Annotated in this window: 101 protein-coding genes (2 of these 101 only partly in view); 31 read left to right on the forward strand and 70 right to left on the reverse strand. The window is 70.1% G+C overall.

Annotated elements, in window-relative coordinates; genetic code table 11:
- From CQ045_RS06285 to CQ045_RS06340, 12 genes are all read right to left on the reverse strand, one after another.
- Window positions 1-2,051, reverse strand: the 5' end (the start) of a protein-coding gene (locus tag CQ045_RS06285; protein WP_105721802.1) for an FtsK/SpoIIIE domain-containing protein. 2,425 nt of this gene lie to the left of the window's left edge; the window shows 2,051 of its 4,476 coding nt (coding positions 1-2,051); it begins with the start codon at window positions 2,049-2,051; its stop codon lies off the left edge, out of view.
- On the reverse strand, window positions 2,048-2,773 hold the full coding sequence (locus tag CQ045_RS06290) for a hypothetical protein (protein ID WP_105721803.1): 726 nt from the start codon (window positions 2,771-2,773) through the stop codon (window positions 2,048-2,050). Before CQ045_RS06290 ends, CQ045_RS06285 begins: the two co-directional genes overlap by 4 nt.
- Window positions 2,770-4,458, reverse strand: a complete 1,689-nt coding sequence (locus CQ045_RS06295; RefSeq protein ID WP_105721804.1) for a serine/threonine-protein kinase — start codon at window positions 4,456-4,458, stop codon at window positions 2,770-2,772. The genes CQ045_RS06290 and CQ045_RS06295 overlap by 4 nt, the downstream gene beginning before the upstream one ends.
- Window positions 4,455-5,777, reverse strand: a complete 1,323-nt coding sequence (locus tag CQ045_RS06300; protein WP_105721805.1) for an FHA domain-containing protein — start codon at window positions 5,775-5,777, stop codon at window positions 4,455-4,457. Before CQ045_RS06300 ends, CQ045_RS06295 begins: the two co-directional genes overlap by 4 nt.
- A complete protein-coding gene (locus CQ045_RS06305; protein ID WP_105721806.1) occupies window positions 5,777-6,589 on the reverse strand; it encodes a PP2C family serine/threonine-protein phosphatase in 813 nt (270 codons plus the stop codon). Before CQ045_RS06305 ends, CQ045_RS06300 begins: the two co-directional genes overlap by 1 nt.
- Window positions 6,586-7,902, reverse strand: a complete 1,317-nt coding sequence (locus CQ045_RS19100; RefSeq protein WP_105721807.1) for an RDD family protein — start codon at window positions 7,900-7,902, stop codon at window positions 6,586-6,588. The genes CQ045_RS06305 and CQ045_RS19100 overlap by 4 nt, the downstream gene beginning before the upstream one ends.
- Entirely contained in the window at window positions 7,899-10,301 is a 2,403-nt protein-coding gene (locus CQ045_RS06315; RefSeq protein ID WP_105721808.1) for a transglutaminase domain-containing protein, read from the reverse strand. Before CQ045_RS06315 ends, CQ045_RS19100 begins: the two co-directional genes overlap by 4 nt.
- A complete protein-coding gene (locus tag CQ045_RS06320; RefSeq protein WP_105721809.1) occupies window positions 10,298-11,560 on the reverse strand; it encodes a DUF58 domain-containing protein in 1,263 nt (420 codons plus the stop codon). The genes CQ045_RS06315 and CQ045_RS06320 overlap by 4 nt, the downstream gene beginning before the upstream one ends.
- The gene (locus tag CQ045_RS06325; protein ID WP_105721810.1) at window positions 11,560-12,531 is read right to left on the reverse strand and encodes a MoxR family ATPase; all 972 of its coding nucleotides are present in this window, start codon (window positions 12,529-12,531) and stop codon (window positions 11,560-11,562) included. The genes CQ045_RS06320 and CQ045_RS06325 overlap by 1 nt, the downstream gene beginning before the upstream one ends.
- Window positions 12,532-12,586: 55 nt before the next feature.
- A complete protein-coding gene (locus tag CQ045_RS06330) occupies window positions 12,587-18,646 on the reverse strand; it encodes an Ig-like domain-containing protein (protein WP_258130973.1) in 6,060 nt (2,019 codons plus the stop codon).
- 148 nt (window positions 18,647-18,794) lie between these two features.
- Entirely contained in the window at window positions 18,795-19,364 is a 570-nt protein-coding gene (locus CQ045_RS06335; RefSeq protein WP_105721812.1) for a DNA-3-methyladenine glycosylase I, read from the reverse strand.
- 28 nt (window positions 19,365-19,392) lie between these two features.
- Window positions 19,393-20,439, reverse strand: a complete 1,047-nt coding sequence (locus CQ045_RS06340; protein WP_105721813.1) for an NAD(P)-dependent alcohol dehydrogenase — start codon at window positions 20,437-20,439, stop codon at window positions 19,393-19,395.
- Window positions 20,440-20,565: 126 nt separating this feature from the next.
- Here CQ045_RS06340 and CQ045_RS18775 point away from each other — a divergent pair, with 126 nt between their 5' ends.
- Complete coding sequence (locus CQ045_RS18775; protein ID WP_181156463.1) at window positions 20,566-21,552, forward strand: hypothetical protein; 987 nt, start codon at window positions 20,566-20,568, stop codon at window positions 21,550-21,552.
- Between the two features lie 63 nt (window positions 21,553-21,615).
- Window positions 21,616-22,059, forward strand: a complete 444-nt coding sequence (locus CQ045_RS06350) for a hypothetical protein (protein ID WP_105721814.1) — start codon at window positions 21,616-21,618, stop codon at window positions 22,057-22,059.
- Between the two features lie 115 nt (window positions 22,060-22,174).
- Here CQ045_RS06350 and CQ045_RS06355 read toward each other — a convergent pair whose 3' ends face one another.
- The 3 genes from CQ045_RS06355 to CQ045_RS06365 all read right to left on the reverse strand — a co-directional run bounded on the left by CQ045_RS06355 (window position 22,175) and on the right by CQ045_RS06365 (window position 27,561).
- Window positions 22,175-24,253, reverse strand: coding sequence for an acyl-CoA dehydrogenase (locus CQ045_RS06355; RefSeq protein ID WP_105721815.1), 2,079 nt, complete (start codon window positions 24,251-24,253; stop codon window positions 22,175-22,177).
- A gap of 252 nt (window positions 24,254-24,505) precedes the next feature.
- On the reverse strand, window positions 24,506-26,260 hold the full coding sequence (locus CQ045_RS06360) for a glycoside hydrolase family 3 protein (RefSeq protein ID WP_105721816.1): 1,755 nt from the start codon (window positions 26,258-26,260) through the stop codon (window positions 24,506-24,508).
- Between the two features lie 2 nt (window positions 26,261-26,262).
- Entirely contained in the window at window positions 26,263-27,561 is a 1,299-nt protein-coding gene (locus CQ045_RS06365; protein WP_105721817.1) for an MFS transporter, read from the reverse strand.
- A 135-nt stretch (window positions 27,562-27,696) separates the two neighbouring features.
- Here CQ045_RS06365 and CQ045_RS06370 point away from each other — a divergent pair, with 135 nt between their 5' ends.
- Complete coding sequence (locus CQ045_RS06370) at window positions 27,697-28,974, forward strand: TetR/AcrR family transcriptional regulator (RefSeq protein WP_105721818.1); 1,278 nt, start codon at window positions 27,697-27,699, stop codon at window positions 28,972-28,974.
- 61 nt (window positions 28,975-29,035) lie between these two features.
- Here the strand turns inward: CQ045_RS06370 and recQ are convergent, their stop codons facing one another.
- A complete protein-coding gene (gene recQ, locus CQ045_RS06375; protein WP_105721819.1) occupies window positions 29,036-31,084 on the reverse strand; it encodes a DNA helicase RecQ in 2,049 nt (682 codons plus the stop codon).
- 103 nt (window positions 31,085-31,187) lie between these two features.
- On the opposite strand from recQ, the gene CQ045_RS06380 reads away from it, so the two are divergent.
- The 3 genes from CQ045_RS06380 to CQ045_RS06390 are packed head-to-tail and all read left to right on the forward strand — an operon-like array spanning window position 31,188 to window position 33,599.
- Complete coding sequence (locus CQ045_RS06380) at window positions 31,188-31,532, forward strand: GNAT family N-acetyltransferase (RefSeq protein ID WP_105721820.1); 345 nt, start codon at window positions 31,188-31,190, stop codon at window positions 31,530-31,532.
- Window positions 31,529-32,464: a pirin family protein gene (locus tag CQ045_RS06385; protein ID WP_105721821.1), complete on the forward strand. Its 936-nt coding sequence runs from the start codon at window positions 31,529-31,531 to the stop codon at window positions 32,462-32,464. Before CQ045_RS06380 ends, CQ045_RS06385 begins: the two co-directional genes overlap by 4 nt.
- Before the next feature lie 10 nt (window positions 32,465-32,474).
- Window positions 32,475-33,599, forward strand: coding sequence for a DUF6226 family protein (locus tag CQ045_RS06390; protein WP_105721822.1), 1,125 nt, complete (start codon window positions 32,475-32,477; stop codon window positions 33,597-33,599).
- Between the two features lie 29 nt (window positions 33,600-33,628).
- On the opposite strand, the gene CQ045_RS06395 is transcribed toward CQ045_RS06390, so the two are convergent.
- From CQ045_RS06395 to CQ045_RS06425, 7 genes are all read right to left on the reverse strand, one after another.
- Window positions 33,629-35,086, reverse strand: a complete 1,458-nt coding sequence (locus CQ045_RS06395) for a cation acetate symporter (protein WP_105721823.1) — start codon at window positions 35,084-35,086, stop codon at window positions 33,629-33,631.
- The gene (locus CQ045_RS06400) at window positions 35,083-35,457 is read right to left on the reverse strand and encodes a heavy metal transporter (RefSeq protein ID WP_105721824.1); all 375 of its coding nucleotides are present in this window, start codon (window positions 35,455-35,457) and stop codon (window positions 35,083-35,085) included. Before CQ045_RS06400 ends, CQ045_RS06395 begins: the two co-directional genes overlap by 4 nt.
- Window positions 35,454-36,173 carry a LytTR family DNA-binding domain-containing protein gene (locus CQ045_RS06405; RefSeq protein ID WP_105721825.1) on the reverse strand — a complete coding sequence of 240 codons (720 nt, stop codon included), beginning with the start codon at window positions 36,171-36,173 and terminating at the stop codon, window positions 35,454-35,456. Before CQ045_RS06405 ends, CQ045_RS06400 begins: the two co-directional genes overlap by 4 nt.
- 22 nt (window positions 36,174-36,195) lie before the next feature.
- Window positions 36,196-37,383 (reverse strand): sensor histidine kinase, encoded by a 1,188-nt coding sequence (locus CQ045_RS06410; RefSeq protein WP_105721826.1) that lies wholly within the window; start codon window positions 37,381-37,383, stop codon window positions 36,196-36,198.
- A gap of 28 nt (window positions 37,384-37,411) precedes the next feature.
- A complete protein-coding gene (locus CQ045_RS06415; protein ID WP_105721827.1) occupies window positions 37,412-37,657 on the reverse strand; it encodes a YbdD/YjiX family protein in 246 nt (81 codons plus the stop codon).
- A 1-nt stretch (window position 37,658) separates the two neighbouring features.
- The gene (locus CQ045_RS06420; protein WP_105721828.1) at window positions 37,659-39,914 is read right to left on the reverse strand and encodes a carbon starvation CstA family protein; all 2,256 of its coding nucleotides are present in this window, start codon (window positions 39,912-39,914) and stop codon (window positions 37,659-37,661) included.
- 170 nt (window positions 39,915-40,084) lie between these two features.
- Complete coding sequence (locus tag CQ045_RS06425; protein ID WP_181156464.1) at window positions 40,085-43,288, reverse strand: S8 family serine peptidase; 3,204 nt, start codon at window positions 43,286-43,288, stop codon at window positions 40,085-40,087.
- Between the two features lie 189 nt (window positions 43,289-43,477).
- On the opposite strand from CQ045_RS06425, the gene CQ045_RS06430 reads away from it, so the two are divergent.
- The 5 genes from CQ045_RS06430 to CQ045_RS06450 all read left to right on the forward strand — a co-directional run bounded on the left by CQ045_RS06430 (window position 43,478) and on the right by CQ045_RS06450 (window position 48,179).
- Window positions 43,478-44,023: an ECF transporter S component gene (locus CQ045_RS06430; RefSeq protein WP_105721830.1), complete on the forward strand. Its 546-nt coding sequence runs from the start codon at window positions 43,478-43,480 to the stop codon at window positions 44,021-44,023.
- Between the two features lie 104 nt (window positions 44,024-44,127).
- The gene (locus CQ045_RS06435; RefSeq protein ID WP_105721831.1) at window positions 44,128-45,843 is read left to right on the forward strand and encodes an ABC transporter ATP-binding protein; all 1,716 of its coding nucleotides are present in this window, start codon (window positions 44,128-44,130) and stop codon (window positions 45,841-45,843) included.
- Window positions 45,844-45,890: 47 nt separating this feature from the next.
- Window positions 45,891-46,676, forward strand: coding sequence for an energy-coupling factor transporter transmembrane component T (locus tag CQ045_RS06440; protein WP_105722208.1), 786 nt, complete (start codon window positions 45,891-45,893; stop codon window positions 46,674-46,676).
- Window positions 46,677-46,686: 10 nt separating this feature from the next.
- A complete protein-coding gene (locus CQ045_RS06445; RefSeq protein WP_105721832.1) occupies window positions 46,687-47,562 on the forward strand; it encodes a siderophore-interacting protein in 876 nt (291 codons plus the stop codon).
- Window positions 47,559-48,179, forward strand: coding sequence for an ECF transporter S component (locus tag CQ045_RS06450; protein ID WP_105721833.1), 621 nt, complete (start codon window positions 47,559-47,561; stop codon window positions 48,177-48,179). The genes CQ045_RS06445 and CQ045_RS06450 overlap by 4 nt, the downstream gene beginning before the upstream one ends.
- 27 nt (window positions 48,180-48,206) lie before the next feature.
- Here CQ045_RS06450 and CQ045_RS06455 read toward each other — a convergent pair whose 3' ends face one another.
- From CQ045_RS06455 to CQ045_RS06505, 12 genes are all read right to left on the reverse strand, one after another.
- Window positions 48,207-49,205, reverse strand: coding sequence for an HNH endonuclease signature motif containing protein (locus CQ045_RS06455; protein WP_258130974.1), 999 nt, complete (start codon window positions 49,203-49,205; stop codon window positions 48,207-48,209).
- 16 nt (window positions 49,206-49,221) lie between these two features.
- Complete coding sequence (locus tag CQ045_RS19020; RefSeq protein ID WP_258130975.1) at window positions 49,222-49,518, reverse strand: DUF222 domain-containing protein; 297 nt, start codon at window positions 49,516-49,518, stop codon at window positions 49,222-49,224.
- 189 nt (window positions 49,519-49,707) lie between these two features.
- A complete protein-coding gene (locus tag CQ045_RS06460) occupies window positions 49,708-50,646 on the reverse strand; it encodes a carbohydrate ABC transporter permease (protein WP_105721834.1) in 939 nt (312 codons plus the stop codon).
- A gap of 2 nt (window positions 50,647-50,648) precedes the next feature.
- Window positions 50,649-51,554, reverse strand: coding sequence for a carbohydrate ABC transporter permease (locus tag CQ045_RS06465; protein WP_105721835.1), 906 nt, complete (start codon window positions 51,552-51,554; stop codon window positions 50,649-50,651).
- Between the two features lie 28 nt (window positions 51,555-51,582).
- Window positions 51,583-52,908, reverse strand: coding sequence for an ABC transporter substrate-binding protein (locus tag CQ045_RS06470; protein ID WP_105721836.1), 1,326 nt, complete (start codon window positions 52,906-52,908; stop codon window positions 51,583-51,585).
- 46 nt (window positions 52,909-52,954) lie between these two features.
- A complete protein-coding gene (locus CQ045_RS06475; protein ID WP_105721837.1) occupies window positions 52,955-53,329 on the reverse strand; it encodes a cupin domain-containing protein in 375 nt (124 codons plus the stop codon).
- Complete coding sequence (gene lsrF, locus CQ045_RS06480) at window positions 53,326-54,216, reverse strand: 3-hydroxy-5-phosphonooxypentane-2,4-dione thiolase (RefSeq protein ID WP_105721838.1); 891 nt, start codon at window positions 54,214-54,216, stop codon at window positions 53,326-53,328. The genes CQ045_RS06475 and lsrF overlap by 4 nt, the downstream gene beginning before the upstream one ends.
- Before the next feature lie 34 nt (window positions 54,217-54,250).
- Entirely contained in the window at window positions 54,251-55,855 is a 1,605-nt protein-coding gene (locus CQ045_RS06485; protein WP_105721839.1) for an FGGY family carbohydrate kinase, read from the reverse strand.
- The gene (locus CQ045_RS06490) at window positions 55,843-56,862 is read right to left on the reverse strand and encodes an NAD(P)-dependent oxidoreductase (RefSeq protein ID WP_105721840.1); all 1,020 of its coding nucleotides are present in this window, start codon (window positions 56,860-56,862) and stop codon (window positions 55,843-55,845) included. Before CQ045_RS06490 ends, CQ045_RS06485 begins: the two co-directional genes overlap by 13 nt.
- Window positions 56,863-56,902: 40 nt before the next feature.
- On the reverse strand, window positions 56,903-57,772 hold the full coding sequence (locus CQ045_RS06495) for a GntR family transcriptional regulator (RefSeq protein WP_105721841.1): 870 nt from the start codon (window positions 57,770-57,772) through the stop codon (window positions 56,903-56,905).
- A 306-nt stretch (window positions 57,773-58,078) separates the two neighbouring features.
- The gene (locus CQ045_RS06500; RefSeq protein ID WP_105721842.1) at window positions 58,079-59,242 is read right to left on the reverse strand and encodes an acyl-CoA dehydrogenase family protein; all 1,164 of its coding nucleotides are present in this window, start codon (window positions 59,240-59,242) and stop codon (window positions 58,079-58,081) included.
- Window positions 59,243-59,394: 152 nt separating this feature from the next.
- Window positions 59,395-60,324, reverse strand: a complete 930-nt coding sequence (locus tag CQ045_RS06505; protein WP_105721843.1) for a M15 family metallopeptidase — start codon at window positions 60,322-60,324, stop codon at window positions 59,395-59,397.
- A gap of 74 nt (window positions 60,325-60,398) precedes the next feature.
- Here CQ045_RS06505 and CQ045_RS06510 point away from each other — a divergent pair, with 74 nt between their 5' ends.
- Both CQ045_RS06510 and CQ045_RS06515 read left to right on the forward strand, forming a co-directional pair.
- The gene (locus CQ045_RS06510) at window positions 60,399-61,442 is read left to right on the forward strand and encodes an Rv2578c family radical SAM protein (RefSeq protein WP_105721844.1); all 1,044 of its coding nucleotides are present in this window, start codon (window positions 60,399-60,401) and stop codon (window positions 61,440-61,442) included.
- A 37-nt stretch (window positions 61,443-61,479) separates the two neighbouring features.
- The gene (locus tag CQ045_RS06515; RefSeq protein WP_105721845.1) at window positions 61,480-62,019 is read left to right on the forward strand and encodes a YaeQ family protein; all 540 of its coding nucleotides are present in this window, start codon (window positions 61,480-61,482) and stop codon (window positions 62,017-62,019) included.
- A 25-nt stretch (window positions 62,020-62,044) separates the two neighbouring features.
- On the opposite strand, the gene CQ045_RS06520 is transcribed toward CQ045_RS06515, so the two are convergent.
- Both CQ045_RS06520 and CQ045_RS06525 read right to left on the reverse strand, forming a co-directional pair.
- A complete protein-coding gene (locus CQ045_RS06520; protein ID WP_146115194.1) occupies window positions 62,045-63,349 on the reverse strand; it encodes a hypothetical protein in 1,305 nt (434 codons plus the stop codon).
- Between the two features lie 171 nt (window positions 63,350-63,520).
- A complete protein-coding gene (locus CQ045_RS06525; RefSeq protein WP_105721847.1) occupies window positions 63,521-65,827 on the reverse strand; it encodes a DEAD/DEAH box helicase in 2,307 nt (768 codons plus the stop codon).
- A 282-nt stretch (window positions 65,828-66,109) separates the two neighbouring features.
- Between CQ045_RS06525 and CQ045_RS06530 the strand changes: the two genes are divergently transcribed.
- Window positions 66,110-67,006: an aldose 1-epimerase family protein gene (locus CQ045_RS06530; RefSeq protein WP_105722210.1), complete on the forward strand. Its 897-nt coding sequence runs from the start codon at window positions 66,110-66,112 to the stop codon at window positions 67,004-67,006.
- Window positions 67,007-67,126: 120 nt separating this feature from the next.
- Here the strand turns inward: CQ045_RS06530 and CQ045_RS06535 are convergent, their stop codons facing one another.
- The 4 genes from CQ045_RS06535 to CQ045_RS06550 form a co-directional block, all read right to left on the reverse strand.
- Window positions 67,127-70,339, reverse strand: coding sequence for an efflux RND transporter permease subunit (locus tag CQ045_RS06535; RefSeq protein WP_105721848.1), 3,213 nt, complete (start codon window positions 70,337-70,339; stop codon window positions 67,127-67,129).
- Between the two features lie 16 nt (window positions 70,340-70,355).
- Complete coding sequence (locus CQ045_RS06540; protein WP_105721849.1) at window positions 70,356-70,943, reverse strand: TetR/AcrR family transcriptional regulator; 588 nt, start codon at window positions 70,941-70,943, stop codon at window positions 70,356-70,358.
- 68 nt (window positions 70,944-71,011) lie between these two features.
- Window positions 71,012-71,371, reverse strand: coding sequence for a CrcB family protein (locus tag CQ045_RS06545; protein WP_105721850.1), 360 nt, complete (start codon window positions 71,369-71,371; stop codon window positions 71,012-71,014).
- Window positions 71,368-71,742 (reverse strand): CrcB family protein, encoded by a 375-nt coding sequence (locus CQ045_RS06550; protein WP_258130976.1) that lies wholly within the window; start codon window positions 71,740-71,742, stop codon window positions 71,368-71,370. The genes CQ045_RS06545 and CQ045_RS06550 overlap by 4 nt, the downstream gene beginning before the upstream one ends.
- Window positions 71,743-71,829: 87 nt before the next feature.
- Between CQ045_RS06550 and CQ045_RS06555 the strand changes: the two genes are divergently transcribed.
- Window positions 71,830-73,356: an FAD-dependent oxidoreductase gene (locus CQ045_RS06555; protein ID WP_105721852.1), complete on the forward strand. Its 1,527-nt coding sequence runs from the start codon at window positions 71,830-71,832 to the stop codon at window positions 73,354-73,356.
- Here CQ045_RS06555 and CQ045_RS06560 read toward each other — a convergent pair.
- Together CQ045_RS06560 and CQ045_RS06565 are read right to left on the reverse strand one after the other, a co-directional pair.
- Window positions 73,325-74,164 (reverse strand): nitroreductase family protein, encoded by an 840-nt coding sequence (locus tag CQ045_RS06560; protein ID WP_105721853.1) that lies wholly within the window; start codon window positions 74,162-74,164, stop codon window positions 73,325-73,327. The two genes, CQ045_RS06555 and CQ045_RS06560, sit on opposite strands and share 32 nt — an antisense overlap.
- A 4-nt stretch (window positions 74,165-74,168) precedes the next feature.
- Window positions 74,169-74,543: a hypothetical protein gene (locus CQ045_RS06565; RefSeq protein WP_105721854.1), complete on the reverse strand. Its 375-nt coding sequence runs from the start codon at window positions 74,541-74,543 to the stop codon at window positions 74,169-74,171.
- A gap of 234 nt (window positions 74,544-74,777) precedes the next feature.
- Between CQ045_RS06565 and CQ045_RS06570 the strand changes: the two genes are divergently transcribed.
- The gene (locus CQ045_RS06570) at window positions 74,778-75,539 is read left to right on the forward strand and encodes a dienelactone hydrolase family protein (RefSeq protein ID WP_105721855.1); all 762 of its coding nucleotides are present in this window, start codon (window positions 74,778-74,780) and stop codon (window positions 75,537-75,539) included.
- Window positions 75,540-75,596: 57 nt separating this feature from the next.
- Here the strand turns inward: CQ045_RS06570 and CQ045_RS06575 are convergent, their stop codons facing one another.
- The 4 genes from CQ045_RS06575 to CQ045_RS06590 all read right to left on the reverse strand — a co-directional run bounded on the left by CQ045_RS06575 (window position 75,597) and on the right by CQ045_RS06590 (window position 79,141).
- On the reverse strand, window positions 75,597-76,376 hold the full coding sequence (locus CQ045_RS06575) for a MerR family transcriptional regulator (RefSeq protein ID WP_105721856.1): 780 nt from the start codon (window positions 76,374-76,376) through the stop codon (window positions 75,597-75,599).
- 165 nt (window positions 76,377-76,541) lie between these two features.
- A complete protein-coding gene (locus tag CQ045_RS06580; RefSeq protein ID WP_181156465.1) occupies window positions 76,542-77,519 on the reverse strand; it encodes a nucleoside hydrolase in 978 nt (325 codons plus the stop codon).
- Between the two features lie 10 nt (window positions 77,520-77,529).
- On the reverse strand, window positions 77,530-77,814 hold the full coding sequence (locus CQ045_RS06585) for a hypothetical protein (RefSeq protein ID WP_105721858.1): 285 nt from the start codon (window positions 77,812-77,814) through the stop codon (window positions 77,530-77,532).
- 7 nt (window positions 77,815-77,821) lie between these two features.
- Window positions 77,822-79,141: an MFS transporter gene (locus tag CQ045_RS06590; RefSeq protein WP_105721859.1), complete on the reverse strand. Its 1,320-nt coding sequence runs from the start codon at window positions 79,139-79,141 to the stop codon at window positions 77,822-77,824.
- A 94-nt stretch (window positions 79,142-79,235) separates the two neighbouring features.
- On the opposite strand from CQ045_RS06590, the gene CQ045_RS06595 reads away from it, so the two are divergent.
- The gene (locus tag CQ045_RS06595) at window positions 79,236-79,649 is read left to right on the forward strand and encodes a hypothetical protein (RefSeq protein ID WP_105721860.1); all 414 of its coding nucleotides are present in this window, start codon (window positions 79,236-79,238) and stop codon (window positions 79,647-79,649) included.
- A gap of 14 nt (window positions 79,650-79,663) precedes the next feature.
- On the opposite strand, the gene CQ045_RS06600 is transcribed toward CQ045_RS06595, so the two are convergent.
- From CQ045_RS06600 to CQ045_RS06645, 10 genes are read right to left on the reverse strand one after another with little or no spacing between them, the layout of a single operon-like run.
- Window positions 79,664-80,650, reverse strand: coding sequence for a nucleoside hydrolase (locus CQ045_RS06600; protein WP_105721861.1), 987 nt, complete (start codon window positions 80,648-80,650; stop codon window positions 79,664-79,666).
- Between the two features lie 20 nt (window positions 80,651-80,670).
- Entirely contained in the window at window positions 80,671-81,348 is a 678-nt protein-coding gene (locus CQ045_RS06605; protein WP_105721862.1) for a substrate-binding domain-containing protein, read from the reverse strand.
- Window positions 81,345-81,986, reverse strand: coding sequence for a class II aldolase/adducin family protein (locus tag CQ045_RS06610; RefSeq protein WP_105721863.1), 642 nt, complete (start codon window positions 81,984-81,986; stop codon window positions 81,345-81,347). Before CQ045_RS06610 ends, CQ045_RS06605 begins: the two co-directional genes overlap by 4 nt.
- Window positions 81,983-83,209 carry a 3-oxo-tetronate kinase gene (gene otnK, locus CQ045_RS06615; protein WP_105721864.1) on the reverse strand — a complete coding sequence of 409 codons (1,227 nt, stop codon included), beginning with the start codon at window positions 83,207-83,209 and terminating at the stop codon, window positions 81,983-81,985. The genes CQ045_RS06610 and otnK overlap by 4 nt, the downstream gene beginning before the upstream one ends.
- Window positions 83,206-83,874 carry a hypothetical protein gene (locus CQ045_RS06620; protein ID WP_105721866.1) on the reverse strand — a complete coding sequence of 223 codons (669 nt, stop codon included), beginning with the start codon at window positions 83,872-83,874 and terminating at the stop codon, window positions 83,206-83,208. The genes otnK and CQ045_RS06620 overlap by 4 nt, the downstream gene beginning before the upstream one ends.
- Window positions 83,871-84,677 (reverse strand): hydroxypyruvate isomerase family protein, encoded by an 807-nt coding sequence (locus CQ045_RS06625; protein ID WP_105721869.1) that lies wholly within the window; start codon window positions 84,675-84,677, stop codon window positions 83,871-83,873. The genes CQ045_RS06620 and CQ045_RS06625 overlap by 4 nt, the downstream gene beginning before the upstream one ends.
- A complete protein-coding gene (locus CQ045_RS06630) occupies window positions 84,674-85,663 on the reverse strand; it encodes a phosphoglycerate dehydrogenase (protein ID WP_105721871.1) in 990 nt (329 codons plus the stop codon). The genes CQ045_RS06625 and CQ045_RS06630 overlap by 4 nt, the downstream gene beginning before the upstream one ends.
- Window positions 85,660-86,445 carry an NAD(P)-dependent oxidoreductase gene (locus CQ045_RS06635; RefSeq protein ID WP_105722212.1) on the reverse strand — a complete coding sequence of 262 codons (786 nt, stop codon included), beginning with the start codon at window positions 86,443-86,445 and terminating at the stop codon, window positions 85,660-85,662. The genes CQ045_RS06630 and CQ045_RS06635 overlap by 4 nt, the downstream gene beginning before the upstream one ends.
- A gap of 27 nt (window positions 86,446-86,472) precedes the next feature.
- The gene (locus tag CQ045_RS06640) at window positions 86,473-87,267 is read right to left on the reverse strand and encodes an MBL fold metallo-hydrolase (RefSeq protein WP_258130986.1); all 795 of its coding nucleotides are present in this window, start codon (window positions 87,265-87,267) and stop codon (window positions 86,473-86,475) included.
- A 44-nt stretch (window positions 87,268-87,311) separates the two neighbouring features.
- Window positions 87,312-87,974, reverse strand: coding sequence for a GntR family transcriptional regulator (locus CQ045_RS06645; RefSeq protein ID WP_258130977.1), 663 nt, complete (start codon window positions 87,972-87,974; stop codon window positions 87,312-87,314).
- 181 nt (window positions 87,975-88,155) lie between these two features.
- Here CQ045_RS06645 and CQ045_RS06650 point away from each other — a divergent pair, with 181 nt between their 5' ends.
- The 3 genes from CQ045_RS06650 to CQ045_RS18780 are packed head-to-tail and all read left to right on the forward strand — an operon-like array spanning window position 88,156 to window position 89,779.
- Window positions 88,156-88,995, forward strand: coding sequence for a DUF4097 family beta strand repeat-containing protein (locus CQ045_RS06650; protein WP_105721875.1), 840 nt, complete (start codon window positions 88,156-88,158; stop codon window positions 88,993-88,995).
- On the forward strand, window positions 88,992-89,618 hold the full coding sequence (locus CQ045_RS06655) for a PadR family transcriptional regulator (RefSeq protein WP_105721878.1): 627 nt from the start codon (window positions 88,992-88,994) through the stop codon (window positions 89,616-89,618). The genes CQ045_RS06650 and CQ045_RS06655 overlap by 4 nt, the downstream gene beginning before the upstream one ends.
- Window positions 89,615-89,779 (forward strand): hypothetical protein, encoded by a 165-nt coding sequence (locus CQ045_RS18780; RefSeq protein WP_181156466.1) that lies wholly within the window; start codon window positions 89,615-89,617, stop codon window positions 89,777-89,779. Before CQ045_RS06655 ends, CQ045_RS18780 begins: the two co-directional genes overlap by 4 nt.
- Window positions 89,780-89,844: 65 nt before the next feature.
- Here the strand turns inward: CQ045_RS18780 and CQ045_RS06660 are convergent, their stop codons facing one another.
- Window positions 89,845-90,387 (reverse strand): universal stress protein, encoded by a 543-nt coding sequence (locus tag CQ045_RS06660; RefSeq protein WP_105722216.1) that lies wholly within the window; start codon window positions 90,385-90,387, stop codon window positions 89,845-89,847.
- A gap of 147 nt (window positions 90,388-90,534) precedes the next feature.
- Here CQ045_RS06660 and CQ045_RS06665 point away from each other — a divergent pair, with 147 nt between their 5' ends.
- The gene (locus tag CQ045_RS06665) at window positions 90,535-90,720 is read left to right on the forward strand and encodes a DUF3073 domain-containing protein (protein ID WP_029263716.1); all 186 of its coding nucleotides are present in this window, start codon (window positions 90,535-90,537) and stop codon (window positions 90,718-90,720) included.
- Between the two features lie 76 nt (window positions 90,721-90,796).
- On the opposite strand, the gene CQ045_RS06670 is transcribed toward CQ045_RS06665, so the two are convergent.
- From CQ045_RS06670 to purM, 3 genes are read right to left on the reverse strand one after another with little or no spacing between them, the layout of a single operon-like run.
- Complete coding sequence (locus tag CQ045_RS06670) at window positions 90,797-92,110, reverse strand: CynX/NimT family MFS transporter (RefSeq protein WP_105721880.1); 1,314 nt, start codon at window positions 92,108-92,110, stop codon at window positions 90,797-90,799.
- Window positions 92,107-93,579, reverse strand: a complete 1,473-nt coding sequence (purF, locus tag CQ045_RS06675) for an amidophosphoribosyltransferase (protein WP_105721882.1) — start codon at window positions 93,577-93,579, stop codon at window positions 92,107-92,109. The genes CQ045_RS06670 and purF overlap by 4 nt, the downstream gene beginning before the upstream one ends.
- Before the next feature lie 6 nt (window positions 93,580-93,585).
- Window positions 93,586-94,701: a phosphoribosylformylglycinamidine cyclo-ligase gene (gene purM, locus CQ045_RS06680; RefSeq protein ID WP_105721884.1), complete on the reverse strand. Its 1,116-nt coding sequence runs from the start codon at window positions 94,699-94,701 to the stop codon at window positions 93,586-93,588.
- A gap of 86 nt (window positions 94,702-94,787) precedes the next feature.
- Here purM and CQ045_RS06685 point away from each other — a divergent pair, with 86 nt between their 5' ends.
- Window positions 94,788-95,393 (forward strand): zinc-binding alcohol dehydrogenase, encoded by a 606-nt coding sequence (locus CQ045_RS06685; protein WP_105721886.1) that lies wholly within the window; start codon window positions 94,788-94,790, stop codon window positions 95,391-95,393.
- A 3-nt stretch (window positions 95,394-95,396) separates the two neighbouring features.
- Here the strand turns inward: CQ045_RS06685 and CQ045_RS06690 are convergent, their stop codons facing one another.
- Both CQ045_RS06690 and CQ045_RS06695 read right to left on the reverse strand, forming a co-directional pair.
- Window positions 95,397-95,711: a potassium transporter Trk gene (locus tag CQ045_RS06690; RefSeq protein WP_105721888.1), complete on the reverse strand. Its 315-nt coding sequence runs from the start codon at window positions 95,709-95,711 to the stop codon at window positions 95,397-95,399.
- Between the two features lie 112 nt (window positions 95,712-95,823).
- The gene (locus CQ045_RS06695; protein WP_146115195.1) at window positions 95,824-99,606 is read right to left on the reverse strand and encodes an HtaA domain-containing protein; all 3,783 of its coding nucleotides are present in this window, start codon (window positions 99,604-99,606) and stop codon (window positions 95,824-95,826) included.
- A 163-nt stretch (window positions 99,607-99,769) separates the two neighbouring features.
- Between CQ045_RS06695 and CQ045_RS06700 the strand changes: the two genes are divergently transcribed.
- Genes CQ045_RS06700 through CQ045_RS06710 form a run of 3 tightly spaced genes read left to right on the forward strand, consistent with a single transcriptional unit; the run spans window position 99,770 to window position 102,725 of the window.
- Entirely contained in the window at window positions 99,770-100,885 is a 1,116-nt protein-coding gene (locus tag CQ045_RS06700; protein ID WP_105721893.1) for a hemin ABC transporter substrate-binding protein, read from the forward strand.
- Window positions 100,882-101,955 (forward strand): iron ABC transporter permease, encoded by a 1,074-nt coding sequence (locus tag CQ045_RS06705; protein WP_105721895.1) that lies wholly within the window; start codon window positions 100,882-100,884, stop codon window positions 101,953-101,955. The genes CQ045_RS06700 and CQ045_RS06705 overlap by 4 nt, the downstream gene beginning before the upstream one ends.
- A complete protein-coding gene (locus CQ045_RS06710) occupies window positions 101,952-102,725 on the forward strand; it encodes a heme ABC transporter ATP-binding protein (protein WP_105721897.1) in 774 nt (257 codons plus the stop codon). Before CQ045_RS06705 ends, CQ045_RS06710 begins: the two co-directional genes overlap by 4 nt.
- Before the next feature lie 22 nt (window positions 102,726-102,747).
- On the opposite strand, the gene CQ045_RS06715 is transcribed toward CQ045_RS06710, so the two are convergent.
- The gene (locus CQ045_RS06715) at window positions 102,748-103,200 is read right to left on the reverse strand and encodes a MarR family winged helix-turn-helix transcriptional regulator (protein ID WP_105721899.1); all 453 of its coding nucleotides are present in this window, start codon (window positions 103,198-103,200) and stop codon (window positions 102,748-102,750) included.
- A 62-nt stretch (window positions 103,201-103,262) separates the two neighbouring features.
- Between CQ045_RS06715 and CQ045_RS06720 the strand changes: the two genes are divergently transcribed.
- On the forward strand, window positions 103,263-103,631 hold the full coding sequence (locus CQ045_RS06720; RefSeq protein WP_105721901.1) for a VOC family protein: 369 nt from the start codon (window positions 103,263-103,265) through the stop codon (window positions 103,629-103,631).
- Between the two features lie 105 nt (window positions 103,632-103,736).
- On the forward strand, window positions 103,737-104,195 hold the full coding sequence (locus CQ045_RS06725; RefSeq protein ID WP_105721903.1) for a hypothetical protein: 459 nt from the start codon (window positions 103,737-103,739) through the stop codon (window positions 104,193-104,195).
- A gap of 78 nt (window positions 104,196-104,273) precedes the next feature.
- On the opposite strand, the gene CQ045_RS06730 is transcribed toward CQ045_RS06725, so the two are convergent.
- On the reverse strand, window positions 104,274-104,642 hold the full coding sequence (locus CQ045_RS06730) for a sterol carrier family protein (RefSeq protein ID WP_105721905.1): 369 nt from the start codon (window positions 104,640-104,642) through the stop codon (window positions 104,274-104,276).
- Between the two features lie 49 nt (window positions 104,643-104,691).
- On the opposite strand from CQ045_RS06730, the gene CQ045_RS06735 reads away from it, so the two are divergent.
- From CQ045_RS06735 to CQ045_RS06750, 4 genes are all read left to right on the forward strand, one after another.
- Window positions 104,692-105,366: a CoA pyrophosphatase gene (locus tag CQ045_RS06735; protein ID WP_105721907.1), complete on the forward strand. Its 675-nt coding sequence runs from the start codon at window positions 104,692-104,694 to the stop codon at window positions 105,364-105,366.
- Between the two features lie 56 nt (window positions 105,367-105,422).
- Window positions 105,423-106,700 carry a phosphoribosylamine--glycine ligase gene (gene purD / locus CQ045_RS06740; RefSeq protein WP_105721909.1) on the forward strand — a complete coding sequence of 426 codons (1,278 nt, stop codon included), beginning with the start codon at window positions 105,423-105,425 and terminating at the stop codon, window positions 106,698-106,700.
- A gap of 133 nt (window positions 106,701-106,833) precedes the next feature.
- Window positions 106,834-107,313 (forward strand): helix-turn-helix domain-containing protein, encoded by a 480-nt coding sequence (locus CQ045_RS06745; protein WP_105721911.1) that lies wholly within the window; start codon window positions 106,834-106,836, stop codon window positions 107,311-107,313.
- Window positions 107,310-108,638 (forward strand): MFS transporter, encoded by a 1,329-nt coding sequence (locus CQ045_RS06750; RefSeq protein ID WP_105721913.1) that lies wholly within the window; start codon window positions 107,310-107,312, stop codon window positions 108,636-108,638. The genes CQ045_RS06745 and CQ045_RS06750 overlap by 4 nt, the downstream gene beginning before the upstream one ends.
- Window positions 108,639-108,749: 111 nt before the next feature.
- Here CQ045_RS06750 and CQ045_RS06755 read toward each other — a convergent pair whose 3' ends face one another.
- The 5 genes from CQ045_RS06755 to CQ045_RS06775 all read right to left on the reverse strand — a co-directional run.
- Window positions 108,750-109,478, reverse strand: a complete 729-nt coding sequence (locus CQ045_RS06755; RefSeq protein WP_105721915.1) for an amino acid ABC transporter ATP-binding protein — start codon at window positions 109,476-109,478, stop codon at window positions 108,750-108,752.
- Window positions 109,475-110,953 carry an amino acid ABC transporter substrate-binding protein/permease gene (locus CQ045_RS06760; RefSeq protein ID WP_105721917.1) on the reverse strand — a complete coding sequence of 493 codons (1,479 nt, stop codon included), beginning with the start codon at window positions 110,951-110,953 and terminating at the stop codon, window positions 109,475-109,477. The genes CQ045_RS06755 and CQ045_RS06760 overlap by 4 nt, the downstream gene beginning before the upstream one ends.
- Window positions 110,954-111,089: 136 nt before the next feature.
- Complete coding sequence (locus tag CQ045_RS06765) at window positions 111,090-112,178, reverse strand: ABC transporter ATP-binding protein (RefSeq protein ID WP_105721919.1); 1,089 nt, start codon at window positions 112,176-112,178, stop codon at window positions 111,090-111,092.
- A 2-nt stretch (window positions 112,179-112,180) separates the two neighbouring features.
- Entirely contained in the window at window positions 112,181-113,074 is an 894-nt protein-coding gene (locus tag CQ045_RS06770) for a carbohydrate ABC transporter permease (protein WP_105721921.1), read from the reverse strand.
- Window positions 113,067-113,798, reverse strand: partial view of a carbohydrate ABC transporter permease gene (locus CQ045_RS06775; RefSeq protein ID WP_181156467.1) — the 3' portion only. Its footprint extends 189 nt past the window's final position; only the last 732 of its 921 coding nucleotides appear in the window; the start codon falls outside the window, past its right edge; it ends in the stop codon at window positions 113,067-113,069. Before CQ045_RS06775 ends, CQ045_RS06770 begins: the two co-directional genes overlap by 8 nt.

Raw genomic sequence — 113,798 nt, forward strand, 5'->3', positions numbered from 1 at the left:
ACGAGCGCGCGCAGCTTCGGCTGGTAGCGCCGAGCGGACCCCGACTTGCGGCGAGACGCGAGCGAGTCGTTCTGGGTCCAGCGGTCGACGACGCTCTCCGGCTGGGTGGCCATGTCGCGACCGAGCAGGTGCAGCATCGAGATCGTCCGCGGCACGTCGCTGCGATCGAGCGCGACCTCGCCGGCATCGGTCAGCCGGGCCAGTGCCCTCGCGAACACGGCGAACTGCTCGCGCGTGAGCTCGTCGACGGCGAGGTCGTCGATCACCTCGCCCAGTCGCACGAAATGCGCGCTGTCGGTCGTGCCGAGCTCGACGAACGTGCGGCAGGAGGCGGGCAGCGCTGCGGCGTCCTCGGTGAGCCACACCGGGAAGATGCCGCGCATCGCGGCGCGCTCGGAGAGCTGGATGAGGCGGCCTCGATCGACCGGCGCATCCGGCGCGATCAGCACCACGATCGCGGGCTTCGGCACCGAGTCGTTCCGGTTGCGGGAGGAGTCCTCGCCGACCTTGGATCCGCTGTTCGTCGCCGCCTTCTCGACCTGGAGCGCACCGAGCTCCACGGCCTCGCCGCTGCGCGTCGACCGCGTGGCGATGAGCTCTTCGAGGCGGGCGACGATCTGCCCCGCCGAGGACGGGCCGTCTCCGATCGGCTGCACGCCGAGCACGGACTGCGCCGACCACGCGTGCGGCAGCCACTTGGCATCGGCCAGCTGCGCGCCCCACCGGGGACCCCAGAGCCCGACGACGCCCACGTCGGCGGGCGCGTGCAGCCCCGCGATCTGGGCGAGGAGCGCACGCGCGTACCCGGTCGAGTGGCCGCCGAGGCCGGCGATGCCGAGCGCTCCGACGTCGGTCAGATCCTCCAGGATGGGCACCTGCGGCACGATCCTGGTGGCCTCGACCACGGCATCGAGCTTCTCGACGTACTCGGGGATCGCACGATCCCGGCCGTTGGAATCCTTGACGGAGCTGCGCGACGTGGTGTCGCCGATACCGAGGCGCACATGCAGGAACGACCAGTGCTCGGCACGGCGCGTCCAGATGGTGGGTCCGGCGGCGAGCGCGGCATCGCTGACCTCGCGCAGCAGCGGGACCTCCCGGCGCCGCACGTCGATCTCGCGTTCGCGCTCGCTCTGCAGGCGGGCGTCCAGACGCTCCAACTGCTCCTCGAAGCGCTTCTTGTCCTCTTCGAGCTCCTGTTTGTTCTGGTTGCGGGTGGTCACCCACGTGCCGATCATGAGCAGCGGAGACAGCGCGACGAACATCAGCGACATCGGGCTCTGCGTGAAGGCGAACATCGCGCCGCCCATGAGCACCGGTGCGACGAGGGCGAGCATCGGGAACGGCTGCTTGCGCGCCGGGACCGGCAGATCGGTGCCGTCGAGCTCCTCACCGAGGTAGCGCTCCTCGACGCGCGGTGAGCGCACGAACTCGACCTGGCGGATCGAGGCGACGGCGGCCGAAGGGGCGGCGGCGGTCGGCTCGACCTTGACCGTGATGGGGGTGTCGCCGATCACGACGGCGAGCTCCCCCTCGGCGGCGACCAGGCGCACGACCGAGGCGCCGTCGATCAGGATCCCGTTGGCGGAGTTGAGGTCGATCAGCTCGACGCGGTCGCCGATCTCGAGCCGCGCATGCCGCTTCGACACGAGCGGGTCGTCGATCACGACGTCGCAGGACTCGTCTCGGCCGAGCACGATCGTGCCGCGGGTGAGGGCGATCGAGCGCGCCCCCGGCCCCGTGCCGACCTCCATGCGGCCGATCACCGGACGCTGCTGATAGGTCGCGGGGACGACGCGGACGGTCGCGCCGTGCGCGAGTCCGACGTGCGCGAAGGTCGACTCCGGCGCGAGCAGGTCTCCCGACCCCGAGACCACCGAGCTGTAAGCCTCGAGCGTCACCGCGGTGGGGTCGGCTGTTCCGAACGAGCCGAGCGGGTCGGCGCGGACGATCATCGATGCGATCTCGCCGATCGTCGCCGTGTTCTCGGCCGTGACCTCGATGTCGCTGGATGCCGCGCCCTGACGCAGCAGGGTCAGCCGTACCTTCACTCGTTGTCTCCCTCTGCCTCGCTCGGCTGCGGGGCGTCCAGCAGCGGGAGGTCGTCCTTGCTCACCAGCCGTGAGGCGATGACGTGCTCGACCAGACGCGCGCGACGGTTGGTCGCGAAGCTGCGCTGACCGCCGCGCATGCCCGGCACGCCGACGCGGTCGAACTTGTCGCACACGTTGTCGAGCTTGCGGTTGAAGCGGGTGACCGTCCAGCCGAGCCGTTCCGCGGCCTTGGCCGACGACGGGATCTCGCTCATGCCCGTACCGTCGCGGCGCAGCTGCGGCTCGGCGAGGGCGAGGATGAGGAGCTTCTGGCTCACCGTCAGCGGCACATCGCCGATGGTCGAGGCGCCGCCGTCGTCGTGCTCGCGCTTGGTCGCCCGGAACGTCGGCTCCGCGGCATGGAGGACCAGCTCGTACGTCGTCGGTCCGGCGCTGAACACGACCGTCGTGGTCTCGAACACCAGCGGCAGGCGCGCCCCCGGGGCGAGCCAGGCCTGCACGCCGCCCGCCGAATCGGTCACGGTGGCCGTGAGCCTGGTGCCGATGTTCGCCAGCCACCAGAGCCCGTCGGCGTCGCTGATCTCGAGGAAGTGGCGGTGCAGGAACAGGTTGTCGTCGAGCTCGAGGTCGCCCTCGCGCCCCACGATGAAGCGCCGACCCGGCTCGATCGGGAAGTACTCGCCCGCGAACTCGGCCGTCACCCCTGCGGGGGCGGTCATTCGACGCACCCCGTGACCGGTTCGGAGGCGCGTCCGTCACCGCGACGCAGCATCACTTCGATGCACACCTGGCCGGATGCCGCGGGCGTGAACGTGACCGTCTCGTCGGGGGCCTGCTTGACCGCGCCGTCGGCGGCGCCGCCGGTCTCGGTCCAGATGTAGCTGTCGTCCTCGACCGGGTCCGGATTCGTCCAGGTGAAGGTGACCTGGTCGCCCGCCCGGGTGCCGGCGAGCTCGGTGACGCGGGGAACCGCATCCGACACCGGATTCTGCGGGTCGACGGTCTGCGCGCTGCTCTCGGGCTTCGGCTCGGGGGCCAGGCCGGCGACCAGCGCGTTCAGGCCGATGATGCCTCCGACGACCACGACCACTGCGGCCGCGGAGAGGGTGATCCACAGACCCTTCCGGCTCCGCTGCGGCCGGTCGGCGGACTCGACGGCCGGCGCGGGGGCGGGAGCGGGCGGCTGCACGGGCGGGGTCGCGGCCGGAGCCTGCGCCTGCACGACCTGGGGCGGGCGCACGATGGTCCGGTCGTCCCGGCTGCTCGATGCGGGCACGGAGGTCGACGACGCCGGCCGCTGCGGCGCGGTCCCCGCGAGGCCCTCCCCGTCGGGTCGACGGCGCTGCGTCTGTTCGACGGCCGGCTCCGCGCGCGGGGGCATCTCGAACCGCGGGGCGTCCGGCACCACGACCGAGGGGCCCTTCGGCTGCGTCGCCGCGGAAGGACGCGTGGCGCTCTGCATGCCGGGGTCGATGCTGACGATCTCCCGGACTCGGGTGAGTCCGTCGCCGTCGTCTTCCAGATCCTCCGCCGGCGGGTGGTCGTCGACGATGTCGATCGGCGTCACCGAATGGGACAGCTCGATCTGCACCTTCTGCAGGGCGCGGGCGAACGCCACCGCGCTCGGGAAGCGGTCGTCCGGGTTCTTCGCCATCGCGCGGTCGAGGAGACGCTGCAGGCTCTCGGGCGAGTCGGGACGGGCGAGCGAGGGCAGGGCGGCCCGCTCGATGCGCTCGATCAGATCGGCGCTGGAGTTGCGCTCCCCCGGTCGCTCGAACGGCGAGCGTCCGGCGAGCAGCGTGTACAGCGTGGCCCCGAGCGCCCAGACGTCGGTGCGCGGGCCGCTCTGCGGCGGCTCGGCGAACGACTCCGGCGGCGACCACGGGATCGACATCCCGGAGGAATCGCCGGTGGCTCCGGTCGTCGAGGCGATACCGAAGTCGGTGAGGGCAGGACGGTTGTACTCGGTGACGAGGATGTTCGCCGGCTTGATGTCGCGGTGCAGCACCCCCGCGCGGTGCGCGGTCTCGACGGCGCCCGCCACCTGGATGCCGACGCGCAGGGCCTCGGCCACCGAGAAGGGCTCCTTGCGGGACCGGATCTGGAGGTTCGGCCGCGGGCAGTACTCCATCACCAGGTACGGGCGCCCGTCGCCGGCGACACCCGCCTGGTAGATCGTGACGATCGCCGGATGCGTCGACAGCATCGCCATGACGTTCGCCTCGTCGGCGAACTCCTGCGCCGCGCCGCTCGAGATGCGGTCGGCGAGGAGCACCTTCACCGCGACGCGACGTCGCGGCATCTCCTGCTCGTACAGGAACACGTCGGCGAAGCCACCCGTGCCCAGCGGCTCCACATAGGTGAAGCCGGGCAGGGTGGGCGGCGGTGAAGGGCGACGATTCACGGCAGGTCCTCGAACGCGACGGTCACCCCGTCGCCGAGATCCACCACATCTCCGGAGAGGACCAGCGTCTGCTCGCCGGGGTGCAGGCGCATCGGATCGGCACCGGGGCGCAGCAGCGTCGACCCGTTCGTGGTGTGCAGGTCGATGATGACGACCGTGTCGCCCTCCGGCCGGATCTCGAGGTGGCTGCGGGAGATGTCCTGCTGCGGGCTCTCCACCGCGATCAGGTGCGGCAGGTTCGCGCCGCTCGCGCGGGTGGAGCGGGGCCGTCGTCCGATGATGACCGTGCGATCCAGAGCCACCACCTGTCCTGAGGAGACGCGGATGCGCCCCGTCGCGGCCACCGCGGGCGCCGCCACCGGGATGACCTCCGTCGGGGCCTCCGCGGCGCCGGACGCGTCGGGAGCGGGCTGGCGGAGGCTGCGGAGCTCCTCCGCGGAGATCGTCGCACCGTCGTGGTCGCCCGAGACGGCAGGGGCATCGACGGCGGGAGCCTCCGGCTCTTCGCTCGGCCGCACGGCCGCGTCCTCGATGGGGGTGTGCACGGTGGCTCCCCACAGGTGGTCGAACTCGTCGGCCGGCGGCGCGAACGTCGCCTCGCTCGGCACCAGCGTCGCATCGATCACGCCCGCGTCGGCCGGCTCGGATGCCGCATCGGCCCCCGACACCTCGGGGACGTCGCTGACCTCGACGGGTACCACGGGTGGAACGACGGGAACGACGCCGACGGCTCCCACGCCGGGAGGGGGCGGGAGCGGAGTCGAGGCGCCCGTGGGCGGCGCAGGGGCCAGCGGCGGCGCCGGGGTCGCCGGTGTCGGGGGTGTCGGGTCGAGCACCGGTGCGGGGCCGGCCGCGACCGGGACCGCATCCGCGTCCGCCGGCTCGATGTCGGCGCTCACGGCGGCGGCGAGCACGATGCCGCTCTGCACGGGAAGCGCGGAACCCGAACCGCCCTCGTCGACCGTGATCTCCACCTTCGAGACTCCGGGGACGAAGCGCTCGCTCCAGGTCGTGACGTCGGCTCCGGAGAAGCTCTGCGCCTCGGCATCCGCGCCCGTGATCCGCACCGCGAGTGCACCGCGCACGGCCACCCGCGCATCGGTCCCCTCCAGCACGGCGGCCACGAAGGAGGGCATGTCGGCGAACGAGCCGCCCGCCCGTGTGGTGAGCACGTCGATCACGGTGGCCAGGCTGCGCTCGCGCGGCAGCCGGTCCCACAGCTCCGCGACGGTCTCGCCCGTGGCATCCGGAGGCAGCGCCACCAGGGCGCCGGGAATCACGATCAGGTACCACTGTCCCGGTCGGTAGATCGTCTGCATCAGCGAACCCCTCCTGCTGCGGCTTCTCGCGGGCGTGTGTCGGCGTCGATGTCGTCGGCCTGGAGCAGTGCCCCCGGCCGCGAGGCGACCGAGACGGCGTCGACGATCACCACGGTGATGTTGTCACGGCCGCCCGCCTGCACGGCCTCGTCGACCAGGATGTCGGCCGCCCGCTGCGGGTCGGACTCCGATCCCAGTATGTGCTTGATCCGCGCGTCGGAGACCTCGGTGGTCAGCCCGTCGGAGCAGATCAGCATCCGATCGCCGAGCTCGGCGGGGAACAGCCAGTAGTCGGCGTCTCCGGTGCTGCTCGCCCCGATCGCGCGCGTGATGATGTTGCGGCGACGATCGGTCGCGGCCTCCGCCGCCGTGAGCTCGCCCGACTCGATGAGCTCCTGCACGACGGAGTGGTCGACGCTGATCTGCTCGAGCTCGCCGTCGGCGAGGCGGTAGGTGCGCGAGTCGCCGATGTTGACGGTGAGCCAGTAGCCCATGCCCTCGACCGAGGCCACCACGACACCGCTCAGCGTGGTCCCCGCTCGGCCGTTGCCGTCGCCGGAGAGCGCCTCGACCGCGAGCCGCGCACGGGCCAGAGCGTCGAGCAGATCGTCGAGTTCGAGGTCGGCCCGCCCGATGTAGCGTGCGAACTCGTCGATCACGGTGGCGCTCGCCCGCTCGCCCGCTTCGTGCCCGCCCATGCCGTCGGCGACCAGGAACAGCGGAGAGCTCGCCATGTACGAGTCCTCGTTCAGCGGGCGACGGAGGCCGGAGTGCGTCGCCGCCCCCGTGGCGACGATGAGTGGAACGGTCATGCGTACCCTCCGACCATGACGACGCGGTCGCCGATCTCGATGACGTCGCCGAGCTTGATCGGCACGCGCTGGCCCGCGGGGCAGGCGATGCGCTGTCCGTCACGGACGATGGTGAGGCCGTTGGTCGAATGACGGTCGAGGATCCAGCCGCCGGAGGTCTCGGCCGCCGCCTCGAAATGCGTCTTCGACAGGGAGAGCGTCTCGTCGCGCACCGGGACGACGACGGCGCCCTCCTCCGGTCCGGGGTTGCGCCCGAAGACCGTGCGCCGCGAGACCGAGACGCGGGTCCCGTCATCCCACGTGAACACCAGACGGTGTCCGGGGATGCTGATGCGCGTCTCCTCGAGATCGTCCTCGACGAACGCCGGCGCGGGTGCCGGAGCGGGCGCGGATGCCGGTAGGGGCGGCGCCGGCGGCACGACCGCAGGCGCGGGAGGTGCCGGCGGGGTCGCGACCGGCGCGGGCGGGGTCGCGGGAGCGGGCGGTGCGACCGGCGCGGGAGGCACCGGCGGAGCCTCGGCGGGCGCGGGCACGGCGGCTGGTGCAGGCGAGGAGGCGACCGGCGCCGGCGTCCTCGCGGGCGGACCGTCCTGCGTGACACCGGGCACATAGGCGATCATCCCGGAGTCCTGCACCGGCGCGGTGAAGCTCCGGGCTGCGGGCGCCGCAGCGGCAGCCTGCGAGGCCTCCGCCGACCCGATGCTCGGTGCGGCGGGCGCGGCGGCAGGGGCGGCGGCCACGGCCGGCGCGGCCGGCGCGAAGCCGGGCATCGGCGCCGGAGGAAGCCGTTCGAACGAAGGGGCGGGCAGCAGCGGCGGCGCTTCCGGGATCGGCTCCTCTTCGACGACGGGTTCCGGAGCTGCCACCCGCGCGTCGAGCATGAGCGAGGACGCGACCTTGTCGTGCCAGCCCTGGAACCGTCCCGAACCGTCGAACAGCGGGCTGAAGTACCCGACCACGATCGCGGCGGCGAGGCCGAAGATGATGTTCCGCAGCAGCGTGCGCCCGAAGCCGAGCGGGGCGCCGTCAGCCGCCGACACGAGCCGCAGCCCCTGCGCGCGCATGCCGATGGAGCCCTTGCCCGCCTGCATGACGGTGTAGACGATGAACCACCCGAGCAGCACCAGGCTCACGAGAGGGCCGCCGATGACGAGCGTCGTGATCGAGGCCTCGATCCCGCCGGAGAGTGCGACCGCGAGGATGAGCCCTCCGGTGAGCAGGACGGTCAGCCCTCCGGCGATCAGGGCGTCGATGACATAGGCGACCGCGCGACGGGAGATCGGCGCGATCTGATCGAACGCGGGCTGCGTCATGGGGTCTCACTCTCGGAGGACGGGGGCGTCGTGCCGGGGTTGCTCTCGATGGTGCCAGGTTCGCGGCGCACGCGCGCGGTCGCCGCCTCCTTCAGATTCTGGAATCCGTTCGAGATCGCGGAGCCGCCGACCAGGGATCGCATGCTCAGTCGCGCCTTGATGCGCTTCCAGAAGCCGGCTTCCTTCCCGAGCCCGCCGACGATCTCGTCGACCTCGTGCCAGAAGGTCTCGACGTCCTGCGGGGTCGGCTCGGACGGACCGAAAACGTCGGCGTCGGCGCGTTCCGCGAGCGCGGTGACCTGCGGCACCGTGAGCGCGGATGCCACGACCGAGGCCTCCTCGATCCTGGTGCCGCCGGGGGCGAGGCGAGCGCCGTAGTCGATCGCGCGGTCGGTCAGCTCATCCCATCCGCCGCTGATGCGGTCGGATGTGCGTTCGGCTGCGCGACGGGATCGGCGCTTGGCCGCCTTCCACGCGCCGATCACGATGAACGGAGAAGCCAGCAGGGCGATCACGCCGAGCGAGATGCCGCCGATCAGGAGGATGGCGCCGATGATCCCGGCCAGGTTGAGACTCTCGTCCTCGGACTCGCGGTCGTCGGGCAGGGTCGGCGGCAGGTCGACGGGCTCCTGCGGCGGAGGCGGCGGCTGCAGCACCTGCGGCTTCGGGTCGACACGCGGCTTGGTGTTCTGGTCGTTGGGGACCTGGTCTTCGGGCGGGGTCGGGTTGAAGGTGACCCAGCCGATCCCCTCGAAGTTGACCTCGACCCACGCGTGGACGTTGTCGCCGGTGGCGGTGAACAGGGCGTCGCCGGCCTGCTCCTCATCCGGGTAGTAGCCCAGGACGACGCGAGCGGGGATGTCGATCTGCCCGGCGAGCAGCGCCATCGCCACGGCGTACTGCTCGTCGTCGCCGATCATCTGCTCGGCGCCCACCAGGGTGGAGATGCGCTCCGCGGTGTGTCCGGCCCGCGAGAGGACCTCGCCCTCGAGGCCATGGCTGAAGAAGCCGCCCTCGGAGAGGAAGTTCTCGAGCGCCCGCACCTGTTCGATCGGCGTCTCGGCTCCGGAGACCGTCTCGGCGGCCAGCGAGGTGAGCTCTTCCGGCACGTTGCTCGGCTTCGGCATGGCCACGGAGCCGAACGGCACCTCGGCGAGCCGCTCGTCGTCGGGCTCGCTCGGCATGACGGCGTCGACCGCGTACTGGTCGCCCTCGGTCAGTCCCGAGGTCGCGACGGCGGTGCCGGTCACGGTGTTCACGAACGTGCCGCGGCGCAGCTGCTCGGCGTCGTCGCCGCTGAACCGGATCGCCGACAGCGTGCCCGCTGTCGGCACCCACACCCCGCGGTACTCGTCGATCTCGATCTTGAGCGTGACCGGGACGCCCTCGGCGTCCGGCGCCATGCTCGAGCGCAGCGGGGCGAACGCGCTCGACGAGGTGGGCCCGCCGTCGGTGACGTTGTAGACCATGCCGTCGAACTGATCCATGACGGCGGTGCGGATGCGCGCGCCCTTGGGAAGTCCCTGCACCGTGAAGAGCGTGTCCTCGGCCTGGTCGCGCACGTTCTTGCGGAACGCCTGCAGCGGGCTCGGGTAGTCGCGGATGTCGAACGGCGGGATGATGACGTCGCGGAAGACGTGCCGCGGCTGGGCAGGGGTCGCGACCGCGCTGGTGGCGATGCCCGCGCCTCCGGCGACGGCGAGCACCGCGACGCCGGCGAGCAGGCGTCGGGTGCGCATGTGCGCGGCCCGGGAGGGATCGACCTCGCTCACCGACACGGCCATGTTCTGCGGAGCCCACAGCTGGCGGAGGGCGAGCCAGGCCATGCTGACGACGGCGAACACGAGTCCCTGCACGAGCGGGAAGGCGGGCTCGGGCGTGCCGAGCGCGATGACGAGCATCAGCAGGACACCCGCGGGCAGCAGCGCCCAGGCCACCTGCGACAGGCGCAGCGCGAGCGACGCGGTCAGAGTGGTGACGACGAGCGCGAGCAGGAACGGGACGATGAGGTGCCCGTCGGCCGCCGCCACCGGGGCGACGGTAGTGAGCATCTGCTTCCAAGCGGTGACCGGGCCCAGCGCGAGCTTCTGCAGCGTCTCGAGCGTCGGGATGAAACCGAGGATGGACGTCTGCGGCAGCGCGAGGGCTCCACCGAACACGAAGTACGCGGCGACCGTGAGGCCGGCGATGATCAGGATGCCCCAGCGCCGCCAAGTCGAGACGGCCGCGATCGCGAGGCCGAGCAGGACGCCGCCGATGACCGCGGGGAGGAAGGACGGACCGGCGAAGGTCGGCCAGAATCCGACGAGCGAGGTCACGACCAGGAGCGCGGTCGCTCCCAGATCGAGGATCCAGCGGCGCGGGGAGAGCGCGACGGACGCGGTGGAGGGCGCGGTCATGCGAGCACCTTCTGCAGAGCGAGCGGAATCTGTTCGAGCGCGCCGATCGTGACGATGTCGGCCTCGCCGATGCGGCGCAGCGCCGGGGAGGTCACGGTGGTATCGGCCACGACGACCAGCACCCTGGCGCCGAAGGGCAGGCGCGAGCATGCCAGGCGGAGGTCGTCGGAGCGCACCCGCGAGCCGCACACCAGCACGACGACGCTGGCGAGCGGCATCGTGGCCGCGACGACTCCGGCGAGGTCGGCGAGCCCGCCCTCCTTCGCCTTGCTGTTCTCGACGGCCGAGAGCGAGTCGAGGAGCTGCTTGCCGGTCCCCGCCGGCAGCTCGCGGCCCTGCACGCGCACGTCGACGCGCTGCGAGTCGCGGAGCGCCCGGAGACCGATGGACCCTGCCGCCGAGATCCCGAGCTCGAAATCGTCGGCGGTGTCGTAGTCGGCGCTGGAACGCGACAGACCGATCACGAAGTGCGAGCGGCGGGTCTCCTCGTACTGGCGGACCATCATCGTGCCGGTCCGGGCGGTCGAGCGCCAGTGCACGTGCCGCAGGTCGTCACCGGGCTGGTACTCGAGAAGGGCGTGGAACGACACGTCGTCGCGGGACAGGTCGGCCGCGGGCAGACCCTCGAGGTCGCGCAGGTAGCCCAGCGACTGACCGTCGAACAGCACGGTGCGCGGGTGCACGAACAGGTCGACGGGGTCGTCGCGCCGGTGCGCCCGCTCGAAGAGACCGAGCGGGTCGCCGCGGACGACGCTCACCGGGCCCACCTTCACCACGCCGCGCTTCTGGGTGGGGATGGCGAAGAGCTCCTCCGCCTCCTCCCCCGGGGCGAGCCGCTGGATGCCGAACTCACCGCGACCGGCGCCGACGGGGAGCACGACGCGCGACGGCAGGATCGCCCTGCTGCCCCGGTTGGCGAGGGTCAGTGCGCCGACCGCGCGCTCCCCCACGACCACGCGGGTCCGGGCGAGGTCGAGCGAGACGTCGTAGGCGGTGCGGCCGATCAGGAACAGCGCGCACAGGGCCACGGCGATCGCGATGACGACCGCGGCGACCGTGAACTCCACCCATCCGGCGACCTGACCGAGCACCCAGAAGCCGACGGCGAGAGCCATCAGCACCCAGGCCAGGGGACGGATCGCGGCGGTGATCTTCCGGAGGCGCGTCAGGATGCGCGCGCCGATGACGGCCGCGATGTCACGCCATCCGGCGTCGCGTTCCGTCTGCGGCGGCGACGCCTGAAGGGCCTCCGCGGTCATCAGGCCGCCGCTCGGGCCTGGGGAGCCGCGACGCCGTCGAGCACGCGGGCGATGACGGTGTCGCTGCTCGTGCCGGCGAACTCGGCTTCGGCGTCGAGAAGCAGACGGTGCTGCCACACCGGGCGCGCGAGAGCCTTGATGTCGTCGGGGAGCACGAAGTGACGCCCCTGGGCTGCCGCCCACACCTTGGCGATGCGGATCATCGCGATCGCGCCTCGGACCGAGACGCCGAGCCGGATCGCGCCGTCTTCACGGCTCGCCTCGGCGAGCTCGGCGACGTAGCGGAGCACCGCGGGCTCGACGTGCACGGACGCGGCGAGGTCGGCCATGTCGGCGACGGCGCTGGTCGTGATGATCGCCGAGAGACCGGCGGACGGGTTGCGGTCGGATGCTCCGGCGAGGATGCTCTCCGTGACGGCCAGGTCGGGGTATCCGATCGACGTCTTGATCAGGAAGCGGTCGAGCTGGGCCTCGGGGAGCTTGTACGTGCCCGCCTGCTCGATCGGGTTCTGCGTGGCGATGACGAGGAACGGACGCCCGGCCTCATGCGTGACGCCGTCGACCGTGACCCGCGACTCCTCCATGACCTCGAGCAGCGCCGACTGGGTCTTCGGCGATGCGCGGTTGATCTCGTCCGCCAGCACGATCGACGCGAAGATCGGTCCCTTGTGGAACTCGAAGCGGTGCGACTGCTGGTCGTAGATCGTCACACCCGTCACGTCGGACGGCAGCAGGTCCGGCGTGAACTGGATGCGCGCGCTGGTGCCCTGGACGGTCGCGGCGAGAGCCTTGGCGAGGCTGGTCTTGCCGGTGCCCGGTGCATCCTCGAGGAGCACATGCCCCTCGGCGAGCATCGCGGCGAGCACGAGACCGACGATCTCCTGCTTGCCCTGCACGGCCTTGTCGACGTTCTCCACCAGGCGCTGGAAGGTGCCCTGGAACCAGGCGGCCTGCTCGGGGGTCATTGTCATGAGTGTGTCGTTCCTTGTCGTGTGGAGAGAGTTCTTACGCCGGGAGCGGGAGCCGCTACGGCCAGCTGGTGCCTTCGGACGCGCCGATGCCCTGGATGTCGGCCTGCAGGGTCCTGCCCATGCCGCCGTGCCAGCAGGAGAGCTGGATCGTGCCGTTCGCCGGGACGTCGTACCGGTTGTAGGTCGAGACCTGTCCGGACGACGAGCGGTACGGCTGACCGTTGTCGAGGCAGCGGATCATGTACTGACCCGGGGGCACGTTCGCGGTGTTCAGGTTCAGGTAGTAGCAGGTGTCGGGACTGCAGTTGCGGGAGTCGACGCCCTGCGACGCCCACCACCGCGGCTGCGGCTGCGCCTGCGCGTGCGTGCCCTGCGTCGCGCTCTCCGCCGACCAGACGCCGGTGGAGTCCTTCGCACGGGCCTTGATGCTGTGGTACTCGCTGTAGGACCCGACGTTCGTGGACCCCCGCAAGCCGACGTTCTGCCAGCCGCCGCCGTCGATGCTGATCTGCACGGTCTCGATGGAGCGACCGTTGCCGGAGCCCTCGGCGTTCCAGTTCAGCCGCACCTGGCTCGCGAGCGACTCCGCGCTCACCGCCGGCGGGCTCGGGGGACCGTAGGGGTTCCCCGATGCCGCATTCGAGACGGCTCCCGCATAGGTCGACCCGCCCACGTTCGCGACCGCCCGCACCTCGACGGTGTAGTTCGTGCCGTTGCTGAGTCCGCCGATGACCTTGTTGCCGGGGACGGTGTTCCAGTTCCCGCCGCCGTTCAAGCGGTACTGGTGGGTGATCTCACCGGCCGTCGCACCCCCGCGGGAGCCCTCGTTGTAGGCGATCGTCAGAGAGCGGTCGCCCTCGGCGGTGACCCGCAGGCTCGTCGGAGCACCGGGGGCGACCACGCCGCGTCGAGGGGCGGAGGGAGCGCTCATGTCGCCCCACCCGGCCTTGTTGTAGGCCTGGATGCGGTACGTGTACGGCGTCTCGGACGTGTCGACCACGACCGCCTGGCTGCGGGCCTCGGGACCGGGGGTGAGGGTGCGCACGACGGACCCGCCGCGCAGCACCTCGAGCCGATAGCCCCGGATCGCGTCGCCGTTCTGGTTCGGCGCTTCCCAGCTCACCTGCATCTGCGCCTGGCTGCCGACCGGCGAGAGCTCGGTCGTCGTGGGCGCGCCGGGAGCGAGCGGGGGGCCCGCCGGGATCTCGGATGCCGACCAGCCGCTCCAGCTGGAGGGGTCGGGCGCCTTGTTGTGCGCCTGCACTCTGACCTGGTAGTCCGAGCCGTTCTCGAGCCCCTCCCAGGTGATCGAGTTGCCCGTGACCTCCTTCTGCGTGATGCCGGAGGGCGGTGCGGGCGAGATCTCGAGCGTGTACCGGTCGACCGGTGAACCCGGGGTCGTCGGGGTGACCCAGGCCACCTGGAGCGACTTGTCGCCGAACTTCAGCGTGGGCGGGTTCGGGGTGTCCGGGCGGGCGTCGGGGCGCGCCGGTCCGGACAGGCCGGACGGCTCGGACTCGCCGACGCGGTTGGTCGCGGTCACCTGGAACGTGTACTCGACGTTGTTCGTAAGGCCGTCGAGCGTGCAGGTCGTCGACTGGCACTCCTTGGAGTACGCGCTGCCGCCGACCGACTTCACGGTGTACTTCGTGATCTCGGCGCCGTTGTTCGACGGCGCCGAGAACGAGACCACGACCGTGCGGTCCTGCACGCTGACGATGGTCGGGACGCCGGGGGCGTTCGGGACGTCCTGCACCGTGACGACGATCTGGCCGTTCACCTCGCGGTCCACGTCCTCCGTCGCATCCTGGATGCGGTAGCGGACGACGAGGGTGCCCACGAAGGCCTTGCCCGGGGTGACGGTGACCTGGTCGTTCGTGAACTTGACCTCGCCGGCGCCGGACTCCGTCACGGCGGAGACGACCTTGAGCGGGGTGTCCGGGAACGGGTTGTAGTCGTTCGCCAGGACGGGCACGGAGAAGGTCTCGCCGGCATCCGCTTCGGCGATGGTGTCGGTGTTCGCCGCCGGCATCGGACGCGTCGATGCGGTGACCAGCACGGCGACCGTCCCCTCGATGGGCTCGGTCGTGCCGTCGGAGATGCGCAGCTTCAGCGTGAGCGCCGTCCCCTTCTTCGCATTCGAAGCCGCTTCGACGACGAGCTTGTCGTCGCCGTCGATCCGGGCCGTGACGCCCTTCTCCTCGCCGCCGATGAGGGTGTAGTCGTGCTTTCCCTTGTCTTCGGGGTCGGGGTCGTCGGTGAGCGCGGCGAGATCGAGAGAGGTCGCCGGCTCGCCGGGGGCGACGTTGACCTGTCCCTGCACGAACGTCGGCTGCTGGTTCTCCGGCGGCAGCACGTTGATCGGGATGCTCAGCGTCGCCTTGCGTCCCTCCGGGTCGTCCGGTCCGTCGCCGTCCGTGACCTCGAAGGTGAGCGAGTCCGGGCCGAAGAATCCTGCGGCCGAGGTGTAGACGAGGGTCTTCGGGTCCTTCAGCAGGTCGGAGCCGTCGGCGTGGTTCGCGCTGATCTTCGCCTTCTCGGTGATGACGACGTCGCCACCGCCGGCGACCGTGACGTACTCCGAGAGCGGGAGCGTCTCCGTCTCTCCGCTGACCACCTCGAGCGGCTTCGTCGAGGTGAGGGTCGGACGCAGGTCGGCCTTCGAGGGGACGAAGATGAACGCCGACGCCTGCAGATCGTCGCGGTCGGTGAGCGTGTAGCGGATCAGCTGCAGCTCGTCGGTGACGGTGACGCGCACCTTCCCGTTCTCGAGTCGCGTTCCGCCCTCTCCGACATCGACCGTGAGGCGGTCCGTCGTGCCGTCGGGGTCTTCGTCGTTGGCCAGGATGTCGAGGTCGGCGCTCAGGCTGCCGTCCTTGAGGTCTGCCGGCTGCAGCCTGTCGTCGCGCGCGACCGGCGCCTGCAACGGCACCTCCTCGTCGACCGTGATCTGGAGGGTCGCCGTGGCCGTCGCCCCGCGGGCGTCCACCGCCGTGTACTGCAGCGAGGTCTCGGTCGGGCCGTCCGGAGCCTGCACGATCACCCGGTCACCGGAGACGCGTGCCTCCAGTCCGTCCGGGAGCTCGAGGCCGTCCTTGACGAGCATGACCTTGTCGCCCTCGGGGTCGGAGTCGTTCGCGAGCACCGGGACCGCGATCTCGCGTCCCGGTCGCACGACGACGGCGTCCTTCACGGCATAGGGCGGCTGGTTGATCTGCTCGGCGGGCGCGATGCCCACGCGGATCGTGGCGATGCCCTCCTGTCCGAGACGATCGCGCACGCGGTACTTGAACACGTCGACGCCGGATGCTCCGTCGGCGGCTTCGTACGTGAAGTAGTTGGGTCCGGTCGTGACGCGCCCCTTGGTGGGGCTCGACTCGATGCCGACGAGCTCGACCGAGTCGCCGTCGGTGTCGATGCCGTCGAGGGGCACCGCGATGTTGACCTCGGTGCCGGCGAGGGCGCGCGCGACGAGATCCTGCGGACGAGGTGCCGCGTTGGTCTCCTCGTCGATCGGCAGGATCTGGATCGTGACGTAGCCGGCCGCCTTCTGCTGCCGGGAGTCGGCGACCTCGTAGGTGAGATACACCGTCTTGGCCTCGGGCCCCGCCTTGAAGCGAACGGTGTCCTGGGAGACGAACGCCTCGCCGTCCTCGGGATCGACGAACGGTTCGATGAGCTCGGGCTCGACGTGCATGACGTCGTCGCTCGGGTGGGTGTCGTTGTCGAGCACCGGGATCGTCACGACGTCACCGACGCGGACGGTCGCCGTGTCGGGGTTCGCGACGGGCTGCAGGAGCTCTTCCGGTGCCGGGATCGGGATCACGACGACTTCACCCTCGGCCGACTTGGAGCCGTTCGAGATGCGGTACTTGATGCGCACCTGATCCTCGAGCGCACCCTGATCGGTGATCCGCAGGGTCTCGTGATTGAGCACCGAGACCGAGACGCCGCTGCCGGGATCCAGCGACACCGACTGCACGACGAGGATGCCGCCGGCAGGATCCGTGTCGTTGTTGAGCACGCCCAGCAGCACGTCGCCGCCGGTGGGCAGCAGCGCGACGTCGCGCACCGCGACGGGCGGCAGGTCGGTCTCCGACTCGGGCATCACGTCGACGCGCACGAGCCCCTCGCCGTTCTTCGGCCCGGTCGTGACCTGGTACTGCACGTAGTAGACGCCCGGCTTCTCGGCCATGAAGGAGAAGGTCTTGTTCGGCGTGTTCGGAACGATCGTCGCGCCGGGGGTCTCGAGCACTCGGCTCAGGCGCAGCGGTTCGCGGGACGTGCTCGTGTCGTTGGCGGTCGGGGCGATGGTGACCTGCTCGCCGGCCTTCGTGATCACGTGGTCGGCGTTGGTCTTCGGGTTCGTCGAGCCCTGCGGACGCACATCGAGCGCGATCGTCGAGGTGCCGAGCTTTCCGAAGGCGTCCGCGACCGTGACCTGCACGTCCTTGCGCCCCTGGAGGCTGGCGGTCGCCTTGTAGGTGATCTGGCCGTCCTTGCTGAAGTCGACCTCGTCACCGGGAGCCGCGATCACCTCCTTGAGGTAGATGTCGTCGCCGTCGGGATCGATCCAGTCCGGGAGGATGTTGTACGAGATCGTGCCGCCGGTCTCGACCGCGAGCGAGGTCTTCCGCTTCGGCGCCGGGGCGGCGTTGTCGTTCCAGTCGTGCACGGTGAGGGTGACGACCGCGGTGTCCTTGCCCTTGCGGCCGTCGTCGACCTCGTACGTGAAACTGGCCGTGCCGGAGGCCTTCTCGTCGACCGCGATCTGCAGCGCGCCACCGTTGTTGATGGGCTGCACCGTGCCGATGGAGGGCTGCGCCTCGGCGAGCGCCGCGACCAGCACGTCGCCGTCGGGGTCGTTGTCGTTGTCGAGCACCGGGAGCAGCGTCGTGGCGCCCGGTCGCACGCCGTAGGAGTCGTCCTCCGCGATGGGAGGGGTGTTCTCCTCGCTGCGCTCGGGAAGAGTGGTCTCGACCGTCTCCTCGGTCGAGTCCTCCTCGTTCTCGGTCTCGCCCTCCGGAGGGGTGAGGTCATTCCAGTTGTCGACGCGCTGCAGGCTCTCGTTGGCCATCCAGGCAGCACCGCCGACGGCGTCGTTGAGGATGATCACGTCGCGGTTGACGCGGAAGGTCAGGCTGGCGGAGTCCTCGGCGCCGTCGATCGGGGCGTTCACGTCGTTGGAGTCACCGGGGCATTCGCGGATGAAGGTCGCCGACCCCGCCCAGGCTCCATAGGTGCAGCCGCGGAGCCACACCGGTGCGGCTGCGGTGCCGTCGCCGCCGGCGGAGGTCTCTTCGGGCTCGCTGCCGTCGAACGGCACGCGGACCAGTGCCGAAGGGGTCGCGAGGGCGACGGCGTCTGTCTCGGCGGAGGCCTGCTGCAGCACGGCATCCGCCGCGCCCTCGACCTCGGTCCGGAAGCCACCGGGCGTCGTCACGACCCCTGCCGCCTCGTCGAACACGACGGGCGTGCGGCCGACGGCGGTGATGGTCGGGCGCTTGGACACGTCGAGCTCGCCGACCGACGCGGTCGACGAGTCCTGCGGGGAGCCCTCGTTGTCGACGGGGACGGTCACGACCTCGCCGCGCTCTCCGGAGAGGGCGAAGACCGTTCCGTCGTCGGCCACGGTGACGTCGGAGTTCTCCCCGAGCTCGGCGACCGGCTCTGCGGCCTCGATCTCGAACGAGGCGATGCCCTTCACGGGCACGACCCAGAGGTCGCCGGACTTCTCGTCGAGGATCGCGGCCGTGCTCGCGCCCAGGGCCACCTTCGCGGAAGAGGGGATGATCGTGGAGTCGCCCAGGGAGACGCGGGCCGGATCGATGGCCGTCACGGTCGACGCGCTCTCGTCGACGACGATCACGTTGGCCGCGGCCTGGAGGATGTCGTAGTTCTCGCTCGTGGTGCGCAGACCGCCGTCGAGGATCGTCGATTCGTTGTTGAAGTGCCCGACGAGCAGGCTCGAGGTCTTGGTGATCCAGACGCCGCCGTCGTTCAGGTCGACCTTGGTGGTCGGGAACCCCTCATAGGTGAAGGCCATCGTGGTGATGGCGATGACGCCGACGGTGACGCCGGCGGCGGACGCCAGCGTCTTGGGTCGCGCGCGCATCCATGACAACGCCTTCATGCCCGGTTCCCCCCCAGGGTGACACTCTCCGATTACTTCTCCACAGGCCCGACGGACCCACGGAGCACCCGTTCATCCTAACGGTGTCGCGGAATACTGCTCGATGGGGAGATATCCCCATGACCTCCCGCTACGCGCGCCAGCACCCGGCGATGTGATCGTCGACCATCCCGGCCGACTGCATCAGGGCGTACATGGTGGTCGGGCCCACGAAGCGGAACCCTCGACGGCGCAGCTCCTTGCTCAGCGCCGTCGACTCCGCCGTCACCGCGGGGACGTCGGCGAAAGCGGCCGGACGGGTGCCGGATGCCGGCGGCGCGAACGACCACATCAGCTCGTCGAGCTCGCCCTCGGCCATGCCGTGCACAAGCCGGGCGTTGCCGATGGTCGCCTCGATCTTCGCGCGATTGCGGATGATGCCGGCATCCGCCATCAGGCGCTCGACGTCGTCCTCCCCGAACTCGGACACGATCTCGGGCTCGAAGCCGGCGAACACCTCTCGGAAGCGCGGTCGCTTGCGCAGGATCGTGATCCACGAGAGCCCGGCCTGGAACCCCTCCAGCGCCATCTTCTCGAACAGGGCGCGGTCGCCGTGCAGCGGTGTCCCCCACTCCTCGTCGTGATAGCGGCGATACTCGGCGTCGTCGCCCACCCAGGCGCAGCGGTCGCGGGCATCGGGGCCCGTGAGGAGAGAGGTCATCGTGCCAACGTATCCGCCGCCACCGACGTCAGTCGGCGAAGGTCGCGGCGTCGATGACGAAGCGGTACCGCACGTCCGAGGCGAGCACCCGCTCGTAGGCGGCGTTGATGTCGGAGGCCGGGATGACCTCGATCTCGGACACGATGCCGTGCTCGGCGCAGAAGTCGAGCATCTCCTGCGTCTCGCGGATGCCGCCGATGTTGGATCCGGCGAGCGAACGGCGCCCGCTGATCAGGGACATCACCCCGACCGACAGCGGTTCGGCGGGAGCGCCGACGCAGACCAGGGCGCCGCCGATGTCGAGCAGGCTCAGATACGAGCGCAGATCGATCACGGCACTCACCGTGTTGAGGATCACGTCGAACGACGCGCGCAGCTCGCGGAAGGTCTCGCGGTCGCTCGTCGCCCGGTAATGGTCGGCACCGAGCCGCAGGCCGTCCTCCTTCTTGCTCAGGGTCTGCGAGAGCACGGTCACGTCGGCGCCGAGGGCATGCGCGATCTGCACGCCCATGTGCCCCAGCCCGCCGAGGCCGACGACCGCGACGCGCGTGCCGGGACCGACGTTCCAGTGCCGCAACGGCGAATACGTCGTGATGCCGGCGCAGAGCAGGGGCGCGGCCGCATCCAAGGGCAGCGCGTCGGGGATGCGCAGGACGAACGCCTCCGTCACGACGACCTGCTCGGAGTACCCGCCCTGCGTCACGGTTCCGTCCCGATCCGTGTCGCCGTAGGTGAGGACGCGCGCCTCGGTGCAGAACTGCTCCTCGCCGCGGAGGCAGTTGCGGCACTCGCCGCACGAGTTCACCAGGCAGCCGACTCCCACGCGATCACCGACCTCGTGTCGGGTCACGGCATCGCCCACGGCGGCGACCGTCCCGGTGATCTCATGCCCCGGAGCCAGCGGGTACCTCTGCGGTCCCCAATCGCCGCGCACGGTGTGGATGTCGGAGTGGCAGATGCCGGCGAACGCGATGTCGATGAGCACGTCGAGCGGCCCGAGCTCGCGCCGCTCGATGACGGTCTTCTCCAGCGGGGCGGCTTCGCGGGGTGCGGCGTAGGCGTTGACGCGGGTCACGGGGACTCCTTCTCGTGGGGGTTCGATCCACACTACGCACCCGCCGGCGCTCGTCCCGCCGTGCGCCTCCACACGCGCGAAGCGCACGGGTAGGGTGAGGGCCAGACTCCGGAGGGGGAAGTCACCATGCGTCGATCCACCACGTCCGCCCGGCTGATCACCGTCATCATCGCCGTCATCGTCACACCGCTCGCCGCCGGGCTGCTGGCCACCGGCGGGAACACCTGGCTGTTCGCCTACGGTCAGTACGCGATGGCGAGTGTCGACCTCGGCCGGTTCGGGGTGCCCATCCTGCTCCAGGCCATCGGCATCCTGCTCCTCCTGCTCGTGGTGCTGACGGGCATCTGGAGTTCCGCCGGCCTGATCGCCGTGGGCGTGCTCACCCTCGTGCCCCTCGTGTTCGCTCTGTTCCCGGCGCTGCTGCTGCAGGCCTACCGCCTCGCGTCGGGGGCCGTCCCCCGGGAGTGGCTCGACGGTCTCGGCTACGGCCTCCCGCTGATCCTCTTCCCGGTGCTCGGGACGATGGGGCTCGTCCTCGCGCTCGTACGACGCCGGCCCGAGCCTGCGGGAACCGGTCTCTCGATCGGCGGACTCATCGCTGCGCCGGTGCTGCTCCTCGCCGGGGCGATGCTGCTGTCCTGGGGACTCGGGCGCGGTGCGCTCGCAGCACTCCAGCGGAACCGGCTCGACTTCGTGCCCGACGCCGCCGCGGCCGTCCTGTTCGGCGTGCTGCTCGTGATCGCCGGCATCTTCGTCACCCGCTGGTCCGCTTTCGCGTTGCTCCTCCCGGCACTCGCGCTGCTGGTGCTCAGTGCCCTCCTGTTCGTTCCGCGCGCGTTCCTCCCCGTGCTCTCCGCACTGCCGATGGAGGTCAGCCGCGCCCTGTCCACGCTCCTGCTGCTCGGCGGTGGCACCGCGGCGGCCCTCCTCTACTTCGCATTCACAGCCGTGCTGCTGCGGGTGCGGAAGCAGTCGGCGATGGTGCCGCCGGCAGGAGCGCCGTCGGTCGGCTACCCGGCTCCGTACCCTCCCGCCGCGACGTACCCTCCCGCCGCGACGTACCCGCCGGCTGCACCACCGGCACCGCCGTATCCCCCGACGCCGGGCAGCTGAGAGACCGATTCACGATCCGTCAAGGCCCCTGATCACCGGCGGATCCCTCCGTACGCTCAGGGCATGAGCATCCACACCGACCGGATCGACGAGTACCTCGAGCGCTACGCCGCATCGCTCACGGAGTTCGACGCGGAGTCGGCCGCGGACCTGTGGTCGACGCCGGGAATGGTCGCCGACGACCACGTCTCGGGCGTGCTCGAGTCCCGCGACGCGATGATCGCCGGACTGAAGCAGTCCTATCCCCTCTACCGGGAGCTCGGACTCGCGTCGGTCGGGCATGAGCTCCTCGACACGAGCGCGCTCACGGATCGACTGGTGCTGGTGCGCGTGCGATGGCTGTTCCGCGATGCCCAGGGCGAGCTGCTCACCGATTCCACGAGCTACTACCTCCTGCGCGACGAGGATGCCGGGCTGCGCGCCTGCGTCTGCATCGAGACCGATGCCGCCGAGAAGCTGCGGGCACTGGCGTCCGAGCGGGGCGTCGACCTCCACGCGCCGTCCTGAGCGCGTCCACCGTTCAGGGAGCGTCCGCCGTTCAGGAAGAACGTCCCGAACGCAGGAATCCCGCCCGGATCGCGAAGACCGGGGCGGGAATCCTGGATTGTGAACAGCCGGCGGATCAGCGCTGCTTCTTCTTCAGCACCTTCTCCTGGATCGGGGCCTGGCCGGACGCGGCGAGGTCGGCGTAGTACGCACGGGCCTCGTCCTGACGCTGCTTCTCGATGCCGCTCGCGATCGGCGCCCGCACGTGCTCGGGCTCGTAGCCGAACGCGTCGACCAGGTCGAGGGCGTACGGACGAAGCCGTGCGCACAGGCGATCGATGTAGCTCGATACGGCCGCGGCGCGCTGGGTCGACAGGCGTCCGTTGATCAGGTGCCAGGCGAGGTGCTTCTCGATGAGCTGCAGACCGAACAGGTCGCGCAGCCACGTGAGCACCTTCTTCGTGTCGGCGTCGTCGATCTGGTGCACCGCGTCGGTGAACGCTTCCCACTGCAGCAGTTCTCCATGCGCACGGGCGGCTTCGATGAGCTCGGCCTGGTTCTCGTTGAACAGGCGGGCGCCGAGCGCCTTGTCCTTCGCGCCGGGACGCAGACGGCCCGCGATGTCGGCCACCATCTGCTGCACGCGTCCCGCGAGCAGGTCGTGCTGCTGCTCTTCGCGGAGCCCCCGCTCGACGGAACGGCTCACCTGACCGAAGTCGGAGACGGCCTGACCGAGCTGACGGAGTCCGGCGCCGTGGAACAGCTTGCCCGCGGTCATCCCCACGGCGAACTTCGCGAGCGCCGCCGCATCCTTGCCCTGGAACTGCTTGGCGTAGTCGGTCAGCAGACGCTTGCCGACGAGCTGCAGCAGGACGTTGTTGTCGCCCTCGAACGTGACGTAGATGTCGAGGTCGGCACGCAGGCCCACCAGACGGTTCTCGAACATGAACCCGGCACCGCCGGTGGCCTCGCGGGCTTCCTGCAGCGTGTCGAGCGCGTGCCAGGTCGACAGCGGCTTGAGGGCGGCGGCCAGGGTCTCGAGGTCTTCGCGGTCGGCCGGGGTGTCGGTACGACCCGAGAAGACGCCGTCGAACTTCTGCAGGAACTCGTCGTGCGCGAAGATCTGCGCGTATGTGGTCGCCAGGCGCGGGAGCAGACGGCGCTGGTGCTTGCCGTAGTCCATGAGCACGACCTCCTGCCCGTCGGCACCGTCGAACTGGCGGCGCTGGGTGGCGTAGGTGATCGCGATGTGCAGGCCGAGCGCCGAGGCCCAGGATGCCGCACCGTCGAGCGACACGCGTCCCTGAACGAGCGTCCCGAGCATCGTGAAGAAGCGGCGGCCGGGGCTGTCGATCGCACTGGAGTATGTGCCGTCTACCGCGACGTCGCCGTAGCGGTTGAGCAGGTTGGTGCGCGGGATGCGCACGTGGTCGAACGAGAGGCGCCCGTTGTCGATGCCGTTGAGGCCGCCCTTGAGCCCGTCGTCCTCGCGTCCGATTCCCGGAAGGTCCACGCCGTCCTCCCCGCGCAGCGGCACGTAGAAGCAGTGCACGCCGTGGTTCACGCCGTTCGTGATCAGCTGCGCGAACACCGTCGCCGCGACGCCGTGCAGGGCGGCGTTGCCGAGGTACTCCTTCGTCGCCGCCCGGAACGGGGTGTTGATGACGAACTCCTCGGTGGCCGGGTCGTAGGTCGCGGTCGTCCCGACGGCCGCGACGTCGGAGCCGTGGCCGATCTCGGTCATCGCGAAGGCGCCGGGGATCGAGAGGTCCATGATGCCGGGGAGCCACTTCTCGTGGTGCTCGGCGGTGCCGAGCTGCAGGACGGCCGAGCCGAACAGGCCCCACTGCACGCCGGACTTGATCTGCAGGCTCGGGTCGGCGACCACGAGTTCCTCGAAGCCGGCGATGTTGGCGCCGTTGTTCTCCTCGCCGCCGAGCGACTTGGGGAACGCGCGGTGCACGGCCTTGTTCTCGACCAGCAGGTGCAGCTGGCTGAGCACGCGCTCGCGGTGCTCGTCCTTGCCGAGCTCGTCGTTGCGCCAGAACGCGGAGTCCTTGATCATGTCGCGCGCTTGGCGACGGACGTCACCCCAGGTACCCATCAGGGCCTCGTTCACGCGGGCGACATCGATGTGCGGCTCGTTGAGGTTCGTGTTCGCGCTCGCACGCGATTCATCGGGTGTCGTCGAAGGACGGACGGCAGCGTCGACCATGGCTTTCCTCCAGAGGAGTAGGGATGCTTCCATGGTAGGTGTGCGACAAACCAGGGTGAACTCCGCTGTGAAGATCCTCTAACGGAATACCGGGATGCCCCGGCCGCGGGTTGTCGCCTCGCGACAGGAGCCCTCTCGCCCTGCCGCCGAGTCACCCCCGTAGGTGCGACCCACCCCCTCGCGTGAGTCATGCAAGGGGGTGGGTCGCACGGAGGGGGCCGGGTCGACGCCCAGCCACAGGGAGGGGGCGGGTCAGAGCGAGAGCCCGTGCCCGAAGCGGAACAGCGGATCGGCGGTGTCGAAGGGCACATCGGGGCGAGAGGCCTCGACCGCGACCATCGAGCGCGGCAGGTCGAAGGGCAGCACGCCCCGCGCCGCGACCGCACCGCTGAGCACGTCCAGCAACGCCGCACCGGACGCACCCCAGTTGAGGGTCACCGCGGCCGCGACCTCGACGATCGGCGTCAGGATCGGTGGGCGATCCGCGAGCACGTCGACCACCGTGGGCACTGCGGCCGCGAGCTCGCGGACGTGCGCGACGACCTCGTCGGAGAAGTCCAGGGAGCCCGCGTGGAAGAAGTTCTCGAACATCGTCGCGCGCTCCTCGAAAGGCGCCTGCAGGCGGATGATCGCGAGATCGGCCTCGGCGGGCGTCTCGACGACCTCGCCGAAGGATGCCGCCACCTCGGCGTCGACACCCTCGACGTAGAGCTTCCGACCGGGTGCGAAAGGCAGTGCGCCGTCGTTCGCGAGCACCGTGATCGAAGCGCGCTGCGCGTCCTCCCCCGCGGCGCGGAAGTCGGCACGACCGACGATGCCGTCCGCGGCATCCTCATCCACGAAGGGGTTCTCGAAGAGGCCGAGCTCGAACTTCTCACGCAGGATGCGTCGCGCCGAGACGTCGAGCCGCTCCTCGCTGATCTCGCCGTCCGCGACGAGCTCGAGCAGCAGCTCCGGATTCGCCTCGCCTCCGAACTGGTCGACGCCGGCATCGAGCACCTTCTTCATGCGCTCTCGCGGCGTGAGGTCCTCGACGCCCCAGGCACGGGCCGGGAAGGGCTGCCCGAAGATCTCGGAATCGCTGATCAGGCCCCAGTCGGTGCAGACCAGGCCGTCGAAGCCGTAGCGCTCGCGCAGCAGCCCGGTGATGACCGACTTGTTGAAGCCGAAGCCGACCTCCTCGTACTCGGTGCCGACCGGCATGCCGTAGTACGGCATCATCTGGCGCGTTCCTGCAGCGAGCGCATCCTCGAACGGCTTCAGGTGCAGCTCGAAGCCGCCGCCGGGGTAGACCTGCTCGCGACCGTAGGGGAAGTGCGGATCCTCGCCGTCCTTCTGCGGACCGCCGCCGGGGAAGTGCTTGGTCATCGTGGACACCGACCCGGGGCCGAACGAGGCACCCTGGAACCCGCGGATGTAGGCGGCGCCGAGCCTGCCCGCCAGCTCCGCATCCTCACCGAAGGTCGCCGTCTGGCGCGCCCAGCGCGGTTCGGTCGCGAGGTCGACCTGCGGATGAAGCGCCACTCGCAGCCCGACCGCGGTGTACTCCTGGCGGGCGATGTCGGCGAAGCGTTCGACGAGCTCCTCATCGCGGGTCGCGGCGAGCCCGAGGGTCTCCGGCCATTGCGAGAAGGGGCCGGCGAGGATCGACGCCCCGGGGTTCTCACTGAACGAATGCCGCGGGTCGGTCGAGAGCGTGACCGGGATGCCGAGACGCGTGGAGGCCGCGAGCCGCTGCAGCGCGTTCTGCCACGCGGCGATCTCGCGGCCGGTGGGAGCGGCGCCGAGCAGGTTGAAGTGCGTCATCCGCTTGGTCTCGAGGAACTCGCGGGCCGAGGGCGTCGCGAAGATCGGGTTCGGTTCCTCGAGGTCGCCGATCGCGATCATCGTGTGGAAGAAGAGGCCGGCCTTCTCCTCGATCGTCATGGCGTCCAGCAGCAGCTGCACGCGCTCGTCGACGGGGATGTCGGTGTCGAGCCAGGGGCGCGCGATGGTCGTTTCCGTCATGGTCACTTGACTCCCTTGATGCGGTAGACGAGAACGGCGCCGGCCAGCGCGACGAGCGCGCCGAACAGGTACCAGGTGGTGTAGCCGCCGAGCGGCGTGGCCGCGCCGATGGCGATGATCCCGGGCGCGATGGCCGGCGCGATCGACTGCGGCAGGGCGTTGGCGATGTTCAGCACGCCGAGGTCCTTCGCGACGTCGTCGGGGTTGGGCAGCACCTCGGTGGCGAGCGCGAGATCGACCGAGAGGAAGGAGCCGGCGCCGAGGCCGATGATCGCCTGCGCGATGATGACGGTCGTGACGTCGGGAGCGACGGCGAGGATGACGAGACCGACCACCATGATCAGGCCCGCGACCGCAACGAAGGGGCGTCGCTTGCCGATCCTGTCGGAGAGGAAGCCGCCCAGCGGTGAGGAGATCGCCATCGCCGCCATCGAGGCGAGGTTGGCGGCCAGGATGATGCCGACCGCGCCCTTCTCATCGAGCTCGAACTTGGTGACGAGGTAGAGCGGCAGGAACGTGGCGATGCCGGCGTAGCCGAACATCACGAAGAACTTGGTGAGCCAGGTCCAGCCGAAGTCCGGGTGCTTGCGCGGGTTGAACACGAAGGATCCGAAGAACATCGCGACCGTGAGCTTCTCTGCGGGCTTCTCGGTGGGACGACGGTCCTTGAGGACCAGGACGAAGACGATCACCAGGACGAGCGCGATCACGCCGGGGACGACGAAGCGCTCGAAGTCGCCGGGCAGGAAGTTCACCAGGAAGCTGCCGGCGAGGATGCCGATCGGCGTCGTGATGCCGATGATGCCGGAGACCTTGCCACGGCTGGAGACGGGAACCTGGTCGGGCAGAGTCGCGTTCGCGGCGGCGAGGACGGCGTTCATCGCGGTCTGCACGAGGCACCAGGCGAGCAGGACCATCCAGACCGAGGTCGCGGAGCCGATGAGCATGAAGCCGCCCAGGCCGACGATCGCGCCGCCGAGGATCCAGGGACGGCGCATGCCCCAGCGCGAGGTCGTGCGGTCGGAGAGCCGGCCCACGAGCGGGTTGGCGATGAGGGCGAAGATCGCTCCGACACCCATCACGAGACCGAGGCTGCCCTCGGTGTTCACCGGGTCGATGTGCTGGATCTTGAAGGCCATCGACACCATGACCGGTGTGAGGAGTGCGAGGTAGACGCCGAAGTTCACGGCGGCGAGGCCCGGCGTGTACCCGCGCGGGGTCTTCGGGGGCGTGGTTCCGGGGAGTTTGAATCCGGTGGTGCCGACCGCGGCCGCATTCGCGGCGGATGACAGCTCTGTCATGACAGTCCTTTCGATTCGCCGCACGTCTTCGGGCGACGCGGCTCTTCGATGAAGATACACGAATCTCGACCGTTTGGTAAGTGAAACCAGACCGGTTGGTAATGAGCGAGGATAGGGTGCAGGAAGGAGGGCGCGATGACGACCATGCAGCCGGCGCTCTCGCGGCACGCCCGCGCCCTCGCGACGCGGCGCCGGATCCTCGCCGCCGCCCACGAGCTGTTCACCACCCGCGGCTATCGCGCCACGTCGCTCCGCGACATCGCCGCCGCGGCATCCGTCAGCCACCCCGGGCTTCTCGGCCACTTCGCCTCGAAGGACGAGCTGCTCGCCGAGGTCGTCGCCGGCTTCGAGCACGACAACGAATCGGTCTTCAGCGACATCGCGGCCGCTTCCGAACCGGGCGAGCTGGTGTTCGCCGCGCTGGCCGCCCGCAACGCCCGCACCCCCGGGTATCTGGAGCTCTTCGCGGCGCTCACGGGCGAGGCCTCAGCCCCGGGGCACCCGGCCCACGAGCGGATGAGGGAGCGGTACTCGCGGCTGCGGAACCTCAGCGCGGACGTGCTGGAGGATGCGAAGTACCACGGCGTGATCGCGGCGGATCGCGACGTCGACGGCGAGACCGTGCGGCACACGGCCGGATGGGACGGGCTGCAGCTGCTGTCGCAGTACCTTCCCGATCAGGTCGACGTCGTGGAGATGCTCGAGGAGCGCGAGAGCCTGTGGGCACTCCCCCTCGGCTGGCGGGACCCGGACGACGATGCAGCAGAATCCGATGAGCCGGCCGGCCCGCTGCCGGAGCTGCGCACGACGGCCACCCCGGACGCCGATCCGGGCTATGCGGTCGGCCGTCGCCGTCGCACGCAGATCGTCGCCGACGCGATGCGCCTCTTCTCGCGAGACGGCTACGGCGACACGAGCCTGCAGGACATCGCCACAGCCGTCGGGGTGTCGAAGTCGACCCTGCTGCACCACTACTCCTCGAAGGACCTCCTGCTCAGCGCCGTCCTCGCCGAGCGCGACAGTGCCATCACCGGCAACCTGGGCTTCGCCGACGCCGCCTCTGCGGGCGAACTGCTCCGCGGGATCCCCGACGGGGCCGAGATCAGCGCGCGGGACGAGCCCGGCCTGATCGAGGTGTACGCGGTCCTCTCCTGCGAGGCCGTCCCCGCTTCGCACCCTGCGCACGACTACTTCGCGACGCGGTTCGCGAACGCGCTCGAGTACTTCACCGAGCTCTTCCGCCTCGCCCAGGCCGACGGCGACCTTCCGGCGCACCGCGACCCCGCACACGAGGCGGTCTGGCTCATCGCGATGTGGGACGGGCTGCAGTACCAGTGGCTCTACGACCGCGGGGCGCTCGACGTCGCGGCGCAGCTGCGCGCCCACCTCGAGGACGTGCTGCCGGTCCCGTGAGATCACCCCGGCGTCACCCCTGCCACCCCGGGCAGGATGCAACGCGCCCCGGAGGCCGCGGCTAGGCGGCGGCGATGACGGCCAGCACGCCCTCGCCGTAGGCTTCGCGCTTCTTCGCCCCGATGCCGGTGATGCCGTCGAGGTCGGCGAGGGAGGCCGGACGATGCTCCGCGAGAGCACGGAGCGTGGCGTCGCCGAACACGATGTACGCGGGAACCCCCTGCTCGCGGGCGGTCTCGGCCCGCCAGGCGCGCAGCGCCTCGAACAGCCCGCGGTCCCCGGCATCCAGCGCATCGGCGGCACTGGCCTTGCGTGCGCGGCCGGAGGAGGTCGGACGCCCGATCGTGTCCTTGCGCAACGGCACCGCGGTCTCGCCGCGCAGCACTCCGGCCGCCTGCTCACCGGGCGCGAGCGTGCCGTAGTCGCCCTGGGCGACCAGGATGCCGCGGGCCAGCAGCTGCCGCACGACGCTGCGCCAGTCCTGGTCGGAGAGGTCGTTGCCGATGCCGTAGGTCGCGAGCTTCTCGTGCCCCTGCTGCCGGATGCGCTCGGTCGAGGCTCCGCGGAGGATGTCGATCAGGTGTCCCGCGCCGAACGACTGGTTGCGCTCGCGCTTCAGCCGCACGATCGTCGAGAGCAGCTTCTGCGCGGGCACGAGGCCGTCGAACGTCTCGGTGTCTTCGAGGCAGGTGTCGCAGTTGCCGCAGGGCTGCGACTCCTGGCCGAAGTAGCCGAGCAGGTTCTGCCGGCGGCACTCCACGGTCTCGCAGAGGGCGAGCATCGCGTCGAGGTGCTGCCCCATCCGCATCTTGAAAGTGCGATCGCCGGGGCTCTGGTCGATGAGCCGGCGCTGCTGCACGACATCGCCGAGCCCGTAGGCCATCCACGCCACGGAGGGCTCGCCGTCACGGCCGGCACGACCGGTCTCCTGGTAGTACCCCTCGACCGACTTCGGCAGGTCGATGTGGGCGACGAAGCGCACGTCCGGCTTGTCGATGCCCATGCCGAACGCGATGGTCGCGACCATGACCACGCCGTCTTCCCGGAGGAAGCGCGACTGGTTGGCCGCCCGCACCTCGGCGGGAAGGCCCGCGTGATACGGCAGCGCGTCGAGTCCCTGCGCGGCGAGGTAGGTCGCCGTCTGCTCGACCGACTTGCGGCTGAGCGCGTAGACGATCCCTGCGGGCCGGGTCCCGTCGTCGCCCACCGGCGTCTGCGACGCGATGAAGGCCACCAGCTGCTTGCGCGGGTCGACCTTCGGCACGATCCGGTACTGGATGTTCGGGCGGTCGAAGCTCGCGACGAAGTGCGCGGCATCGTCGAGGCGCAGCCGCTCGGTGATCTCCTTGTGCGTCGCGGCCGTCGCGGTGGCCGTGAGCGCCATGCGCGGCACCCCGGGGAACCGCTCGCCCAGATCGCCGAGAGCGAGGTAGTCGGGTCGGAAGTCGTGGCCCCACTGCGACACGCAGTGCGCCTCGTCGATCGCGATCACACTGAGCGTCCCGCGCTGGAGCAGCGCCGTGGTCTGTGCGCTCGACAGGCGCTCCGGCGCGACGTAGATGAGGTCGAGCTCGCCGGCGAGATACGCGCGCTCGACCTCGCGACGCTCCTCGACCGCCTGCGTGGAGTTGAGGTACGCCGCGTTGACGCCGTTGGCGCGCAGAGCATCGACCTGGTCGTGCATGAGCGCGATGAGAGGACTGATCACGAGCCCCGTCCCCTCACGCACGAGCGCAGGCACCTGGTACGTGATGCTCTTTCCGCCACCGGTCGGCATCAGCACGACGGCGTCTCCGCCTGCGATGACCTGCTCGACGATGTCGGCCTGGTCGCCGCGGAACTCGTCGTAGCCGAAGACGGTGTGCAGCGCCTCGCGCGCGCTCGGGTAGCGGCTCGGCGCGGCACGACGCGCAGCGGGCGCGGAGGCCGCGGCGGATGAGGCGCTCACCGGCGTGACCGGCCCCTGCCCCCAGTCGAGCGGCGGCTCGTAGCCCGCGCCCTGCGGCTCCCAGTCCATCGGCTCCGGCGGTGCGGACGACTCCCACCCGTCGTCGTAGGGCTCGTCGGCGTACGGCAGATCCGCGTACGGGTCACGGGGAGTCTGCGGCATCCCTCCAGCGTAACGACCCCCGCCGACGCCGGCGCATCATCCACAGGCCCCGACCCGCCCGCGCGGGCGTAGGTTGGAGGAGACCCGGCCGAAGGAGCATCCGATGCCCGACATCACCGTGACCCGCGACGACGCACAGTCGCGCTACGAGATCCGCTCCGACGACGTGCTCGCGGGCTTCGCGGCGTTCGATCTGCGCCCGGGATCCATCCGCTTCATCCACACCGAGGTCGATCCGGCCTTCCAGGGCCAGGGACTCGCGGGGAAGCTGGCGTCGGCGGCGCTGACGGATGCCGCAGGACGCGGCGAGGCGATCGTCCCGCTGTGCCCGTACATCGCGAAGTACCTCGAGACGCACGAGATCCCCGGCGCCGACATCCGCTGGCCGAAGGCTCCCTCGAGCCACGGAGGATCCGCGGGCGAAGACCCGACGGGCCGGGCGGAATGATCGGGCAGCACCGCCTCATCCTCGAGCCCCGCGAGGTGCCGCTCGGCGGGGTTCGCGGCATGAACGTGCTGCGGGCACTGCCGCACCGCAACCTGCCGACGATCGGCGCCTGGTGCTTCCTCGACCGGTTCGGGCCCGCCGACACGAAGATGCGGGTCGAGCCGCATCCGCACATCGGACTGCAGACGGTGACCTGGCCGCTGGTCGGCGAGATCCGCCACCGCGACTCGCTCGGCAGCGACGCCGACCTGCGCCGCGGGCAGCTGAACCTGATGACCGCCGGGAACGGCATCTCCCACTCGGAGTACTCGATCGGCGAGGGGCCGGTGCCGCTCGACGCCCTGCAGCTCTGGGTCGTGCTGCCGGACTCGGCCCGCCACGGCGCGGCCGGGTTCGAGCGCCACACCGACCTGCCCGCGCTCTCCCTCCGCGCCGACGAGGGAGCGGACGCCGAGGCGACGGTCGTGCTCGGCGAGCTCGCGGGCGTGCGCTCCCCCGCCACCGTGCACACCCCGATCGTCGGGGCCGAGATCGAGCTCGCTCCCGGATCCCGCGTGCGCCTGCCGCTGCGCTCGGACTGGGAGCACGCCCTCATGCTCGTCGAGGGCGACGCGGTGGTGGCGCAGCATCCGCTCGACCGCAACGGCCTGCTCTATCTGGGTGACTCCCGCGACGAGGTCGAGGTGGAAAGCCGCGAGGGCGCTCTGCTGTTCCTGCTCGGCGGCGAGCCGTTCGAGGACGACATCGTGATGTGGTGGAACTTCGCCGGACGCACGCACGACGAGATCGTCGCGGCGCGGGAGGAGTGGCAGGCGGAATCCGCGACGGGGGCGGCATCCCCCCGCTTCGGTGCGGTCGAAGGTCACGACGTGCGCATCCCGGCACCGCCGCTCCCCGACGTCCGGCTCATGCCGCGCAGCCGGAAGCTCTGAGCCCAGACCGATGTCGACGTCAGACCTGTTCCCCGGCGCGCTCGCGCCGATGCCGGACGCCACGGCATCCGCCACGCTGATCTGGCCGAGCCCCGAGCCGGTCCCTCCCCCGCGGTTCGTGGCGGGCTTCGAGCTCTTCGCGGCCTTCGCGCGCGATACCGGCGCCGACCCCGCCGCCCTCGCCGCCGACCTCGGCGCACTGTGGGACTTCGTCGCCGCGCACCCCGAAGTCCTCGATGCTCCCGAGACGTCGGAGGCCGCGGCGCGGTTCCTGGGGAACGCGATCGCCCGGACGCATCCGGCGGCACGGTGGCGGATGACGAGCGAGCCGGAAGTGGGCACCTCGACCATGTCGGTTCCGGTCGCCGGCCTGCTGCGAGGGATCGTGGAGCGCCCGGAGCAGCGCGAGGCGTTCCGGGAGATGCTCGCCTCCTGGCCGCAGGCCGATCGCGACGCGGAGGAGCTCGCGGCCCTCTCGCGCGACGAGGTCGACATCGACTTCGTCGTCGCCCCGGTGCCGTTCACGCGTCCGGCGCTCGCGATCCCGGAGTTCGTCGACGAGTCCGGCCGAGTGATCGTGTACGGATCCCGCTGGGCCGGCGGTTCACCTCCCGACGACGCCTACTCGCGGGTCTCGCATCCGGAGCGCTTCGCGCCGGTGGTTTCTGTCGTCGACGCCCTGGTCGACCATCTCGAGACCTGGTACGAGGTCGACGTCGACCGACGGACCGACGAGTCGGGGGCCCGCATCTGGCACCTGCGCCCCACGACAGGGGCGACGATCACGCTCACCGGGACGGCCGATTCCGTCGGCATCGAGGCCGGAGCCCTGACCCGCGAGATCGCCCCCAGCTGCACCTGCGACGCGTGCGACGAGACCGCGGTGTCCGTGGCCGACCACCTCGAGGAGACTCTGCTCGCGATCGCTGCCGGAGGCCTGAGAGAGGTGTATCCCGTCGGGCACCGACGCTGGCTGCACACCGAGCTGCGCACCCCTGACGGTGGCAGGCGGTCCAGCGGCGGCGAACCCGACCGGTCGCTCCCGGCGGCGCGGCTGGACGAGGCCGCAGACCTCCTCGCACGTCTCCCTGACGGATGGTGGCCGGCCTGGACGCTGCGGTCCGCCCCGTCCTGACTCAGCCGTCCTGACTCAGCCGTCCTGACTCAGCCGCGCTCCGGCGTGTGCACTCGCGCGAGGAACCGCTCCGTGCGCGGAGACGGTCCCCGCGGGTCGAGGAGGGACACCACGACGGTCACGGCCGTGGCGAGCGGGATGGTCCAGGCGGCGGGCTGCGCGAGATAGGGCGCGGCCACTCCGACTCCCCCGACCGCCGCGTGCACGAGCAGTGCGAGACCGGCCGCCAGCCCGCCGGACACCATCCCGGCCACCGCCCCTCGCGCGGTGAGCCCGCGCCACCACACGCCGAGCAGCACCACCGGCGACAGCGTCGAGGCCGCCACCACGAACACCACGCCGACGCTCGAGCCGAGGCCGGCCGGGGCCGTGAGCAGCGCGACAGCGAGCGGCACCAGGGCGCAGAGCGCGGCCGACAGGCGGAACGATCGCACCGAGCCGGAGAACACGTCCTGGCTGATCACGCCCGCGAGCGACACGACGAGACCGGCCGAGGTCGCCAGGAACGCCGCGAACGCCCCGGCGACGATCAGCGCGGTCAGCAGCTCTCCGAGCATCCCGGGGAAGACGCGCGAGGGCAGCAGCAGCACCACCGTGTCCGCCACACCCGGCACGGCGAGGTCGGGAGCGGCGATGCGGGCCAGCAGCCCCATCGTGCTCGAGACCGCATAGAACGCGCTCACCATGCCGATCACGATCACGGTCGTGCGACGGGCAGACACCCCGGTCGGGCTCGTGTAGAACCGCACCAGGACGTGCGGCAGGCCCATCGTGCCCAGCAGCAGCGCCAGCAGGAGGGAGGCGGTCTCGTACACGTCGAAGCCTGCGGGACCCGCCTCGGCGGGGAACACGAGTGCCGGATCGAAGTCGTGCGGCCCGCCGCTGAGCGCGAAGGCGATGAACACCACCGGCACCAGGAGAGCGGTGAGCTTGAGCCAGTACTGGAACGCCTGCACGTAGGTGATCGCCCGCATGCCACCGGCCGCGACCGCCGCCGCCACGAGCACCGCGACGGTCACCGCGCCCACCCACTCCGGCAGGCCCGCGACGACCAGCAGGGTGAGCCCGGCACCGTGCAGCTGCGGCACGATGTACAGCCAGCCGATGACGAGCACCGCGAGGCTCGTCACGCGGCGCGCCGAGGTGGACTCGAGCCGGGCCTCGATGAAGTCGGGGATCGTGTAGGCGCCGCTCCGCCGCAACGGGGCGGCCACGAACACGAGCACCAGGAGGTAGCCGGCGGCATAGCCGATCGGGAACCAGAAGCCGCGCGCACCGTCGAGCAGCACGAGCCCCGACAGGCCGAGGAACGTGCCGGCCGAGAGGTACTCGCCGCTGATCGCCGAGGCATTCCACACCGGCCGCACGGTGCGCGAGGCGACGAAGAAGTCTCCGGTCGTGCGCGAGATGCGAAGGCCGTAGACGCCGATCAGCAGCGTCGCGACGATGACCAGCGCGACCCCGACCAGGTCGAGCACCGCGTTCATTCGCGGTCCCGCAGCGCCCGGTACCGGCGCTCGTTGCGGCCGGCCGTGCGCACGTACAGCACCGCGAACACGACGATGATCGGGTAGAACGCGTAGGCCTGCAGCAACCAGGACAGCGGCAGACCCCACACCAGGATCCGCCCGATCTCGGGGATGAGCGCGATCGCCAGCGTGAGCGCGACGACCACGACCACGAACCCGGCGACCGTCCCCAGTGCCAGACGGAGCTGGCTGCGCATCAGGGCCCGCGCGTAGACGGCATCCGCTTCGTCTACGGGAGCACCGGGCAGTGCGATGCCCCGGGTGAGGGTCGCGGGTCGCCGATCGGGGAGGTCGGCGGTGACGCGGACCCGCTTCGGCTTCTCGGTCATCCCGCGCCCTCTCCGCGCACCAGCGCCTCGCGCACGGCCGGCACCATCCGCCGACTCACCGGAAGCGAGAGTCCACCGACCGAGACGGCGGCCTCCGCGCCGGACAGACGCGCCTCGGTGACGGCGGAGATGCGCACGAGGGAGGAGCGATGGATGCGCAGGAACCCGGCATCCGTCCACCGCGTCTCGAGCTCGGAGATCGGGATGCGCACCAGATGCCCCGCGCCGTCGCCGGTGTGCAGCCGGGAGTAGTCGCCCTGCGCCTGCACCCAGGTCACGTCGCTGCGCCGCACGAACCGCACCGCGGAGCCGACCGTGACCGGCAGCACCTCGTCGTCACCGGATGCCGCGGCATCGCCGACCTCGATCACACGGTCGACCGCCTGGCGCAGCCGCGCGGCCCGCACGGGCTTGAGGAGGTAATCGGCCGCGCGCAGCTCGAACGCCTCCACCGCCTTGGCGTCGTCAGCCGTGACGAACACGACCGCTGGAGGCACGGCCAACGACATCAGGGCCCGCGCGAGGTCCGTACCGCTGAGCCCCGGCATATGGATGTCGAGAAAGGCGATCCGCACCGCGCGCTCCGACATCAGCCGCAGCGCCTCGGCCCCCGACGACGCCATGAGGATCATGCCGATGCGCGGATCGGTGCGCAGCAGATGCACGAGCTCGTCCAGCGCGGGCCGCTCGTCGTCCGCGACCAGGACGTCGATCATCCGCGCACCCTGTTCGTGGTCATCATCGTCCGTCGCCGTCCGGGTCGTGCTGCGGTTGGGATTTCGGCACCCGCATGCGCACCAGGGTACCCGCGCCGGTGTTCGTCTCGACCACCAGTCCGCCGTCGGCGCCGTAGAGCTGACGCAGCCGGGTGTCGACGTTGCGGAGGCCGACGTGGACGCCGTCGTCACTCGCGGTGAGCGTGGCCCGCAGAGCTTCGGGGTCCATTCCCACGCCGTCGTCCTCGACCGTGATCTCGGTGTGCGTGCCGTCGTCGCGCGAGGCGATGCGGATCTCTCCGCCGCCCTCGCCCGGTTCGAGTCCGTGCCGCACCGCGTTCTCCACGAGCGGCTGCACCGAGAGGAAGGGGATCACGGTCGTGAGGGTCTCCGGCGCGATCTGCAGCGTCACCCGCAACCTGTCGCCGAAGCGGGCGCGCTCCAGCTCGAGGTAGGAGTGGATGCTGCCCAGCTCCTCGGCGAGCGTGGTGAACTCCCCCTGCCGCCGGAACGAGTAGCGCGTGAAGTCGGCGAACTCGAGCACCAGCTCGCGGGCACGCTCGGGGTCGGTGAGGATGAACGAGGCGATCGCGGTGAGGGCGTTGTAGATGAAGTGCGGGGAGATCTGCGCCCGCAGCGACCGCAGCTCCGCCTCGGCGAGTTGCGTCCGTGACGAGTCGAGGACCCCGAGTTCGACCTGGGCCGCGCACCAGTCGGCGACCTCTTCGGCCGCCCGCACGAGCGCCGCACCGACAGGTGCCGCGAACGCGACGACGACGCCGACCACGCGGCCGTCGACGCGGATCGGCGCCCCGACGGCCTCGAGGTCGTCGTCGCGGCCCGACGCGGGGAACACCTGCCGACGGCCGGAGGCCCGGACCTGCGCAGCGATGCGCACCGCCGCGGACTCCAGCCCGTCGGGCGATCCGTCGAACGAGACGGTGTCGTCTGCGCTGACGATCGCCACGGCGGCACTGCCGAGCAGGACCCGCAGATGGCGTGCGGCCTTGACGACGTCGGCGGCCCCGAGACCGGCCCGCAGGTGCGGAGCGGCGAGGCTCGCCTGGTGCAGCGCCGTGAGCGCTGCCTGCTCCGCATCGCTGCCGAGGTCGGCCGCCCCGCGCGCGAGCCGGCGCGCGAGCAGGAGGAGCACCGAGAGGACGACGCCGCCGAGCACGCCGAGCACTGCGGCGAGAACGACGTCGGTCATGGGATCAGCCTACGGAGCAGGGCACGACTCAGCAGCAGCGGGCACCGGGATTGCGATCCTGGTCGTCCATCCGCTGCCGCCAGAACTGCCGCTCGGTCAGCGGCTCCTCATCCGGGTGCTGACGACGCTGATGGGCGACGTACGTCGCGTAGGCGCTGTCGCCCATCAGGTTCGTCATGTACCAGCGGATGCCGCGCCCCACCCGCCCCACGGCGCCGAGCAGCGTCCGCAGGAGGGTGGTCGCGGCATCCGTCCGATTCATGGTGTCGGCCATCTCAGTGGGACGACGCCTTGCGCTCGTCGGCCAGGATCGGCTCCCACTGCTTCTCGAGTTCACGCTCCGCGGAGCTCGGCAGGAAGCCGGCCGGGGCGAAACGGCGCGAAGCCACGGGCGCGTCCTCGGTGTTCTCGCCGCCGCCGTTGCGGATGGCCCTGATCGTGACGATCACGGCCGTGACCATCACGATGATCGCGAGGGTGACGAAGATGATCGACAGCGTGCCCTGCACGGCGGTGTTGCGGATGACCGCGTCGAGAACCTCCGGCTCGCCGAGCGAGGTGTCTCCGCTGTCGCGAGCGGCCACGTACTTGAAGTGGTTCGCCCAGTAGCCGATCGCCGGCACCGGGGACGCGATCTTGTACAGCGACGCCGTGATGGTCACCACCGCGGTGAAGGCGAGGGGCAGCGCGATGATCCACAGCCATTTGAAGTAGCTGCGGCCGCGCTTGGCGACGATGGCCAGCACCACGGCGAGCGCGATCGCGGCGAGCAGCTGGTTCGCGATGCCGAACAGCGGGAAGAAGGTGTTGATGCCGCCCAGCGGGTCGGTCACGCCGAGGATGAGGATCGCTCCCCAGCCGGCGACCATGATCGCGGTGCAGATCCAGACTCCCGGACGCCACGACACGTCACGGAACTTGGGGAACCAGGCGCCGATCGAGTCCTGCAGCATGAAGCGCGCGACACGGGTGCCGGCATCCACCGCGGTGAGGATGAACAGCGCCTCGAACATGATCGCGAAGTGATACCAGAACGCCATGAGCGCCTGCCCGCCGAGGGCCTGCTGCATGATGTGCGCGAGGCCGAGTGCGAGCGTGGGTGCGCCACCCGTGCGGGAGACGATCGACTCCTCGCCGACCGCCGCTGCCGTACCGGTGAGCATCTCGGGTGTGAGGTTCACCCCCGTCAGCCCCAGCGAGTTCACGAAGGCGACGGCCCCTTCGACCGTGCCGCCTGTCGCCGCCGTCGGCGCGTTCATCGCGAAGTAGATGCCCTGATCGATCGAGATCGCGGCGACGAGCGCCATGATCGCGACGAAGGACTCCATGAGCATGCCGCCGTAGCCGATGAAGCGCGTCTGGCGCTCCTTCTCGATGAGCTTCGGGGTGGTGCCCGAGGCGATCAGCGCATGGAACCCGGAGAGGGCCCCGCACGCGATGGTGACGAACAGGAACGGGAAGAGGGGACCTGCGAACACCGGACCCATGCCGTTCTCGCCGAAGATGCTGACGGCGGGAACCGTGATCTCCGGGCGCACCAGGATGATGGCGCCGGCGAGCATCACGATCACGCCGATCTTCATGAAGGTCGACAGGTAGTCGCGCGGGGCGAGCAGCAGCCAGACCGGGAGCACCGCGGCGATGAAGCCGTAGATGATGATGCCCCACGCGATCGTCGTGCGGTCGAGGTGGAAGATCGCCTGACCCCACTCGGTGCCGGCGACCCAGCCGCCGCCGATGATCGCGGCCATCAGCAGCACGAAGCCGATGATCGACACCTCGGTGACCTTGCCCGGGCGCAGGAAGCGCAGGTAGATGCCCATGAAGATCGCGATCGGGATGGTCATCGCGACCGAGAAGACGCCCCACGGGCTCTCGCCGAGCGCGTTGACGACGACGAGCGCGAGGATCGCGACGATGATCAGCATGATCAGCAGCGAGGCGATGATCGCGGCGGTGCCGCCGATCTTGCCGAGTTCCTGACGAGCCATCTGGCCGATCGTGCGACCGCCGCGACGCATCGAGAAGAAGAGGACCGTGTAGTCCTGCACGGCACCGGCGAGCACGACGCCGACGATGATCCAGATCGTGCCGGGCAGGTACCCCATCTGCGCGGCGAGCACGGGTCCGACGAGCGGACCGGCACCGGCGATGGCGGCGAAGTGGTGGCCGTAGAGCACACGACGGTCGGTGGGGACGTAGTCCTTGCCGTCCTGCTTGACCTCGGCGGGGGTGGCCCGGCGGTCGTCCGGACGGGTGATGTACTTCTCGATCACCTTCGAGTAGAAGCGGTAGCCGATCAGGTACGTGCAGACCGCGGCGAACACGAACCAGATCGCGTTGACGGTCTCGCCGCGGACGATCGCGAGCATGGTCCAGGCGACGGCGCCCAGCAGGGCGATCGCGGCCCAGAGGATGATCTTCGGCAGGGTCCAGCGGTTCGCCTTCTCGTGATGCTCTTCGGTGAGGGCGACGGAAGGGAGTTTCGGGTCGGTGACGATGACGGGTTCGGTGCTGCCCGGTGCGGTCATGGGGGTCTCCTTGAGGTACGCGTCGTTGCGTTCCCCCACGCTAGGAAACCCTCACCGTCGGAGTCGGATGCCGGAGCGGATGCTGCGACGAGCGGCGCCGATCACGCGATGAACGGCCTCGCGCTCCGCCGAGCGCCCCGCGGCCCGGAGGCCGCGGGGCGCTCGGGGACTCACCCGCGGGGAGCCTCCTTCTCGGGAGCGGGAGTCGGCGCGGGTGTCGACTCCGGGGTCGCCCCGGGGGACGGCACGGGTGTCGGCTCCGGCGTCGTCTCGGGCGCATCCGTCGGCGGTGCATCCGTCGGCGGTGTGTCCGTCGGCGGTGCGTCCGTCTCGGGAACCTCCGCCGCCGGCACGGTGACCGTCACCACGGTGCGGACCTCCGACTCGCCGTACTGCACGAGCCCGAGGTAGCGGGCACCGGCGGTGAGGCCGGACCAGCTCAGCTCATAGCCCGTCTTCTCTCCGCGGACCACGGCCAGGGGGTTCGGCGTCGCGGTGAACGCGCCCTCTCCGCCGGGCTGCACGTTGGCGTAGGTCATGTCCCACGTCATCGGGCCCGTCGTCGAGTACACGTTCGCCACCACGAGGTAGGTGCCGGCGGTCGGTGCCGTGACGGTGACCTGCTCATCCGCCGAGCCGGTCGCCGACTGCCACCGCTCGTAGTACTGCAGGTCGTCGGGACCCACCACGCGATACACGGTGAGGTCGAGATCGCTGCCGTCGTCGTCCGACGAGTCGAGGTCGAACCGGGAGAGGGTCGTCCCCTCCGGCACGTCGACGATCCACGCGACGTCCTTGTTCGCGTCGCCCGAGTTCTCGTCGCCCGAGTGCCCCTCGACCGGGTTGTCCGGGTCGCTGAGCAGCTCGAAAGCGGTGAGGCCCGAGAGACCGAGCGCCAGGTCGCCGTCGAGACCGGGAATGATCTCCACGGGGACGCTGCCGTCGGCACCGCTGCCCGTGACCTCGGCCGGAGCATCCGCCGTCACCGGGAACACCGCGATCGGCGAGCGCACCGTGTTCTTGCGGCTGGTCCAGGTGAGCGAACCGGTCGCCCACTGCTCCACCGGAGCATCGGCGTTGTCGAACGTGACCGTGAAGGTCTTCGTCTGACCCGGCTTGTCGAACGTCAGCTGCTGCGGGGTGACCGTGACGTTCACGCCCGGCACCGAGGCCTTCGCGGTGAACGTCCCCTTCTCGGTCGAGGTGACCGAGCGGGTGACGGTCTGCGCGCTGGCCAGGGAGCCGATCGAGATCGACGCCTGGTTCAGGTCGCTGCCGTCGATGGGTTCGATCCCGGGGAAGTCCGAAAGGCCCTTCCCGTCGAGGAACGCCGCCCAGTCCTTCACGCCGTTGAGGTACAGCAGACCCGGATTCAGGTAGCGCCTCGCGTCGACCTGCCCCGCACCCTGCTCGAACGGATTCGTGTTCTTCGAACCGTCCGGCAGCACCGTGTCGGAGGCGGTGGTCATCATCGCCGACCGGATCTCGGCAGGCGTCGCCTTCGGGTGCTCACCGAGGTACAGCGCCCCGAGACCCGCCACATGCGGCGAGGCCATCGACGTGCCGGAGAGGATGCCGAAAGTCGGCTTCTCGCCCGGTCCGTTGTTCGTCGCCGCGAGGATCGCGACGCCGGGTGCTGCGACATCCGGCTTCAGCACGTCGCTGCCGTCGGCCAGCATCGGTCCCCGGCTCGAGAAGCCCGCGATCTGCGGCGTCGGCGTGGTCACCCCGGTGGTGTTCTCGCCCACGAGGGTGATCGGACGGTCCACGCCACCCTGCACGTACGCCAGCACCGCCGCGCGGTGCACCGCGTTCAGGTGGACGGTCGGCACGGCGTGGAAGTCGTTGTCGAGCGAGTCCGCCCCGCCGGGGACGTTCACGAGCACGACGCCGATGCCGCCGGCGTCCTTCACGACCTGCGACTTCTCGGCGCGCGCGTTGCCCCCGCGATCGCAGACCACGATGTGTCCCGTGACCTTCGCGGGATCGAGGGTGCCCGGCAGGCACAGCTGCGCGTCGACGGCTCCGGCCGCCGCGGCATCCACCGCCGCGATGGACGGCCCGGTGATGCTCTCGCCGAACGGCACGCTCACCGAGGCGCCGGCCTGCTCGAACCCGTCGAACTGCACCGTGCCCTCCCACGTGGGGATCGTGGATGCGGCCACGGTCGTGTACCAGGGCGAGGCGTGGTCGGCGGTGACCGGGTCGGGACCGTCGTTGCCGGCGCTGGTCGCGACGAAGACGCCTGCGGCCGCGGCGTTGAGGAACGCCAGGTCCTCCGGTGCCATGACGGTGCTCGCCGCTCCCCCGCCGATCGAGTAGTTGATCACGTCGACCCCGTCGGCGACGGCCTGATCGATCGCGGCGACGAGATCGCTCAGCGCGCAGATGTCGTCCGTCGTGACCGTCGTGTCGGGACCGACGTAGCAGGCCTTGTAAGCCGCGACCTTCGACGCGGGGGCGACGCCGGAGATCGTTCCGAAGTCGACCTCCTCGATGGAGGCCTTGACCTTGAAGTTGCCCGCGGCGGTGCTCGCGGTGTGCGAACCGTGGCCGTCGCCGTCGCGCGGCGAGAGGTAGTCGTACTGGAAGTCGAACCCGGCCGCCTGGGCGCCCGCGAAGAAGTACTGTCCGCCGATGAGCTTCGACGAGTAGTCCCGCTTGTCCCAGTCCTGCCCTTCGACCATCGCGGCCCGGAACTGCCCGCCGTCCGACTTGTCGAAGTAGACGTAGGTGCCGTCGGTGTAGGGCTGGCCTCCCTTGTGCCGGCTCTGCTGCTTCTTCTGCTTCTTGATCTTCTTGCCCTCGAAGGACGGATGCTCGGGAGCGATGCCGGTGTCGATCACACCCACCACGACGCCTTCGCCGGCCTTGTCGACGCCGCCGGTCTGCTGCCACACGCCACCACGGCCCTTGCGGTCGTCACCGAGGCCGAGATAGTCGGTCGAGGTCTGCGCATCGGGGTGACGGATCTCGTCGGGGTACACGCCGAGGACATCCTTCGAGGCCCGCAGCTCGTCGACCTGCTCGCCGGTGAGATCGGCGCTGAACCCGTTGAGGACGACCTGATACGTGGTGTCGGGCGTGATGCCGATCTGCCCGACCAGGTCGGTCTGCTCGGCTTCGAGGTGCTGGACGTAGCGCTGCGAATCCTGCGACTGCGTCTCGAGCTGCTCGCCCTCGGCGGGCTTCGTCGCCTTCAGTCCGTCGACGTCGCCCCGATAGGTGGCCAGCGGATCGGATTTCATGACCACGATGTAGTGCCCGGGGGTTCCGGCGACCGGGACGGGATGCGTCACCTCCTCGGTCGCCGCATAGCCGGTGGTTGCTGTCGATGCGATGAACAGAGTCGCCAGGGTGGTGGCTGCTGCCATCCGGAGGGGTGTTCGACCCATGTGGTGCTCCCGATGATCACGGCGCAGCCTCGTTGCCGCACCGCGAGTCAACATAACCCCGCTCCTCACCGTCGGAGCGAGAACTGACCGATGGTCGAATGCGCCTTCGCCGATCGGCCAGGGTTATCCACGGCCTGCCTCCCGATAGGTCGACAGTAAGCTGGAGAGGTGGCCCGAACCTCCGTCCTGTCGACCAGAGTGCTGCTCGTCTGCGCGGCGATCGGAGTCGCGACGGGCATCCTCGCCGGCATCGCCGGATGGGTGACTCCGGTGCTGCTGGCCAGCCCCCTGCTGTTCCTCTACGGACTCGTGCTCGGCTCGCACGTGCTCCCGGGGATCATCGCGCAGGAGGTGCTGCGGCTGCCCCTGGTCGCCCTGATCACGCACGTCTTCGCCGCCCTGATCGCGAGCGCGTTCAACCCGGCCTGGGCCCTGCGGTTCCTCGGCACCGCCCTGCTGTTCGGTCTGATCCAAGAGGGGGTTGCCGCCCTCACCCGCTACCGCGCCTGGGGTGCGTGGCGCTTCTTCGTCTCCGCGGCCGTGATCGGCGTCTTCGTCGCGGTCGTGGTCTTCTTCGCCGCGCACCTCGGCGTGATGCCGCTGTGGGCGCAGATCCTCTACCTGGCCATCTCGGTGCTCGGTCCGATCGCCTGGACCGCGGTGGGCCTCGCCATCGGCTCGGCCCTGCGCAAGGCCGGGGTCGCGCGGCGCTGACGGGGTCGCCCGCGGCGCTCGACTCCTCCGATCCTCTCGATGGCGGATCAGGTAAGGCTCAGCTAAGTTAGAGGGGTACGATCCGCCGATCCCGGGATTTCGCCGTGCGCTCATCCGTGCCCCTGCTCAGCGTGCGTGAGGTCTCCCTCACCCACGCGGATGCCGCGCACCCCTCGCCCCGCGACGTCAGCTTCGACATCCACCCCGGCGAGGTGGTGCTCCTGCTCGGCCCCTCCGGTTCCGGCAAGTCGACGCTCACCCTCGCTCTCAACGGGCTCATCCCGCACGCGCTGCCCGCGAGCATGACCGGCACGGTCGAAGCCGGCGGCCTCGACACCGCGACGGCCCAGACGGCAGCGCTCAGCACGCATGTGGCCATGGTGTTCCAGGACCCGGATGCGCAGATCGTCACGGGCACCGTCTACGACGAGGTCGCCTTCGGACCCGAGAATCTGCTCCTCCCGCTCGACGTCGTGCGACGCCGCGTCGAGGAGTCGCTGCGCCGGGTCGGTCTCTGGGAGCGCCGCGACGAGAACCCGGACCACCTCTCCGGAGGCGGACGGCAGCGGCTCGCGATCGCCGGCGCCCTCGCCATGGGCTCTCCGCTGATCGTGCTCGACGAGCCGACCGCCAACCTCGACCCGCAGGGCATCGACGACGTGTACGCGGCGCTGGCGGATGTCGTCGCCGCCGGGGATCGCGCGATCCTGCTCGTCGAACACAACCTCGACGCGGCCATGGACTTCGTGACGCGTGCCATCGTGCTGGATCGCGAGGGCAGTGTCGCCTTCGACGGACCGGCCGCCGACATCATCCGGGATCATGCCGACGCACTGGTCGCGATGGGGGTCTGGCTTCCCGCGGCGACACTGGCCGCGCTGCGGCTTCGCGATCAGGGCGTCGCCTTCGATCCGCTGCCGCTGACTCCGGATGAGCTCGCCGCCGCCCTCTCCTCTCCGGACGTCGCCTCTCGCGCCGCGCGCCGGACCCCGGCCGACCGCCGCCCGTCGGACGAGGAGCGCAGCGAAGAGACCACGCGTGACGACACGAGCCGGCCCGATGCGATCATCCGCGCCCGCGGGCTGACCGTGCGACGGCGACGCACCGAGATCCTGCACGGCATCGACCTCGATCTCGAGCCGGGGAGCCTCACCGCGATCATCGGCGCGAACGGTGCGGGCAAGACGACCCTGATCCAGGCGCTGGCCGGGGTGGTGCCGCCGCCCCGGGGTCAGGTCAGCATCGACGGCATCGATCCGGGGGCGGCCTCTCCCCGCGATCTCGCCGAGCGCATCGGCTTCGTGTTCCAGAACCCCGAGCATCAGTTCATCGCGCACACCGTGTTCGACGAACTGGCGCACGGGCTGCGGCTGCGGCATGTGCCGGAGGCCGAGATCACGGCGCGCGTGGACGAGATGCTCGTGCGGTTCGGGCTCGAGCACAAGACCGATGTGCATCCTTTCCTCCTGTCCGGCGGCGAGAAGCGGCGCTTGTCGGTGGGCACGGCGCTGATCACCCGCCCGCGGGTCCTGGCACTCGACGAGCCGACGTTCGGGCAGGACAGGGCCAGAGCATCCGAGCTCCTCGATCTGCTCGCGAGCCTCCGCGCCGAGGGCACGACGATCGTGATCGTCACCCATGACCTCCAGCTCGTCGCGGAGCACACCACGCACACGGTCGTGCTCGCGGACGGGCGGCTGCGTGCGGCCGGCCGCACGTCGACGCTGTTCCAGGACGAGCAGCTGTTCGCCGATGCGGGGCTTCGCATGCCCGCGCTCCAGCGAGTGCTCGCCTCCGCCGGTCTCGGGGTGGCGCCGTGACCACGGACACCGCCGCCGAACGACCCGTCTTCGACCCGTACGCCCGGATGACCGCGACGTCTCCCCGGCAGTTCCTCTACGCGCTGAACCCGCTCTCGAAAGTGGCCGGGTTCGCTCCGGCGATGGTCCTGCTGGTGTTCGTGCGCGATCTCGCCACCCCGGCTGCATTCCTCGTGCTGGCGTACGCGCTGATCCTGATCGGCGCGCGCCTCACCGGCCGGCTCCTCGCACTGCTGCTCGTCGGACTGCCGGTCGGCATGCTCGCGATCGGCGTCGGCTTCTCACTGTGGGTGGATGCCGGCCTCGTCGCCGACAGCGCACCGGTCCTGCGGATCGGCGACTGGACCCTCTACAGCGGCGCGCTGGTGATCGGCTTCGCGACCGCGCTGCGACTGGGATCGATCGTCGCCCTCGCCCTCGTCGGCGGGCTCACCACGAGCGGCCCCGACCTCGTTCGGGCCAGCGTGCAGCAGCTGCGGGTGCCGTACCGGATCGGGTACACGGCGCTCGCGGCGTTCCGGTTCGTGCCGCGGTTCGGTCATGAGCTCGCGGTCATCCGCGCCGCCCACCGTGTGCGCGGATATCACGGCGGGCGCGGGCCGTTCGCGCGCATCGCCCGCGGCTGGGGCTACATCGTGCCGCTGCTCGCCGGCGCCATCCGGCATGCCGAGCGGGTCGCCCTGGCGATGGACTCGCGCGCATTCGGCGCCCATCCGACCCGCACCGAGCGGCATCTCGTGCCGTTCCGCACGCGGGACGTCGTCTTCACCGTCGCGACGCTCGCGGCATCCGCTGCGATCTTCGTCGTCTTCTTCCCCTGGCAGCTTCCCTGAAAGGCGCCCGATGGCATTCAGCAAGATGGTCAAGCCCGAGTCCTCCGAGCTCCTCCACGTCACGGTGCTGCGCTCCGAACGGCTGTCGGCGCACTGGATCCGCGTGACCCTCGGCGGCGGCGAGATCGACGGGTTCCGTCCGATGGGCTTCGATCAGTGGTTCCGCCTGTTCCTGCCGATCGGCGGCGATGCGGGGCTCGACCGGGTGCCGGCGAAGGCGAACAAGATGTTCGGTTACCTGAAGTTCCTGCGGATCCCCGACGGCGAGCGGCCGGTGATGCGCAACTACAGCGTGCGCGCCTATCGTCCGGCGACAGCGGATGCGGGCGCCGAGATCGACGTGGACTTCGTGCTGCACGGGTCGGCGGCCGACGGCACGGCCGGTCCGGCATCGCGGTGGGCCGAGATCTGCCGGCCCGGTGAGCACGTGCTGATCATCGACGAGGGCCTCACGTTCAACCCGCAGCGCGGCACCGACCGCGTGGTGCTGGTCGGCGACGAGACCGCCCTGCCGGCGATCGCCTCGATCAGCGCTTCCCTGCCTGCGGATGCTGTCGGCACCGCGATCATCGAGGTGCCGAGCGAGGAGGATGCGCTGGAGTTCCCGCATCCGTCCGGGGTCGAGGTCGTCTGGATCGTGCGGCCTCACGACGTCGCTCCGGGTGCTCTCGCGCTGGAGACGCTCGGGCGCACCACGCTGCCGGATGCTCCGTTCCACGCGTATGCCGCAGGCGAGCAGGCGCTGGCGTCCGGAGCCCGCAAGCACCTCGTGGGCGAGCGCGGGGTCGACAAGAACGCCGTGAGCTTCTGCGGGTACTGGAAGATCGGTGCGGCTTCCCCCGCATCGAAGACCGCTCGCGAGGCCGCAGCGGAGCCGCTGGCATGAGCGGGGCGGATGCTGCGGGCGACCTCGCCCCCTCGGATGCCGTCGTTCGCAAGGCGGAGCCCGGACGGCGGTTCCGCTTTCCCACCGCGATCCTGCTGACCTGCGCCGCGCTCGGCGTCGCCGGTGCGGTGCTGCTCGCGCCGATGAACTGGCTCTCCACGCTGCTGACCGGTCCGCTGCCCTTCCTCGGCATGGCACTGGCCGGCCTGTGGCTGCTGCCGTCGGTGATCGCGCTGCGGCTGCTTCGGCGTCCGCTCGTCGGACTGCTCGTGGCCCTGATCGCGGGTCTCGTGCTCGTGCCCTTCTCCGGCTACGGGTTCGGCAGCGTGCTGACCAACCTCTGGTGGGCGGCATTTACCGAGCTCCCGTTCCTGTTCGTGCTCTGGCGCTACTGGGGCACGTCGATGCACTATGTCGGCGCCGTCGCGGTGGGGATCGTGTACCCGATCTCTGCGTGGGCGTGGTTCGATCTCGGCTCGATGACCCTCTTCGCGCAGGTGGCGTTCTTCGCGGTGACGATGGCGAGCTGCGTGGGCGGAACGGCCCTCGGTATCGTCATCGCCGACCGGCTGCGGAAGGCCGGGGTCGGCACGCCGACCGCAACGATCCTGAGGTGACGCGGCTTCGACCACTGCCCGGTCGCGTCAGGCGGCGATGTCGAAGCGGGCGAGGCCGCCGAGGCGTGGGGTGCGGGCGGGGTCGACGTACCGGGGCGGGAGGAACCACACTCGTCCCCCGACCCTGGGGTGGTCGACACGGATCTCCCATCCGTTGTCATGGATGCGGTGGTGGCAGGTCTCACACAGCAGGACCCCGTTGGCGAGATCCGTCGGCCCATGGTCGCGTTTCCACCACCGGATGTGGTGCGCTTTGGTCATCTCCGGCGGCAGCCCGCACATCGCACATCCGCCGTCGCGTTCGACCAGGGCGAGGCGTTGCGCCCGGGTGAACAACCGTTTCTCCCTCCCCCAGTCCAGGACCTCACTGTCACCGCCGAGCACGCAGGGGATGATTCCACCGCCGGCGGCCATCCGCCGCGCCGCCCCCACGCTGACCGGCTGATCCAGACCATCGACCGTCGCCGATCCCGTGCCGGCTTCGAGGTCTTCGACGCTCATCCGGACGATCACTGTGGCACCGGCGACCGGGACCCGCTTCTCACAGCCGAGAACATGCGCGCAGAACACGGCGAGGGCGTCGGCCTGGATCATCGGGACCGTCCGCCGGTCCGCATCCGGCGAATCCGCGTCCGGGGCATCGATCCGGGCCGCGAACGCCGCCGTCACGAACCCGCGGATCGCGGTGACGATCGGGGCGGCCGTCTCGACATCGAGGCGCGCATTCAGGTGCAGCATCCCGCCGCGCTCGAACATCGTCACCGACCTCTTCCCGCGCCGCTCTTCTTCTTTCGGCTCGACGCCGTCGGGGTCCAGCCAGGCCTCTGCCCGCACCACGAGTCTGCGGACATGATCGAGCGTCAGCCCGACAGCAGCGTCGGTCAGCATCCGCTCCGCCTCCCCTATACGCTCCACCCCGGCTGCGACCCGGCACCGCTCCAGCATCGCGATGATCATCGCCGCAGCCTGCGCGCCCAACACCCCCGCCCCGAGCGCTTCCCGCACCAGCGGATACCGTGCCGGCAAGCGCGCCCCCACCAAGTCAGCCCCGGGGCGCCGTCGCCTCACCGACCCTCACCAACCGGGCAGCATCGCCCGTCGAAACCCCCGTGGTCGCCGCGATCAACGCCGCCGCGGAACGGAACCCCTGCTGATTCGCGAGGCTCTCCGCACCCAACTCCGGACGCGACTCGTGCGAGATACGCGCGGCCACCTCGACGTGAACAGCATCCAACCGCCGCTGCAGCACACCGATCGCCTGACTCACCGCCACCAACTGGGAACGGGACAGATCACCCGCGTCAACGACATCGGACCAGGCGTCGTCGAGGCGACTCATCGCCTCGTGCAACCCCGTCGAAAAGGGACATACCTCATCCTAACCCGGTAACACGTTGCATTCGAAACTATCTACGCATCGAATGCCGGAATGCTGCAGCAGCCGGGGGCTGTCCCTGTCCGGGACCATCTCCACGGGAGCTGTCGATCTCGAAGCTATCGACGAATGCCCCAGCAGCCCCGAGCCCCGCTACTTCACGCTCCCCTGGGTCAGCCCGCCGACGAGCCACTTCTGCAGGAAGAGCGCCAGGAGATAGATGGGGATCAATCCCGACAGGCTGGCCGCGGCCATCTGACCGAACATCACCTCACGGCCGCCCTGCATCAGCGCGATGCCGACGGGGAGCGTCTGCGAATCCACGCTCTGGGTGAGCAGCAGCGGGATCAGGAAATCGTTGTACGCGAGGATGAACACGATGATCGAGACCGCGACGATGCCGGGCGCGGTGAGCGGCAGGATCACCGACCAGAGGGTGCGGAGCGGTCCGCATCCGTCGATCTGCGCCGCCTCGTCGATCTCGAACGGGATCGCGCGGAAGAAGCCGTCGAGCAACCAGACGGCGACCGGGGTGAGCAGCAGCCCCTCGACGATGCCGAGTCCGACGACGGAGTCCATCAGCCCCGCCGTGCGCACCAGCACGAAGAGGGGGATGATCGCCACGACGGGCGGAGCGACGTACGCCGAGACGATCAGCCCGAGAGCCTGCTTCCCGCCGGCACGGAGCCGGGCCATCGCGTAGTTCGCGGGGATCGACACCAGAAGCGACACCAGCACCGCGATGATCGCCGCACCGAACGAGTTCCGCAGGTAGGTGAGGATCGGCCAGCTCTCGAAAGCCCCGACCCAGTTCTCGACGGCGAGACGGGAGGGGAGGATGCGGGTGGAGAGGATGTCGTCCGGGCTCTTGAACGACATTCCGACCATGTACAGCACAGGGAGCAGGGCGAGCACGATGGCGACGACGATCACGACCCACTTCACGGCGGTGACCATCGCCGACGGACGGCCGGGGCGCGATGTGCTCGAGGTGCGGACGCTCGAGCGGCGCCGGCGACGGGCGTCGGGGACGACGAGCGTCTTGGTCGCGCTGTCGTCGATGCGGTCGGATGAGCGCAGTGTGAGCGACATGATCAGCCCTCCTTGTGCAGACGCTGCCGCACGGCGTTGAGCGGCAGGATGACGATGGTGACCAGCACGAGGAAGGCGATGGTCTGCGCGGCCGCCGCCCCCACGTCGAAGGTCTGCAGACCCGTGCGATAGATCTGGAAGCTGCTGACGGTCGTGTCGAAGCCCGGCCCTCCGCTGGTCATGATGAAGACGAGGTCGAAGACCTTGAACGAGACGACGAGCTTCAGCAGCAGCACCGTGATCAGGCTGGGGAGCACCAACGGGAACGTGATGCGCCAGAACGTCTGCCAGACACCGGCGCCGTCGACCTGCGAGGCCTCGTACACCTCTGCCGGGAGGGTCTGCAGCGCGGCGAACACCAGCAGGACGCAGAACGGCGTCCACTGCCAGGCGTCCACGACGATGACCGAGATCATCGCGGCGGGGCTGGACCCGAGGAACAGGAACGGCTCCGAGCCGGGTGCGAACGACTGCCCGATGTTGTTGAGCAGGCCGCCGGTGGGGGCGAGCATGAGCTTCCAGATGACGCCGGCCATGACCGGCGGAGTCATCAGCGGGAGCAACAGCAGGACCCGGATGATGCGGCCTCCCTTGACCGCCGCATCGAGCGACAGGGCGACCGCCAACCCCGCGATCAGGGCGATGAGCGCGGACGGGACGGCGAAGAGCAGCGACCTGCCGAGGGACGGGAGGGTGACCCCGTCCCCCAGCAGCGCCGCGAAGTTGTCGAACCCGACCCATTCGGAGAACGGCCGCCCCAGCGACGACTCCGAGAAGGAGGCGGCGATGATGTACGCGAGCGGGTAGATCGCGATGATCACGATCGCGATCACGGCCGGGGCGAGCAGGGCGCGCCCCGTCCACGACGCACGTCGGGAGACGCGTCGGTTGGCGACGGGCTGCGACATGAGCTGTCCTTTCGGGTTCGACGCGATGTCAGCCGGCCAGGGACTGCCAGGAGTCCCAGGTCTGCTGCATCGCCTGTTCGGCGGTCAGGCTGCCCTGCAGCATGAGCGCGAGGTTGTCGCTCAGCGACTGGATCATGGCCGGGGCCTCCGGCGACGTCGGCCACGACTGCGCGTTCGGCAGCACCTGTGCAGCGACGGCCGACACCTCGGGTGCGAACTCGATGTACTCCGGGCTCTCGAGAGTGGAGGTGCGAGTCGGATCGACGCCGGAGCCGGTCGTGGTGATCAGCTTCTCGTTGGTCTCCTTCGACGAGGCGAAGGCCACGAACTGCTTGGCCAGGTCCTCATCGCTCGCGTTGGGGCTGATGCCCATCGCCCACCCGGCGTTCAGTGCTCCGGAGACCTTGCCCTCCGGGCCGACCGGAAGCGGTGCCACACCCCAGCCGTCGACGATCTTCGACTGCTCCGGGTCCTGGGCGAAGACGCCGAGGTCGGTCCAGAACTCGATCATGCCGACGGAGCCGGAGAGGAACTGCGGGAGCGCCTGCTCGAAGCCGATCTCCAGCGGGCTGGGCAGTGCCGAGGGTGCGGCGTCGAGCATGGCCTGCGCCGCAGCGACGGCGTACTCGGTGTTCAGCTGCGGCATCTGCGGATCGATCGGGTCGGGCGACATCGTGGCCAGACGGTTGAAGAACGTCGAACCGATGTTGAACGCGCTCTTCGAGCCGAGCAGCGCGTTGCCGTAGACGCCGTTCGCCTTCTCGGCATCCGTTATCTTCTTCGAGACCTCGACGTACTCGTCCCACGTGGTCGGCACCTCGACGCCGTTCCGCTCGAAGATCGCCTCGTTGTAGAAGAGCACGTGCGTGTCGCCGTCGATCGGCAGGCCGTACGTCGCGTCCTCATACTGGGAGTAGGGACCGAAGATCGCCTCGATGAAGTCGGCGGAGTCGATGTCCTCGTCCGACTCGACCCATTCGGTGATGTCGGCGAGGGCACCGGCGTCGGCGAGGGCGCCGACCGATGTGTACCAGTACTGGATGACGTCGTAGTTGTTGGTGCCGGACTGCGCGTCCAGGATCGCCTTCGTCTGGATCTGGTCGTAGGGCACGACCTCGACCTCGACCTCGACGCCGGTCTCGGCTTCGAAGTCGGCCTCGAGGATCTTGCCGGCGCCTTCCTGCGGGGCGGCGATGAGGACCTTGAGGGTCTTGTCGCCGCCGTCCCCGGAGGAGCCGCCGTCGTCGCCCGCGCATCCGGCGAGCACGAGGCCCACCGTGGATGCCAGGGCGATGAGGGGCAGGGAGCGACGCGCGAAGCGCGCGGTGGATGAGGAGCGTCGTTGCACACTCATGGTGCTGTCCTTTCGATGTTCTTCTTCGGGTGAGGGGATGGAGCGGTCAGGACGCGGGCTCGGTGCCCGGTGTCCAGGGGCGGTCGACCTTGTCGCCGTCGACCCAGGGGGTCTTCACGAAGACGGCGCGGAACGTCTCGTCGAACGGGTTGCGCACGAAGTGCTCCTCGTGCGGTTCCGCGCGGAGCACGTCGCCGGCCGAGACGACCCTGCGGGTGTCGCGGTCGAGCCAGATCTCCGCACGTCCTTCCAGCACCACGAACGACTCGGTGTGGTGCTCGTGGAGGTGGTTGGCGAACTCGTCGCCGGGACGGAGCACGACCACGCCGAACGCGGCGTCGTCGCCCTGGGCCAGGTAGCCCGGCCCCCAGTCGCCGAACCGCAGCTCGGCGTCTGCGGCACGCAGGACTTCGGCGCTCATGCCGGCACCCGCGTCTCGGTGGCCTCGCGGAACAGCTCGTAGGCGTCGGCGGGATCGAGGTCGTCGTGCACGACGGCGCGGACGGCGCGCATCATGGCCGCCGGGTCGGCGCTCTGGAAGATGTTGCGGCCCATGTCCACGCCGGCGGCGCCCGCGCGGACCGCGTTCGAGGCCATGGTGAGCGCGTCCAGCTCGGGGAGCTTCTTGCCCCCGGCCATGATCACCGGCACCGGGCAGCCCGCGACCACATCCTCGAAGCCCTCGTCGCAGTAGTAGGTCTTGACGAGCTGGGCGCCGAGTTCCGCAATGATGCGGGTGGCGAGGCCCAGGTAGCGGGCGTCGCGGACGAGTTCCTTGCCGACAGCCGTGACGCCGAGCACGGGGATGCCGGCGGCGTAGCCCTCGTCGACGAGCGTGGTGAGGTTGCGGATGCTGCGGCTCTCGTGCTCGCCGCCCACGAACACCTGCACGGCCACGGCGTCCGCGTTGATGCGCACCGCATCCGCCATCGCCATCGCGGTGTACTCGTCGGAGAGGTCCTTGAGGATCGACGGCCCGCCCGAGGCGCGCAGCACGAGCCCGGCGCGGGTCGCCGGCGGCACCGAGGTGCGCAGCGCGCCGCGGGTGCACATGACGGCATCGGCATACTCGGCGAGGGGCGCGATGTTCAGGTCGATGCGCTCGAGGCCGGACGTCGGCCCCTGGAAGTACCCGTGGTCGAACGCCAGCATGACGGTGCGCCCGGTGCCGGGATCGAGGATGCGGGCGAGGCGGTTCTGCATGCCCCAGTCGAGGTTCGCGGCTCCGCGGATGTTCTGCGAGAACCGGACCGCCGGCGTCTCGGCGTGGAACTTCTTCGCTGCGGCGTTGCCTTCGAGGTCTGCCATGGTGTCTCCTTCTGTGGTCGTCGGTCGGGGTTCGTCAGCCGGTGTGCCCGGCGGACGAGAGTCGGGTGAGGGAAGGGTCCAGGGGGCCGCGGGCCGCTCCCGGGGGTGTGAAGAGCGGGGGAAGGTCGGGCCCGGAGATCGAGAGCACGTCGCGGTACACGCGGTGCCACCGCTCGGTCACGGCGCGGTACTGCTCGTGCTCACGGCGGTCGACGCGCTCGATGCGGTCGGGGTCTCCCATCGGCGGCAGAGCGGCACCGACGCCGCGGGCGGCCAGTCGGGCGGCGCCGTAGGAGGTGGCCTCCGGCGCCGGGGTCACGCGGGTGTCGAGCCCCGTGACCCCGGCGATCACGCGCGGCCAGAGTGCGCCCGCGCTCGACCCGCCGGTGAAGGTCACCGACCCCTCGGCGACGGCTCTGCCCTCCGTGAGCGCGGCGAGGATGTCGAGGTGCGCACTCGCCACGATGGCGGCCGACTCCTCGATCGCCCGGATGAACGCTCCGCGCGACGAGCGTGCGGCGTCGTTGATGTCGAAGCCCACGAAGGAGGGAGCCGCGTGGTGCCAGGCATCCGCCTGCATGACGTTCGCCATGGTGGCCACCACGCCGTTGGCTCCCGGCGGCACGGCCGCGGCCCACTCCTCCATCACGGTGAAGGCGGAGGTGCCGGCGGCGCGACCCAGGTCGGCGGCGTCCGGGCACATCGCGTCGCGGAACCAGCGCATGGCGAGCCCGGAGAGGAAGCCGATGCCCTCGACCATCCAGCTGCCGCGGTCCACGTGGCAGAGGGTGCGCAGGCGGCGCTCGGGGTCGATGAGGGGTTCCGACGTGACGGCCGTCGTCTGCCAGAAGGTGCCGGCGACGATCGTCGGGCGCCCTTCCCTGGCTGCGATGCCGTGGAGCGCGAGCTGGGTGTCGGCGCCTCCGGTGACGACGGGCGTGCCCACCGGCAGTCCGGTCGCCGCGGCCGCACCGGGCGTGACCGCTCCGACCACTTCTCCGCACTCGACCACGGCGGGGAGAATGCTGCGGTCGACGCCCACCAGTCCCGCGAGGTCGTCCGACCAGGTCCGGGCCCTGAGGTCGAACAGCGCCGAGCTCGACCCGCTGGTCGGCTCGGTGACGAACTGGCCGGTCAGGCGCGTCGTGACCCAGTCGCTGAGCATCCCGAAGTGCCGGGCCTGTGCGAAGAGGTCGGGCTGATGACGCGCGATCCACCGCAGCCGTGCGGGCGCCGTGATCGACACCCAGTCCCCGGCGGTGCGGTACACCTCGTCCGCGACCCCTTCGGCGACCAGTTCGTCGGCCTCGGCGCGTGCGCGGCCGTCGGTGTTCGGGCACGCCCACAGCTCCTGCCCGGCAGCGTCGTAGAGGACGAAGCCCTCCCGCATGCTCGAGGCCGCCACGGCCGCGACTCTCCGGTCGCCGAGGCGTGCGACCACCTCGGAGACGGCCTCCGCGATGGCGCTCCAGCCACCCTCCGTGTCGAAGACTGTCCCGCCGGGGTGACCGGCCACCGCGGTGTGCGTCCATTCGCGTGCCGCCCGGGTGACGAGCCGTCCTTCGATGTCGAAGGCGAGCGCCCGCGCCGACCCGGTGCCGGCATCGATGGCGAGGAAGACGTCGGTCATCGTTCCCATCGCAGGCTCCCGTCCGTGAGGAAGCTCTCGACCTCGGCGGCGAGCATGTCGGCGCCGCGGACGAGGGTCTCGTTGGTCGCCCCGGCGAGGTGAGGCGTGAGGATGAGGTTCGGCTCGGCGACCAGCTCCGGCCACGGCCCGTCCGGCTCGTTGACGTCGAGCGCGACGCCGGCGAGTCGGCCGCTGCGCAGGGCGTCGAGGAGCGCGTGCTCGTCGACGAGCGACTCCCTGGCCGTGTTGATGAGGAACGATCCCTCGGGCATGCGGGCGATCTGCTCCGCGCCGATCATGTGGCGGTTCTCGGCGGTGGCGCGCGCATGGACGCTGACGACGTCGCTGGAGGAGAGCAGCGCGTCGAGGTCCGAGACGATCGTCGCATCCGGCACCGAGGCCGGGTCGACGAACGGATCGTACGCGGTGATCGTCGCACCGAGCGCGCGGGCGCGGGCGGCCACCAGTCGCGCGACGTTGCCGTAGCCGATCAGCCCCAGACGGAGGCCCTTGACCTCGCGGCCGAACCACCGCGCGCCCTCGAAGGTGGATTCGGCGAGCGGACGCCCCTCGGCCACCCGCTCGTCGACGTCGCGCAACGACGCCGGCACGTTGCGCACGAGCGAGATCAGGAAGCCGATGGTCAGGTCGGCCACGGCATCCGCGTTCTTCCCCGGCGTCGTCGTCACGCGCACGCCGCGCTCGCGGGCCGCGTCGAGGTCGACGTTGACGGGACCGCCGCGGGCGCAGCCGACGAGGCGGAGGTCGGGAAGCGCCGCGAGCACGTCGGCGGTGACCGGCGCCGCGTGGAACGCGATGATGTCGTACCCCTGGCCGATGCGTGCGACCTCTGCCGGGTCGCCCTCGTATTCGCGGATGGAGGACGTGTCCCACGTCGGCGTCGTCATCGTCATCGTCGCCGCGTCGGCGGCGATCCCCCGCTGCGCGAACGCGTGGGCGAAGATCTCGGCGGTCATGTAGCTGTCGCCGATGACGAGGATGCGGTGGTCGGTCATGTGCAGTGCTCCCGGAGAGTTCGTGAGGGTGTGCGGCTGGTCAGCGCAGGGCGGTGGGGTAGCGCCCGGAGGCGGTCTCGGTCGAGATGCCGCCGGCGTCGAACCCGGTGTCGACGCTGACGCGCAGGCGGTCGGTCCGGACCGAGGCGCGGGAGAAGTCGATCGGCTGGCCGCCCTGGTCGTAGGCGACGGCCTCCACGACGACGATCGGATGCCCCGGCTCGACCTCGAGCAGAGCGGCGAGGACACGATCGGCGGCGACGGCCTCGATCGTGCGGTGCATGCGCGCGATCCGCACCCCGGCCACGTTCCTGATCGCCGCGTAGAGGCTCGCCCGGGGATCGCGGAGGTCGGGCAGCACCCCGGCGAAACGGGAGGGCAGGTAGTTGATGACGTGCACGGCGGTGCGAGAGCCGACGGCGCGGACGCGCTCGAGCACGAACCCCATGCCGTCGGGCGAGTCACGGCCCACCACCGCGGCCGCCCACGACGGGAGGGGCTCGATGCCGGCCCGGAGGATCTCGGAGCTCAGTGCACTGCGACCGTCTTCGCTGTACTCGCCGAGGAGGCTCGGCGCCGAGGGGAGCGTCCAGGCCGATGGACCCTGCGCACGCTCGACGAACGCGCCCTTGCCCTGCTGGCGCGAGATGATGCCGGCGCTCTCGAGCCGGGACAGCGCGTCGCGGACCGAGGTGCGCGACGCCGAGAAGTGCTCGCGCAGCTCGTTCTCGCTCGGCAGGCGGTCGCCCGGCGCCCAGGTGCCCTGGGCGATCTCGGCTTCGATCGCGCGCATGATCTGGAACCAGATCGGAGCCGTCGACGTGCGGTCGAGCAGCGGCATGGTGAGAGTGGACATTCCGGCCTCTTCGGTGAGCGGGTGCGGGAACCACTGCGTCCCCGAGTCGGACATCTCGTATCCGACATGTATCGATCATGGTGCAGCACATGTATCCCATGAAGAGACAAGTCGCGAGAATCTTCTCCGCACCTTCCGGCGCCACGAAATCACCCGGTGAACAGGGATTCACTCGAAACGCCGATCGTATGCACGCCGAGCGGACGCCATCGCGCGGGCCGCGCACGCCGCGATGTCCGATACAAGTGGGGCCGGCGCCGACGCCTCAGAGCGACAGGTGCAGCCGCAGAGCCCCGTCCACCGGAACACGGAAGAGGCCCCCGGATGCCGTGGCATCCGGGGGCCTCTCGTCAGCGGGTGTCAGCGCTTGCCGGCGATCTGCCGGCCGACGATCTCGCGCATGATCTCGTTCGTGCCGCCGTAGATGCGGTGCACACGGGCGTCGAGGAAGGCGCGGGCGATCGGGTACTCGGTGATGTATCCGTAGCCTCCGTGCAGCTGCACGCCGGTGTCGAGCACCTCCCACTCGCGCTCGGTCGCCCAGAACTTGACCTTCGCGGCCTCTTCGGCCGAGAGCTTGCCCTCCTTGTAGGCGAGCAGCGCACGGTCGATGTAGGCCCAGAGCGCGTCGACCGTGGTCGCCATGTCGGCGATCTTGAAGCGGGTGTTCTGGAAGTCGATGATCCGCTCTCCGAAGGCCTCGCGGTCCTTCGTGTAGGCGACGGTCCAGTCGAGCGCGGCCTGCGCGGCCGCGGCTCCCGCGACACCGATCGACAGGCGCTCGAGCGGCAGGTTCATCATCAGCTGGATGAACCCCATCCCCTCCTTGCCGCCGATGAGGTTCTCCTCGGGCACGAACACGTCGCTGAACGAGAGTTCGGCGGTGTCGTGGCCCTGGAATCCCATCTTGTGCAGTTTCTTGCCGTGGTCGAAGCCCTCCATGCCGTTCTCGATCAGCACGAGGCTGAACGCGTCCGGGCGGTTACCCTCGCCGGTCTTCACGAACGTGACCACGAGGTCGGCCGTCGCGCCCGACGAGATGAACGTCTTTGCGCCGTTGACGATGTAACCGCCGTCGACCTTCTTGGCCGTGGTCTTGATGCCGCGCAGGTCGGATCCGGCACCGGGCTCGGTCATGGCGAGAGCGCCGACGACCTCTCCGGTGGCCATGCGGGGCAGCCACTTCTCCTTCTGCTCCTGGGTGCCCATGTGCACGAGGTAGGGCACGGCGAGGTCGTCCTGGATGCCGAACGCCCCGGCGAGCGATCCCGCCCCCGCGGCGATGACCTCTTCGTTCACGACCGCACGGAAGCGGTAGTCCTGCAGCATCCCGGCGCCGCCGAACTCCTCGGGCACGGACAGGCCGATGATCCCGGCCTCGCCCGCGGCGAGCATCGTGGCCCGGTCGACCTCTCCGTCGGCGTTCCACTTCTCGATGGCCTCGTTGGTCACGTGGCGCTTGACGAAGTCCTTGACCAGGTCCCGGAAAGCCTCGTGATCCTCGTCGTAGATGTCGCGTTCCATGCCGTCCTCCTGAACGTCTCATGCATCGTTGCTCCGGCGATTCTACGTCGCAGCGCTCAGGCGGGACAGGACGTTGTGAGAATGCATCCCATAAGTGATGACACTGGGTACCGCGGTTGTCGGATGCCGCAACACCCGCGGATTCCGCCCGCTCAGTGCGGGTAATCCGGGGCTGCGGGCAGTCCGAAGAACTCCTCGAGCGTGTGGAATCCGCCGTCATGATAGGCCGCCGCGAGGTCGACGCCGACGTAGCGGAGGTGCCACGGTTCCGGCGCGTATCCGGTGACGGGCGTGCCGATCTGCTCGTAGCGGACGATGAAGCCGTACTCCCAGGCGTGCGCGGCGATCCAGTCGCTCTGCCCGGTGCCGCCGAAGCCGTCGAGACCCCCGCAGCTCGCCCCGCACGCGACCACGTCGAGCGCCAGCCCGGTCTGATGCTCGCTGTGACCGGGACGCGCGGATCCGGCATCCGCGTCCGCCTGACCCTGCGTGCGCACGTGCGTGTCGTAGGTCGACACCTGCAGTCCGTACGAACGGTAGCCGTTGTTCGCGCCGATCCGCCCCGCCCCGGCCGCGACGGAGGCCTCGGCCATCGCTCCGACCGCGGCCGCGACGTCGAGGCGCACACGTCCGGACGGCGTCGTCATCTGCAGGGGCACCGAGTCGAGCGCGGCCGGCTCGTAGTCGGCGGGGTTCAACGGCAGACTCTTGTTCACCACGACCCACACACGGGCGGGATCGGTCAGGGAGATGCACGGGGCGTTCCCCGCGACCACCGCCTCCCGGAAGCGGACACCCCCTCCGAAGGCGGCGACCGTGGCCGCGTCGTCGCCGTTCGCGATCGCCTGCTGCACGGCCGGGTCCGCACACGGGTCGACCGCGGTCGTCGCTCCCACCTTCACCGGCGGCACCTGCATCACCGCGACCGGCACCGGCATCGTGTCGGCGGCCGGCGGAGCGACCGGGACGGACGCGATCGAGAGCATCATCCCGAGTGCGGTCACGGCGACGCCGATCGGCAATGCGGGTCCGCGGATCGGGGAGCGCGGAGCCGCATGCTGAGCGTGCGGCGAGAAGTGCATTGGTCCATCTTCTCATTCGAAGATATCTCGCAGAGTCGCTTGCAATGATTTCGTCTTTCTGTTCGAATGGGTGAATGCGGTGGCAGGGACAGAAGCTCGGAGAGACGGACGCGGCGGCGCTGCCCGGCCTCGAAGACCGCTCGAGCGTGCTGCGCACGGTGACCACGCCGGAGTTCGCCGGCATGACGTTCCACGAGGTGCTGTCGAAGTCCGCTCTCAACCACGTACCCGGGGCGTCGCGCATGCCCTTCGCGTGGACGATCAACCCCTACCGCGGATGCTCGCACGCGTGCGTGTACTGCTTCGCCCGCGGAACACACGAGTACCTCGACCTCGACGGCGGATCGGACTTCGACTCGCAGATCGTGGTCAAGGTGAACGTGGTCGAGGTGCTCGAGAAGGAGCTGCGGCGCGGGAGCTGGCAGCACGAGACCGTCGCGTTGGGCACCAACACCGATCCGTATCAACGCGCCGAGGGGCGCTACAAGCTCATGCCCGGCATCATCGAGACGCTCGCCGCATCCGGCACTCCGATGTCGATCCTCACCAAGGGGACGCTGATCCGCCGCGACATCCCCCTGCTCGTGAAGGCTGCGCAGCGGGTGCCGATCGATGTGCAGATGTCGATCGCGATGTACGACGACGAGCTGCAGAAGGCCATCGAACCTGGGGCACCGACCACGCAGGCACGGCTCGACACCGTGCGCGCCCTGGCCGACGCCGGGTTCCGGGTGACCGTCTTCCTGATGCCGATCATGCCGCACATGACCGACTCGCTCGAGGCGATCGACAGCGCCCTGGCGCGCATCAAGGAGGCCGGAGCGCGCACCGTCATCTACGGAGCCCTGCACCTGCGACCGGGGGTGAAGCCGTGGTTCTTCGAGTGGCTCGGTGCGCACCGGCCCGACCTGGTGTCGTCGTACCGCGGGCTCTACCCCGGCGTGTCGGCAGAGGCCCCCAAGGGGTACCGGCAGTGGCTCGCGAAGCGGGCACGCCCGCTCATCCGGATGCACGGGCTCGACGGCCGCCATGAGGACGACTATCCGCAGCGCGTCCGACCCGTGCGGTTCACGCCGACCGCGGCATCCGAGCCCGCGGCGCAGCCGATGCTGTTCTGAACCGAGGGAGCTCTGCGGCCCCGTAGGCTCGACAGTTATGGCTATCGGCTCCACCATGCACACGTTCGACGTCCAGCTGGCCGACACCGATCGGGGCGTCTACGAGGACTTCTCGCTGCGGGTGGCGCGTCATCCCTCCGAGACCGACGCCTACATGCTCACGCGGATACTCGCCTACGGACTGGAGTTCGCCGAGGGCATCGCCTTCAGCGACGGCATCTCGTCCACCGAGGAGCCCGCCGTGATCGTGCGCGACATGACCGGCGCGATCATGGCCTGGATCGAGGTCGGCGCGCCCGATGCCGAACGCCTGCACTACGGCAGCCGACTCGCCGAGCGCACGGTCGTGTACACCCACCGCGACCCCGCCAAGGTCATGGCGCCGTGGGCGGGGAAGAAGATCCACCGCTCCGATGCGATCCGGGTCTACAGCTTCGACCCCGGATTCATCGAGTCGGCCGTGCCGCATCTGGAACGACGCAACACCATGACCCTCACGGTGACGGAGCAGGTCGTCTACCTCGACCTGAACGGCGCTTCGCTGACGACCTCGATCCACGAGCACCAGCCGGCCTGAGCCCCGGACCGCCCACCGAGCGCGCTCAGAGAGCGGGGGCGGCGTTCCAGGCGTCGACGAAGCCCTGCGTGTCGTCGCCTCCACCCTTCACGAGGTCCGGGTGGAGCTTCCCGGTGACCTTGAACGCGTACGCGGGACGATCGGTCTCCGCCGCCCAGCTCGTCGAACCGAAGATCTCGGCTTCCTGGTCCCGCAGCGCAGCGTGTTTGATCGCCGGGGCGAGCGCCGCGACATCGGCCCCGTGGTCGAGCACGACGTCGAGCTCCAGCGGCCCCAGTGCGACGGAGCGCACTCCCTCGGCATCCGCGAGCCCGAGCGCACGATCGAAGTTCGCGACGTATCCGTCCTCGCTCATGGTCTTCGCGGTGATGCGCGAGCCCGGCTCCTCCTGCTTCAGCACGAAGAGCTGGAGGGAGTTGAACTCCTGGAGGTCCGGCGTCGCGAGAAGAGCCTGCTGCACGCTCGTGGCCGTCTCGGCATCGGTCGTGGTCACCGAAAGATGCAGAGCGCGCGGCCCGTGCGTGTCGATCGAGGCCCCCACGACACCGGCGATCGGCGTGAGGATCGCACTGAGCCTGGCGGCGAGCTCCTCCTGAAGCGCCGGAGCCGTCATGATCCCGCTGAAGAGATCGACGCGGATCTTCGCCTCGCCGGACGTCATCGCGTCGACGGCGGGCGCGGCAGCCGCCGCCCCTTCGACCGTGCGCATCCGCAACGAGAGCGAGTCGTCGTCGAGCGTGTACTTCTGGATCGGAGCGACGGCGGCCACCGCCGCGACCGTCTCGAGGGCGACCTTCAGCGCCGTCGGATCCTGCGTCTCGACCGACGAACGCTCGTGCACATCCGAGACCTTGAGCGATACGCCGTCGGTGAGAGGACCGGCCGCCGCCGCATCCGCCAGCGGCTCGATCGTGGCAGCCGGGTCGATCCCCGCTTCCGTGACCGCCTCGACGCCCAGCGAACCGTCGGAGGACCAGACACGACCCTGCAGGATGCCGTCGACTCCGGACAGCTCGCCCACTGCCTCAGCGAGTCCGGCAACCTCGTCCTCCTCCCCGGCGACCGTCCACTGCCAGGCGCCGGTGCGCACCCTGAGCACCACATCGTCGTCGGTCACGGACTCGGCGAGGTCGTTCAGACGCACGGCAGCCTCGGGGAGGTCCGCCGGTGCGACCGAATCTTCGAGCGTGATCAGGTAGCCGCCGTCTCCCGCCTTCTCGATCGAGGAGACGGCCGCATCCTTCGCGACCTGCTCCTCGAGGTCTTCGCTCTTCCGCGTGCACCCGGCGAGTGCCGTCACGGCGACCACCCCGCCCAACAGCAGAGCCACACCACGTACGATCCCCCGGTTCCGACGCATTACTCCATCGTATGCACGAACGCGTGAAAGCCCGATGGACAGAAATCCCCATCGGGGTCTCGTGCTCGCACCGAGACGGGCGCGGAGGAACGGCAGAGGCCCCGCCCGCGGAAGCGGAACGGGGCCTCTGTCGAGCGGGACTCAGGCGGTCAGGTCGGCCGCGGTCGGCACGCGGCCGGCGATCTCCTCGATGATGTCGTCGTCGAGACGCGCGTTCTCGAACGGCGCGTCGATCTCGGCGCGGTCGAGCAGCTCGGTCATCCGACGCTGACGCTGACGCGTGATCAGAGTGACGACGCGACCCGAACGACCGGCACGACCGGTGCGACCCGAGCGGTGCAGGTACGTCTTGTACTCGTCGGGGGCGTCGGCCTGGACGACCAGGTCGATGTCGTCGACGTGGATGCCGCGGGCGGCGACATCCGTGGCGACGAGCACGTTCACGCGACCCGAGGTCAGGCGCTCGAGGTTGCGCGTGCGCTTGGCCTGGTTCAGGTCACCGTGCAGCGAGACGGCCGGGATGCCGGCGTCGTCGAACTGCTCGGCGAGCATGTCGGCGTAGGCGCGGGTGCGAGCGAAGACGAGGGTCTTGCCTGCGCGGTCGACGAGCGACGTGAGGATGTCCGCCTTGTCGCGGTGCTCGATCACGAGCACGCGGTGCTCGATCGTGCTGGACTCCTGGTCCTCACCGGCGACCTCGTAGACGGCCGGGTCGACGAGGAACTCGTCGACGAGCGCCGCGACCTCACGGTCGAGCGTGGCCGAGAACAGCAGCTTCTGACTGCCGTCTGCCGTGTGACGCAGGATGCGCTGCACGGGCTCGACGAATCCGAGCTCGCACATGTGGTCGGCCTCGTCGAGCACCGCGATGCGGCAGTCCGAGAGGTCGAGCTTGCCCTGGTTGATGAGGTCCTCGACGCGACCGGGGGTGCCGATCACGATGTCGACGCCCTTCTTGAGCGCACCCACCTGGCGACCCTGCGGCACACCACCGTAGATCTGCGTGGTGAACAGGCCGACGCTGCGGGCGATCGGCTGGATCGTGCGGTCGATCTGCAGCGCGAGCTCGCGCGTCGGAGCGAGGATGATCGCACGCGGCGACCGTCCGAACTCGCGGCGCTTGCCGGCCTGCGACTGCAGCACGCGCTCGACGAGCGGGGCGCCGAAGGCGATGGTCTTGCCGGATCCGGTGCGGCCCCGGGCGAGCACGTCGCGCCCGGCGAGGACGGCGGGGATGCTGGCTGCCTGGATCGGGAACGGCGTGGCCGCGCCCATGCCGACGAGGGTCTCGACGATGTTCGATCCGAGGCCGAGGTCGCCGAAGGTCACGCCATCGACCTCGACGGCCGCGACGGACTTCGCCTCGAGGCGCTCGTGCACGACATCGTCACCCGGTGCGAACTTCGCCCCGGTCGACGCCGGGCGGCTGGTGGCGTTCCAGTCGTTGCGGCTCGGTCGATCGTTGCGCGCCGGACGCCCGCGGGTGTCCGAGGTCAGGGGGCGGGGACGCTCGGTGCGGTAGGCGCCACCGGTCGACGGGCGCGAGCGCTCGTCGCGGCCACCCTCGAACGAACGCTGCGTGCGGTCACGGTCGAAGGCACGGCGTGCGCGGTCGGCGTCGTACGAACGCTCGGGGCGCTCGGCGCCACGGCTCGCCGCTGCACCGCGGTCGTCACGACGGGGACGCTCATCGCGGTCGAAGCGCTGACCTCCACGGTCGTCACGGTAGCCACCGGCACCCGTGGGGCGCTGGCCTCGACGGTCGTCGCGAACAGGACGTCCACCGTCGCGGTGGTCGTTGTCGCGGAAGCCCTGACGCTGGGTACCGGCACCGCGGTCGTCGCGGCGCGGACGCTCGTCGCGCTGGCCGCCGCGCTCGTCGCGGTAGGTGCCGGGACCGGTCGGCCGCTGGCCACCACGGTCGTCACGACGCGGACGGTCGTCGCGGTCGAAGCGCGGACGCTCGGCGCCACGGTCGAAGGAACGGGGACGCTCGTCGCGGCCGCCGGCGCGGCTCGGACGGTCGTCGAAACGACGTGCGCCGGTGGCGGGGCGGTCGGTGAAGCGAGGGCGTTCCGTGCGCTCGTCGCCGCGGTGGTGCGGGGCCTCACGGCGTCCGGACTCGGCGCGGTTGCGGATGCTCCTGGCCTCGTCGCGGCCTGCGCGCTCGGACGCGCTCCAGCGCTGCTTGGGCGCACCCGACTCGGCCTCGGCGGGGCGGTAGCCGCGGTGACCCGCGCTCCGGCTGCCCGGGCGACGGTCGTAGCCGCCGGCAGCGGGTGCGGAACGGCGGTCGCCGGCATCCGCTCGTCCACCGCGCTCGTCGCGCGCGCCGTCACGGGCCGGAGCGGCGTGGTGACGATCGTGGAAAGAGGTCTTCTTGGCGCCGTAGCGCGGCTCGAAGTTCGCGGACGGACGTCCGCCGCGGGGCTTCTTGTTCTTCGGCATTGCGATTTCTTCCTGTGTTCTCGCACGAGAACAGCGCAGCGCGCACGCGCATGCACCCAGCGCATGGTCGAACAGGACCTGCGGGGTTCCGGACTGTCAGCGGCCGGGGCCATTCATGTGATGGTTGATTAGCGTCGAGCGACGCTCACCATCGGCCCCTGGACTCACACTTCATACACAGAAAACGTCCGCACCAACGCGCGGGTGTCCGAAGCCGACCGTCCGATACTACCCGGTGCACCTGAGAGAGTGCCGACGCGGGCGTGGCCGTACGATGACGAGGTGAGTACCGCTTCCCCCACCGGCGCCCAGATCTCCCTCCAGCTCGGCCTCGCCAGCGCACAGATCGCCCAGGTCGGCGCATCCCTGCGTTCGCTGCGCATCGGCGGTGTCGACCTCGTCCCGCCGTATCCGCTCGACCTGCCCACGCCGGCCTGTTCCGGTGTGGTGCTCGCTCCCTGGCCGAATCGCGTCCGGGACGGGAAGTGGGACGACGAGGGCACTTCTCGAACTCTCGCCATCACCGAGCCGAAGCTGAACAACGCCAGCCACGGATTGCTGCGGTTCACCGCCTACGAGGTGTCGCACACCGACCGCGAGGCCGTGCTGCGGGCGAGCATCGTGCCGCAGACGGGATACCCGTATCTGGTCGAGACGACCGTGACGTATGCGCTCACCGCCGACGGCATCGACGTGACGCACACGCTCACCAATCGCTCGGCCACGCCTGCCCCGGTCGCCCTCGGCACGCACCCGTTCGTGACGATCGGCGACGTCGATCCGCACGACCTCGTCCTGCGGATCCCCGCCGAGACGGCCTTCGTGACCGACGAGCGGATGCTCCCGACCGGCACCCAAGCGGTCGAGTCGGCCCTGCGCGAGGGAGCCCGGCTCGGAGACCTCGCGCTCGACACCGGGTTCACCGACCTCTCCCGCGACGCCGACGGCCGCGTGCGGCATTCGCTCACGGCGCCCGACGGTCGTCGGGTCACCCTCTGGCAGGGCGAGGGCTTCGACTACGTGCAGGTGTACACGACGCCCGCGTATCCCGGGCAGAGCCTCGCGGTCGCGATCGAGCCGATGACCGCGCCCGCCGATGCGCTGAACAGCGGCCTCGGCATCCGTCGCCTCGCGCCCGACGAGACCTGGACCCTGCGCTGGGGCATCACCTACGCCTGAGACGCCGCTGCGCGATCCCACGCGTGCACCACTGCGCACGAAGTCCGCAGAAAGGCCCCGGATCACGCATCTCATGCGGATCCGGGGCCTTTCTGCGGCGTTGTTCACACCGAGCGGGAGCTACTCCCCGCGCTCGCGCAGCTCGCGCCGGGTGAGCTGCGGCGCGTGCGGCAGCCCCGAGGCGTCGATCAGCACGGGCCGGCCCGACGCTGCGGCAGCGCCGGCGGCATCAGGTCCGACCGGAGCATCAGGGACCGGGGTGCCACCGGCATCCGAGCCGCCGGTCTTGCGCGCGCGGCGACGCTCCCTGGCGCCCTCGACGAGGTTGTAGAGGGTGGGCAGCACGATCAGCGTCAGCACGGTCGACGAGATCAGTCCGCCGATCACGACGATCGCCAAAGGCTGAGAGATGAACCCGCCGTGCCCGGTGATGCCGAGCGCCATCGGGGTCAGCGCGAAGATCGTCGCCAGCGCGGTCATGAGGATCGGCCGCAGACGCTTCTCGCCACCGGCCTTCACCGCCTCGACGGTCGACAGACCCTTCTCCCGGTATTGATTGACGAGGTCGACGAGCACGATCGCGTTCGTCACCACGATGCCGATGAGCATCAGCACGCCGATCAGCGAGGCGACGCCGAGCGGCACTCCCGTGACGATCTGCAGCAGGATCGCACCCGTCGCCGCGAACGGCACCGACACGAGCAGCAGCAGCGGCTGGCGCAGCGACTTGAAGGTCGCGACCATCACCACGTAGACGATCAGGATCGCCGCGAGCATCGCGAGTCCGAGCTGCGAGAACGAGTCCGCCTGCTGCGACGCGACACCGCCGACCTCGGCGGACGCGCCGTCGGGCAGGTCCACCGCGGCGAGCGCCTCATTCACCGACTGCGTGGCGGTGGCGAGGTTGTCGGATGCCGGCGGCACCGTGATCGTCGAGGTCCGACGGCCCTGCTCGGTCGTGATCGAGGTGGGACCGTTGCGCTCCTCCACGGTGGCGATGTCCTGCAGCTGCACGATGCCGAGCGGCGTCGGGATCGCGAGCTCCTTCAGCGCCTCGACGGTGGTCGGCGGCTCGGGCGTGACGATGTAGACCGTCAGCGCGGTGTCGTCGATCTCGACGGAACCGGCCTGCTGCGGGCGCATGGTGCTCGACACGATCGAGCCGACGGCGACCTCGGAGAGCCCGCGCTGGGCGGCGGCCTCCCGGTCGACCACGACGGCGATGTACGGCAGCGACGCGGCGAGGTTGTCGGTGACCTGGCCGATCCCGTCGCGTCCGTCGAGCTCCTCGACGAGAGCGGTGGTCGCGGTCTGGAGGTCGTCGGCGTTCGAGGCCGTCACCGTGATCTCGATGTCGCTCGACCCGAAGCCGGCGGATGCCGCGACCGACACGTCGCCCACGTCGTCGCCGAGTCCGTCGATCGCGTCCTGCACGTCGGCGCGCAGCTTCTCCTGGTCGGCGTCGCCGTCGGTCAGCACCGAGTAGGTGACGCCGGCGCCGCCGGAGAAGGCGTCGCTGAGCGCGGAGCCGCTGGTGCCGATCGACGCCTGCACGTGCTCGATGCCGTCGATGCCGAGCAGCGCGTCCTCGACCTCCACCGCCGCATCCGACTTCGCCTGCAGGCTCGCGGTCGGGCCGAGGTCCTGCGTGACGGTCATGGTGTTCTGCCCCGAGTCGCTGAGGAAGTTGATCTTCATCAGGGGTGCGGCGGCGAGCGTGGCGCCGAGCACGACGACGGCGAGGATCACCGTGAGGCCGGAGTGCTTCAGGGTCCATCCGAGGATCGGCCGGTAGACGCGCTGCAGCTGGGTCGGCGGGGCATCCGGGTGCTCCGGATCGATGGCGTTGCCGTGCTCGTCGAGCAGCTCCTTGCCGGGCTTGAGGAACCAGTAGGCGAGCACCGGGACGATCGTCAGCGCGACGAGGAGCGAGGCGACCATCGCGATCGTCACGGTCATGGCGAACGGCCGGAACAGCTCACCGACCATGTCGCCCACGAAGACGATCGGCAGGAAGACGGCCACCGTCGTGATGGTGGATGCCGTGATCGCCATGGCGACCTCGCGCACGGCGAGGCGGATCGCATCGCCCTTGTCGGCGTCGCCGACGTAGTGACGTTTGATGTTCTCGATCACCACGATGGAGTCGTCCACCACTCGCCCGATCGCGATCGTGAGCGCGCCGAGCGTGAGCACGTTGAGCGAGTAGCCGAACGCCTGCAGCCCGATGAAGGTGATCAGCACGCTGGTCGGGATCGAGATCGCCGTGACCAGGGTGGAGCGGATCGAGAGCAGGAAGACCAGGATGACGATCACGGCGAACACCAGGCCGAGCAGGCCCTCGGTCGCGAGGGTCTCGATCGACTGCACGATGAACGGCGCCTGGTCGAAGATCACCGTGAACTCGGCATCGGGGAAGGCGTCGCCGATCGTGTCGAGGGCGGCGATGACGCCGTTGGACACCTCGACGGTGTTCGCTGCGGGGAGCTTCGTGATCGAGATCGAGAGTGCGTCCTTGCCGTCCACCCGCGAGATCGAGGTGACGGGGTCGGACTCCTGCACGACCGTGGCCACGTCGCCGATGGTGAGATCCGTGCCGACCAGCGGCAGTGCGGCGATCTCGTCGACGGACGTGATCTTCGCGCCGGTCTGCACCGTGAGTGTCTGGCCGTCTTCGGTGATGTCACCGCCCGGGAAGAGCGTGCCGTTCTGCTGCAGTGCAGAGCTGATGGCCTGCGTGCTCTGCCCTGCGGCCGCGAGCTCGGCCACATCCGGGGTGATGCTGATGCGCTGGCCGACCCCGCCGACGATCTCGGCGGCGTTGACGCCGTCGACGTCTTCGAGTTCGGGGATCGCGACGGATTCGAGCTCGGCCTGGGCGTTGTCGGCATCCTCGAAGCCCGTGACGGCGACCTGGATCACCGGGAAGTCGTCGATCGACACCGAGAGCACCTGCGGGCTCACATCCTCCGGCAGTTGCGAGGAGATGCGGTTGATCGCCTGCTGGATCTTCTGCTCGGCCGTGGCGAGGTTGGTGCCGTAGGCGAACATCGCCTGCACGATCGACGCGTTGGTGGTGCTGGTCGCGGTGGTCGACTCGAGCCCGGGCACACCCTGGATCGCGGATTCGACCGGCGTGGAGACGTCGTTCTCGACGACCTCGGGCGAGGCGCCGGGGTAGGTGGTCATGACCACCAGTGCCGGCAGCTCGAGCGAGGGGATGAGCTCCTGCTTGAGGTTCGTGAGGGCGAGCCCGCCGAACACCGCCGCGACGATGGTGATGAGGGCGATGAGCGCGCGGTTCTTCAGGCTCAGGATGGCGAGTTTCGACAAGGCGGTTTCCTCGGTGTCAGGGTGTGGCTGTCGCTGCGGAGGGGGTGGAGACGGAGTCTCCGAGGATCCGCGCCAGTGCGGTCTCGATGAAGGACTGTTCGAGGCGGGCGTCGCGGATCTGCATGCTCCACATGACGCCGTCGATGAAGATCATCGCCGCTCTGGCACGGTCGGCGCCATAGGTCGGCTCGAGCAGTTCCACGAGCCGGTCCGACAGATGACGGGCGAGCTCGCGGAGACGGGGGTCGTGCACGGCGGCGGTGACCACGGCGCGGTCGGCCTGCACCGCATGGTGGTCGTCCATGCTCTCGAACACGAGCGCGGCGATCACGGCGGGGCTGTCACCGCGTTCGACGATGGTCTGACGCACGCCGTCGAGGCGGGCGTCGACCTCCTCGGCGAGCGCACGGAACGCGGCGGCACGGAGGTCGTCGAGCGTGTCGAAGTACTGGGTCGTGGCGCCGAGGGGCACATCCGCGCGGGCGGCGACCATGCGATGCGTGACGGCCTCGGCGCCGACCTCGACGATGAGCTCGGCGGCAGCGGTCACGATCTCGCGACGGCGCGCTTCAGGGTCGCGCCGACGACGCGGTCCTTCACCCATCGAGCACCCCCTGGACATCCGTACATGTACGTTTGTACATTTCCGGATTGTGAGGATGCTGGGAGGGCTCAGAGCGCAGAGCCGAGAGCGAGACCCGCCCCCGCAGCGAGCAGACCGAGCAGCAGCATCCCGATCGCGTTGAACACGGATGCCGGGCGCTCGCCGTCACGCCACAGCGCCACCGTGTCGAGCATCGCCGTGCTGAAGGTCGTGTAGCCGCCGAGGAGGCCGGCACCCAGCAGGAACGCGGCGTCCGGCAGTGCGGTCGCGACCAGGCCGAGCGCGAACGAGCCGGTGATGTTCACGAGCAGGATGCCCCACGGGAAGCGGCGTCCGGCGAGGCGGGCCACCCCGAGGTCGACGAGATACCGCAGCACCGCCCCGAGTCCTCCGGCGAGCGCGGCGCCGAGGAAGAGCAGGGGGCTCACGATGCGGCTCCGGTGCGCGGCGTTCCCAGGCGGAGACCCAGTGCCGCGGCGCAGAGTCCGAGCAGGAGGCTCCCCGCGGCGTACGCGAACGCGAGGACCGGCGCGTGCGACCAGAGCGCGAGGGTGCCCGTCATGAACGCGCTGTAGGTCGTGAAGCCGCCCAGCACCCCGGTGCCGAGCATCAGCCGCAGGTCGGTCGACGCCGGCAGCCGTGCCGCGAGCACCCCGATCAGGAACGCGCCGAGGATGTTCGCGATGAGGACCGCGACGGGGAAGCCGCCCGCATCGGGGAGCGCGAGCCCGAGGCCGAGCCGCGCCGCCGTGCCGACCGTGCCGCCGACGGCGACGAGGAGGATGCGGCGGAGGGTCACGTCCGCCACTGTAGTCGCCGGCTGGCAGTGCGCCCGCCGGATGTCAAGGCGGTGGATGCCGGGGCGCGCACGGCGTTGACTGGCGGCATGAAGCCCCTCTGGAAGCTCGACAAGACCCTGCCCGTCGGCTCGCCCTTCGAGCCGGGGGCGCGGCACGACGTCCTCATCGTCGGCGCGGGTCTCACCGGTCTGTCGACCGCGGTCATGCTCACCCGCGCGGGGCTGGACGTGGCGGTGATCGAAGCCGGGGAAGTCGCCGAGCTCGCGACGGGCGGGAACACGGGCAAGCTCTCCCTCCTGCAGGGGCAGCGTCTCGCCACGATCCGCCGACACCACCCCGCCGCTCTGGTGCGCGCGTACGTCGACGCCAACCGCGCGGGGATGGAGTGGCTGACGGCCTTCGCCGACAATGCCGGGGTCTCGTACACCCGCCGCGCCGACCACTCCTACGCCCAGGGCCCCGACGGCCTCGAAGCCGTGCGCGACCAGCACGCCGCCGCCCGCGAGGCCGGACTGCCGACGCGGATGCTGACGCCGAGCGAGTCCTCGGCGACCTCCTTCCCGATCGCCGGCGCCGTCGCCCTCGAGGACCAGGTCGCGATCGACCCGGTGGACGTCACCCTGGCGCTGGCCGCAGAGCTGCTCGCGGTGGGCGGAACGCTCCACACCGGCATCCGGGTCACGAGCACCCATGCGCTGGCGGGTCGCGTCGACACCCCCGCCGGTCCGCTGTTCGCCGACCACGTCGTGCTCGCGACCGGGACCCCGATCACCGACCGCGGTCTGTACTTCGCGAAGACGCACGGCCTGCGGTCGTACTGCGTCTCGTTCCGGGTGCCCGACCTCGCCCTCGAAGGCACCTTCCTCTCGGTCGACGGGCCGACCCGCTCGATCCGTCCGGTCTCCGAGGCCGACGGACCGGGTTCCGCGGCGCAGCTCGTCGTCGGCGGGAACGGGCATCCGGTCGGCCGCTCCGACAGCGAGTCCGCCGCGGTCGACGATCTCGTCGCCTGGACGCGCCTGCACTTCCCGGACGCCGAGGAGACCCACCGCTGGTCGGCGCAGGATTACGAATCGCACAACCTGATCCCGTTCGTCGGAGCCATGCCGCGCGGGCTCGGTCGGGTGCGCTTCGCCACGGGCTACGCCAAGTGGGGGCTGTCGAATGCGCCGGCCGCCGCGCTCCGCCTCACCGCCGAGATCCTCGGCACGCCGCGGCGCGAGCGACCGTCCTGGATGACCGCGATCGCCACCCGGCTGACCGTTCCGGCTGATCTCTGGCGCGGAGCATCGGAGGGCGTAAAAGTCGGCAGGGAGGCGACGCAGGGATGGGTCGAGGCCGAGTCCCACTCCGTGCCCGTGCCTCAGCCCGCCGAGGGCGAAGGCGTCGTGGCGAACCGTGCGGGCCGCCCCGTGGCGATCTCGACGGTCGACGGCGTCACCCGCGCGGTCGGCGCCGTGTGCACGCACATGGGCGGCGTGCTCGCGTGGAACGATGCCGAGTGCACCTGGGACTGCCCGCTGCACGCCTCCCGGTTCGCGCCCGACGGCACGCGCATCGAGGGACCGGCGCTGGAGGACCTCACCCCGCTGTCGTCGGAGGGCCGGGAGTGACGTCTCCCGGGGGAGGACCGTCATCCCACCCCTGCTGCGGCGTATCGCCGTTCTCGCGGAACACGTACTGGGAGACGAGCTTGCGCTGACTGCTCGACCAGTCGATCGCGGGGCGGCGCTGCTCGGGCGGCAGGTAGCCGAGCCGGTAGACGGCCATGAGCTCCAGATCCTCGGGGACGCGAAGCAGCTGCACGATCTCGTCCCACCGACCGGGCACCTCCATCGGGAAGGAGATGAACTGGATGCCCATGCCGAGCTCGACCGTGGTGAGCCAGATGTTCTCCATGGCCGCCCCCATGCTGAACACGGAGTAGAAGGACGAGAGCTGTCCCGGTCGATACTCGCTGCGGTCGAGCATGACGCCCAGCAGCAGCGGTGAGCCGGCGACGAGCTTGCGGTTCTCGGCACCGAGGGTCTTGGGCACCCCGAACGTGTTCATGAGCGTCTGGCCGCGCTTCGTGAACACCTGCGAGGTGAACGGGCGGAGCGCGGCGGGGAGCTTGTCGAACAGCATCCCGCTGCGCTTCTCCTCCATCTCGGCCTGGCTGAATCGGAAGTACGGCTTGTACCGCTCGAAGAACGTGCCGTTCGACATCGCCTCCGTCATGCTCTCCCCCGAGATCCCGGCGATCTGCTCGATCGTGTCGCGGCTCTCGATCACGACGAACCGCCAGGGCTGACTGTTCAGCTGCGAGGGCGCCCGGCCCGCCGCCTCCAGGAGGATGCGCTGATGCTCCTCCGTGACGGGGTCGGGCAGGAACGCGCCGTTCGTGGTCTTGCGGCGGCGGATGGCGTCGAGCAGTTCCATGCGTTCACTTCCGGTCGGAGCGGCGGCGCGAGACGACGAGTCCCGCGACGATGAAGGGGGCCGCGGCGAGCGCGACCAGCGGATGCCGGCGGCCGTGGCTGCCGAGGTAGGGGATCGCGGCGAGGGGTACGGCCGCGGGAAGCAGTGCGAGGGCGGCGCGGCGACTCGGACGGCGCGGCTCGCCCCAGATACCGGCGCTCACGGCGAGCGCTGTAGTCGCGCAGGTCGCGATGTAGAGGGCGTGGTGCAGCCACCGGAAGTTCCGGGTGTCGACGAGGCGGAGGGCGACCGAGACGCCCAGGGCGCAGTTCGCCGTGTAGGCGGTGGTCGCTGCGACGAACAGCGGCGCGGCGTTCGAGCGCCGACGTCGGTGGAGCATGACCCGACCCTACGCCCGGCGGTCGTCGGCGATCGCCCCCTTGCGCACCGCACTGCCCATTGGGTACGGCGAGTACGGGCCGGAGCGTGACGCAGTACCCTGGAACCCCGTGCCCGAGACCAGGAGGTGGTACCCGTGATCAGAACGACGTCGGTGCTCCTTCGAGGAGTCACGGTCGGGCGATAGGTCGCCCGGGAGTGCCGCGGCTCTGCCGCACTCTCGAAAGGTACGACCATGACCATGCATTTCACACAAGCCCCTCGTCTCGCCGATGGCGTCATCGAGCGGGAGTTCACCGTCGGGGGAATCCCCGGCATCCTCTGGACCCCGGTGTCCGCGTCGGTGGAGGCCCCTGTTCCGCTCGTCCTCCTCGGGCAGCCAGGCGGCTTCGGTCTGCGGCGCATGCTGCCCCGCCTCGCCGGACGGGCGCACGCGTGTGCGGCGCAGGGGTTCGCCTCGGTCGCGATGGAGCTTCCCGGTGCGGGCGAGCGCACGCCGTTGCCCGGTGCCGCCGAGGCGCGCGCTGACCTGATCCGCGTGCTCGACGAGGGGCGGCGCCCCGGAGATGACCTGATCGACCGGTTGATCCTGCCGCTCGTCGACGCGGCGGTTCCCGAGTGGCAGCGTACGGTCGACGCCGTGCTCGCGCTGCCCGAGATCGGTGATCGCGTCGGGATCTCGGGCGGCGTGATCGCGGTTGCCACGCGTCTCGCCGCCGTGGATCCACGCATCGTCGCGGCGGGGATGTTCGCCGGGAGCTATGTGCCACGCTCCACGTTCGCGGACGCGCGGCGGCTCACGATCCCCGTGCACGTGCTCCTGCAGTGGGACGATGAAGGCAACGACCGGCAGATGGCGTTGGATCTGTTCGACGCCTTCGCGTCCGCGGAGAAGACGCTGCAGGCCAATCTCGGTGGGCACACCGGCGTCCCGGCGTTCGCCGCGGAAGACGTGGCGCGCTTCTTCGCTCGGCACCTGGGCTCGGCGGCGGGCTGAGCGTCGCTCTTCGTCCCGCTCCCCCGATGGCGGGAGCGGGACGAAGAGCGGTGACCGCTACAGGTTCGCCTCCGCGTAGATGCGGAGTGCGTCGCGGACGAACTCCGCACCGTGCGTTCCGCCGGATGCCGTCGCGTAGTTCGCGCCGAAGCGCGGGTCGGCGACGTACATCTCACCGAGGCCGATCACGTACGCCTTGACGTCGCCGCCGGGGGCGGCCGCGGGCGTGCCGGGGATGCCGGTCAGCCACTCGACGTGACGCCGCGCGACGTCCTGGGCCTCGGCGGATGCCGGCTCGATGCCGCTCTCCGCGGCGACGATCCAGTCGCGTCCGAGGTCGGACACACGCTGTTGCCACTCGGCGCGCTCGGCATCCGTCATCCCCCGCCACCAGCTGTCGCTGTCGGCGTAGGCCTTCTTCCCCCAACGCTCCTCGACCTCCTCCTTGTACCGGGTGTGGTCGAAGCCGTCGAACATGTTCTCTGCCATGAGGTTCTCACCTCCTCTCAGTGCTGTGATGGTGGATTCGACCGACGCGATCTGACGCGCCAGCCTGGTCTGCTCCTCGCGCAGCAGCGCGAGATGGGTCTCGAGGGCGGATGCTTCGCCGCGCTCGCGGTCGAGCACCTCTGCGATCTGCGGCAGCCCGAGGCCGAGTTCCCGCAGCAGGAGGACGCGCTGCAGGCGCACGAGCGCCTGCCCGTCGTAGTGGCGGTAGCCGTTGGGCGCGATGCGCGAAGGCGGCAGCAGTCCGATGTCGTCGTAGTGACGCAGGGTGCGGCTCGTCGTGCCCGCCAGCCGGGCGATCTCCTGGATGGACCAGTCGTCCGTGTGCATCACGCTCTCCTTTCGCCGATGGTTCCTGTCCGATGACTCGACTCTAGAAGTTGACGCAACGTCAAGGTCAAGCTCTTTCCGCGGAAACGTGGCCGGCGCGCGAAAACGGCCCCACCCCGGGTCGTGGGGGGTGGGGCCGCTGGTCGCGACGGGCGTCGGGGAAGCTCAGCCTGCGGGGGGTCGGAACGAGGTCACCGAGGCCGTCAGCGCGTCGGCGACGGCCTGGGCGTCGATGTCGAAGAGCACGTCGACGTTGGGCACGCCCTGCCACCGATCGATCATCTGCACGACGGTCTGCCCGCGGGTGTGCCGACCGTTCAGCTCCACGTCGACGCGCAGCCGCCGCACGGTGAACCACTCGGGGTTGAGCGCGTAGGCGACGCAGGGAACGTCGTTGAGGTGCATGCCCTCGGTCTTCCACTCCGGCATGTCATCGCGGTCGTCCTGACGGTCCGGGTAGCCGATCATCTCGCAGAGCGCCACGCCCATCGGCGAGCGCGACTCCCAGAGGGTGCGGATGTGATCGGGCGAGAGCGAGAAGCTGCGGGACACATCGAGGCCGACCTGCGTGAGCGGAGCGCCGGACTGGATGACGATCTCCGCCGCCTCAGGATCGTTGTAGATGTTCGCACTCGCGACCGGGGTCACGTTCCCCCAGGTGAGGGCCGCCCCGCCCATGTAGATGATGCGGCGCACCGAGCGCGCGAACGCCGGCTCGAGTTTGATCGCCAGCGCGACGTTCGTCAGCGGAGCGAGCGCCATGATGGTCACCTCGCCCGGTGCCGACATGACCGTGTCGATCATCCGGCGCACGGCATCCGGCTCGACGTCGGCCTGGGGATCCGGGTCCGGGTACTCCCAGTAGCCCACTCCGCCGGGGCGGTGGATGTGCTCCGCGAAGTTCGGCTCACCGACCAGCGGCCGACTCGCCCCCTTCCAGATGGGCAGGTCGGGACGACCGGCGAGGGCCGCGATCTTGCGGGCGTTCGCCGTGGCGGTGTCGACATCGACGTTTCCGAAGACCGTGGTCAGCGCCTCGATGTGGAAGGCGTCCGAGGCGAGCGCCCAGAACAGTGCTCCGGCGTCGTCGATCCCGGGGTCGGTGTCAATGATCAGTCGTTCCATATCCATGCTTTCTGTCATGTCCTCGCGGCTACGCATGCCGTTCGGACGCTTCACTGGGCCCGTCCGCGACCGCCGGCCGCACCCGTGCGGCACGGGCGGAACGCGTGTAGACGAACAGATACCAGCAGTTGATCGCGATGAGGGTGATGTTGAGGGCGACCATGGGCGCGCTGCCGAGCATCAGGTTGTAGGCCATGAGCATCGCCGATGCTCCGAGGTTCAGCCACCGCAGGCGTGAGATCGTCGGCTGGAGGATCGAGACGATCAAGAGGGCGCTGCCGGCCCAGCCGACGATCTCACGCCAGGGATCCATCAGGCGGTCACTTCCCCACGAAGAGGCCGTTGCGCCGCTTGGCGAGGACGTAGAGCACGACGCTGATCGCGCACAGGCTCGCGATGTAGATCGGGAAGACCCACATCATCCCCTGGCTCTGCAGCCACAGCAGCAGGTACGACGCGGTGCCGCCGAAGATCGCGACGCCGAGACCGTAGCCGAGTCCGAGGCCGGTGCCGCGGATGTGCTGCGGCAGGAGGGAGTTGGACACGACGACGAAGATCGTCATGTTGAGCAGCAGCACGATGGCGCCGCCGAACATCACGCCGGCGAGCGTGCCGATTCCGGGCTGCGAGTAGAGCAGCGCCAGGAAGATCGTGGGGATCGCCAGCAGACGGGCGACCACGAACCACCGGGACATCGGGAACCGGTCGAGGATGCGGCTCAGCCCGTACGCACCGAGAGTCAGGAAGACTCCCATGCCCGTCGTGATGGCGAACACCGCGGTGGGGTCCTCTCCGAAGGTGCCGTTGGCGAGGTTCGGCAGACCGGCGATCCAGGTGTAGTTGTACGCCTGGATCGCGCCCACGATGAACACGGTGGCGAGCACGCTCAACCAGTACTTGCGCACGTCTCGCCACACGGAGTTGTTCTTCGTGGGGATCGCGCCGACCGTGCGGATGGCCGCGGTGTCGAGCGTCTCGGGCAGGGTGCGGCGCAGCCACAGCACGATCAGACCGAACGCTCCGCCCACGAGGAACGGGATGCGCCAGCCGTAGGCGGCCAGGGCCTCCGGCCCCAGCAGGAGGCTGATGAAGAAGATCGACAGCGGTGCGAGCAGGTTGCCCAGGTTGTTGAAGAAGGCGAAGAACCCGGCCACGTAGCCGGGGCGGTTGGGCACCAGCTCCAGCGCGTAGGCCGTTCCGAGGGGGGCCTCGACGCCGGCGGAGAGCCCCTGGAGGAGGCGCGCGGCGACGACCACGATCGGCGCGAGAGCCCCGATGGTCTGGTAGTCGGGGAGGATGCCGATGATGAAGCTCCCCAGCGCGACGGCACCGACGGCGAAGATCATGATCTTCCTCCGTCCGTAGCGGTCGGCGACGAAGCCGAAGACGACGCCTCCGAGCGGTCGTGCGACGAACCCGACGGCGAAGACGGCCAGGGCGTTCAGCGTCGAGGCGAGCGGGCTGTCGGAGGGGAAGAATGCCGCGCCGAGGTAGACCGACAGGAGTCCGAAGATCGCCCAGTCGTACCACTCGAGCGCGTGCCCCCAGCTCAGCGCCCGGAGGTTGCGGCGCTCTGTCTTGCTCGCCTTGCTCGTCAACTGCTGCGGCGGTGCGGCTGCCACTACTTCTTCAGTGCTCATGGAGCTCCTTTGCTCTGCCCTCGAGGGGGAGGTGATCGACCCGTTGACGACTATAGTATAGCAGGATTCCCCTTCGTGACAGAAAGAGTGCCTCGTGACTTCTCCACTGAACGACACCGACCGCCGCCTCGTCGACGCGGCCTCCGAACTGCTCGTCCGCACGCACGACGCAGACCTCCACCGTGTCGCGGCCGCCGCCCGCGGAGCATCGGGACAGATCTATCTCGGCCTCAGCCTGCGCTCCCCCCGGGTGAGCGTCTGCGCCGAGAGCTCGGCGCTCGCCAACGCCCGGATCGGCGGCGAGCAGGACATCGAGGCCATGGTGTCCGTCGGGCTGCGGGAAGACGGGACGACGGTCATCCTCAATCCCTGCGGCGTGTGCCGTGAGCTCGTGCCCGCCATCGCACCGGGCATCCGCACACTCGCAGACGACGGCGGTCACCCGGTGTGGGTGACCGCCGTCGATCTGCTGCCGATGCCGTGGGTGCGCGCGCGCTCCTACGACTGAGCCGTCCGCGCGACTCAGCGCCAAGGAAGCGGACGCCGCAGCACCTCGCCGATCCGCTCGAGCACGCCGTCGAAGTCCATGTCGAAGACGACGCGGTGGATCGGCCGCGTCTCACCCTTCACGGGATGCACGCCGGCGAGATAGCGGTCACCGGTGTCGGGGTCGCGGAAGGTCTCGAGCGGCCGCATGACCGCACCGGTCACGAGCTCCGGATACAGCAGACTCGCGACCGCCATGCTGTCGTTGATGCCCATGACCCGGCGTCCTTCCGGCTGCGGGTACGACCGCGAGTAGAACCCGGCGTAGTCGCGACTGATCGCGGTGATCAGCTGCGCGGGGGCGAACCCGGTCGACGACGCGATGTCGAGGAAGAAGTCCTCGGGGACGAGGGCCTGACGCGTGACATACGGTCCGCACCAGGTCACGTCGCCCGCGTGAGCTGCGACGATGCGCGCGGCGTCGATGTCGAAGGAGACGTTGGGGTCGCGCGAGACCCGGAACCGGCGATCCTCCCAGGGCGCGGTGTCGTGATAGAGCGCCGGCCCGAGCGTGCCCACGATCGTGGTCGAGCGGAGTCGCTGCAACAGGTCCGGCCGCGTCTCGATGGCGGCGGCGAGGTTCGTCTGCGGGCCGAGCGCGACATAGTCGATCTCGCCCTCGTGCCGATCGACCAGGTCGAGCACGACGTCGACGCCGACCGGCTCGGGGTCGACGGACCGGGTCGGACGAAGGCCCGTGTTGCCGAACCCGTCCTCCCCGTGGATGCCGGGGTTCATGCGCAGCTCCTGGACGAGCGGCACGTCCGCGCCGCGGTACACGGGGACATCCGTGCGCCCGCAGATGTCCAGCACGTACCGGGCGTTGTCTGCGGCCCGTTCGCCGGTGGTGTTGCCGAAGACGCTGACCGCCGCCAGGATCTCGACCTCGGGATCGGCGGCCAGCAGCATCAGGGCCAGGGCGTCATCCACCCCGGTGTCGGTGTCGACGATGACTTTTCTCATGGTGCTCTCCTCGTAGGGGATCAGGGACGTGACAGCCCGAACGCGGCGAACGCGTCCTGCGTCGACTTCTCGGTCAGGAGGGTGACGAATCGTGCCGCGTCATCCCCGGCTCCGGGGCGAGCCCCGACGGCGAACCGCCCGTAGGACTGCAGTTCGTGCGGGATCGGCTCCACGATCTGCGGACCGGCGACCGAACGCAGCTCGCTGACCTGCTGGACCGCGACATCCGCGCGACCGTCGAGCAGCGCCTCCACCGTGAGGCCGGATTCGCAGCGCACGGCGCGCTCGTCGAGCCGCTCGAGAAGGTCGCGCTCGCGCAGCACCTTCATGAAATGCACTCCGCTCGCGCCGCTGAGCGTGTACGCGACCGCGCGGGCGGAGAGCAGATAGTCGAGGAAAGCCGTCGCCGAATCATCGGCCGGTCGTGGCCCGCCGTCGAGCCGCGCGTATCCCACGGACGAGACCGCGATCTCCGCGACGCGGTCGGGATCGAGCACCCCGCCGCGTGCGAGGTCGGCGACCGAGGACGAGACCCCGAGCACCAGGTCGGGGCGCTCCCCCGCGGCGATCCGCTCGAGCAGCACGGTCGTGGGCTCGAACGTCGCATCGATCCGGGCACCAGTCTCGCGCTCGAACGCGGGGATGATCTGCTCGACGAGGGGCTTCTGGACGACGAGGCCGCTGTACAGGGTGATCACGAGGAGGGAGTCCTTTCGGAGGGCGCCGCGAGCGCATGCAGCTGCGCGGGGGTGAGCGGGGCCGTGGTGAGGCCGCGGGTGAGGAAGAACAGCTGGGCGGTGTGCTCGAGCTCTTCCAGGGCATCGACCGCCGTGTCCAGGTCGGCCCCGGCGACGACCGGACCGTGATTGCGCAGCAGCAGAGCGTGCGTGGCACGCGCCGCCTCTTCCACTGCGCCGGTCGCGGCAGGGTCGCCCGGGGCGAAGTACGGCAGCATCCGCAGGCTCCCGACGCGCATGCCGAAGTAGGCGGTGAGCGGCGGGATCGGAGCCTCGGGATCGACGTCGGCCAGACACGACACGGCTGCCGCGTGAACCGAGTGCGTGTGCACGACGGCGTTCAGGTCGGGGCGCACGCGCAGCATGGCGACGTGCAGGAACGCCTCCTTCGTGGGCTTGGGCCCATCGATGTGCGTGCCGTCGAGCGCGACCACCGACAGCCGGTCCGCCTCGATGTCGGCGAGACTGACGCCCGTCGGCGTGAGCAGAACGTCGTCACCGTCACGCACCGCGAGGTTCCCGGTGCGACCGTGGGTGAGGCCGCGGCGATGGATCGAGTGCGCGACGCGTTCGATCGCGCGGCGGGCGGCGTCGCTCATGCGGTGAGCCCTCGGCTCGCGACATCCACGAACAGGTCCTCGTCGCCGAAGTTCCCCGACTTGAGCACCAGGTGCACATCGCGCCGTTCGTCGTGGATCCACGGCGCACCCGGCGCGACCTCCTCCCCCACGACCGCGACGGTGGTGCCGAGCGCGCGGATGACCTCGCCCGAGGTCTCGCCGCCGGCGATGAGCATGCGCTTCACGCCGCGATCGGACAGCTGCGCGGCGATGAGGCCCGCCGTGCGCTCGTACAGCTCACCGGCGCCCGGAACGTCGTCGCGACGTTCGGACGCGGGGCTGGAGGAGTAGATGAGGGCGGCTGCGTCGGCGGGTTGGCGATCCCACCACTCGACGGCGCGCGCGGCGAGCTGCTCCGCGGTGTCGCCGGGTTCGGCGGCGACACGATGAGCGGGGCTCCCCGAGGAGACGAAGCGTTCGATCTGCTCGAGGGTGCGCCGGGAGCAGCTGCCCGCGATGATCGCGGTACGCCCCCGAGGCGGGGCAGGGGCGACCGTGCCGTCCGCCGTCTCCCGCCGCGCGATCGCTCCGATCAGGCCGGCGGATCCGGCGACGAGCGCGTCGGCCCCGACGACGGTGGCGAGGATGGCGAGGTCGGCGTCCGTGACGGCATCCACCACTACCTGGAGGGCGCCGTCCGCGCGAGCGCGGCCCAGCATCTCGCCTACGACATCGGCACCCTGCTGCACCACATCGAGGGACACGGTCGCGACCGGTGCCGCGCTCTGCGCCGCGAGCAGCCGGAGGACCGAGGAGTCGCGCATCGGCGTCACCGGGTGATCGCGCATGTGGGTCTCCGCGAGCAGGGTGTCGCCGACGAAGAGGTGCCCGCGGTAAACGGTGCGACCGTGCAGCGGCGCGGCCGGGGTCGTCACGACCAGGTCGGCGCCGAGCTCGTGGGCGACCGCCTCGGTGACCGGCCCGATGTTGCCCTCGGCGGTGGAGTCGAAGGTCGAGCAGTACTTGACGTAGATGCGGTCGGCTCCGCGCTGCCGAAGGACCTCGAGCGCGTCGAGGCTCTGTGCGACCGCCGCCGCGGCAGGGAGGGAGCGTGTCTTCAGCCCGATGACGACGGCGTCCGCCGAGACCGCCGGATCGTCGATGTCCGTGCCGAGGACCAAGAGGGTGCGCAGACCGGCACGGCGAAGCGCGGCCGCGACATCCGTCGCCCCCGTCACGTCGTCGGCGATGACACCGATCATCGACGGTCCTCGTGCAACGCCGCGGTCAGTCGGCGCGCAGCTGCGGCCGGCCCGTCGAGCACGGTCACATCGAAACGATCCGCGAGGGCTTCGGCCGCGGCGGCGAGGGAGTACTGGGCGAGCACGATGAGATCGTAGGGCTCGTCGACCGCGGCGATCGCCGTGGCGAGAGCGTCGATCAGGTCGGGCGCGGCCAGCGGGACGGCCGCCGCGGACACCACCAGCGGGTGCACCTGCGCCGCTGAGCCGCTCTCGACGAAGGCCGCCGTCAGCCGGGCCGTGCTGTCGCTCGCGGACGACTCGAGCGAGGCCACGAGCAGCACGCGAGCGGGCGCGGCGGCGACCGCCTCGGCGAACAGCGGACCGTCTGCCGACAGCACCGGGGCCCCGTCGACAGCGCGATCACGTCGGTCGGCACGCACCCCGAACTGCGAACAGGTCAGCAGCACGCCATCCGCTCCGCCGGCGAGCGCGAGTTCGATGAGGCTGTCCATCCGGGCAGCCAACGGCGCGGTGATGCCGCCCTCGACGTGGGCGTCGGCGAGCAGGCGGTCGTCGAGCAGGTTCCACACGGTCGCTGTGGGAACAGCGGCCGCGATCGCCGCCGCTGCGGGGGCGATCGCCAGCGGGGTGGCGCTGATGAGCGCGATCTTCGGGTCGGTCATCGGATGGTCCTCTCGATCCAGGAGAGCCCGTCGCGGGTCCCCGCGACGGGGGCGTACTCGCAGCCGATCCATCCGGGATAGCCGCTCTGAGCGATGCGCGCGAGCACACGCTCGTAGGCGATCTCGCCCGTGCCGGGTTCGCCGCGTCCGGGGTTGTCGGCGATCTGCACGTGCGCGACGGCGGGCAGCAGCTTCTCGAACCGCTCGATGACGTTTCCGCGGTCGACCTGGGCGTGGTAGACGTCGAACAGCACGCCGACCGTCTCCGGATCGACGCTCTGCGCGACGGCCGCCGCGGTCTCCATCGAGGCCAGACCGTAACCGGGCTGATCGCGCTTGTTGATCGCCTCCAACGCCAGCCGCACACCCGTGCCGCGCGCCTGATCGGCGGCCCAGGAGATGTTCGACACGTACGTCGCGTACGCGGAATCCGCGTCGGCATCGGCCGGCTTGATGCCGGCCATCGCGTGCACCACGCGTGCGCCGAGGACGTCGGCGTACTCCAGCGCGCGCAGCACGCCGTCGCGGAACTCCTTCTCCGCACCGGGCACGTACGCCGCACCGGATGCGGTGGCGGAGCCGGGCGCACCGGCGGGCGTGTTGATGAGGATCTGCGCGAGTCCTGCGTCGTCCAGCAGGCGACGCACCTCCGCGGGCGCGAGCTCGTACGGTGAGGCGAACTCCACCGCGGTGAACCCGGCGTCGGCTGCCGCGTCGAAGCGCTCGGCGAACGGCACCTCGGTGAACATCCACTTCAGGTTGGCGGCGAGGCGCACCGGCCCCGTCGACGACTCGACGATCATGCCGACACCGCGCTGTAGTCGGGGTTGACCACGAACTCCGGCGCCGCACCGCCGAGAGCGGCGATCACGTTGCGAGCGGCCATTCGGCCCGATTCGCCGCGCGCCTCGCGGGTCGCGCCGGCGACGTGCGTCGTGGCGAGGATGCCGGGAGTGTGCAGGAGCGGACTCGACGCGCCGAGCGGTTCGTCTGCGAACACGTCGAGCGCGGCGGCGCCGATACGTCCGTCCCGCACCGCATCCACCAGGGCGTCCTCATCGACGATGCCGCCGCGCGCGGTGTTGATGAGCACCGCGTCGTCCTTCATCAGCGCCAGCCGGGACGCATCGATGAGGTTCCGGGTGGATTCGTCGAGGAAGAGGTGCAGGGTCACGAAGTCCGCCTCGCGCAGCAGCTCGTCCAGATCGAGACGACGGATGCCGTGTGCCGCAGCGAAGTCCTCATCGAAGTACGGGTCGTACGCGACGATGTGCATGCCGAAGCCCGCGGCGATCGTCGTGACCGCCTTGCCGATCGAGCCGAGGCCGAGGATCCCGAGGGTCGACCCGTGCAGCTCCCGACCGGTGAGCTGCTGCCACGTGCCCGCGGCCAGATTGCTCACGTTCTCGGGGATGCGACGGGCGCACGCCAGCGCCAGGGCGAAGACGTGCTCGGCGACGGCCTGGCGATTCGCGCCGGGCGTCACGCACACGGGAATCCGGCGTGCCGTCGCGGCGCTCACGTCGACGCTGTCATAGCCGACGCCGGTGCGCACGACGATCTGCAGGTCCGGGGCGAGCGCGAACTCCTCCTCGCCCAGCGGCCGTGTGCCGGCGATGATGGCGCGCGCTCCGGACAGCGCGTCGGCACGGTCGTCGGGTGCCAGCTGTGCCAGCTCGGGCTCGTGCCGGGTCGTGAGACCGGCGGCGCGCAGCATCCGATCGACCTCGTCGCCGGGTTCGAGGAACGCCGTGGTGATCAGCACGTCGTGGGAATCGGTCGTCGTCACCAGATCCCTCCTTCGTAGTCGGGGGCGGCGAATGCGCCGCCGTGCAAGGTGGGTGCGGGGGCGCCGAGGTCCACGGCGTCGGCGTGGTCGGCGGCGTCGTCGCGCGGGACGTAGCCGATGGCCGCCCATCCGGCGTCACCGTTCCACCAGCGTTCCGTGTTGGCCGAACAGCCGTACACGACCTGGCAGCCCACGGGTGGGCTCTCGATCGCGCAGCGGAAGAGCTCGACGCCGTCGCGCCAGCTGAGCCAGAGCGCGAGCTGACGCCTGTCCTCGGGCGCCGGACGGAAGGTGCCGATGCGCACGAGCACCGACTCGATCCCCCACTTGTCGTGGTACAGGCTGGCGAGCGCCTCGCCGAACGCCTTCGACACCCCGTAGAAGGTGTCGGGGCGGAGCGGGGCGCTCTCGTCCAGCACCTCGCTCGCGGGGTGGAAACCGACCACGTGGTTGGAGCTGGCGTAGACGACCCGACGAACACCGGCACGTCGCGCAGCCTCGTACACGTGGTACGTCCCGTCGATGTTGACGCTGCGGATGCTGTCGTACGGGGCCTCATCGGCGATGCCTCCGAGGTGCACGATGACGTCGACGCCGTCGGCGGCCGCGGTGAGGGCATCGAGATCGCCGAGGTCGCCGATCACGACCTGCTCGCCGGGGAAGAGGGTTTCGTCGGCGTCGGAGCGCGCGAACAGCACGACGCGGTCGTAGCGGGAGGCGAGTCCTTCACGGATCACCCGGCCCATCCGTCCCGTCCCGCCGGTGTACAGCACTGTCGTCATCGTCATCCTCTCCTTCCGCATCGGCGCTCAGCCGATGCTGCGGTCCTCTTCACCCGTCGATGCGTCGGCGAAGAAGCCGATCTCGGCTCGCTGCGGGTGCCGGCGCAGCGCGGTGCGTCCGTCCCAGTGCAGCTCCACGTCGTGTCCGGGCACGAGCGTCGCTCCGGTGTCGGTCAGCAGCGAGCGCATCGCGGCGATCGTGGTGGCACTGGCCTCGGCGTCCAGCGTGGAATCGACCCGCCCGGAGGCGAGCTCGTACACGTTCTTGACCGCGTCGCCCGCGAAAACGCGCTTGTCCGCTGCGCGGTCGAGATAGAAGGCGAGGTGGTGCGGGGTGTGCCCGCCGCTGTCGACGGCGTGGATGCCCGGAACCACCTCCTGCCCGGCGGCCATGCGTTCGACGCGGTCGGTGCGACGCAGGAGCTCCTGCACGTGCAGGTCGGGAATGAACGGGGTGCCGGCGGGCTGGTCCGCCGCCCAGCGGAGCTCCTTCTCACCGACCCACGTGGTCGCGTTGGCGAACATCGGGAAGTTCGAGACGTGGTCCCAGTGCATGTGGGTCAGCAGCACGTCGGTCACGTCGTCCGTCGTCAGCCCGAGACGTTCGAGACCGGCGTGGATGAGGGGGACGTACGCGGGCTGACCGGCGTCGATGAGCACCCGGCGGACGCCGTCGTCGAGAAGCCACAGACTGCTCCAGCCGAAGGCCCCGTGCGAACGCGACTTCCCGGGAAAGCCCTCCACGAGCGGGCGCGCGATATACCCCGACGATCCGATTGATCCGGTCGTCGGCATCGACATGGGTCCCTCGTTCTGCGCCATCACAAAAAATAGTATAGCGCAGAACCGGGAGCCCGGCGGGCTGACTAGCCCTCGAGGAGCCTCTCGGTCGCGCCGATGATGTGGTGGCGCATCGCCTCGGCCGCGCCGTCCGCGTCACCGGCCACGATCGCCTCGTAGACCGCATTGTGCTCCGGCGCCGCGCTGACGGCGCCCGTGCGTCCGAACTTCGAGAACAGTCGGAACCGCTGGATCTGACCACCGAGCGCGGCGTACGACATCTCCAGGAAGGCATTGCCCGACTGTGCGGCGATCATCATGTGGAAGCGCGCGTCACTGCGCCAGTAGAGGTCGAAGCCTTCGGTCTCGGTGTCGGCGACCTCGGCCGAGCGGCGGAAGTCCTCGACCGCCTCGCGCAGCCCCTCCAGGAACTCCGGCGTCGTGCGCAGAGCGGCCTCGTACGCGAGACGGGGCTCCAGCAGCACGCGGGCCTCCCCCAGCTGCTCCACCTCTTCGCGCGTCATGACGGGAGCCACCTGGTAGCCGCGCAGCGCCTCGCGCTGGACGAGCCCGGTGTGCTCCAGCCGCGCGAGCGCCTCACGCAGAGGCGTCTGGCTGACGTCCAGCTCACGCGACAGGGCTCCGATGTTCAGGCTCTGTCCTGCCGCCCGCTCTCCCGACATGAACTGATGCAGCAGCACCTCGTACATTCGGTCGGCGATGGGCTGCTTCGTCGATCGCCCGGCCACGTCTTCTCCCCTCGAAGTCCTTCCGTCGAAGACTACCGGTCGGCTTCGCGGGGTCCGGACGGACGCGCTGCCGCCCCGGCGACCGGGCCTCTCTCGCACGCAGGGTTGACACCATCGAGATATATCGTGTTATTGTGGCAACACACGATATATCGTGACCCTCAACACAGGAGAAGCAGACATGACCGAGAAGTGGCTCATCGCCCCCGGCGAGGAACGCGTCATCGACATCGAATCCGTCACCCGCCTCAAGGTCGGCCTCGTCGGCGGACAGGTCGACATCATCGCCCACGACGAACCGGGCATCCGCATCGAGGTGCACGGCGTCACCACCAAAGACCTCCGCATCGAGTCCCACGACGGCGAGGTCGAGATCGACCACCCGCAGCTGGGCTGGGACAACTTCCTCGAGGTGTTCCGCAACTTCGGCTCCGGCGGCCCCCGCGCCGAGGTGAGCGTCGCGGTCCCCCGCTCGATCGCCCTGAACCTCGGCGTCGTCAGCGCCGGCGCTCTGGTCTCGGGCCTCCGCAACGACGCACGGCTCAACACCGTGTCGGGCGACATCATCGTCGACACGCTCATCGGCGACCTCACGGTCAACTCCGTCTCCGGCGACGTGCAGGTGCGCGGGCTGACCGGCTCGATCAGCGCGAACAGCGTCTCGGGCGACGTGGCCGTCACGGGCGCCGTTCGGCGGGCGACCGTCGACATCGTCTCGGGCTCGACGCTCGTCGATGCCGCGGGCGATGTGAACACCATCAACATCAACTCGGTCTCCGGCGGCACGACGGTCCGGCTCGACGAGTCCCTGGCCGCCAACTACGTCGTCCGTTCGCTGAGCGGACGACTGCTGATCGACGGCGTCGAGCGCAGCTCGTCCGGCCCCAGCAACTACACCGGCACCAAGGGCGAGCTCTCCGGTCGATTCGTCGACCTGCGCGCGAACTCCGTGTCGGGCGGAGTCACAGTGCTGCGGCGCACGCCGGCATCGATCACGGAAGACGAGGAGTGGGAAGCATGAGTCCCGCAGTCTTCTCCCACGGCGACCTCCGTCTGTACCTGCTGTCGCTCCTCGCCGAGGCTCCGCAGCACGGCTACGGCATCATCCAGTCGCTCACCGACCGCACCGGCGGCACCTACACGCCGAGCGCCGGCACCATCTACCCCCGGCTCGCGAAGCTCGAGGAGGAGGGCCTGGTCACCAAGACCGTCGACGGCCGCACCACCATCTACGCGATCACCGAGGCCGGTCGGGCCGAGCTCGCATCGCGTGAGGGCGACCTGGCCGGAATCGAGGCCGGCCTCACCGACTCCGTGCGGCTGATCGCGAGCGAGGTGCGCCAAAGCGTCCAGGACGCGATGAAGAGCCTCCGCGCCGATCTCGCCGCGGCCGAGAAGGGCGAGCGCACGGCGGCGAAGAACCGCCCCCGCTCGGCGACCGACGACTCCCGGCTCGTCAGTCGCGAGGAGATGCATCGGGCGGATGCCGTCATCAACGCCTTCCGGGCACGGGTCCGCACCGACCTGCGCACGCACCTGGCGAAGGGCGGCACACTGTCTCCGTCGGTCGTCACCGATCTCGAGACCGCACTCGACGACGCGGCGCGCGGCGTGACCGTCGCCCTGAGCACCTCCGGATCATGACCACGTCGGCGCGCGCCGTACCGCGCGCGCAGCAGGAGACCGAAGCCCGTCCCGGGTCCAGCGCCTCTCCGCTCGTGCCGCAGCGGCAGCAAGTCGCCGTATCGGTCCCGTCGGGGGCACCGGCGGCGCGACGCCACGGCATCATCATCCGCATGGGCTGAGCGCAGCAGGAGGCCCCGTCGGCGTCACGCCGACGGGGCCTCCTCTCCTCCGGAGCGCGAGACTGCTACTCGGGCCAGATCTCCTTCTGCTCGTCGGGGACCGGCTCGCCGAGCGGGACCACGAGCACCGATCGGTGCTGACGATGGGTCAGACGCGCCGCGACCGACCCCGTGAAGAACTCCCTGATCGACTCGCCGATGCCGCGCTTGCGGGTACCGACGACGATCAACTGGGCGTTGAGCTTGTTCGCGAGCTGCTTGATCGCCAGGGCCGGGTCGCCGACCAGCTGTCGGGCGGTCCAGGTGACATCGGTTCCCTCGAGCAGCTTCGCCGCGGCTGCCTCGACGGCTTCGAACTCCGCGGCACCGGCGTCGAAGTTGATGTCGATCGGGGCGGAGTGGACATATCCGTCCGGGTCCTCGTACGTCACGAAACGCGTGACATCGACGTGCGCCACCACGAGCGGCGCGCTGAGCAGCCGCGCGTACCGCACGGCCTCGTCGATCACGTGTCGATCCTGGTCCAACTGCATGCCGACGATGACGGCCTTCTGCAGCGCCGCGTTCTGTGCGGCCTCGTCGGACGGAGTGGAGGTGTTGTCGGTCATGACGATCGTTCCCTTCACCAGCCTGGCATCAGCCAGAGGGTCTTACCCGCGTGCTATTCTGAATGCTACTCTTACCGGCTTCGCGCCGGTGTCGTGAATGCCTCGGGCCTCACCGCCCGCAGCTTAACTCGTGAGGGGGTCTCGCGCATGGGCCGTGGCCGTCAGAAGGCGAAACACACCAAGATCGCCCGCGAACTCAAGGCGTACAGTCCGTCGGTGAACTACTCCGCGCTCGAGCGCGAGCTGGCTCACCCGACCGACGAAGACGCCTATGTCGACAAGTGGGCCGATGAGTATGAAGACGAAGACGAGGACGAGCTAGAGAAGGCCTGACCGCCCCATCTGCTCCGAGACACCCGCACGACGTGCGGGTGTTTCGTCGTGTCCGGAGCGGTGCGGACACGCGGGTTCACCAGCGCCCGTGCCGACGCTCCCACTCGTCCTCGACCGTGCGGCGGCGTCCTGCGACGATACCGGCGGGGATCGAGACGATCAGCACACCGGCGATGACGAGCAGGGGAACCTGCCAGCCGGCGGTCGTCTCGTGGAGAAGACCGACCAGCAGCGGGAAGGTCGCGGCGATCGCGTAGCCGATGCTCTGCACGAATCCGCTCAGCGCGACCGCGCTCTCCGGGGTGCGCGCACGGATGCTGAGCAGCACGAGGCTCAGCGGGAACATGATCGCCGTGAGCCCGAAGATGCTCACCCACAGCGGCAGGGCCACGGTCGGGACGAGCAGCAGACCTGCGAGCCCGACCAGACCGCCGGCGACGGCGACGAAGAAGAGCGGGCGGGTCGCCTGGAAGCGGACCACGAGGATCGGCACCAGCAGCGAGCAGGGAAGGCCGATCAGCGCGAACAGGGACAGCAGCAGACCCGCGGTCGCCGGAGTCACGTCGCCGATGTCGACGAGCATGGTCGGCATCCACGCGAACGAGACATAGGCCATGGTCGACGACGTGCCGAAGACGATCGCGAGCGCCCAGGCGAGCGGCAGCCGCCAGAGTCGGGCGAAGTGCCGACGGTTCGCCGGCGTGGTCGAGATCGGACCGGTCGATGCCGCCACAGCATCCTGCAGATCGTTGACGCCGTCGGTGGGGTCGGGGACGAGGAGTTCCGTCGTCAGCGACTCGCCCGCTCGCGATCCGCTCTTCAGGAGCAGAGCCACCCACGGCACGAGCGCGATCCCCGCGACGATGCCCCACATGCCCAGCGACACCCGCCAGCCGAGCGAGTCGGCCACCGGCACCGCCACCAGCGGCGGCAGGAAGGTCGACACCGCCATCGTGGTCGAGTAGACGGTCATCATGATCCCGAGACGATCGGGGAAGTACTTCTTCACCAGCGGGGGCAGCAGGACGTTGCCCGACCCGACACCCGCGAACACGACCGCGGTCGCCGCCAGCAGGGTCGTCGAGTCCACGGCGAACCCGCGCAGCAGCAGGCCCAGTGCCATCAGCGTGATCGCGGCCACCGCCATCCGCTCCAGGCCGAAGCGACGCTCGAACAGCGGCGTCAGCAGACCGAAGATCGCGAAGCACACGGGCGGGGCGGCGCCGATCAGACCCACGACGACCGGAGAGACCGGGAAGTCCGCAGCGACGTGGTCGATCACCGGCGAGAGCGAGGCGACCGCCGAGCGCAGCGAGAACGCCACCAGGACGATCCCCACGAGTGCGAGTGCCCGGCCCTGCCACAGCGGCCGCGCGCTCGGCATCGTCATGAGGTCTGCGACCCCTCCACCCACGCGAGGTATTCATCGGAGACCGTACCGGTGACGTACCGGCCGTCGAAGCAGCTCATGTCGAGATCGGTGAGGACCGACCCCTCGATGATCGCGGCCTTGAGGTCTTCGACCTCCTGGTAGACGAGGTGGTCGCAGCCGAGTTCTTCCGCGATCTCGGGGATCGTCCGGCCGTGCGCGATGAGCTCGTGGCGCGAGGGCATGTTGATGCCGTAGACGTGCGGATGCCGCACCGGCGGGGCGGCCGACGCGAACGTCACCGAAGCGGCGCCGGCATCCCGGGCCATCTGGATGATCTCCTTGGACGTCGTCCCGCGCACGATCGAGTCGTCGATGAGCAGCACGTTCTTGCCCTGGAACTCGGTCGACATGGCGTTGAGCTTCTGACGCACGCTCTTCTTGCGCACGGCCTGTCCGGGCATGATGAAGGTGCGGCCGACGTAGCGGTTCTTGTAGAAGCCCTCGCGGTATTCGATGCCGAGCTTGCGGGCGACCTCCATCGCGGCGGGGCGCGAGGAGTCGGGGATCGGCATGACCACGTCGATCTTGTCCATCGGCACGTGCTTGGCGATCGTGTCGGCGAGACGGTCGCCCATGCGCAGGCGCGACTCGTAGACCGAGATGCCGTTCATCACGGAGTCGGGACGCGCGAGATAGACGTACTCGAAGGCGCAGGGCGCGAGCGTCGCGGCCGTGGCGCACTGCTTGGAGAACAGCTCGCCGTCGTTGGTGATGAAGACAGCCTCGCCGGGCTCGACCTCGCGGACGACGTCGTAGTCGCCGTTCTCGAGCACCAGCGACTCGCTGGCGACGACCCACTCGTCCTTGCCCTCTGCACCGGCGACGGTCGAGGGACGACGACCGAGGATCAGCGGGCGGATACCGAACGGATCGCGGAATGCGAGGAGTCCGTAGCCGGCGATCACGGCGATCACGGCGTACGCGCCCTCGATGCGCTCGTGCGTGCGGGCGACGGCCTCGAACACCCGCTCGGGATCGAGATCGACGGTCGACGTCGTGTTCTGCAGTTCGCCGGCGAGCACGTTGAGCAGCAGCTCGGTGTCGCTGGACGAGTTGAGGTGACGGCGATCGCGCTTGGCCATGTCGGCCGTGAGCTCGCGCGTGTTGGTGAGGTTGCCGTTGTGGATGAGGATGATGCCGTAGGGCGCGTTCACGTAGAACGGCTGCATCTCCTCTTCGTTCGACGCCGTGCCCTTGGTCGCGTAGCGCACGTGGCCGAGCCCGACGTTGCCGAGCAGGGCGCGCATGTCACGGGTGCGGAACGCCTCGCGGACCATCCCCTGCGCCTTGGCGTTGTGCATGACGCCGTTGGTCTCCGCCGTGGCGATGCCCGTCGCGTCCTGGCCGCGATGCTGCAGCAGCAGGAGTGCGTCGTAGATGTCCTGATTGACCGGGGCTGACCCCACCATTCCGACGATGCCGCACATGGACTCTTACTTCGCTCCGTCCGCGTATGCGCCGACGAGGCGCACCGCTCCGCCGTCGACGCCCTTGGCGCCCTGTTCGAAAACGCCGGCGGGTCTCGGGCCGAAGCCGACGGTCCCGACCTGCCACGAGGGCATGCCCTCGGCGTTCAGTGCCGCGATCGCGGCATCCTTCTTGTCTGCGGCGACCACGGCGAGGAACCCGATACCGAGGTTCCAGGTGCCCTCCGCGGACTCCAGCGTGGAGCCGGCGATGTCGCTGAGCACGCGGAACACCGGGCTCGGCGACCAGCTGCTGCGGTCGACCTCGGCCCAGCTGCCCTGCGGGAGCACGCGCGCGAGGTTCGCCGCGATGCCGCCTCCGGTGACGTGGCTGAGCGAGTGGACCCCGCCGCCGAGCTGCTCGATCAGTCGCAGCAGGGGAAGCGTGTAGAGGCGGGTCGGCTCGAGGAGCGCCTCACCCCAGGTGGTGCCGAAGTCGGCGGCGTTGTCGCCGTAGCCGATGCCCGCACGGGTGACGATGTGGCGGACGAGCGAGTAGCCGTTGGAGTGCAGGCCGCTGGACGCCACGGCGATGACGGCGTCGCCGTCCTGCACGCGATCCGCGCCGAGGATGGCATCCGCCTCGACCACACCGGTCGCGGCTCCCGCCACGTCGTAGTCGCGCGGTCCGAGAAGGCCGGGGTGCTCCGCGGTCTCGCCGCCGACGAGCGCCGTGCCGGTGGCCGAGCACGCCTCGGCGATGCCGCGGACGATGTCGGCGATGCGCTCGGGAACGACCTTGCCGCAGGCGATGTAGTCGGTCATGAAGAGCGGCTTCGCACCCACCACGACGATGTCGTCGACGACCATGCCGACCAGGTCCTGCCCGATCGTGTCGTGCTTGTCGATCGCCTGCGCGATCGCGACCTTGGTGCCGACGCCGTCGGTACTGGTCGCGAGCAGCGGGCGACGGAAGTCGCGCAGCGCGCTGGCATCGAACAGGCCGGCGAATCCGCCGACACCGCCGAGCACTTCGGGTCCGTGCGTCGCGCGCACGGACGACTTCATCAGCTCGACGGCGAGATCACCTGCAGCGGTGTCGACGCCGGCTTCGGAATAGGGATTGGTGGGGGAGGCAGCCACCCCTCCAGCCTACCGCCCAGAGCCGGGTCGACTCTCCGCGAAGACGGACCTCGGATCCGGGCCCCCGAGCCGCCTACGATGGGGCCATGGCCGACAAGCCGCAGTGGCTCATCCGCGAAGACGCGAGCGTTCCGGTCCTCGTCGCGCTCGCACTGCGGCAGCGTCTCGGGATCCGCACCCCGGAAGACCTGCCGACCCTCCGCGAGCTGGCGGTGCGTGCTCCGGATGCCGTCGACGCCTCCCCCGCCGTCGAGGCGCAGTGGCGGGACTACTGGGACATGACGGTCGAGCCGCGCGCGCATCGCTCCGACGTGCCGCTGGAGCTCATCGACGGGTTCGACACCCTGGTCGCGCTCCCGGCCTCGGGTGCGGAGGAGCTCAGAGCGGCGATCGCTCCGCAGGCGGCATCCGCTCTCCTGTACGCGCGCGCCGCGCACGACCGCTACGTGAACTCGATGAAGAGTCACACCGGCGGCGACGCCTACCGTGCCTATGCGAGTGCGATCGCCGAGTTCGAGCGCGAGGTCGGCCGACGCGCCCACTCGTTCGAGCTGAACGTGCAGGTGCTGCCGTTCACACAGCGCGGCATCTGGTGGATCGGCGCCCTCACGGTCGCCGTGACCGATGGCCTGCGCCGGGACGTCGTGGCGTTCGACGCCGCGATCCGTCCGGTGATCGCCGAGCTGGCGTAGAGCTCAGTCCTCGTCGACGACGGTCTCGCGGTCGACCTGCACGACGCGGTCGTGACGACGCGCGACGCGCTCCAGGATGAGACCGACGACACCGCCCAGGGCGATGCCGATCGGCACCGTCCACAGCAGCAGGAAGCCGAAGACCTGACCCGGAGGGTAGACGACGTCGAGCGCCTGCGACTCGTCGTAGCTGCCGATCCACGTGAGGATGCCGGCGGCGATGACTCCGACGACGACCCCGATGCCCATGAGCACGCCGTACCGCGGCACACGGCGCACGGTCGCTTCGACGGTCTGGTGGGAATCGGTGGGGGCCATGCCTCCATTGTCCCACCGCCCGGGGACGCCGGGAACCGGGTTCGGGCCGCCGGCGAAGAACGGCCCTCCCCGCGTCCGCCGCGGGGAGGGCCGTTCCGTCTCATGCGTCGGATCAGACCTCGGTGGTCGTCTCCGCGGTCTCCGGCTTCCGGTTGCGTCGGGCGATCAGCACTCCGCCGGTCGCGGCGAGCGCCACGACGACCAGGCCGCCGACGATCCACGGCCAGACCGGAGCCCCTTCGGAGGCAGCGGGCTCGGTCGCGGCGGTGACCGACGCGGAGGCTTCGGAGTCGACCTCGGTCTCCTCCTCGACGACGCCGCAGTCGGCAGCCACCGGGAGGACCGCCGTGACCGGGTCGAGCGCCTCGCCCGCGGCGTAGGTGCCGAACGCGGCCGCTCCCGCCTCGGTCAGGGTGGTCGGAACGGCGTCGAGCGACAGCACGCCATCGACGACGGCTGCGTCTCCGAGAGCGAACTCCGCGAGACGGACGCCCTTCTGGTCGATGCTCTCGCCGCCCTGGGTGGTGCCGGTCACGTCGAAGACGAGGTAGCCCCTGTCGCCGGCGAGCTCGACGCCGGCGTTCGCGAGCGTCGTGTTCAGCGCACCGTCGTGGCCCGTGAACGCGATGCTTCCGCCGTACGCGATCAGACCGGTCAGGGTCTCGTCGTCGAACGATCCGGTGCCGTCCGACCACACGTAGTCCGGGTACTGATACGCCACGTCCGTCAGCGTCCAGCCCCCCTTCGCGATGCCCTCGATGTAGGTGCGGAACGACTCCTTGTAGCCCCACTTGAGCGTGGCGCCGTCGACCGTGCAGGCCCCGATCACCGTCGTGGCCCTGGCCAGCGTGAACGTGAGTCCGCGGTCGACCGACCCCTGGAAGGTGAGGGTGTGATCGCCGTCCTCGAGCCCTGCGGGCAGCGCGCCCGACCAGGTCGCGACACCGTTCGCATCCGCCGTCACGGTGTCCAGCAGCACGGGAGTCGAGTACACGACCACCTTGATGCCCTCCTCGTTCGGCTGGAAACCGGATGCCGACACCTCGGCGGGCTTGCCGGATGCGAGCGCGGCGAGGTTCTCCTCGTCGACATCGATGCCCTCGGTCGCCGGCGGCGTGGCCGGGAGCGTGGTCTTCGCCTTCACCGTCGCTGCGGCGACCGTGCCCGTCGTGCCGGCCGGCGCCGCTGCGACGGAGCCGATCGTGAACGTGACGGGGTTGAGCTCGGTCGAATAGCCCGACAGCACGCGGTCACGTCCGGCAGCGGTCAGCGCGGCGGGAGCTGCGGTGTACGTCACGGCGCCGTTCGCGGTGATGCGCGCCGCGCGAGTGAGGTCGAGTGTCGCGAAGGGCACCTGCGCGCCACCGCTCGTCACGTACAGCGTCGCCGCACCCGACGAGGTGATACGGATCTGCGGGTTCGAGACGGTGACGTCGAGCACTCCGTGGTGGCCGGTGAAGCGCACCGACCCGCGGTAGACGACGCTGCCGAGACCGCTGGCGAGGTCGTAGTCGCCTCCGACCGTCTGACCGAACTGGAACTGACCGCCCGAACGCGTCGCGCCATCCGAGACCGCGATGGAACCCTGTGCGATCGGACTCGTGATGTAGTTCGCGAACGACGAGGAGATCGCCCAACGGAGCGAACCGCCCGGCACACTCACCGGCGGGGTCGTCGGGGTGGTCGGCGGAGTCGTGCCGAGCAGCGCATCCCACTGCGCAGGGGTGATGGTCACGGTCGAGCGCGCGTAGACGGTGTCGGCGTTCGGCATGGAGTGCTGCTTCCACACGATCACCTCGTACGCCTTGGTGCGATCGAGCGTCTTGGCCGCCGTGGTGAGATCGACGGAGAACGCGCCGAACGTGACGTTCTGCACGAACTTCATGGCGAGGAAGCCGCCCCCGGCCGTGACCTCGTCCTCGGTGCCCGCCTCGATCAGCGCAATGTACGCGCCCCCGATGCCGCCGAGCCGCGACGCGGCCGCGGTGACGGTCAGGCCGTCCTTCGCGGTCGCCGTCTTGACCGACGTCGCGAGGCCGGCTGCGTTGCCGTAGTCCAGCGACACGCTGCGCTCCTGGTCGGCGTTGACGACGCCGCCGGCCGCGTAGGTGTAGACGCCGTAGGCGCCCGGGGTCGCCGCCGCATCCTTCAGCGTCAGCGTCGCCTCGAACGTGCCGTCGGCGGCGATGTCGACCCACTGCGCGCGGATCGCGCCCTGATACTGCGACGGCACCTGGTCGAGCACACCCTCAGCGAGCGCCCAGACCTGCGCGCCCACCGAGCGGGTCGACGACGCGGCTCCGGTCGAGGGCTTCCAGTCCGCCGCGAAGTTCCCGAAGACGACATACGTGCCCTGAGGAAGGTTCTTCGGGATAGGAGCCCCGCGTCCTCCGACGTTCGCCGTCGGGTCGTAGCCGGACCCCTTCACGACGACCTTGTCGCCGGCGCGGAGCGCGACGCCCGCGGCCGGAGTGGTGCCGTCGGCGAGGAAGACCTCGATCGCCGCGGAGGCGGGAGCCGGCTGCAGGCTCTCCCACTGCGCGTCGGAGATGCTGACGGCCGAGCGGGCGTACATCGTGCTCGCGCCCGGATTCGAGTGCTGCTTCCACACGATGACCTCGTACGACTTCGTGCGGTCGAGCGTGTCCGCCGCAGCGGTCAGGTCGACGGTGAAGGTCCCACCGGAGATCGGTCGCACCCACTGCATCGCCAGTAATCCGCTGCTGCCGGTGACTTCCGCCTCGGTGCCGGCCTCGATGACCGCGACGTACGCACCCGTGATCGGCCCCAGCTTCGAGCCGGATGCCGTGACGGTCAGGCCGTCCTCGGCGGTCGCCGACTTCACTGCCGCGGAGACCGCCGGGGTCTCGGCGTAGTTCAGGACCGCACTGCGCTCCTGGTCGGCGTTGACGACGCCGCCGGCCGCGTAGGTGTAGACGCCGTAGGCGCCCGGGGTCGCCGCGGCATCCTTCAGCGTCAGCGTCGCCTGGAACGTGCCGTCGGCGGCGATGTCGACCCACTGCGCGCGGATCGCGCCCTGGTACTGCGACGGCACCTGGTCGAGGACACCCTCAGCGAGCGCCCAGACCTGTGCGCCCACCGAGCGGGTCGACGATGCGGCTCCGGTCGAGGGCTTCCAGTCCGCCGCGAAGTTCCCGAAGACGACATACGTGCCCTGAGGAAGGTTCTTCGGGATCGGAGCCCCGCGTCCTCCGACGTTCGCCGTCGGGTCGTAGCCGGACCCCTTCACCACGACCTTGTCGCCCGCCTTGAGCGCGGTGCTGCCTGCCGGCGTCGTGCCGTCCGCGAGGAAGACCTCGATCGCGGCGGCGGGGATGGTCTCGCCCGGGTCCGTCCCTGGATCGGTCTCGCCGGGATCGGTGCCGGGGTCCGTCTCGCCGGGATCCGTCTCACCCGGCTCGGTGGGGACGGGGCCGAACACGGCATCCCACTGTCCTGAGGAGATCGCGACGTCGCCGCGACCGTAGATCGTGGTGGCGTCCGGGTTCGAGTGCTTCTGCCACACCAGCACCTCGTACGACTTCGTGCGGTCCAGTGAACCTGCCGGCGCGTCGAGTGTGAAGGTGCTCGCACCGCCGGCGACGGTCGGCATCACGAAGGCGGCGTACCCGCCGCCGCCGGTGAGCCCGCCCTCGGTGCCCTTCACGATGAGCGCCGCATAGGCGCCCTCGACTTCAGGAAGTCCGCTCGCCTGCACCTGCACGCTCACGCCGGAGGTGCTCGCAGACGCGACTCCGGCCGTGACGGCGGCACCGGCCGCGTGGGCGGGCGGCACGATCACCGCTCCGGCGGCGATGAGGAGGAAGGAGACGAAGGCGGCGAGCAGCACGCGTATGCGGCCGCTCCCTGAGGATGCTGTGGCTGTGGCGTTCACGTTTCTCCATGGCTCCGGGCACGCGGAAGAGCACGCGCGCCGGCGGTGCCGCAATGCAGTCGGGCGAAGGTAGGGTTTTGGTTAGGCTTAGCTAAGAAAGCCGCCGTTCCTGAGCGTAGAGGTGCGAATCAGCACACGTCAAGTTTTAGGATAGCCTTGCCTAATGCGTCGCGTTTCCGCCCTCCTCCTCGCCGCCGCTCTCGCCGTCGGACTCACCGCGTGCGCAGATCCGGGCGCCAGCGCCGCACCGCCTGCCACCACCGCGACCGTGGACGACTCCTGCCCCGACGCCTCCGTGCCCCTCACCTCGCTCGACCTGGTGGAAGACGTCCGCGCCGCGACCGGTCCCTCCACCGCCTGCCTGGCCAGCCACGCGATCGAGCCGGTCGACGACGACACCGCGCCGAAGCTTCCCGTGACGGTGAACGACAGCGAAGGCCGCGAAGTCGAGGTCGCCGACATCGACCGCATCCTCCCCGTCGACATCTCCGGCACGATCGCCTCGACCGTCTTCGCGCTCGGCCTCGGCGACCGAGTCGTCGGCAGGGACTCGTCCACGCTCTTCCCCGGCACCGAAGACCTGCCGGTGGTGACGAAGACGGGCCACACGCTCAACGCCGAGGCGATCCTGGAGCTCGCCCCCACGGTCATCCTCACCGACACCACGATCGGCCCCAAGGAGGTCCGTCAGCAGCTGCGCGACGCCGGCATCGCGGTCGTCGTGATCTCGAGTGATCGGCGTATCGACACCACCGACGAGCTGGTGACGGAGATCGCCACCGCCCTCGGCGTCCCCCGCCGCGGCGAAGCGCTCATCGAACGGCTGGATGCCGGCGTCGACGCGGCTCTCGCCGAGATCGCCGAAGTCACCCCCGCCGCCGTGGAGGACCGCGCGCGCATGCTGTTCCTCTACGTCCGCGGCAGCGCGAACGTCTATTACATCTTCGGCGCGGACTCCGGCGCGGACTCCCTGATCGATGCGGTCGGCGGCGTCGACGTCGCGACGGAGATCGGATGGGAGGGGATGAAGCCGATGACCGCCGAGGCCCTGGTCGCCGCCAAGCCCGACGTGCTCGTGATGATGACGGACGGCCTGGAATCCGTCGGCGGCATCGATGGTCTGATCGAGCGTATCCCTGCGGTGGCCGAGACGCCGGCCGGTGCGAACCGGCGCGTGATCGACATGGCCGACGCCGAGATCCTCAGCTTCGGCCCCCGATCCGCCGACGTCATCACCGCTCTCGCCCGCGCCGTGTACGCCCCCGAGCCGTCGAAGTGACCGGCGAGGTCGTCACCTCGACGCCGACCAGGCACCGAGGACTGCGCTTCGCACTGGTGACGATCGGCCTCATCGTCGCGCTCGCGATCACCTGCGTCGTGTCGATCACGAGCGGCCAGTACGACCTCTCCCCCACGTCCCTCATCGGCGTGCTGCTGCGCGGCGTCGGCATCGACACCGCGTGGGCGCCATCGGCATCCACCGACTACGGCGTGATCTTCAATCTGCGGATGCCGCGCATCGTCCTCGGCCTCCTGGTCGGCGCCGCCCTCGCCGTCTCGGGCGTGCTCATGCAGGCGATCTTCGGAAACCCGCTCGCGGATGCCGGCGTCGTCGGGGTCTCCTCCGGCGCAGCGCTCGGCGCGGCGGCGAGCATCACGTTCGGGCTCGCGACCTTCGGGATGTGGACCACGCCCGCGTTCGCGTTCCTCGGCGGACTGGTCGCGGTGTTCTCGGTGTACTTCATCAGCCGCACCGGCGGTCGCACCGAGGTCGTGACCCTGCTGCTCACCGGCATCGCGATCAACGCCATCGCCGGCGCGGGGATGGCGTTCTTCACCTTCCTCGGCACGACGTCGACCCGCGAGCAGATCGTGTTCTGGCAGCTGGGGTCGCTGAACGGCGCACTGTGGTCGAACATCCAGCTGGTCGCGCCCCTCGTCCTCGTCGGCGTCATCGTCGCCCTGATCGTCGCCCCCAGCCTCGACCTCTTCGCCCTCGGCGAGCGCACCGCACGGCACCTCGGCGTCAACGTCGAGCTGCTGCGGATCGTGGTCATCGTCACCGTCGCACTGCTGGTGTGCGCGGCGGTCGCATTCGCCGGGATCATCGGTTTCGCCGGACTCGTCGTCCCGCATCTGATGCGCATGATGATCGGCCCGGCCCACCTGCCCCTGATGATCGCGTCGGCGCTGGGCGGAGCCCTCCTCATCGCGATCGCCGACCTGGTGGCGCGCACCGCCGTGCCGCTCGCCGACCTCCCGATCGGCATGATCACCTCGCTCGTGGGCGGGCCCTTCTTCCTGTGGCTGCTCGTGCGCACACGCCGTCGCTCGGGAGGCTGGGCGTGACCGTGCGGCTCCGCGGGACGGGGCTCACGGTGCGCGTCGGCGAAGGGCGGACGATCCTCGACGACGCGTCGATCGAGATCCGGGCCGGGGAGATCCACGCACTCGTCGGTCCGAACGGGGCGGGCAAGTCCACCCTGTTCGGGGTGCTCGCGGGCGACGTCGCCTCGCAGACGGGCACGGTCGAGCTCGACGGTCGGCTGATCGGTCGGGTCAAGCCGCGCCTCCTCGCCCAGCAGCGGGCCGTGCTCCTGCAGGAGAACAGCGTCACCTTTCCCTTCACCGCCGAGCAGGTCGTGCGCATGGGACGAACGCCGTGGGCCCGCACCCCGGCGGCCGACGACGATGACGAGCTGGTGGCCTCGTCGATGGCGCAGACCGAGGTGACCGCGCTCGGCGCTCGCGCCGTCCCCTCGCTGTCCGGCGGCGAGCGCGCCCGCGTCGCCCTCGCCCGCGTGATCGCCCAGAGCACCGGCATCCTGCTGCTCGACGAGCCGACCGCGGCTCTCGACCTCAAACACCATGAAGACGTGATGCGACTGATCCGGGGACGCGCGGACGCGGGGACCGCAGTGGCGATCGTCCTGCACGACCTCAACGCCGCTCTCGCGCACGCCGACCGGGTCACGCTGCTCGCCGAGGGGCGCGTCGCGGCGACGGGCACCGCCCCCGAGGTCCTGACCGCCCAGCGGATCGAGCAGGTCTACGGTCAGCCCGTCGACGTGTTCCCGCACCCGGCGACCGGGGTGCCTCTGGTGGTCGCTCGCCGCTGACGCGTCCCTCGGCGCGGCGCGGCTATGCGTCGCCGTCGCGCAATGAGCGGATCATGCTCCGCAGGATGTGCAGGGCGCCCGCCTGCTCCTCCTCCGTCATGCCGGACAGCATCCTGACCTCGACCGAGCGGACGGCAGCCGTCGCCTTCGCCAGGCTCTGCCGGCCACGATCGGTGAGGCGGGCGGGAAGGGCCTTGCCGATCGGAGCCTCCGCGGGCCGGGAGACGAACCCGTCCCGCTCGAGCGCCTGGAGCAGCACGTTCATCGACTGTCGGGTGACGAACGCGCCTCGCGCGAGTTCCGAGTTCGACAGGCCGGGCCTCTGGGCGAGCAGCTCGAGGCAGGAGTAGTGGGTGATGGTCATGCCGAGTGGTCGCAGCACTTCCTCCATGGCCGCGCGGAGGGCGCTGGAGGCCTCTTTGAGCAGGTAGCCCAGCGACGTGTCCAGGTCGATGCCGCCGCGGTCTTGACTCATGTCAGTATTCTGACATACGCTCAGCTATGTCAGAAAACTGACACAGAAAGAAGGAACTCCTCATGCCCGTCACCGGCCCCGACTTCATCTCCCTTCAGGCACGCGACCTCGCCGCCTCCCACGCGTTCTACGAGAAGTACCTCGGTCTCGTCCGCTCCCCGGCCGGGCCCCCGCATGCCGTCGTCTTCGAGACGACCCCGATCGCGTTCGCCCTTCGGGACGTCGCGCCCGACACCGACCTGACCGATGTCGCCCAGCCCGGCATCGGTGCCGCGATCTGGCTGCATGCCACCGACGTCCAGACCATCCACGACGCCCTCGTCGCAGACGGCCACACCATCGTCGCGGACCCGATCGACGGACCGTTCGGGCGGACCTTCACGTTCGCGGATCCGGACGGCTACCGGATCACGCTGCACGACCGCGCCTGAAGGACGGCTGCTCCGGAGGGCGGGGGGAGCGGCGACGTACAATCGCGGTGCACGCGAGGCAGCCCCGACCGAGGCTCCGGCAGCGGCGAGAAGGAGGGTGCCAGGATGTTCGGCTCGAGGAAGAAGAAGAACAAGCTCGGTTTCAGTGAACTGATGGAGCAGCTCAGGCCCGATCTGAGCCGGGAATCGCTCGGTGTCGGGCCCGCCTTCCCCGGCGTCGCGCCGAACCCCCTCCTGAGCCGCGAAGCGCGAAGGCGCAACGCGGAACTGCGCACGGGGACACTCGCGCTCGGTGTTCTCGCCGACTGGCGCGAGGTCAGCAGCGACGGCAGCCCGCGCGTCGTCCTGATGTTCGACGTGAAGACGGTCGACGGCATCTCGTTCCGCGGCATCGCCGACGAAGACCTCACGATCACCGAGCTGACCCGACTCGAGTCCGGACAGACGATGCCCGTGCGATTCCGGCCGGCCGTCATGGACCACTACGTCGCCCTCGCTCGGGACGTGGACCCTGCCGTCGTCCAGCAGCTGGCCGACGAGATCGCGCGGCGCGAGACGGCCTGACCCGAATCCGTCGGTCGAGCGCACGAGTTCGTCGGCCGACTTCCGTCCGCTCCGTGGATCCTCTCCGGTGCGTCCGCGCTATGGACGCACCGGCAGGACGTCGCTCAGGTCGGCGCGCGTGCCGGACGCATGGATGCGTCCCCCGGCCGCGGCATCCGCCCACGCCTCCGCCCCGGTGGACACGGCGATCCAGGTCGCGGCATCCATCTCGACGACGTTCGGCGGCGTGCCGCGCGTGTGACGCGGACCCTGGATGACCTGCACGGCGCCGAACGGCGGCACGCGCACCTCGACGCTGTTGCCCGGAGCCTTCTCGTCGAGCAGCTGCAGCAGGTAGCGGACGGCGGTGGCGAGGTCCGTCCGCTGCGGCTTCGCGCCCGCGATCTCCGCGGTGCGCACGGCGTCGAGTGCCGACCGCCCGTCGACGATGTCGATCTTCCTGGCCATTCCTCCAGCCTAAGACCGCGGCCCCGTGGCGAGTCCTAAGCTCGGACGCATGAGCATGCATCCCCGGGGCGCCCGCGCCGAGCTGCTCGCAGCCGTAGCCGACCACTCGTGGGGCGTGCGGATTCCTCAGCTCGCCGATCCGGCCGCGGCCAACGACGCCGCCGTCCTCATCCTGTTCGGGGTGCTCGACCACATCCCGGCACCCACCGCGGACGCTGCCGTCGCGCGCGACCTCGACGTGCTGCTGCAGCGGCGGGCGCCGACTCTCTCCTCCCATCCGGGGCAGGTGTCCTTCCCCGGCGGGCGGGTGGAGCCCACCGACACGGATGCCGTCGCCACCGCTCTGCGAGAGGCCGAGGAGGAGACCGGCCTCGACCCGGCGGGGGTCGAGGTGCTGGCCACCCTCCCCGTGATCCCTCTCGCGGCGAGCAACCATCTCGTCACGCCCGTGCTGGCCTGGTGGCAGTCACCGTCCCGTGTGGTCGCCGTCGATCACGCCGAGACGGTCGAGGTGTTCCGCGTGCCCGTCGCACAGCTGCTCGACCCGGACAACCGATTCACGTCGACGCTCTCCCGTATGGGCCGCACGTTCAGCGGACCGGCCTTCGACATCGACGGCACGATCGTCTGGGGGTTCACGGCGATGGTGCTCGACGCACTCTTCGACGCCGCCGGCTGGACCGTGCCGTGGGACGCGACGATCGAGCGCCCCGTCGAACTCTGAGCCTCGACCGCCCCGCCCGCCGAAATCCGAGGTCCGAGCCTCGGTAGTCTGGGGGTGTGAAGATTCTCGTCCTCGGTTCCGGTGCCCGTGAGCACGCGATCATCCTCGCCCTGCGGGCCGAGCAGACGGAGCACGAGATCTTCGTCAGTCCGGGCAATGCCGGCATCGCGCAGGATGCGACACCCGTCACGGTCGATCCGCTCGACGGCGGAGCGGTGACCGCGTTCGCCGACGAGAACGCGATCGACCTCGTCGTCATCGGTCCGGAGGCGCCGCTCGTCGCCGGAGTCGCCGATGCGCTGCGCGTCCGCGGCATCCCGGTGTTCGGCCCCGGCAGGGCCGCGGCGCAGCTCGAGGGCTCGAAGTCGTTCGCGAAGCGGGTCATGGATGCCGCCGGCGTGCCGACCGGCCGCGCGGTCCGCGCCGCGAGCACCACCGAGGTCGAGGCCGCGTTCGACGAGCTCGGCGCCCCCTATGTGGTCAAGGCCGACGGCCTCGCCGCGGGCAAGGGCGTCATCGTCACCTCCGACCGCGCCGAAGCTCTCGCGCACGCCGAGCAGTACCTTCCGGTCGGCCCTGTGCTCGTCGAGGAGTTCCTCTCCGGGCCCGAGGTCTCGCTGTTCTTCCTGAGCGACGGCGACACCGTGCGTGCGCTCAGCCCCGCCCAGGACTTCAAGCGTGCGCTCGACGGCGACGCCGGTCCCAACACGGGCGGCATGGGCGCCTATTCGCCGCTGCCCTGGCTCGCCGAGCAGTTCGGCAGCGAGCAGGCCTTCGTCGAAGAGGTCACCCGCGACGTCGCGCTCCCCGTGGTGCGGCAGCTCGACGCCGAGGGCACCCCGTTCATCGGGCTGCTCTACGCCGGGCTGATCCTCACACCCGCCGGCGTGCGGGTGATCGAGTTCAACGCCCGCTTCGGCGACCCCGAGACGCAGATCGTGCTGCCCCGACTGGTCACCCCGCTCTCGGAGCTGCTGTTCGCCGCAGCATCCGGCACCCTCGAGGACCAGCCGGAGCCCGTCTTCAGCGACGACGTGGCGATCACGGTGGTGCTCGCGAGCGAGGGATACCCCGAGGCGCCGCAGACCGGCCGCCCGATCGAGGGCCTGGCGGATGCCGCTGCCGTCGAAGGCGTCCGCCTCGTGCACGCCGCGACCGCGAGCCCGGATGCTCCCGGCGGCTCGCTCATCGCGACGGGCGGTCGCGTGCTGAACGTGGTGGCTGTCGCCTCCGATTTCCGCACCGCTCGCGATCGTGCGTACGACGCGATCGCGCGCATCCGCCTCGACGGCTCGCACTACCGCACCGACATCGCCTCCCGCGTCGCGGAATAGCATCCGTGCGCCCGGCGGGATGACCGGGGCGTTTCCAGCCGGACCGTGCGATTCCCGCCGAAGAGGCGCGGGAATCCTGCCATTCTCCGGGTGGACGATTGACAGCACCAGCTTTCTTCAAGAAAGTTATCGGATGCCGCTCCGCTCCGACTGGTCGTCCGCGACCTGCCCGATCGCCCGCTCCGCCGATGTGCTCGCCGACCCGTGGGTGCTGCTCATCCTGCGCGAGCTCTTCTCCGGCCGCACCCGCTTCGACCAGCTGCGCGAGGCCACCGGCGCGGCCGACTCCGTCCTCTCCCGGCGCCTCACCGCGATGAGCGAGGCCGACCTCGTCACCCGGGAGGACCCGCACGACCACCGCAGCGGCTACCGGCTGACGGATGCCGGTCGCGAGACCCTCCCGATCCTCCACGCCTTCGCACGGTTCGCGCGGATCACCGATCCAGCCGGACCCTGGGGCCTCACGGTGAGCTGCGGGCGCTGCGGCGGGATCGCCGAATCCGTCGACTGGTGCACGACCTGCGCGGCACCACTCGACGCCGACAGCACCCGGTGGTCACGGCACAGCATGGGCGATACGCCTTTCGCGCTCCTCGACGGCACCGGCGCATGACCGCCGAGTCGGTCGACGAGCCGGTCGACACGCGGCAGCGCCGGTTCCACCCCGCCTGGACCGTCGCACTCGTCGCCCTCATCGCGCTCATCGGCGCGGCCGGCTTCCGGGCGGCGCCCGGCGTGCTGATGGTGCCGCTCGAGGAGGAGTTCGGCTGGACCACGGCCGAGCTGTCGCTCGCGGTCTCGATCAACCTCCTGCTCTACGGGCTCATCGCCCCGTTCGCCGCCGCCCTCATGCAGCGCTTCGGCATCCGGGCCGTGACGGTCGTCGCGCTCTTCGTCATCGGGGCGGGCGCAGCGCTCAGCGTCTTCGTCGCGACCCCCGGGCAGCTCATCCTCACCTGGGGCGTGCTGATCGGTCTCGGCACCGGGTCGATGGCCCTGGTGTTCGCCGCCACCATCACCGACACCTGGTTCGCCACGCGGCGAGGTCTCGTCTCGGGAGTGCTCACGGCCGGCAGCGCCACGGGACAGCTGATCTTCCTCCCGGTGATCGCCGCCGCCGCCGAAGATGTCGGCTGGCGAGGAGCGTCCCTCATCATCGCGGGTGGCGCACTCGCGGTCGCCCCGCTCGTCTGGATCTTCCTGCGCAACCGCCCGAGCGACCTCGGCGTCGCCCGCTACGGGGAGACGGCACCGGCGGTGACTGCGGCACCCGTTCCCCGCGGCACGGCTTGGGGTGCCGCGAAGCTCGCGTTGACCACCCTGCGGGAGGCCGCGCGCACCAAGACCTTCTGGGCGCTGGCGATCGGCTTCGCGATCTGCGGGGCGACCACCAATGGTCTGATCGGCACGCACTTCATCCCCAGCGCGCACGACCACGGGATGGCGACCACGACCGCGGCGGGTCTCCTCGCGGTGGTCGGCATCTTCGACATCGTCGGCACCGTCTTCTCAGGCTGGCTGACCGATCGCGTGAACCCGCGCATCCTGCTCGCCGCGTACTACGCGCTGCGCGGAGTGAGCCTGCTGTTCCTGCCGAGCCTGCTCTCCGCGGAGGTGCAGCCGAGCATCATCGTCTTCATCGTGATCTACGGGCTCGACTGGGTCGCGACCGTGCCCCCGACGATCGCCCTGTGCCGCGAGGTCTTCGGCGACAAGGGCCCGCTCGTGTTCGGCTGGGTCTTCGCCGCGCACCAGATCGGTGCCGGCATCGCCTCCGTACTCGCCGGACTCGTGCGCGATCACACCGGCCAGTACACGGTCGCCTGGTTCGCGGCCGCCGGGCTGTGCGCCGTCGCGGCGCTGGTCAGTGCCAGCATCCGTCGGCATGCCCCGCAGGTCCCGGTCGGTCCGCCGATCCCGCCCCGCTCGGGGGATTGACCCCGAAGGTCACCGCCGACACACCCCCTTACGCACGAGCGGCCCCCTTGAGTGCGTACTCAAGGGGGCCGCTCGCACAGGAGGGGGCCGTTCAGCCCCGGGGGAGGCGAGTCAGAGGACCTTCGAGAGGAAGTCCTTCAGACGGTCGTTCTTGGGAGCGCCGAAGAGCTCGGCGGGCGGGGCCTCTTCGACCACGACACCACCGTCCATGAAGACCGTGCGGCCGGAGACCTCGCGGGCGAAGCCCATCTCGTGCGTGACCAGCACCATGGTCATGCCGCCCGAGGCCAGGTCGCGGATGACCTGCAGAACCTCACCGACCATCTCCGGGTCGAGCGCGCTCGTCGCCTCGTCGAACAGCATGATCTCGGGATCCATCGCGAGCGCACGGGCGATCGCCACGCGCTGCTTCTGACCGCCCGAGAGGGATGCCGGCTTCGCATCCGCCTTCTCCGAGAGGCCGACGCGCTCGAGGAGGGCCAGCGCCCGCTCCCGCGCCTCGGCCTTGGAGAGCTTCCCGAGCTCGATCGGCGCGAGCGTGATGTTCTCGAGCACGGTCATGTGCGGGAACAGGTTGAAGTGCTGGAACACCATGCCGATGCGCTGACGCACCTCATCGAGCTTCACGCTCTTGTCCGTGAGGTCGACACCGTCGATGATGATCTGCCCGGAAGTGGGCTCCTCGAGCTTGTTGAGGCAGCGCAGCAGCGTGGACTTGCCCGACCCCGAAGGACCGATGACCGCGACGACCTCGCCGTCCTCCACCGCCAGGTTGATGCCCTTGAGCACCTCGTTGTCGCCGAACGACTTGTGCAGGTCCTGCACCACGATCTTGCTCATGCGTTGAACGTCCTCTCCAGGCGGTTCGCGAGCAGCGTCAGCAACGTGATCACGATGAAGTAGATGATGGCGACGACCGTCAGCACCTGGGCCGACAGATACGTCGAGGCGATGATCTGGCGGGACACGAAGGTCAGTTCGGCAAGGCCGATGACGCTGATCAGTGACGTGTCCTTGAGGGTGATGATGCCCTGGTTCACGAACGAGGGGATCATGATGCGGAACGCCTGCGGGAGCACGACCTTCTGCATCGTCTTCCAGTGCCCGAGACCCAGCGAGCGCGAGGCCTCGGCCTGTCCTGGATCGACGGCCTGGATGCCGCCGCGGATGATCTCGGTCATGTAGGCGCCCGTGTTGAGGGAGAGCGTGATCGCACCGGCGACGAACGGGTTGAAGGTGAGTCCGGGGAACAGCTGCGGGATCGCGAAGAACACGAAGAAAGCCTGGATCAGGATCGGGGTGCCGCGGAACACGTAGACGTAGGCGGTCGCGAGCCAGCGGAACGGCGCGAACTTCGAGATCCGCCCGAAGCCGAAGATCAGACCCAGGATGAACGCGGCGACGATCGCGACGATCGTGGCGAGGATCGTGAGCCAGAGCCCCTCCATCAGCGCGGGCCAGTACTGCACGGCGACCGAGATGATATCGGTCGGCTGCGCCGATTCCTCACCGCCGGCGAGGTACGTGTCGACGATCTCGTCGTACTCCCCCGAGTCCTTCAGGTTCGCGAGCCCCTCGTTGAACATCTCGATCAGCTCGGGGTTCTGGCCCTTGTTGACCGCGAAGCCGTACTCGCCGCCCAGCTCCGGCTGGCCGATGAGCCGGAATCCGGAACCCTGCTGGATGCCGTAGGCGAGCACCGGGAAGTCCTCGAAGTAGCCGACGGCCTGACCGGCCTTCACGGCATCCACCATGTCGGTCGTGTCCTGGTACGGGGTGACCTTGAAGCCGTACTCGTCCTTGTTCTCGTCGGCGAAGGTCTGCCCCTGCGTGCCGGTCTTGACGGCGACGGCCTTGCCGTCGAGGTCGTCGAGGGACTGGATGTCGCTCGACTCGAGGACGCCGAGCTGGATGCCGCTGGTGAAGTAGGGGTCGCTGAAGTCGAACGTCTTCTGGCGCTCTTCGGTGATGGACATGCCCGCCATGACGGCATCCACCTGGTTGGACTGCAGGGCCTGCACGGCGGCGTCGAATCCGAGCTGGCGGATCTCGACCTCGAAGCCCTGATCCGCGGCGATCGCGCGGAGCAGGTCCATGTCGATGCCCACGAGGTCGCCGTTCGCGTCGGTGAACTCGAACGGCGCGAACGTCGTGTCGGTGCCGATGACGTACTTCTCGCCGTCGTCCGCGGCGGTGGCGGGTGCGGCGCCGGCCAGAAGCGCGCCGACGGCGACGAACGTGGCGAGCGCGGCCGCACCGACGGTGCGCGCGGATCGGCGCAGGCGCGCGATCGTGGGAGTGGGGTTTCGGACCACGACGGGTGCTCCTCGGGATCGGATGAGGCGACCGGACGGCCGCCGACCATCCACCCTAACCGGCGGTGGGCGGCCATCCGATATTTCGCTTCCGCGGCATCGCGCGCGCTGCGAGCGGCTCCGCCCCGCCCTGACTTCAGCCGACGACGAGCCTGGCGCCCGTCTCCGGGTCGAAGCAGTGCAGCCGTGCACGGTGGAGATCGATGACCACCGGCTCGCCGACGGCGAAGGTGCCGAAGCCCGGAACCCGCACGAGGAAGTCGACGTCGCCGACCACGACGTGCACGTCCGACACGTTCCCCAGAGGCTCCACCGCGACCACGTTCCCGTGCGGCTGCTCCCCTGCCCGTGGCGCGCGCAGATCGCACTCCTCGGGCCGGAGCCCGATCCGGACCGACTCCGAGTCGAGTGCGCCCGTGTCGATCGAGAACGTCGTCGCGGGCAGGACGTACCGTCCGGCCTCCAGCCGCTGCACGGAGAACAGGTTCATGCGCGGCTTGCCGACGAACGACGCGACGAACTCGGTCGCCGGCTCGTGGTAGACCTCGTACGGGCTGCCGTACTGCTCGAGCCGACCGCGGCTCATGACCGCGATCCGGTCGGAGAGCGTCATCGCCTCCTCCTGATCGTGCGTCACGTACACGCTCGTGGCGTTGAGCTCGCGATGCAGCATCTTGAGCTCGCTGCGCGTCTGGTCGCGCAGGAGCGCGTCGAGGTTCGACAGCGGCTCGTCGAACAGGAAGACCGCCGGGCGCCGCGCGATCGCCCGCGCCAGCGCCACCCGCTGCCGCTGCCCGCCGGACAGGCTCTTGGGCTTCACATCCAGCACGTGGCCGATGTCGAGACGGCCGGCCGCATCCACGACCCGGCGATCGATCTCGTCCTTCGCGACGTGTCGCATCCGCAGCCCGAAGGCGATGTTCTCGTAGACGCTCATGTGCGGGTACAGCGCGTAGTCCTGGAACACGAAAGCGAGGTCGCGCTTGTCCGGGTCCAGGTCGTCGACACGGCGCCCGTCGATGAGGATCTCGCCCCCGGAGATGTCCTCCAGGCCGGCGATCATGTTGAGCGTCGTCGTCTTGCCGCAGCCGGACGGCCCGAGCAGGGAGACGAAGTGCCCGTCCTCGATCACGTAACTGAGGTCGGAGACCGCTTTGCGCGCCTCCTGGCCCCGCTTCGGGCGTCCGTACGACTTCTCGACGCCCACCAATTCGATCTGTGCCATTATCAGCCCTTCACCGCACCCTCGGTCATGCCGCGGATGATCCATTTCTGTGCCACGAGCGTCAGGATCAGGACCGGGATGGCCGTGATCACCCCTGCCGTCGCCGCGGATGTGTAGTCCATGGCGAACAGCCCCTGGAACGCCGCGGTCTCGACCGGGAGGGTCACCGCATTGTTCGAGGTCAGCACCTTCGCCAGGAAGAAGTCGCTCCAGCTCGTGATGAACGCCAGGATCGCGGTGGCGGCCATGCCGGGGGCTGCCAGGGGGAACGCGATCCGGTACATGATCTGCAGCCTGTTGCAGCCGTCGATCCGCGCCGCCCGCTCCAGGCTCGGCGGGATGTCCTCGAAGAACCCGACGAGCATCCAGATCACCAGCGGCAGGATGAACGCCGTGTAGGTGGCGATCAGTCCCAGGAGCTGGTCGTACAGGCCCACCGAGCGCAGCAGGATGAACAGCGGCACGGCCAGCACGATCACCGGGATAGCCTGCACCGTCATCATGCTCAGCAGGAGCGGCTGACGACCGCGGAAGCGGAATCGCGCGATCGCGTAGGCGCAGGCCGCCCCGACGGTCATGCAGATGATGGTCGTGGAGAGCCCCACGATGGCGGAGTTGGCCATCGGAGTGAGGAAGCTCCCGTCCGACAGCAGCCGCGTGTACGAGTCCACGGTCAGCAGCGAGGGTGACAGGTCGGGGGTGCCGCCCTGCAGCGCGCTGGCGGGATAGACGCTGAACACGAACATCCACAGGAACGGCGCCAGGAAGAACGCCATCACGCCGATCAGGAGGATCGCGCACACGATGGCCGTGAGACGTCGACGTCCGCGACGCGACACCCGCCGCCCTCTCGGACGGTCGGTGGTCACGAGCGCGGTGGTGGTCAGGTCAGGCATGCGCTTCTCCCCTCTTCCGGCGGAATCCGCCGAACAGCGCGATCCAGAACACGGCGACGACGAGCACGAGGATCATGATCCCCACCGCCATCGCGGAGCCGTACCCGCGGTCGAGATTGCTGAAGTTGACCAGGTAGGCGAGGAAGTTGATGGTGGTCGTGCCCTCCGCCGGACCGCCGGATCCGCCGGTGAGCACGTAGATGGTGTCGAAGACCTTCAACGACCACATCGACTGCACGATGAGCGCGAACATCAGCGCACCCCGCATGTTCGGCAGCGTGATGCGCCAGAACGCCCGCCACGGCCCCGCACCGTCGATCGCCGCCGCCCGGTACAGGTTCGACGGGATGCCCTGCAGCGCCGCGAGCATCAGGAGGCAGAGGAACGGCAGCAGCTTCCACATCTCCGCGAACACCAGGATGTTCATCGCGATCGCCGGGTCCGACAGCCACTGCACGTTCTCGTCGCTGAGGCCGAGCCCGCGGACGATCGTGTTCGCGACGCCCGTGCTGCCGTCGAAGATCAGCTTCCACATGATGCCGTTGACCACCGGCGGCACGGCCCACGGCACGAGCAGCAGCACGCGGGCCAAGGTGCGTCCGCGGAACTCCCGGTTCAGCAGCACCGCGATCGCGACCGCGAGCGCCACCCCGCCGATCACCGTGATCACCGAGAAGTACGCCGTACGCTCCATCGCCCGGTGGACGGCGGGATCCGTCAGCAG

The organism is Microbacterium sp. MYb66, from assembly GCF_002979435.1.
GTDB lineage: Bacteria > Actinomycetota > Actinomycetes > Actinomycetales > Microbacteriaceae > Microbacterium.

Bases quoted from the DNA above. Each gene is read 5' to 3' on its own strand.
- CQ045_RS06290 (WP_105721803.1), bottom strand. From the start codon at position 2,773: ATGACCGCCCCCGCAGGGGTGACGGCCGAGTTCGCGGGCGAGTACTTC.
- CQ045_RS06300 (WP_105721805.1), bottom strand. From the start codon at position 5,777: ATGCAGACGATCTACCGACCGGGACAGTGGTACCTGATCGTGATTCCC.
- CQ045_RS06305 (WP_105721806.1), bottom strand. From the start codon at position 6,589: ATGACCGTTCCACTCATCGTCGCCACGGGGGCGGCGACGCACTCCGGC.
- CQ045_RS19100 (WP_105721807.1), bottom strand. From the start codon at position 7,902: ATGACGCAGCCCGCGTTCGATCAGATCGCGCCGATCTCCCGTCGCGCG.
- CQ045_RS06315 (WP_105721808.1), bottom strand. From the start codon at position 10,301: ATGACCGCGCCCTCCACCGCGTCCGTCGCGCTCTCCCCGCGCCGCTGG.
- CQ045_RS06320 (WP_105721809.1), bottom strand. From the start codon at position 11,560: ATGACCGCGGAGGCCCTTCAGGCGTCGCCGCCGCAGACGGAACGCGAC.
- CQ045_RS06325 (WP_105721810.1), bottom strand. From the start codon at position 12,531: ATGACAATGACCCCCGAGCAGGCCGCCTGGTTCCAGGGCACCTTCCAG.
- CQ045_RS06330 (WP_258130973.1), bottom strand. From the start codon at position 18,646: ATGCGCGCGCGACCCAAGACGCTGGCGTCCGCCGCCGGCGTCACCGTC.
- CQ045_RS06335 (WP_105721812.1), bottom strand. From the start codon at position 19,364: ATGACCTCTCTCCTCACGGGCCCCGATGCCCGCGACCGCTGCGCCTGG.
- CQ045_RS18775 (WP_181156463.1), top strand. From the start codon at position 20,566: ATGCGTCGATCCACCACGTCCGCCCGGCTGATCACCGTCATCATCGCC.
- CQ045_RS06350 (WP_105721814.1), top strand. From the start codon at position 21,616: ATGAGCATCCACACCGACCGGATCGACGAGTACCTCGAGCGCTACGCC.
- CQ045_RS06355 (WP_105721815.1), bottom strand. From the start codon at position 24,253: ATGGTCGACGCTGCCGTCCGTCCTTCGACGACACCCGATGAATCGCGT.
- CQ045_RS06360 (WP_105721816.1), bottom strand. From the start codon at position 26,260: ATGACGGAAACGACCATCGCGCGCCCCTGGCTCGACACCGACATCCCC.
- CQ045_RS06365 (WP_105721817.1), bottom strand. From the start codon at position 27,561: ATGACAGAGCTGTCATCCGCCGCGAATGCGGCCGCGGTCGGCACCACC.
- CQ045_RS06370 (WP_105721818.1), top strand. From the start codon at position 27,697: ATGACGACCATGCAGCCGGCGCTCTCGCGGCACGCCCGCGCCCTCGCG.
- recQ (WP_105721819.1), bottom strand. From the start codon at position 31,084: ATGCCGCAGACTCCCCGTGACCCGTACGCGGATCTGCCGTACGCCGAC.
- CQ045_RS06380 (WP_105721820.1), top strand. From the start codon at position 31,188: ATGCCCGACATCACCGTGACCCGCGACGACGCACAGTCGCGCTACGAG.
- CQ045_RS06385 (WP_105721821.1), top strand. From the start codon at position 31,529: ATGATCGGGCAGCACCGCCTCATCCTCGAGCCCCGCGAGGTGCCGCTC.
- CQ045_RS06390 (WP_105721822.1), top strand. From the start codon at position 32,475: ATGTCGACGTCAGACCTGTTCCCCGGCGCGCTCGCGCCGATGCCGGAC.
- CQ045_RS06395 (WP_105721823.1), bottom strand. From the start codon at position 35,086: ATGAACGCGGTGCTCGACCTGGTCGGGGTCGCGCTGGTCATCGTCGCG.
- CQ045_RS06400 (WP_105721824.1), bottom strand. From the start codon at position 35,457: ATGACCGAGAAGCCGAAGCGGGTCCGCGTCACCGCCGACCTCCCCGAT.
- CQ045_RS06405 (WP_105721825.1), bottom strand. From the start codon at position 36,173: ATGATCGACGTCCTGGTCGCGGACGACGAGCGGCCCGCGCTGGACGAG.
- CQ045_RS06410 (WP_105721826.1), bottom strand. From the start codon at position 37,383: ATGACCGACGTCGTTCTCGCCGCAGTGCTCGGCGTGCTCGGCGGCGTC.
- CQ045_RS06415 (WP_105721827.1), bottom strand. From the start codon at position 37,657: ATGGCCGACACCATGAATCGGACGGATGCCGCGACCACCCTCCTGCGG.
- CQ045_RS06420 (WP_105721828.1), bottom strand. From the start codon at position 39,914: ATGACCGCACCGGGCAGCACCGAACCCGTCATCGTCACCGACCCGAAA.
- CQ045_RS06425 (WP_181156464.1), bottom strand. From the start codon at position 43,288: ATGGCAGCAGCCACCACCCTGGCGACTCTGTTCATCGCATCGACAGCA.
- CQ045_RS06440 (WP_105722208.1), top strand. From the start codon at position 45,891: ATGACCGCGACGTCTCCCCGGCAGTTCCTCTACGCGCTGAACCCGCTC.
- CQ045_RS06445 (WP_105721832.1), top strand. From the start codon at position 46,687: ATGGCATTCAGCAAGATGGTCAAGCCCGAGTCCTCCGAGCTCCTCCAC.
- CQ045_RS06450 (WP_105721833.1), top strand. From the start codon at position 47,559: ATGAGCGGGGCGGATGCTGCGGGCGACCTCGCCCCCTCGGATGCCGTC.
- CQ045_RS19020 (WP_258130975.1), bottom strand. From the start codon at position 49,518: ATGAGTCGCCTCGACGACGCCTGGTCCGATGTCGTTGACGCGGGTGAT.
- CQ045_RS06460 (WP_105721834.1), bottom strand. From the start codon at position 50,646: ATGTCGCTCACACTGCGCTCATCCGACCGCATCGACGACAGCGCGACC.
- CQ045_RS06465 (WP_105721835.1), bottom strand. From the start codon at position 51,554: ATGTCGCAGCCCGTCGCCAACCGACGCGTCTCCCGACGTGCGTCGTGG.
- CQ045_RS06470 (WP_105721836.1), bottom strand. From the start codon at position 52,908: ATGAGTGTGCAACGACGCTCCTCATCCACCGCGCGCTTCGCGCGTCGC.
- CQ045_RS06475 (WP_105721837.1), bottom strand. From the start codon at position 53,329: ATGAGCGCCGAAGTCCTGCGTGCCGCAGACGCCGAGCTGCGGTTCGGC.
- lsrF (WP_105721838.1), bottom strand. From the start codon at position 54,216: ATGGCAGACCTCGAAGGCAACGCCGCAGCGAAGAAGTTCCACGCCGAG.
- CQ045_RS06485 (WP_105721839.1), bottom strand. From the start codon at position 55,855: ATGGGAACGATGACCGACGTCTTCCTCGCCATCGATGCCGGCACCGGG.
- CQ045_RS06490 (WP_105721840.1), bottom strand. From the start codon at position 56,862: ATGACCGACCACCGCATCCTCGTCATCGGCGACAGCTACATGACCGCC.
- CQ045_RS06495 (WP_105721841.1), bottom strand. From the start codon at position 57,772: ATGTCCGACTCGGGGACGCAGTGGTTCCCGCACCCGCTCACCGAAGAG.
- CQ045_RS06500 (WP_105721842.1), bottom strand. From the start codon at position 59,242: ATGGAACGCGACATCTACGACGAGGATCACGAGGCTTTCCGGGACCTG.
- CQ045_RS06505 (WP_105721843.1), bottom strand. From the start codon at position 60,324: ATGCACTTCTCGCCGCACGCTCAGCATGCGGCTCCGCGCTCCCCGATC.
- CQ045_RS06510 (WP_105721844.1), top strand. From the start codon at position 60,399: ATGCGGTGGCAGGGACAGAAGCTCGGAGAGACGGACGCGGCGGCGCTG.
- CQ045_RS06515 (WP_105721845.1), top strand. From the start codon at position 61,480: ATGGCTATCGGCTCCACCATGCACACGTTCGACGTCCAGCTGGCCGAC.
- CQ045_RS06525 (WP_105721847.1), bottom strand. From the start codon at position 65,827: ATGCCGAAGAACAAGAAGCCCCGCGGCGGACGTCCGTCCGCGAACTTC.
- CQ045_RS06540 (WP_105721849.1), bottom strand. From the start codon at position 70,943: ATGGGTGAAGGACCGCGTCGTCGGCGCGACCCTGAAGCGCGCCGTCGC.
- CQ045_RS06555 (WP_105721852.1), top strand. From the start codon at position 71,830: ATGAAGCCCCTCTGGAAGCTCGACAAGACCCTGCCCGTCGGCTCGCCC.
- CQ045_RS06560 (WP_105721853.1), bottom strand. From the start codon at position 74,164: ATGGAACTGCTCGACGCCATCCGCCGCCGCAAGACCACGAACGGCGCG.
- CQ045_RS06565 (WP_105721854.1), bottom strand. From the start codon at position 74,543: ATGCTCCACCGACGTCGGCGCTCGAACGCCGCGCCGCTGTTCGTCGCA.
- CQ045_RS06570 (WP_105721855.1), top strand. From the start codon at position 74,778: ATGACCATGCATTTCACACAAGCCCCTCGTCTCGCCGATGGCGTCATC.
- CQ045_RS06575 (WP_105721856.1), bottom strand. From the start codon at position 76,376: ATGCACACGGACGACTGGTCCATCCAGGAGATCGCCCGGCTGGCGGGC.
- CQ045_RS06580 (WP_181156465.1), bottom strand. From the start codon at position 77,519: ATGACAGAAAGCATGGATATGGAACGACTGATCATTGACACCGACCCC.
- CQ045_RS06585 (WP_105721858.1), bottom strand. From the start codon at position 77,814: ATGGATCCCTGGCGTGAGATCGTCGGCTGGGCCGGCAGCGCCCTCTTG.
- CQ045_RS06590 (WP_105721859.1), bottom strand. From the start codon at position 79,141: ATGAGCACTGAAGAAGTAGTGGCAGCCGCACCGCCGCAGCAGTTGACG.
- CQ045_RS06600 (WP_105721861.1), bottom strand. From the start codon at position 80,650: ATGAGAAAAGTCATCGTCGACACCGACACCGGGGTGGATGACGCCCTG.
- CQ045_RS06610 (WP_105721863.1), bottom strand. From the start codon at position 81,986: ATGAGCGACGCCGCCCGCCGCGCGATCGAACGCGTCGCGCACTCGATC.
- otnK (WP_105721864.1), bottom strand. From the start codon at position 83,209: ATGATCGGTGTCATCGCCGACGACGTGACGGGGGCGACGGATGTCGCG.
- CQ045_RS06620 (WP_105721866.1), bottom strand. From the start codon at position 83,874: ATGACCGACCCGAAGATCGCGCTCATCAGCGCCACCCCGCTGGCGATC.
- CQ045_RS06625 (WP_105721869.1), bottom strand. From the start codon at position 84,677: ATGATCGTCGAGTCGTCGACGGGGCCGGTGCGCCTCGCCGCCAACCTG.
- CQ045_RS06635 (WP_105722212.1), bottom strand. From the start codon at position 86,445: ATGACGACAGTGCTGTACACCGGCGGGACGGGACGGATGGGCCGGGTG.
- CQ045_RS06640 (WP_258130986.1), bottom strand. From the start codon at position 87,267: ATGGCGCAGAACGAGGGACCCATGTCGATGCCGACGACCGGATCAATC.
- CQ045_RS06650 (WP_105721875.1), top strand. From the start codon at position 88,156: ATGACCGAGAAGTGGCTCATCGCCCCCGGCGAGGAACGCGTCATCGAC.
- CQ045_RS06655 (WP_105721878.1), top strand. From the start codon at position 88,992: ATGAGTCCCGCAGTCTTCTCCCACGGCGACCTCCGTCTGTACCTGCTG.
- CQ045_RS18780 (WP_181156466.1), top strand. From the start codon at position 89,615: ATGACCACGTCGGCGCGCGCCGTACCGCGCGCGCAGCAGGAGACCGAA.
- CQ045_RS06660 (WP_105722216.1), bottom strand. From the start codon at position 90,387: ATGACCGACAACACCTCCACTCCGTCCGACGAGGCCGCACAGAACGCG.
- CQ045_RS06665 (WP_029263716.1), top strand. From the start codon at position 90,535: ATGGGCCGTGGCCGTCAGAAGGCGAAACACACCAAGATCGCCCGCGAA.
- CQ045_RS06670 (WP_105721880.1), bottom strand. From the start codon at position 92,110: ATGACGATGCCGAGCGCGCGGCCGCTGTGGCAGGGCCGGGCACTCGCA.
- purF (WP_105721882.1), bottom strand. From the start codon at position 93,579: ATGTGCGGCATCGTCGGAATGGTGGGGTCAGCCCCGGTCAATCAGGAC.
- CQ045_RS06685 (WP_105721886.1), top strand. From the start codon at position 94,788: ATGGCCGACAAGCCGCAGTGGCTCATCCGCGAAGACGCGAGCGTTCCG.
- CQ045_RS06690 (WP_105721888.1), bottom strand. From the start codon at position 95,711: ATGGCCCCCACCGATTCCCACCAGACCGTCGAAGCGACCGTGCGCCGT.
- CQ045_RS06700 (WP_105721893.1), top strand. From the start codon at position 99,770: ATGCGTCGCGTTTCCGCCCTCCTCCTCGCCGCCGCTCTCGCCGTCGGA.
- CQ045_RS06715 (WP_105721899.1), bottom strand. From the start codon at position 103,200: ATGAGTCAAGACCGCGGCGGCATCGACCTGGACACGTCGCTGGGCTAC.
- CQ045_RS06720 (WP_105721901.1), top strand. From the start codon at position 103,263: ATGCCCGTCACCGGCCCCGACTTCATCTCCCTTCAGGCACGCGACCTC.
- CQ045_RS06725 (WP_105721903.1), top strand. From the start codon at position 103,737: ATGTTCGGCTCGAGGAAGAAGAAGAACAAGCTCGGTTTCAGTGAACTG.
- CQ045_RS06730 (WP_105721905.1), bottom strand. From the start codon at position 104,642: ATGGCCAGGAAGATCGACATCGTCGACGGGCGGTCGGCACTCGACGCC.
- CQ045_RS06735 (WP_105721907.1), top strand. From the start codon at position 104,692: ATGAGCATGCATCCCCGGGGCGCCCGCGCCGAGCTGCTCGCAGCCGTA.
- CQ045_RS06745 (WP_105721911.1), top strand. From the start codon at position 106,834: ATGCCGCTCCGCTCCGACTGGTCGTCCGCGACCTGCCCGATCGCCCGC.
- CQ045_RS06750 (WP_105721913.1), top strand. From the start codon at position 107,310: ATGACCGCCGAGTCGGTCGACGAGCCGGTCGACACGCGGCAGCGCCGG.
- CQ045_RS06755 (WP_105721915.1), bottom strand. From the start codon at position 109,478: ATGAGCAAGATCGTGGTGCAGGACCTGCACAAGTCGTTCGGCGACAAC.
- CQ045_RS06765 (WP_105721919.1), bottom strand. From the start codon at position 112,178: ATGGCACAGATCGAATTGGTGGGCGTCGAGAAGTCGTACGGACGCCCG.
- CQ045_RS06770 (WP_105721921.1), bottom strand. From the start codon at position 113,074: ATGCCTGACCTGACCACCACCGCGCTCGTGACCACCGACCGTCCGAGA.